The sequence below is a fragment of the Parahoeflea alexandrii genome, assembly GCF_027214025.1.
GTDB classification, from domain to species: Bacteria; Pseudomonadota; Alphaproteobacteria; order Rhizobiales; family Rhizobiaceae; genus Hoeflea; species Hoeflea alexandrii_A.
Genome location: NZ_JAPWHB010000003.1, coordinates 172,002 through 286,501 on the forward strand (window position 1 = coordinate 172,002; position 114,500 = coordinate 286,501).

At 62.3% G+C, this 114,500-nt stretch carries 102 protein-coding genes (2 of these 102 cut by a window edge); 49 read left to right on the forward strand and 53 right to left on the reverse strand.

The window, feature by feature from the left end:
• Window positions 1-398, forward strand: partial view of an ActR/PrrA/RegA family redox response regulator transcription factor gene (locus O4H62_RS11240; protein WP_269387829.1) — the 3' portion only. The gene continues 172 nt to the left of window position 1, outside the view; only the last 398 of its 570 coding nucleotides appear in the window; the start codon falls outside the window, past its left edge; it ends in the stop codon at window positions 396-398.
• Window positions 399-431: 33 nt separating this feature from the next.
• Here the strand turns inward: O4H62_RS11240 and O4H62_RS11245 are convergent, their stop codons facing one another.
• Entirely contained in the window at window positions 432-902 is a 471-nt protein-coding gene (locus O4H62_RS11245; RefSeq protein ID WP_269387831.1) for an MmcB family DNA repair protein, read from the reverse strand.
• 208 nt (window positions 903-1,110) lie between these two features.
• Here O4H62_RS11245 and O4H62_RS11250 point away from each other — a divergent pair, with 208 nt between their 5' ends.
• On the forward strand, window positions 1,111-1,767 hold the full coding sequence (locus tag O4H62_RS11250; protein ID WP_269387832.1) for a L,D-transpeptidase: 657 nt from the start codon (window positions 1,111-1,113) through the stop codon (window positions 1,765-1,767).
• Between the two features lie 99 nt (window positions 1,768-1,866).
• Here the strand turns inward: O4H62_RS11250 and O4H62_RS11255 are convergent, their stop codons facing one another.
• From O4H62_RS11255 to O4H62_RS11265, 3 genes are all read right to left on the reverse strand, one after another.
• Window positions 1,867-4,059: a malate synthase G gene (locus tag O4H62_RS11255; protein ID WP_430538420.1), complete on the reverse strand. Its 2,193-nt coding sequence runs from the start codon at window positions 4,057-4,059 to the stop codon at window positions 1,867-1,869.
• An 85-nt stretch (window positions 4,060-4,144) separates the two neighbouring features.
• Entirely contained in the window at window positions 4,145-6,148 is a 2,004-nt protein-coding gene (locus O4H62_RS11260) for a hydantoinase/oxoprolinase family protein (RefSeq protein ID WP_269387836.1), read from the reverse strand.
• 148 nt (window positions 6,149-6,296) lie between these two features.
• A complete protein-coding gene (locus tag O4H62_RS11265; RefSeq protein WP_269387838.1) occupies window positions 6,297-7,691 on the reverse strand; it encodes a cytochrome P450 in 1,395 nt (464 codons plus the stop codon).
• A gap of 258 nt (window positions 7,692-7,949) precedes the next feature.
• On the opposite strand from O4H62_RS11265, the gene gyrB reads away from it, so the two are divergent.
• Window positions 7,950-10,385: a DNA topoisomerase (ATP-hydrolyzing) subunit B gene (gene gyrB, locus O4H62_RS11270; RefSeq protein ID WP_269387840.1), complete on the forward strand. Its 2,436-nt coding sequence runs from the start codon at window positions 7,950-7,952 to the stop codon at window positions 10,383-10,385.
• 80 nt (window positions 10,386-10,465) lie between these two features.
• Here gyrB and O4H62_RS11275 read toward each other — a convergent pair whose 3' ends face one another.
• From O4H62_RS11275 to O4H62_RS11290, 4 genes are all read right to left on the reverse strand, one after another.
• Window positions 10,466-11,734, reverse strand: coding sequence for an ABC transporter permease (locus tag O4H62_RS11275; protein ID WP_269387842.1), 1,269 nt, complete (start codon window positions 11,732-11,734; stop codon window positions 10,466-10,468).
• Entirely contained in the window at window positions 11,731-12,537 is an 807-nt protein-coding gene (locus O4H62_RS11280; protein WP_269387844.1) for a taurine ABC transporter ATP-binding protein, read from the reverse strand. The genes O4H62_RS11275 and O4H62_RS11280 overlap by 4 nt, the downstream gene beginning before the upstream one ends.
• Window positions 12,538-12,616: 79 nt before the next feature.
• Window positions 12,617-13,609: an ABC transporter substrate-binding protein gene (locus tag O4H62_RS11285; protein WP_269387846.1), complete on the reverse strand. Its 993-nt coding sequence runs from the start codon at window positions 13,607-13,609 to the stop codon at window positions 12,617-12,619.
• A gap of 139 nt (window positions 13,610-13,748) precedes the next feature.
• A complete protein-coding gene (locus O4H62_RS11290; protein ID WP_269387847.1) occupies window positions 13,749-13,955 on the reverse strand; it encodes a hypothetical protein in 207 nt (68 codons plus the stop codon).
• Between O4H62_RS11290 and O4H62_RS11295 the strand changes: the two genes are divergently transcribed.
• A complete protein-coding gene (locus O4H62_RS11295) occupies window positions 13,954-15,336 on the forward strand; it encodes an aspartate aminotransferase family protein (RefSeq protein WP_269387848.1) in 1,383 nt (460 codons plus the stop codon). The two genes, O4H62_RS11290 and O4H62_RS11295, sit on opposite strands and share 2 nt — an antisense overlap.
• Window positions 15,337-15,451: 115 nt before the next feature.
• Window positions 15,452-16,924 (forward strand): PLP-dependent aminotransferase family protein, encoded by a 1,473-nt coding sequence (locus tag O4H62_RS11300; protein WP_269387849.1) that lies wholly within the window; start codon window positions 15,452-15,454, stop codon window positions 16,922-16,924.
• A 55-nt stretch (window positions 16,925-16,979) separates the two neighbouring features.
• Here O4H62_RS11300 and xsc read toward each other — a convergent pair whose 3' ends face one another.
• The 6 genes from xsc to O4H62_RS11330 form a co-directional block, all read right to left on the reverse strand.
• Window positions 16,980-18,764, reverse strand: a complete 1,785-nt coding sequence (xsc, locus tag O4H62_RS11305; protein WP_269387851.1) for a sulfoacetaldehyde acetyltransferase — start codon at window positions 18,762-18,764, stop codon at window positions 16,980-16,982.
• A gap of 116 nt (window positions 18,765-18,880) precedes the next feature.
• Window positions 18,881-20,218, reverse strand: a complete 1,338-nt coding sequence (locus tag O4H62_RS11310; protein ID WP_269387853.1) for a TRAP transporter large permease — start codon at window positions 20,216-20,218, stop codon at window positions 18,881-18,883.
• Window positions 20,215-20,829, reverse strand: coding sequence for a TRAP transporter small permease subunit (locus tag O4H62_RS11315; RefSeq protein ID WP_269387855.1), 615 nt, complete (start codon window positions 20,827-20,829; stop codon window positions 20,215-20,217). Before O4H62_RS11315 ends, O4H62_RS11310 begins: the two co-directional genes overlap by 4 nt.
• 92 nt (window positions 20,830-20,921) lie before the next feature.
• Complete coding sequence (locus O4H62_RS11320) at window positions 20,922-22,040, reverse strand: TRAP transporter substrate-binding protein (protein WP_269387857.1); 1,119 nt, start codon at window positions 22,038-22,040, stop codon at window positions 20,922-20,924.
• 108 nt (window positions 22,041-22,148) lie between these two features.
• A complete protein-coding gene (locus O4H62_RS11325) occupies window positions 22,149-22,796 on the reverse strand; it encodes a YjbE family putative metal transport protein (protein ID WP_269387858.1) in 648 nt (215 codons plus the stop codon).
• 37 nt (window positions 22,797-22,833) lie between these two features.
• Window positions 22,834-24,432: a GMC family oxidoreductase gene (locus tag O4H62_RS11330; protein ID WP_269387860.1), complete on the reverse strand. Its 1,599-nt coding sequence runs from the start codon at window positions 24,430-24,432 to the stop codon at window positions 22,834-22,836.
• Between the two features lie 125 nt (window positions 24,433-24,557).
• Between O4H62_RS11330 and O4H62_RS11335 the strand changes: the two genes are divergently transcribed.
• A complete protein-coding gene (locus O4H62_RS11335; RefSeq protein WP_269387861.1) occupies window positions 24,558-25,319 on the forward strand; it encodes an IclR family transcriptional regulator in 762 nt (253 codons plus the stop codon).
• 23 nt (window positions 25,320-25,342) lie between these two features.
• On the opposite strand, the gene O4H62_RS11340 is transcribed toward O4H62_RS11335, so the two are convergent.
• Window positions 25,343-26,539 (reverse strand): DegT/DnrJ/EryC1/StrS family aminotransferase, encoded by a 1,197-nt coding sequence (locus O4H62_RS11340; RefSeq protein ID WP_269387862.1) that lies wholly within the window; start codon window positions 26,537-26,539, stop codon window positions 25,343-25,345.
• A 355-nt stretch (window positions 26,540-26,894) separates the two neighbouring features.
• On the opposite strand from O4H62_RS11340, the gene O4H62_RS11345 reads away from it, so the two are divergent.
• The 8 genes from O4H62_RS11345 to O4H62_RS11380 all read left to right on the forward strand — a co-directional run bounded on the left by O4H62_RS11345 (window position 26,895) and on the right by O4H62_RS11380 (window position 34,827).
• Window positions 26,895-28,178: a polyhydroxyalkanoate depolymerase gene (locus O4H62_RS11345; RefSeq protein ID WP_269387863.1), complete on the forward strand. Its 1,284-nt coding sequence runs from the start codon at window positions 26,895-26,897 to the stop codon at window positions 28,176-28,178.
• Between the two features lie 161 nt (window positions 28,179-28,339).
• Window positions 28,340-28,780: a DUF2852 domain-containing protein gene (locus O4H62_RS11350; protein ID WP_269387865.1), complete on the forward strand. Its 441-nt coding sequence runs from the start codon at window positions 28,340-28,342 to the stop codon at window positions 28,778-28,780.
• Between the two features lie 129 nt (window positions 28,781-28,909).
• Window positions 28,910-29,656: a M48 family metallopeptidase gene (locus O4H62_RS11355; RefSeq protein ID WP_269387866.1), complete on the forward strand. Its 747-nt coding sequence runs from the start codon at window positions 28,910-28,912 to the stop codon at window positions 29,654-29,656.
• Window positions 29,657-29,763: 107 nt separating this feature from the next.
• Window positions 29,764-30,444 (forward strand): phosphoribosylanthranilate isomerase, encoded by a 681-nt coding sequence (locus tag O4H62_RS11360; RefSeq protein ID WP_269387869.1) that lies wholly within the window; start codon window positions 29,764-29,766, stop codon window positions 30,442-30,444.
• 5 nt (window positions 30,445-30,449) lie between these two features.
• A complete protein-coding gene (gene trpB, locus O4H62_RS11365) occupies window positions 30,450-31,670 on the forward strand; it encodes a tryptophan synthase subunit beta (RefSeq protein WP_269387870.1) in 1,221 nt (406 codons plus the stop codon).
• A 2-nt stretch (window positions 31,671-31,672) separates the two neighbouring features.
• Complete coding sequence (gene trpA / locus O4H62_RS11370; protein ID WP_269387872.1) at window positions 31,673-32,512, forward strand: tryptophan synthase subunit alpha; 840 nt, start codon at window positions 31,673-31,675, stop codon at window positions 32,510-32,512.
• A gap of 36 nt (window positions 32,513-32,548) precedes the next feature.
• The gene (gene accD / locus O4H62_RS11375; protein ID WP_269387873.1) at window positions 32,549-33,463 is read left to right on the forward strand and encodes an acetyl-CoA carboxylase, carboxyltransferase subunit beta; all 915 of its coding nucleotides are present in this window, start codon (window positions 32,549-32,551) and stop codon (window positions 33,461-33,463) included.
• A gap of 71 nt (window positions 33,464-33,534) precedes the next feature.
• Window positions 33,535-34,827, forward strand: coding sequence for a bifunctional folylpolyglutamate synthase/dihydrofolate synthase (locus tag O4H62_RS11380; protein WP_269388569.1), 1,293 nt, complete (start codon window positions 33,535-33,537; stop codon window positions 34,825-34,827).
• Between the two features lie 85 nt (window positions 34,828-34,912).
• Here O4H62_RS11380 and trxA read toward each other — a convergent pair whose 3' ends face one another.
• The 12 genes from trxA to O4H62_RS11440 form a co-directional block, all read right to left on the reverse strand.
• Window positions 34,913-35,236: a thioredoxin gene (gene trxA / locus O4H62_RS11385; RefSeq protein WP_269387874.1), complete on the reverse strand. Its 324-nt coding sequence runs from the start codon at window positions 35,234-35,236 to the stop codon at window positions 34,913-34,915.
• A 111-nt stretch (window positions 35,237-35,347) separates the two neighbouring features.
• Window positions 35,348-38,908 (reverse strand): double-strand break repair helicase AddA, encoded by a 3,561-nt coding sequence (gene addA / locus O4H62_RS11390; protein WP_269387875.1) that lies wholly within the window; start codon window positions 38,906-38,908, stop codon window positions 35,348-35,350.
• The gene (addB, locus tag O4H62_RS11395) at window positions 38,901-42,107 is read right to left on the reverse strand and encodes a double-strand break repair protein AddB (protein ID WP_269387876.1); all 3,207 of its coding nucleotides are present in this window, start codon (window positions 42,105-42,107) and stop codon (window positions 38,901-38,903) included. The genes addA and addB overlap by 8 nt, the downstream gene beginning before the upstream one ends.
• Window positions 42,104-42,838 carry a nucleotidyltransferase family protein gene (locus tag O4H62_RS11400; protein WP_269387877.1) on the reverse strand — a complete coding sequence of 245 codons (735 nt, stop codon included), beginning with the start codon at window positions 42,836-42,838 and terminating at the stop codon, window positions 42,104-42,106. Before O4H62_RS11400 ends, addB begins: the two co-directional genes overlap by 4 nt.
• Before the next feature lie 16 nt (window positions 42,839-42,854).
• Window positions 42,855-44,363, reverse strand: a complete 1,509-nt coding sequence (gene tsaE, locus O4H62_RS11405) for a tRNA (adenosine(37)-N6)-threonylcarbamoyltransferase complex ATPase subunit type 1 TsaE (protein WP_269387878.1) — start codon at window positions 44,361-44,363, stop codon at window positions 42,855-42,857.
• A 6-nt stretch (window positions 44,364-44,369) separates the two neighbouring features.
• Window positions 44,370-46,913, reverse strand: coding sequence for a sensor histidine kinase (locus O4H62_RS11410; protein ID WP_269387880.1), 2,544 nt, complete (start codon window positions 46,911-46,913; stop codon window positions 44,370-44,372).
• 206 nt (window positions 46,914-47,119) lie between these two features.
• Window positions 47,120-48,514 carry an adenosylhomocysteinase gene (gene ahcY / locus O4H62_RS11415; protein ID WP_269387882.1) on the reverse strand — a complete coding sequence of 465 codons (1,395 nt, stop codon included), beginning with the start codon at window positions 48,512-48,514 and terminating at the stop codon, window positions 47,120-47,122.
• Between the two features lie 116 nt (window positions 48,515-48,630).
• A complete protein-coding gene (locus O4H62_RS11420; protein ID WP_269387885.1) occupies window positions 48,631-48,918 on the reverse strand; it encodes an HPr family phosphocarrier protein in 288 nt (95 codons plus the stop codon).
• On the reverse strand, window positions 48,915-49,316 hold the full coding sequence (locus O4H62_RS11425; protein ID WP_269387887.1) for a PTS sugar transporter subunit IIA: 402 nt from the start codon (window positions 49,314-49,316) through the stop codon (window positions 48,915-48,917). Before O4H62_RS11425 ends, O4H62_RS11420 begins: the two co-directional genes overlap by 4 nt.
• Before the next feature lie 123 nt (window positions 49,317-49,439).
• A complete protein-coding gene (locus O4H62_RS11430) occupies window positions 49,440-49,943 on the reverse strand; it encodes an HPr kinase/phosphorylase (protein WP_269387889.1) in 504 nt (167 codons plus the stop codon).
• The gene (locus O4H62_RS11435) at window positions 49,940-51,622 is read right to left on the reverse strand and encodes a sensor histidine kinase (protein ID WP_269388572.1); all 1,683 of its coding nucleotides are present in this window, start codon (window positions 51,620-51,622) and stop codon (window positions 49,940-49,942) included. Before O4H62_RS11435 ends, O4H62_RS11430 begins: the two co-directional genes overlap by 4 nt.
• A 148-nt stretch (window positions 51,623-51,770) precedes the next feature.
• Window positions 51,771-52,487, reverse strand: coding sequence for a response regulator transcription factor (locus O4H62_RS11440; protein WP_269388574.1), 717 nt, complete (start codon window positions 52,485-52,487; stop codon window positions 51,771-51,773).
• Between the two features lie 342 nt (window positions 52,488-52,829).
• Here O4H62_RS11440 and O4H62_RS11445 point away from each other — a divergent pair, with 342 nt between their 5' ends.
• The 5 genes from O4H62_RS11445 (at window position 52,830) to O4H62_RS11465 (ending at window position 56,902) form a co-directional block, all read left to right on the forward strand.
• Window positions 52,830-54,443: a phosphoenolpyruvate carboxykinase gene (locus O4H62_RS11445; RefSeq protein ID WP_269387891.1), complete on the forward strand. Its 1,614-nt coding sequence runs from the start codon at window positions 52,830-52,832 to the stop codon at window positions 54,441-54,443.
• Window positions 54,444-54,542: 99 nt separating this feature from the next.
• Window positions 54,543-55,220 (forward strand): nitroreductase family protein, encoded by a 678-nt coding sequence (locus tag O4H62_RS11450; RefSeq protein WP_269387893.1) that lies wholly within the window; start codon window positions 54,543-54,545, stop codon window positions 55,218-55,220.
• Window positions 55,217-55,651 (forward strand): alternative ribosome rescue aminoacyl-tRNA hydrolase ArfB, encoded by a 435-nt coding sequence (gene arfB, locus O4H62_RS11455; protein ID WP_269387894.1) that lies wholly within the window; start codon window positions 55,217-55,219, stop codon window positions 55,649-55,651. Before O4H62_RS11450 ends, arfB begins: the two co-directional genes overlap by 4 nt.
• Before the next feature lie 95 nt (window positions 55,652-55,746).
• Window positions 55,747-56,262, forward strand: a complete 516-nt coding sequence (gene lysM / locus O4H62_RS11460) for a peptidoglycan-binding protein LysM (protein WP_269387895.1) — start codon at window positions 55,747-55,749, stop codon at window positions 56,260-56,262.
• A gap of 28 nt (window positions 56,263-56,290) precedes the next feature.
• Window positions 56,291-56,902 (forward strand): alpha-ketoglutarate-dependent dioxygenase AlkB family protein, encoded by a 612-nt coding sequence (locus O4H62_RS11465; protein WP_269387897.1) that lies wholly within the window; start codon window positions 56,291-56,293, stop codon window positions 56,900-56,902.
• A 25-nt stretch (window positions 56,903-56,927) separates the two neighbouring features.
• On the opposite strand, the gene coaA is transcribed toward O4H62_RS11465, so the two are convergent.
• Genes coaA through hisB form a run of 7 tightly spaced genes read right to left on the reverse strand, consistent with a single transcriptional unit; the run spans window position 56,928 to window position 61,606 of the window.
• Window positions 56,928-57,914 (reverse strand): type I pantothenate kinase, encoded by a 987-nt coding sequence (gene coaA, locus O4H62_RS11470; protein ID WP_269387898.1) that lies wholly within the window; start codon window positions 57,912-57,914, stop codon window positions 56,928-56,930.
• A gap of 2 nt (window positions 57,915-57,916) precedes the next feature.
• The gene (locus O4H62_RS11475; protein WP_269387901.1) at window positions 57,917-58,240 is read right to left on the reverse strand and encodes a phosphoribosyl-ATP diphosphatase; all 324 of its coding nucleotides are present in this window, start codon (window positions 58,238-58,240) and stop codon (window positions 57,917-57,919) included.
• A 40-nt stretch (window positions 58,241-58,280) separates the two neighbouring features.
• A complete protein-coding gene (gene hisF, locus O4H62_RS11480) occupies window positions 58,281-59,057 on the reverse strand; it encodes an imidazole glycerol phosphate synthase subunit HisF (RefSeq protein WP_269387902.1) in 777 nt (258 codons plus the stop codon).
• Window positions 59,054-59,824 carry a 1-(5-phosphoribosyl)-5-[(5-phosphoribosylamino)methylideneamino]imidazole-4-carboxamide isomerase gene (hisA, locus tag O4H62_RS11485; protein WP_269387903.1) on the reverse strand — a complete coding sequence of 257 codons (771 nt, stop codon included), beginning with the start codon at window positions 59,822-59,824 and terminating at the stop codon, window positions 59,054-59,056. The genes hisF and hisA overlap by 4 nt, the downstream gene beginning before the upstream one ends.
• A gap of 1 nt (window position 59,825) precedes the next feature.
• Window positions 59,826-60,476, reverse strand: a complete 651-nt coding sequence (gene hisH / locus O4H62_RS11490; protein ID WP_269387905.1) for an imidazole glycerol phosphate synthase subunit HisH — start codon at window positions 60,474-60,476, stop codon at window positions 59,826-59,828.
• A gap of 5 nt (window positions 60,477-60,481) precedes the next feature.
• Entirely contained in the window at window positions 60,482-60,964 is a 483-nt protein-coding gene (locus tag O4H62_RS11495; RefSeq protein ID WP_269387907.1) for a DUF2628 domain-containing protein, read from the reverse strand.
• Window positions 60,965-60,997: 33 nt separating this feature from the next.
• On the reverse strand, window positions 60,998-61,606 hold the full coding sequence (hisB, locus tag O4H62_RS11500) for an imidazoleglycerol-phosphate dehydratase HisB (protein WP_269387909.1): 609 nt from the start codon (window positions 61,604-61,606) through the stop codon (window positions 60,998-61,000).
• Between the two features lie 199 nt (window positions 61,607-61,805).
• Here hisB and hslV point away from each other — a divergent pair, with 199 nt between their 5' ends.
• From hslV to O4H62_RS11525, 5 genes are all read left to right on the forward strand, one after another.
• The gene (gene hslV, locus O4H62_RS11505) at window positions 61,806-62,366 is read left to right on the forward strand and encodes an ATP-dependent protease subunit HslV (protein WP_269387911.1); all 561 of its coding nucleotides are present in this window, start codon (window positions 61,806-61,808) and stop codon (window positions 62,364-62,366) included.
• Window positions 62,353-62,496 (forward strand): hypothetical protein, encoded by a 144-nt coding sequence (locus O4H62_RS11510; protein ID WP_269387913.1) that lies wholly within the window; start codon window positions 62,353-62,355, stop codon window positions 62,494-62,496. Before hslV ends, O4H62_RS11510 begins: the two co-directional genes overlap by 14 nt.
• A complete protein-coding gene (locus tag O4H62_RS11515; RefSeq protein WP_269387915.1) occupies window positions 62,489-63,640 on the forward strand; it encodes a hypothetical protein in 1,152 nt (383 codons plus the stop codon). Before O4H62_RS11510 ends, O4H62_RS11515 begins: the two co-directional genes overlap by 8 nt.
• A gap of 7 nt (window positions 63,641-63,647) precedes the next feature.
• Entirely contained in the window at window positions 63,648-64,955 is a 1,308-nt protein-coding gene (gene hslU, locus O4H62_RS11520) for an ATP-dependent protease ATPase subunit HslU (RefSeq protein WP_269387917.1), read from the forward strand.
• Window positions 64,956-65,042: 87 nt separating this feature from the next.
• Window positions 65,043-66,032: a DUF1402 family protein gene (locus O4H62_RS11525; protein WP_430538421.1), complete on the forward strand. Its 990-nt coding sequence runs from the start codon at window positions 65,043-65,045 to the stop codon at window positions 66,030-66,032.
• A gap of 93 nt (window positions 66,033-66,125) precedes the next feature.
• Here the strand turns inward: O4H62_RS11525 and O4H62_RS11530 are convergent, their stop codons facing one another.
• The 4 genes from O4H62_RS11530 to O4H62_RS11545 are packed head-to-tail and all read right to left on the reverse strand — an operon-like array spanning window position 66,126 to window position 68,911.
• Window positions 66,126-66,545 carry a helix-turn-helix domain-containing protein gene (locus O4H62_RS11530; protein ID WP_269387923.1) on the reverse strand — a complete coding sequence of 140 codons (420 nt, stop codon included), beginning with the start codon at window positions 66,543-66,545 and terminating at the stop codon, window positions 66,126-66,128.
• The gene (locus tag O4H62_RS11535; protein ID WP_269387925.1) at window positions 66,542-67,093 is read right to left on the reverse strand and encodes a Smr/MutS family protein; all 552 of its coding nucleotides are present in this window, start codon (window positions 67,091-67,093) and stop codon (window positions 66,542-66,544) included. Before O4H62_RS11535 ends, O4H62_RS11530 begins: the two co-directional genes overlap by 4 nt.
• Entirely contained in the window at window positions 67,083-68,210 is a 1,128-nt protein-coding gene (gene mltA / locus O4H62_RS11540; RefSeq protein ID WP_269387927.1) for a murein transglycosylase A, read from the reverse strand. Before mltA ends, O4H62_RS11535 begins: the two co-directional genes overlap by 11 nt.
• Entirely contained in the window at window positions 68,210-68,911 is a 702-nt protein-coding gene (locus O4H62_RS11545) for a Tim44/TimA family putative adaptor protein (protein ID WP_269387929.1), read from the reverse strand. The genes mltA and O4H62_RS11545 overlap by 1 nt, the downstream gene beginning before the upstream one ends.
• Window positions 68,912-69,042: 131 nt before the next feature.
• Between O4H62_RS11545 and O4H62_RS11550 the strand changes: the two genes are divergently transcribed.
• Window positions 69,043-69,579, forward strand: coding sequence for an FxsA family protein (locus tag O4H62_RS11550; protein ID WP_269387931.1), 537 nt, complete (start codon window positions 69,043-69,045; stop codon window positions 69,577-69,579).
• Between the two features lie 81 nt (window positions 69,580-69,660).
• A complete protein-coding gene (gene secB / locus O4H62_RS11555) occupies window positions 69,661-70,173 on the forward strand; it encodes a protein-export chaperone SecB (RefSeq protein WP_269387933.1) in 513 nt (170 codons plus the stop codon).
• A 93-nt stretch (window positions 70,174-70,266) separates the two neighbouring features.
• Here secB and dnaQ read toward each other — a convergent pair whose 3' ends face one another.
• From dnaQ to O4H62_RS11580, 5 genes are read right to left on the reverse strand one after another with little or no spacing between them, the layout of a single operon-like run.
• Window positions 70,267-70,971, reverse strand: coding sequence for a DNA polymerase III subunit epsilon (gene dnaQ / locus O4H62_RS11560; protein WP_269387935.1), 705 nt, complete (start codon window positions 70,969-70,971; stop codon window positions 70,267-70,269).
• A gap of 1 nt (window position 70,972) precedes the next feature.
• Window positions 70,973-71,572 (reverse strand): dephospho-CoA kinase, encoded by a 600-nt coding sequence (coaE, locus tag O4H62_RS11565; protein WP_269387937.1) that lies wholly within the window; start codon window positions 71,570-71,572, stop codon window positions 70,973-70,975.
• Complete coding sequence (locus O4H62_RS11570; RefSeq protein WP_269387939.1) at window positions 71,569-72,426, reverse strand: shikimate dehydrogenase; 858 nt, start codon at window positions 72,424-72,426, stop codon at window positions 71,569-71,571. Before O4H62_RS11570 ends, coaE begins: the two co-directional genes overlap by 4 nt.
• The gene (locus tag O4H62_RS11575) at window positions 72,419-73,012 is read right to left on the reverse strand and encodes a Maf-like protein (protein ID WP_269387941.1); all 594 of its coding nucleotides are present in this window, start codon (window positions 73,010-73,012) and stop codon (window positions 72,419-72,421) included. Before O4H62_RS11575 ends, O4H62_RS11570 begins: the two co-directional genes overlap by 8 nt.
• A gap of 38 nt (window positions 73,013-73,050) precedes the next feature.
• Window positions 73,051-73,872 (reverse strand): pyruvate, water dikinase regulatory protein, encoded by an 822-nt coding sequence (locus O4H62_RS11580; protein ID WP_269387942.1) that lies wholly within the window; start codon window positions 73,870-73,872, stop codon window positions 73,051-73,053.
• A 378-nt stretch (window positions 73,873-74,250) separates the two neighbouring features.
• Here O4H62_RS11580 and hemE point away from each other — a divergent pair, with 378 nt between their 5' ends.
• The 8 genes from hemE (at window position 74,251) to O4H62_RS11620 (ending at window position 83,085) form a co-directional block, all read left to right on the forward strand.
• On the forward strand, window positions 74,251-75,291 hold the full coding sequence (gene hemE, locus O4H62_RS11585; RefSeq protein ID WP_269387944.1) for a uroporphyrinogen decarboxylase: 1,041 nt from the start codon (window positions 74,251-74,253) through the stop codon (window positions 75,289-75,291).
• 80 nt (window positions 75,292-75,371) lie between these two features.
• Window positions 75,372-75,833 carry a protoporphyrinogen oxidase HemJ gene (gene hemJ / locus O4H62_RS11590; protein WP_269388579.1) on the forward strand — a complete coding sequence of 154 codons (462 nt, stop codon included), beginning with the start codon at window positions 75,372-75,374 and terminating at the stop codon, window positions 75,831-75,833.
• A 199-nt stretch (window positions 75,834-76,032) separates the two neighbouring features.
• A complete protein-coding gene (gene rho, locus O4H62_RS11595; RefSeq protein WP_269387946.1) occupies window positions 76,033-77,298 on the forward strand; it encodes a transcription termination factor Rho in 1,266 nt (421 codons plus the stop codon).
• Between the two features lie 43 nt (window positions 77,299-77,341).
• Window positions 77,342-78,661: a tRNA uridine-5-carboxymethylaminomethyl(34) synthesis GTPase MnmE gene (gene mnmE / locus O4H62_RS11600; protein WP_269387947.1), complete on the forward strand. Its 1,320-nt coding sequence runs from the start codon at window positions 77,342-77,344 to the stop codon at window positions 78,659-78,661.
• A 159-nt stretch (window positions 78,662-78,820) separates the two neighbouring features.
• Entirely contained in the window at window positions 78,821-80,695 is a 1,875-nt protein-coding gene (gene mnmG, locus O4H62_RS11605) for a tRNA uridine-5-carboxymethylaminomethyl(34) synthesis enzyme MnmG (RefSeq protein WP_269387949.1), read from the forward strand.
• Window positions 80,696-81,340, forward strand: coding sequence for a 16S rRNA (guanine(527)-N(7))-methyltransferase RsmG (gene rsmG / locus O4H62_RS11610; RefSeq protein WP_269387951.1), 645 nt, complete (start codon window positions 80,696-80,698; stop codon window positions 81,338-81,340).
• Window positions 81,341-81,356: 16 nt separating this feature from the next.
• Complete coding sequence (locus O4H62_RS11615; RefSeq protein ID WP_269387953.1) at window positions 81,357-82,151, forward strand: ParA family protein; 795 nt, start codon at window positions 81,357-81,359, stop codon at window positions 82,149-82,151.
• Window positions 82,152-82,191: 40 nt separating this feature from the next.
• Window positions 82,192-83,085: a ParB/RepB/Spo0J family partition protein gene (locus tag O4H62_RS11620; RefSeq protein ID WP_269387954.1), complete on the forward strand. Its 894-nt coding sequence runs from the start codon at window positions 82,192-82,194 to the stop codon at window positions 83,083-83,085.
• A gap of 25 nt (window positions 83,086-83,110) precedes the next feature.
• Here O4H62_RS11620 and holA read toward each other — a convergent pair whose 3' ends face one another.
• The 3 genes from holA to leuS are packed head-to-tail and all read right to left on the reverse strand — an operon-like array spanning window position 83,111 to window position 87,286.
• On the reverse strand, window positions 83,111-84,139 hold the full coding sequence (gene holA, locus O4H62_RS11625) for a DNA polymerase III subunit delta (protein ID WP_269387956.1): 1,029 nt from the start codon (window positions 84,137-84,139) through the stop codon (window positions 83,111-83,113).
• Between the two features lie 26 nt (window positions 84,140-84,165).
• Window positions 84,166-84,669 carry a hypothetical protein gene (locus tag O4H62_RS11630; RefSeq protein WP_269387958.1) on the reverse strand — a complete coding sequence of 168 codons (504 nt, stop codon included), beginning with the start codon at window positions 84,667-84,669 and terminating at the stop codon, window positions 84,166-84,168.
• Complete coding sequence (gene leuS, locus O4H62_RS11635) at window positions 84,656-87,286, reverse strand: leucine--tRNA ligase (RefSeq protein ID WP_269387959.1); 2,631 nt, start codon at window positions 87,284-87,286, stop codon at window positions 84,656-84,658. The genes O4H62_RS11630 and leuS overlap by 14 nt, the downstream gene beginning before the upstream one ends.
• A gap of 220 nt (window positions 87,287-87,506) precedes the next feature.
• Between leuS and O4H62_RS11640 the strand changes: the two genes are divergently transcribed.
• From O4H62_RS11640 to O4H62_RS11650, 3 genes are all read left to right on the forward strand, one after another.
• Window positions 87,507-88,166, forward strand: a complete 660-nt coding sequence (locus tag O4H62_RS11640; protein ID WP_269387961.1) for a YggS family pyridoxal phosphate-dependent enzyme — start codon at window positions 87,507-87,509, stop codon at window positions 88,164-88,166.
• A gap of 141 nt (window positions 88,167-88,307) precedes the next feature.
• Window positions 88,308-90,218 (forward strand): propionyl-CoA synthetase, encoded by a 1,911-nt coding sequence (locus O4H62_RS11645; RefSeq protein WP_269387963.1) that lies wholly within the window; start codon window positions 88,308-88,310, stop codon window positions 90,216-90,218.
• Window positions 90,219-90,373: 155 nt separating this feature from the next.
• Window positions 90,374-91,159 (forward strand): SDR family NAD(P)-dependent oxidoreductase, encoded by a 786-nt coding sequence (locus O4H62_RS11650; protein WP_269387964.1) that lies wholly within the window; start codon window positions 90,374-90,376, stop codon window positions 91,157-91,159.
• Window positions 91,160-91,324: 165 nt separating this feature from the next.
• Here the strand turns inward: O4H62_RS11650 and O4H62_RS11655 are convergent, their stop codons facing one another.
• Entirely contained in the window at window positions 91,325-92,017 is a 693-nt protein-coding gene (locus tag O4H62_RS11655) for a DUF1013 domain-containing protein (protein WP_269387967.1), read from the reverse strand.
• Window positions 92,018-92,258: 241 nt separating this feature from the next.
• On the opposite strand from O4H62_RS11655, the gene acs reads away from it, so the two are divergent.
• Complete coding sequence (gene acs / locus O4H62_RS11660) at window positions 92,259-94,211, forward strand: acetate--CoA ligase (RefSeq protein WP_269387970.1); 1,953 nt, start codon at window positions 92,259-92,261, stop codon at window positions 94,209-94,211.
• A 356-nt stretch (window positions 94,212-94,567) separates the two neighbouring features.
• Here the strand turns inward: acs and O4H62_RS11665 are convergent, their stop codons facing one another.
• Window positions 94,568-95,044 (reverse strand): thermonuclease family protein, encoded by a 477-nt coding sequence (locus O4H62_RS11665; RefSeq protein WP_269387971.1) that lies wholly within the window; start codon window positions 95,042-95,044, stop codon window positions 94,568-94,570.
• A 48-nt stretch (window positions 95,045-95,092) separates the two neighbouring features.
• Window positions 95,093-95,353, reverse strand: a complete 261-nt coding sequence (locus tag O4H62_RS11670) for a DUF1674 domain-containing protein (protein ID WP_269387972.1) — start codon at window positions 95,351-95,353, stop codon at window positions 95,093-95,095.
• A 134-nt stretch (window positions 95,354-95,487) separates the two neighbouring features.
• Between O4H62_RS11670 and htpX the strand changes: the two genes are divergently transcribed.
• From htpX to purH, 4 genes are all read left to right on the forward strand, one after another.
• On the forward strand, window positions 95,488-96,438 hold the full coding sequence (gene htpX, locus O4H62_RS11675; RefSeq protein WP_269387974.1) for a zinc metalloprotease HtpX: 951 nt from the start codon (window positions 95,488-95,490) through the stop codon (window positions 96,436-96,438).
• Window positions 96,429-97,820, forward strand: a complete 1,392-nt coding sequence (locus O4H62_RS11680; protein WP_269388580.1) for an RsmB/NOP family class I SAM-dependent RNA methyltransferase — start codon at window positions 96,429-96,431, stop codon at window positions 97,818-97,820. Before htpX ends, O4H62_RS11680 begins: the two co-directional genes overlap by 10 nt.
• Before the next feature lie 130 nt (window positions 97,821-97,950).
• The gene (locus tag O4H62_RS11685; protein ID WP_269387976.1) at window positions 97,951-99,654 is read left to right on the forward strand and encodes a heparinase II/III family protein; all 1,704 of its coding nucleotides are present in this window, start codon (window positions 97,951-97,953) and stop codon (window positions 99,652-99,654) included.
• A gap of 133 nt (window positions 99,655-99,787) precedes the next feature.
• Window positions 99,788-101,401: a bifunctional phosphoribosylaminoimidazolecarboxamide formyltransferase/IMP cyclohydrolase gene (gene purH, locus O4H62_RS11690; RefSeq protein WP_269387978.1), complete on the forward strand. Its 1,614-nt coding sequence runs from the start codon at window positions 99,788-99,790 to the stop codon at window positions 101,399-101,401.
• A gap of 228 nt (window positions 101,402-101,629) precedes the next feature.
• Here the strand turns inward: purH and O4H62_RS11695 are convergent, their stop codons facing one another.
• Together O4H62_RS11695 and O4H62_RS11700 are read right to left on the reverse strand one after the other, a co-directional pair.
• Window positions 101,630-103,024 (reverse strand): MFS transporter, encoded by a 1,395-nt coding sequence (locus tag O4H62_RS11695; RefSeq protein ID WP_269387980.1) that lies wholly within the window; start codon window positions 103,022-103,024, stop codon window positions 101,630-101,632.
• Between the two features lie 30 nt (window positions 103,025-103,054).
• Window positions 103,055-107,845: an NAD-glutamate dehydrogenase gene (locus tag O4H62_RS11700; RefSeq protein ID WP_430538422.1), complete on the reverse strand. Its 4,791-nt coding sequence runs from the start codon at window positions 107,843-107,845 to the stop codon at window positions 103,055-103,057.
• A 100-nt stretch (window positions 107,846-107,945) separates the two neighbouring features.
• On the opposite strand from O4H62_RS11700, the gene O4H62_RS11705 reads away from it, so the two are divergent.
• From O4H62_RS11705 to O4H62_RS11730, 6 genes are all read left to right on the forward strand, one after another.
• Window positions 107,946-108,521, forward strand: a complete 576-nt coding sequence (locus tag O4H62_RS11705) for a peroxidase-related enzyme (protein WP_269387981.1) — start codon at window positions 107,946-107,948, stop codon at window positions 108,519-108,521.
• Between the two features lie 119 nt (window positions 108,522-108,640).
• Window positions 108,641-108,883: a hypothetical protein gene (locus O4H62_RS11710; protein WP_269387982.1), complete on the forward strand. Its 243-nt coding sequence runs from the start codon at window positions 108,641-108,643 to the stop codon at window positions 108,881-108,883.
• Complete coding sequence (gene pdxY, locus O4H62_RS11715; protein WP_269387984.1) at window positions 108,880-109,773, forward strand: pyridoxal kinase PdxY; 894 nt, start codon at window positions 108,880-108,882, stop codon at window positions 109,771-109,773. Before O4H62_RS11710 ends, pdxY begins: the two co-directional genes overlap by 4 nt.
• On the forward strand, window positions 109,770-110,516 hold the full coding sequence (locus tag O4H62_RS11720; RefSeq protein WP_269387986.1) for a DUF429 domain-containing protein: 747 nt from the start codon (window positions 109,770-109,772) through the stop codon (window positions 110,514-110,516). Before pdxY ends, O4H62_RS11720 begins: the two co-directional genes overlap by 4 nt.
• A 150-nt stretch (window positions 110,517-110,666) precedes the next feature.
• Window positions 110,667-111,317, forward strand: a complete 651-nt coding sequence (locus O4H62_RS11725) for a carbonic anhydrase (RefSeq protein ID WP_269387988.1) — start codon at window positions 110,667-110,669, stop codon at window positions 111,315-111,317.
• 153 nt (window positions 111,318-111,470) lie between these two features.
• Window positions 111,471-111,812: a nuclear transport factor 2 family protein gene (locus O4H62_RS11730; RefSeq protein ID WP_269387990.1), complete on the forward strand. Its 342-nt coding sequence runs from the start codon at window positions 111,471-111,473 to the stop codon at window positions 111,810-111,812.
• A 3-nt stretch (window positions 111,813-111,815) separates the two neighbouring features.
• Here the strand turns inward: O4H62_RS11730 and O4H62_RS11735 are convergent, their stop codons facing one another.
• Entirely contained in the window at window positions 111,816-112,637 is an 822-nt protein-coding gene (locus O4H62_RS11735; protein ID WP_269387992.1) for a lytic murein transglycosylase, read from the reverse strand.
• Window positions 112,638-112,779: 142 nt separating this feature from the next.
• Window positions 112,780-113,811, reverse strand: coding sequence for an aspartate-semialdehyde dehydrogenase (locus O4H62_RS11740; RefSeq protein WP_269387994.1), 1,032 nt, complete (start codon window positions 113,809-113,811; stop codon window positions 112,780-112,782).
• 380 nt (window positions 113,812-114,191) lie between these two features.
• On the opposite strand from O4H62_RS11740, the gene O4H62_RS11745 reads away from it, so the two are divergent.
• Window positions 114,192-114,500, forward strand: the beginning of a protein-coding gene (locus O4H62_RS11745; protein WP_269387995.1) for a cation:proton antiporter. The gene runs 1,563 nt beyond the window's last position; 309 of the gene's 1,872 nt are visible here — the first part of the coding sequence; it begins with the start codon at window positions 114,192-114,194; its stop codon lies beyond the right edge, outside the window.

The window sequence follows — 114,500 nt, forward strand, 5'->3', positions numbered from 1 at the left end:
GAGCCAGGACGCCGAAATACGCGGTCGTGGACATGCGGCTTCAGGATGGCAACGGGCTGGATGTCATCGAGGCCATCCGCGAACGCCGTGACGACACAAGGATCATCGTGCTGACCGGCTACGGCAACATCGCCACTGCGGTGACCGCGGTAAAGCTTGGCGCGATCGACTACCTGGCCAAGCCTGCGGACGCGGACGAAGTGTTTGCAGCGCTGACCCGCAAGCCCGGCGAGCGGGCCGAGGTTCCGGAAAACCCGATGTCGGCCGACAGGGTTCGCTGGGAGCATATACAACGGGTCTACGAGATGTGCGAGCGCAATGTCTCGGAAACCGCCCGGCGTCTCAACATGCACCGCCGGACGCTGCAACGGATTCTGGCCAAGCGCGCGCCGCGCTGACCCTGCCTATCATCAGCTGAAAACAGTCAGACTTCAGCCCGCCGCCAGTTCGGCGAGCAGAAGCCGGTCGGCCGCCGCCCTGGCAAAGCGCAGCAGCATCGCCTTGCGGGTGGCCGCCGCGAGACGGTGTTCGGGGGCCTCGCGCAGCAGATGGCCGGACCATTCATCGGCGATGATCAGCCCGCAGTCCTCGGGAAACAGATCCGCAGGCACGCCGGCATGGGTGGCGAAGAAGAGCCGGTCGCAATGCTGGCGGTATTCGGGCCATTTGCGATCGGTGCGGAAATCCTCGATCGAGGATTTGATCTCGACGATCCAGATCTCGCCGGCTCCACTGAGCGCAACCAGATCGGCGCGGCGGCCCGACGCAAGTGGCAATTCAGGCACCATCGACAGGCGGAGATCGGAAAACAGCCGCTGCACGCCGCGTCGCACCATCATGGCGCGGTCCGACTGGCGGCCATCGACAAGCGGATTGTCGGAATGTGGAGAAACGATCGGCATTGACTATACCTGCCACGGGTTTTGGGCTATCGCAATGTCAGGTGCCGCTGCATGTTGCAGAAAAACAATGCGCTCCGACAAAGCATGAAGAAAGCTTCAATTTTTCAGCCAAAACAGTTGCATAGTTAAGACTTAATTAAAATAAGAAGCGTCACGTGGTTCGCGGTTCACAATCGGCGTTCACGCCTTGCTCTCGGAAGTTTTCAAAATGACCCTTCGTATTTCCCTTACCATTGCCGGACTGGTTGCGGCGCTTGCACTCGCCGGTTGCTCTTCGAGCACCGAGGACGGCGTATCCGGCGCGACCTCGCAGATCTTCACCTCGGAATACGGCTCGGTCACCGATTCCGGCTATGCGATTCCCGCGGTTCCGATCAGCAAGATCGACAAGAAATACCATCGCCAGATCGTTTCCTACAGCACTAGCGAGAAGCCCGGCACGATCATCGTCGATACGCCCAAGCGCTTTCTCTACCTGGTGCTGCCCGGCAAGAAGGCAGTCCGCTACGGCATCGGCGTCGGCAAGGCAGGCTTTGCCTGGGAAGGCGAAGCCTACATCGCCTGGAAGCAGGAATGGCCGACCTGGACCCCGCCGCGTGAAATGATCGACCGCAAGCCGGAACTCGCGCGTTACGGCGATGACGGCATGAAGCCCGGCCTGAAGAACCCGCTAGGCGCCCGCGCCCTCTACCTGTTCAACCAGAAGGGTGAAGACACGCTGTTCCGCCTGCACGGCACACCGGAGTGGAACTCGATCGGCACCGCCGCCTCGTCAGGCTGCATCCGCCTGATGAACCAGGACATCATCGATCTCTACAGCCGCGTCCGTCCCGGCAAGAACGCCCGCGTGATCGTCAAGCAGTAGACCGCGCAATTCCCGAATTCAAAAAGCCCGCCGGGTCATCCCGGGCGGGCTTTTTCTTTGCCGACCGACAGCGTCCGCCGTCGGCCTTTTACAACGGCCTCAGCCGGCGGCTGCCTTGAGTTCGAGACGGCGGCGGTGCAACACGGGTTCGGTGTAGCCATTGGGCTGCGACCGGCCTTCAAGCACCAGTTCGACGGCTGCCTGGAATGCCACCGACTTGTCATAGTCGGGCGCCATCGGACGATAGGCCGGGTCGCCGGCATTCTGGCCGTCGACGACCACCGCCATGCGCTTCATGGTCTCGATTACCTGATCGCGGGTGATGACATCGTGGTGCAGCCAGTTGGCCATGTGCTGGGCGGAGATGCGCAAGGTTGCGCGGTCCTCCATCAGGCCGACATTGTTGATATCGGGAACCTTGGAGCAGCCGACACCCTGGTCGACCCAGCGCACCACATAGCCGAGTATGCCTTGCGCATTGTTGTCGATTTCGCGCTGGATCTCCTCGGGCGTCCAGTTGGGGTTCTTCGCCACCGGGATCGACAGGATATCGTCGAGCTTCGCCCGCGCACGGGCGCGCAAGCCGGCCTGAACCTCAGCAACGTTGACCTTGTGGTAGTGCGTGGCATGCAGGGTTGCGGCGGTTGGCGAGGGCACCCAGGCGGTGTTGGCGCCGGCCTTCGGATGGCCGATCTTCTGCTCCAGCATCGCCGCCATCATGTCCGGCATGGCCCACATGCCCTTGCCGATCTGAGCGTGGCCTGCAAGCCCGCATTCCAGCCCGATATCGACATTCCAGTTCTCGTAGGCGGCAATCCAGGCGGCCTGCTTCATGTCGCCCTTGCGGATCATCGGTCCGGCTTCCATCGAGGTGTGGATCTCGTCGCCGGTGCGGTCGAGGAACCCGGTGTTGATGAACACGACACGCTTGCTGGCAGCGCGGATGCATTCCTTGAGGTTGATGGTGGTGCGGCGCTCCTCGTCCATGATGCCCATCTTGATGGTGTTGGGCGCCATGCCGAGAGCGGCTTCGACACGACCGAAGATCTCGACTGCGAAAGCCACTTCTTCCGGGCCGTGCATCTTCGGCTTGACGACATACATCGAGCCAGTGGCCGAATTGGCGCGGCGACCGTTCGGGCCGATGTCATGCAGGGCGATGAGAGCGGTGAGGAACGCATCCATGATGCCTTCGGGGATCTCGTTGCCGTCACGATCGAGGATGGCCGGGTTGGTCATCAGGTGACCGACATTGCGGATCAGCATCAGCGACCGGCCTTTCAGCGACGCAGGCTTGCCGTCCGGGGTGGTGAATTCAACGTCGGAATGGAGCTTGCGGATGAAGCTCTTGCCGCCCTTGTGGACTTCCTCGGCCAGGTCGCCCTTCATCAGGCCGAGCCAGTTGCGATAGACCAGCGTCTTGTCCTCGGCGTCGACGGCGGCGATCGAGTCCTCACAGTCCATGATGGCGGTGACCGCCGATTCGAGCCCGATATCGCCGATTCCCGCCGGATCGGTCTTGCCGATCATGCTGTCGGGATCGACAAAGACCAGCGAGTGAAGGCCGTTCTTCTGGAAATAGAGCCGGTAAGCGCTTTCGTTTTCACGCTTGAAACCAGTGTACTGAGCCTCGTCGGCAAGCGTCGTCTCGCCGCCGGCGGTGCTGATCCTCAATGTCCCGCTCTCAAAATCGAAGCCGGTGACGTCGGCCCAGTTGGCGCCCTTAAGCGGCACGCTGTCATCGAGGAACGCCTTGGCCCAGGCGATGACGCGGTCGCCGCGCTCCTCATCATAGCCGCCGGGCTTGGGCAGGTCGCCCAGCGCATCGGTGCCGTAGAGCGCGTCGTAGAGCGAACCCCAGCGCGCGTTGGCGGCGTTGAGGGCGAAGCGGGCGTTCATCACCGGAACGACGAGCTGCGGACCGGCGATCAGGGCGATCTCGGGATCGACGTTCTCGGTCGAGACCTGCACCGGGCCGCCTTCGGGCAGCAGATAGCCGATCGAGGTCAGGAAATCCTTGTAGACCGCCATGTCTACGGGCGCGCCGTTTTCACGGTACCAGGCGTCGATCTTTTCCTGCAGCGCGTCGCGCTTGGCGAGGAGCGCGCGGTTTTTCGGCGCCAGATCGGAAACGGCCTGGCCAAACGCCTCAAAAAACCCGTCAGCTTCCACACCGGTGCCCGGCATCGCTTCATTGACGATGAAGTCGTGCAGGTCGGCGCTGATTTTCAGGCCATTCTTTTCGATTCTTGTCACTTTGACTCTCCGTATTGCGGACGCAATCCCACGCATCCAGACTCTTGACCGACCCTGCCGGGCGGCTCATTGCCTGTCAATTCATCGATAGTGCAAATGATTTTTTCCAAATTGGAACAAATCAACCTGCAGCTATGCGCGGGCGTCCGGATGCCGTGGCAATGAAACGGGCTTCGACAAGCTTTTCCAGACCCTCGATCACCGGCATGTCGATATGATCGCTGAGTTCGACCACGGGATGATCCGCGCCACTGCGGATCGCAGCCAGGCGCGCTTCGGTGCCCGCCAGATCGCGCGCCCGGGCAAAAGCTTCGGTTCGGTCCTTGAACAGCTGATGCTCGCCCGCCCCATTGACCGCGTAGCGGCCCTCGTCGGGTTCGGTCACGAACACGGTCACCGTCTCGCGCACCTGGCCCACCACGGCGCCCACCGCATTGGCGACGCCGGCATGAACCGGCACGAAACTCTCGATATCGAGCATGTCGGCGACAGCGGGGTAATGCACCGATGCCGAAGCTCCGAGCGCCACCAGAGGCCGGTCCGGCCTGATGCCGAAGCGGATCAGGCCCGGTGCCCGGGTCAGCGCGCGATCGATGAAGGCCGACTTTGCCACGTCTATTCCGGTGATGCCCTCATCCGCCATCAGCGCGGTCAGCACCGCCTCGGCGCTCTGGCGGGTCAGGCGCGCGGAGACCCTTTCGGCAAGTTCCGCCGGCGAATCCGCAACCGGGCGGCCCGAACCGGCCTTGCGGCGGCAAAACACCTCGGCGCCAAGGCGCGCGGCCTCGGCGTTCCACTGGTCCTGACGGCCCAGCACATGCATCGCGTCGGACGGCGTGAAGCCGGATATCAACACCAGTCCACGCGCCACCAGCCGATCGAGGGTGGCGCGCTGGGAGGTGGAGGTCAGCACCGCGTCAAGCGGCTGCGGCTCGAGCGTGATTCGCTCATAAAGCGAGGCTTCCTGGGGTGTAAGGCCTGCGGCCAGAGCCTTCGGCAGGCCGGTGCGCAGAGCAAACCGGCCGTCATAACGACCGGGGAAGCCGGCCTGCGACTGGCGCTCGAGACCGGCGAGTACCGGCTCCGGCCAGAGATGGGCCGCGAGGCTCAACGGCATCAAGCGGCGTGGCCCAAGGGTCAGCCCCGCCTCGAAGCCGCCCTCCTCCAGCCGCAGCTCGGAATCGCCGCCAAGCCCGAAGGTGTGCATGGCCACTGCCTCGACCATGGTCCGGTAGCGGCCGACGGTGGCGCCTTCGCCGTCAAGACGCGGGTGGCCGCCGTCGAGCACCGCGACATCGGTGGTGGTGCCGCCGATGTCGGAGACGACGGCATTGTCGAGCCCGGTCAGATGCCGGGCGCCGACGAGACTTGCTGCCGGGCCGGACAGAATGGTTTCGATCGGCCGTATCAGCGCTTCGGCAGCTGAAATCAGTGCGCCGTCGCCGCGCACCACCATCAACGGCGCCTCAATGCCGCGGCTTGCAAGATAGCCGCTGGTGGCGTCGATCAGGCGGGCCACCATCGAGATCAGCCGGGCGTTCAAGAGTGTCGTCAAGGCCCGGCGCGGGCCGCCAAGCCGGGAAGACAGATCATGGCTGCAGGTGACCGGCAAGGATGTTCGGCGTCGTACCAGATCGCGCACTGCGATCTCGTGGGCGGGATTGCGAACGGCGAAATATCCGGCAATCGCCACCGCCGAGACTTCCTCGCTCAAGGCTTCAATCTGCGCTTCGAGAGGGGCGAGATCGAGCGGCGTCTCGTTGCCGTGAACATTGTGCCCGCCGGACAGATAGATCACCGGATCCGTGCCCAGGGCTTCCGCCAGCCCGTCGCGCGCCAGATCCTGCGGTCCGAAACCGATCATCACAAGTCCTGCGCGCCCGCCCTGGCCTTCAACCAGCGCATTGGTGGCGAGCGTGGTCGACAGCGAGACCAGCCGGATCCGCGAAACGGCGCCGCCGATCTCGGACAGGACGGTTTCAACAGCGCCGGAGACACCGACGGCAAGATCATGACGGGTGGTCAACGATTTAGCCGAAGCCAGAACCCCTTCGGTCTCGCTGTAGAGAACAGCGTCGGTGTAGGTGCCGCCGGTGTCGATGCCGAGAAAAAGTGCAGATGTCATGATGTGCGGTCCATTTGAAAGCTCCATTCGCGCATCCCGGGCCGGATGGAAGCATGCAATCCACATAAAGCGGTTTTGGGCGGGATGCCACCACTTCCCACGCCAGCAAAAGTCGCGATCCGATCCGGCCTGACGGCTGGCCCGTGCGTTACCGGCGGCTGATCCGCATCGGCAGGCCGCCTTCAGGCTGGGTGGTGAGTTTCTGCACCGGCCAGGGCCTGGTTTTTTCGGTGCAATCGAAGCGGTAATCCTTCAACAGCACGCCGAGCGCGATCACCGCCTCCTGCAGCGCGAAGGTTGCGCCTATGCAGATGCGTGGGCCGACACCGAAGGGAAGATACTGATAGCGATCGATGCTGACCCGGTTCGCGGGCAGGAAGCGCGACGGGATAAAGGCTCCCGGCCGGTCCCACAATTTCGTATGCCGGTGCAGCGTCCACGGCATTACCAGGATCGTGGTGCCGGCTTCAATCGTGACGGTTTCGCCCTTGCCATTGTCCCAGCTGTCGTCGGCAATCGCGGCACGGTTGATCGAGGGGGCCGGAGGATAGAGCCGCATCGCCTCCTCGAAGGCCGCCCGTGTCCAGGGCATCGCATCAAGCCACTTGACCGGATCGGGTTCGCGGGCCAGCACCTCGTCGATCTCCGCCTCGACCTTCTCGCGGTCGGATGGCGAATTGGCCAGGCAATAGAGCGTCCAGCCGAGCGCCCGCGCGGTGGTTTCATGACCGGCGCCGATGAAGGTGATGATGTTGTCCTCGATCTCGTCAAAGGTCAGGCCATCTGGGCCTTGCAGGCGGATCAGAAGCGTGAGGAAATCCTCCGGCACCGACTGCGGATCGGCGCGCATCATGTCCTGCCGCCTGGTCATGGTCTCTTCGACAATGGCACGGAACTTGGCAAGAACCGGCTTGCCGAGCATGCGGCGGATGCGCGGCACCCAGGAGGGCGCTTTCAGCAGGTCCATCGGATCCACCCGGCCCATGGTCGACAACAGCCGGTCGATGTCGCCGGCAAACTCGGCTTCGGTGCCGGCTACCTGGCCTGAAAACAGCGTGGCCGAGAGAATGTCGAAGGTTAGCTCGGTCATGTCGACGGCAATGTCGCGCACCTCGCCCCTCTCGGCGGCGATTTCATAGCGCCCGGTGAAGGCGCGGGATTGATCAAGCATCTGCTCCGCAAATCCCCGCGCATGGCGCGGCGTGAACACGGGAGCCATCGCCTTTCGCGAGCGCTTCCAGGTTTCGCCCTCCGCCGTCAGCAGGCCGTCGCGCAGAATGGGACGCAAGACCAGCTGCCGGATGGTCGCCATCTTGTAGTTCTGCGCATTGTCGACCAGCACGTGGCGCACCAGCCCCGGATGATTGACGATCAACGTCCGCTCGTTGAAGAACCTGGTCTTGAGCCAGTCCAGCCGGAAGGACGGCTCGCCCCACAGTTCAAGCGGGTTGCGCATGACCGTGCGGATGATCTCGAAGCGTGAAGGCGGGGTTGTTCTTGGAACCGGTGCCGGCGGCACGAACGGGGTGTAAGTCTTAGTCATCAGGCTTCCTTTGTGCAGCGGCAGCTGCGCCAAACGCCGGCGCCAAGACAGCCGCATGGGGCACCGCGCTTGCCGTCATTGGGTTCCGGCGCGTTCATCCCCATATATGCATTCCAAAACCCACAATTCCATGGCGGCGCGGATTTGGTTTTCAACAGCCGCCCGCCTATACTGAAAGCTCGTCTACGCGGTGATTCGTTGCCGCTTTCCCTACTTTTTCCGCCCGGCATCGCCGCTCTGGACTGAAAGACTCGCATAATGAACGATACGCCTGAGACAAACCCGACCGTGGAGGCCGAATACGGCGCCGAATCGATCAAGGTTCTCAAGGGCCTGGATGCCGTGCGCAAGCGGCCGGGCATGTATATCGGCGACACCGATGACGGTTCCGGCCTGCATCACATGGTCTACGAGGTGGTGGACAATGCCATCGACGAGGCGCTGGCAGGTCACGCCGACCGCGTCACCGTTACGCTCAATCCGGACGGATCCGTGACGGTGACCGACAATGGCCGCGGCATTCCGACCGATATTCACAGCGGCGAAGGCATTTCGGCGGCCGAAGTGATCATGACGCAGCTGCATGCCGGCGGCAAGTTCGACCAGAACTCCTACAAGGTGTCCGGCGGTCTGCACGGTGTCGGCGTCTCCGTGGTCAACGCGCTTTCGGTCTGGCTGAAGCTCGTCGTCCGGCGCAAGGGCAAGATCCACGAAATCCGCTTCACGCATGGCGTTGCCGATGCGCCGCTGCAGGTTCTCGGCGATTGCGGCGACGAGACCGGCACCGAAGTGACCTTCATGCCAAGCAGCGAAACCTTCACGATGATCGATTTCGATTTCGGAACGCTCGAACACCGGCTGCGGGAACTGGCGTTCCTGAATTCCGGCGTCCGCATCCTGCTGGCCGACCGGCGTCATTCCGACATCAAGGAACTGGAACTGTTCTATGAAGGCGGACTGGAAGCCTTCGTGCGCTATCTCGACCGCTCGAAGAAGCCGCTGGTCAATGATCCGGTGACGCTCTTGGGCGAAAAGGACGGGATCACCGTCGAACTCGCGATGTGGTGGAACGACAGCTACCACGAGAACGTGCTGTGCTTCACCAACAACATTCCGCAGCGCGACGGCGGCACCCACATGGCGGGGTTCCGCGCGGCACTGACCCGACAGATGGTGTCCTACGCCGACAGTTCCGGCATGACCAAGAAGGAAAAGGTGTCGCTCACCGGCGATGATTGCCGCGAAGGCCTGACCGCGGTCTTGTCGGTGAAGGTTCCGGATCCGAAATTCTCCTCGCAGACCAAGGACAAGCTGGTCTCGTCGGAAGTCCGCCCGGTGGTCGAAAACCTGGTCAACTCGACGCTCAGCGCCTGGCTGGAAGAACATCCGGCGGAATCCAAGGTGCTGGTCGGCAAGGTGATCGAAGCCGCCGCCGCCCGCGAAGCGGCGCGCAAGGCGCGCGAATTGACCCGGCGCAAGGGCGCGCTCGACATATCGTCGCTGCCCGGCAAGCTTGCCGATTGTTCGGAGAAGGATCCGGCCAAGTCGGAACTGTTCCTGGTGGAGGGCGATTCGGCCGGCGGATCGGCGAAACAGGGACGTTCGCGCGAGAACCAGGCGATCCTGCCGCTTCGGGGCAAGATCCTCAATGTCGAGCGGGCGCGGTTCGACAAGATGCTGTCGAGCCAGGAAATCGGCACGCTGATCACGGCGCTGGGAACCGGCATCGGCAAGGACGAGTTCAACGCCGACAAGCTCAGATACCACAAGATCATCATCATGACGGACGCCGATGTCGACGGCGCTCACATTCGCACCCTGCTCCTGACCTTCTTCTTCCGGCAGATGCCGGAACTGATCGAGCGCGGGCACCTCTATATCGCCCAGCCGCCGCTCTACAAGGTGTCGCGCGGCAAGTCCGGCCAGTATCTCAAGGACGAGAAGGCGATGGAGGACTATCTCGTTGCGAGCGGGCTCGACGAAGCGGCGCTGGAACTGTCAACCGGCGAGGTCCGCACCGGGGCCGACCTGAGGGATACCATCACCGATGCGCTGAGAATGCGGGCGCTGCTCGAAGGCCTGCATTCGCGCTACGACCATTCGGTTGTCGAGCAGGCGGCCATTGCCGGCGCCTTCAATCCGGAGCGGATCACCGATCCTGCCACGTCGGCGGCCATGGTGGCGGAAGTCGCGCGGCGGCTCGACATGATCTCCGAGGAATCGGAGCGGGGATGGACGGGCGAAAACACCGAAAGCGGCGGATTCCGTTTCGAACGCGTGGTCCGCGGCGTCAAGGAATCGGTGTATCTCGATTCCGGCCTCATCGGCAGCCAGGATGCGCGGATGATCGACCAGATGAACGCCAAGCTGCGCGACGTCTACACCGAGCCGCCGATCCTGCGGCGCAAGGAAGGCGGCACCCAGATTTCCGGGCCCCGGGAGTTGCTGCAGGCGGTGTTTGCGGTGGGCCGCAAGGGCCTGACGCTGCAGCGCTACAAGGGTCTGGGCGAAATGAACGCCGAACAATTGTGGGAAACGACGCTCGACCCGCATGCCCGTTCGCTGCTGCAGGTCCGGGTCAACGACGCGGTCGACGCCGACAGCCTGTTCTCACGGCTGATGGGCGACGAGGTCGAGCCACGGCGCGAATTCATCCAGGACAATGCACTGTCGGTGGCCAATCTCGACATCTGAGCAGTCATTGCTCCCAACAAGCAAACGCCGCCGCCCCTTCCGGAGCGGCGGCGTTTTTCATTCCAGGCATCGCGACCGGATCAGCCGCGGCCCTTCCAGGGGACAAGCCATTTCTCGGCCATGCGCATCAGGATATCGATGCCGTAGCCGATGATGCCGATCAGGATTATGCCGAGGATGACGATGTCGGTAAGCTGGAACTTCGAGGCGTTGACGATCATCATGCCGGCGCCGCGATCGGCGGCCACCAGTTCGGCGGCCACCACCGTGCCCCAGCACACGCCCATGGCGACGCGTGCGCCGGTGAATATCTCGGGCAGCGAGTTGGGCACGATCACGTGCCGCAAAATCTGCCATTTCGAGGCGCCGAGCGAATAGGCCGCGTGCACCTTGGAGATGCGCACCCCGGACACGCCGGCGCGGGCAGCGATGGTCATGATCCAGAGTGCTGCCAGGAACAGGAGGATGACCTTGCCTTCCTCACCGATGCCGAACCAGATGATGATCAGCGGAATCAGCGCTAAGGGCGGCACCGGGCGCATGAATTCGACGATCGGATCGAACCAGCCGCGGAACCAGTTGGACAGGCCCATGGCGTATCCGAGCGGAATGCCGATGATCGAACCGATGACGAAGCCCGCGATGACCCGGCCGAGCGAATAGCCCAGATGCTCCCAGAGCGAAAAGTTCTTGTAGCCCTGGCTGGCGATCTCTCCCAGCCGGCTGAGAACGGCTTCCGGCGCCGGCAGCCAGATCGGCTCCATCTGCCAGCCCTTGTCAGGCTTGATCGACAGGCTGCCCTTGTTGGTCATGGTGATCTCGCCATCGGAGAAACGCACGGTTTCACCGGGCGCGATCGGCTGCCCGTCAATGGCGATCAGGCTGTAGCCGGGATCATCGCCGCCGATGTCATTTTCGTTGAGCCGGCTGAGAACCGATCTCCAGGCGCCGATCTTGACCGCGTCGTCGACCGCGAAGGCGTGTGGCTTGTCGGACACCTCGGGAAGCGGCACGTCTTCGCCGACGCGGTAGACCCGCAGATGCGCCACAGCATCGTCGGTTTCGCCTGCGGCGTTGCGGGCGGTATAGGTGAAGCTGGTATCGCCGACGAACGGGCCGGGAACATGCAGCGGGGTGATCACCGATCCGGTGAACGCCCCCCAGATCGCAAACAGCGCGATGATCGACACCACCGAGGCGAACCGGTTCGGCGAAACGGCGCTTTCATCGCCGAAGGTCACCGTCTTCAGGCTGGCGAAATCGTGAATGTGGTGGCGGGAACGCTCCCAGAACCGGTAGGCGACGTAAGCGAGGCCAAAGATGACCAGATAGAGCAGGAAGACAATCATGCGGTTTCCTCCTGCCGGCCCATGATTTCCTCTTCCATGTCCCAGATCATGCCGAGGATCTCTTCCCGGCGCTGGCCGAATTCCGGCTCCTTCTTGACCAGGCGCAGATCGCGGCCGACGCCCATTTCGGCAAACGGCAGACGATACTCCTTGTGGATGCGGCCGGGCCGCGGCGCCATCACCAGCAGCCGTTCACCCAGCAGCAGCGCCTCTTCCACCGAGTGGGTGATGAGGATGATGGTCTTGCCGGTTTCCTTCCAGAGCTTGAGCACAAGGCCCTGCATCTTCTCGCGAGTCAGCGCATCAAGCGCGCCCAGCGGCTCGTCCATCAGGATGACATCGGGATCGTTGGCGAGGCAGCGGGCCAGTGCAACGCGCTGCTGCATGCCGCCGGACAACTCGTAGATCATCTTCTCGCCGAAGTCCTGCAGTCCGACCGTACGCAGCAGATTGTCGACGATGGGCCGGGTTTCGGATGCCGGCCTGCCCGCCATGTCCGGACCGAAGGAAATGTTCCGGCGGACATTCATCCACTCAAACAGCGCGCCCTGCTGAAACACCATGCCGCGCTCCGGCCCGGGTCCGGTCACCTTCCTGCCGTTGAGCGTCACCTGACCGTCGGTCGGGGCGAGAAATCCGGCAACGATGTTGAGGAGCGTGGTCTTGCCGCAGCCTGAAGGTCCAAGGACTGCGAGCAGTTCACCCTTGGCCAGCTTGAGCGAGACATTCTTCAGCGCCTGCACCGAGCTGCCATTGGGCAGATCGAACCGCATGGAGAGGGTATCGATAACCAGGTCGCCCATGGCTACTCCAATCTTGGGGAACAGTGTGCCGTGAACGAGCGGCCGGATAGATCCGGCCGCTCGCCATCGTCTTCCTGGCTTACATCTTGGCCGCGGCTGCGAGCGGACCGGTGTTGACCGCGCCGTCATAGGTGTCGCGCGAGGCCGGGATGTTGCCCTGTTCCTTGAAGAAGTCACCCACGCCCTTGAGGAATTCCGGGGTGGCCTTGCCGAGCCACTTGTCGGAAAGCTGCGCCTCGACGGTGGGGAACTGGAAACCCTTCAGCGTGTCGACCGCATCGGCTTCGCTCATGCCGGCGTCCTTGGCGATGACCGGCAGCATTTCCGCCGAATCGGTCAGCCACTTGGCGTTCATGTCGGCTGTCACCTTGAGGAACTTGGCGAGAACCTCAGACTGCTCCGCAGCAAACGAGGCCGGAACCGAAGTGACGTCATAGACCGAAATGCCGATCTCGTCCTTTTCGGCGCCAGTCAGCAGCACGTTGCCGTGTTCCATTGCGCGGCGCAGCGAACCGCCCCAACCGCAGAACATGTCGAGGCTGCCCTGCGCGAATGCGGCAGCACCGTCCGGCGGAGCCATGTCGACCACTTCCATGGTCGAGACGTCGACCCCGAAATGCTCCATCTGCTTGAGGAAGCCGTAATGCGCGGCGGTGCCGATCGGCACGCCGACCTTCTTGCCTTCGAGTTCCTTGGCGCTGTTCTTGTCGATCTCGAGCGCGGTCTTGACCACGCAGTTGTCGTTGTCGTTGTAGACCACGGCGATGTCGGCGACCTGGAGGTCCTGCCCGGCGGATGTCGCCACCACGAAGGGCGGCACGCCCTGGCTCACCGAAATCTGGACATCGCCCGAGGCCATCGCCGCCGACATGGCGGTTCCGGCATCAAACGATTTCCAGTTGACCTTCATGCCCAGGGCCTCGTCGTACAGACCCTTGACCTTGGCGTACTGGAACGGCATCGGCCACTCCAGGAAGTAGGCAACCGTGATTTCTTCGGCCTTGGCGACCGATGCAGTGGCGACCATGGCGATGCCGGCCAGCAATGCGGAAATTCTTGATGCAGCTTTCATGTGATGCTCCCTGTCCGGGCCGGCATGACGCCAGCCTTTCGATTGCAATTCATTGCCGGGTGATCCTGCGGTCTCCGGCGCCGTTCCCGTTTTCTTGGCGTTCTTTTGCAGTCATCTTGCGCCAACAGGGCCAAGTCGATCAAGTCGGTGTTGAAAGCCATAGCGCCAATTTGTCCGCGAGCATTGTACCAGTTTGATTTTCGCGATGCAGGCCATTGGTTTTGTTCGGCTTTTTCTGGCCATATGGCAAACGACCCTCTGGCCCTATTCTCTTGCCGAGGACTTCGGCGATGGTTTTCGTGCCGGACAACCGGCCATCACCATTTTCCCGGGAGTGACCGCTCATGAACCTGCCTATCCAGACCAACGACATCCAGGCGGTTATCGAGGCCGATCGTGCCCATGTCTGGCATCACCTGATCCAGCACAAGCCGTTTGAAACCATCGATCCGCGGATCATGGTCGAAGGCCGCGGCATGCGGGTCTGGGATGCGACCGGAAAGGAACATCTCGACGCCGTTTCGGGCGGCGTATGGACGGTCAATGTCGGCTACGGGCGCGAAAGCATCGCCAACGCGGTGCGCGACCAGCTGGTCAAGATGAACTATTTCGCCAACAGCGCCGGGTCGATACCGGGGGCGCTGTTCGCGCAGAAGCTAATCGAGAAAATGCCGGGGATGAGCCGGGTCTACTATTCGAACTCGGGATCGGAGGCCAACGAGAAGGCCTTCAAGATGATCCGGCAGATCTCGCACCGGCATCATGGCGGCCGCAAGTACAAGATCCTTTACAGGGACCGCGACTATCACGGCACGACGCTCGCCACCCTGTCGGCCGGCGGCCAGCCGCAGCGGGCCGAGCAGTACGGGCCGATGGCGCCGGGCTTCGTCATGGTGCCGCATTGCCTCGAGTACCGCAGCCAGTATCCGGATGCGGAAAGCTACGGTCTTGCCGCCGCCAACGCGATCGAGGAGGTGATCCTGCGCGAAGGGCCGGATACCGTCGGCGGGCTCTGCCTCGAACCGATCACCGCGGGCGGCGGCGTGATCACCCCGCCGCCGGGCTACTGGGAGCGCGTTCAGGAGATCTGCAAGAAGTACGATATCCTGCTGCATATCGACGAGGTCGTTTGCGGCGTCGGCCGCACCGGCGCCTGGTTCGGCTACCAGCACTACGGGATCAAGCCCGATTTCGTCACCATGGCCAAGGGCGTGGCCTCCGGCTATGCGGCGATTTCCTGCACGGTGACCACCGAAGCCGTGTTCGAGCAGTTCAAGGACGATGCGTCCGACCCGATGTCCTATTTCCGCGATATCTCGACCTTCGGCGGATGCGCCGCCGGACCGGCTGCGGCGCTTGAGAACATGCGGATCATCGAGGACGAGAACCTGATCGCCAATACCGAGGCAATGGGCGAACGGATGATCAACAATCTGCGCGCGCTGCAGGACAAGCACACTGTCATCGGCGACGTGCGCGGCAAGGGCCTGTTCCTCGGCGCGGAACTCGTGAGCGACCGGGCCTCGCGCGAGCCGATGGACGAGAAACGGGTTCAAGCCGTGGTGGCCGACTGCATGGCCCAGGGCGTGATTATCGGGGCGACCAACCGGTCGCTGCCGGGCTTCAACAACACGCTGTGCTTCAGCCCGGCGCTAATCGCCACCGCGGACGATATCGACCGGATCACCGACAGCGTCGACCAGGCGCTGACGCGGGTGTTTGCATAACCTCGCCACGGTGGCGGAAAATCATGATCGAGGGAAGGGCGGGACAATCGTGCACCCGCCCCTTCCGCTTGGCTAAGTCTGTCGATATGCTGGCAAAAACCGGCTGGGCGATCGAATGTCGATTCCGATAGACACGTTTTTTCTCGACCCGAAATTCGAGGGAACACTGCAACAGAAAATCCAGAGAATGATCAGCGAGGGCGTCCTGTCCGGCCGCTTCATTCCTGGCGCAAAGCTTCCCTCCAGCCGCAAGCTGGCGACCCATCTGGGGATCAGCCGGATCACCGTGACGCTGGCCTACAGCGAACTGGTGTCCGACGACTACCTGATCGCCAAGGGCCGCTCGGGATACTACGTCTCGCCGACAGCTCCGCAGCGTACCCGCTTCGACGCCCCGAAAGGCGTGGTCACCGACGCGGTGGACTGGAACCGGGCCATCGGCCAGCGCTACACCGGCCAGGTGCTGGTGGAAAAGCCGGTCGACTGGCGCAGCTACCCCTACCCGTTCATCTACGGGCAGGCGGACGAGAAGATCTTCGATCACAGCAACTGGCGGCAATGCGCGCTGCAGGCGCTCGGCAAGCGGGAGTTCTCCACCGTCACCGCCGACAGCTACGAGCGGGATGATCCCGAACTGGTCAAGTACATCGCGCTCAACACCCTGCCCCGGCGCGGTATCCAGGCCAAGCCGGAACAGATCCTGATCACCGTGGGCGGACAGAACGCCTTGTGGCTCGCAGCCCAGGTGCTGCTCAACCAGCGGCGCACGGCGGTGATGGAGAATCCGGGCTATCCGGGCCTGCGGGTGGCGCTCAACCTGGCCCGCTGCAATGTGGTTAGCGTGCCGGTCGATCATGCCGGAATGCGACTCGATGCGCTTCCGGACGGGACCGACGTGGTGTTCACCACGCCGAGCCATCATTGCCCGACCAGCGTGACGATGCCGCTCGAACGGCGCCAGAAACTGCTGGAGATGGCGTCACAAAAGGACTTCGTGATCGTCGAGGATGACTACGAATTCGAAATGTCCTTTCTCAACCCGCCGGCGCCGGCGCTCAAGTCGCTGGATGAGGAAGGCCGGGTGATCTATGTCGGCTCGTTCTCCAAATCGCTGTTTCCGGGCCTGCGGCTTGGCTACATGGTCGGCTCGGAGACCTTTATCCGCGAAGCGCGGGCGTTGCGGATGGTGGTTGTCCGGCACCCGCCGGGGCATCTGCAGCGCACGGTGGCGAACTTCCTGTCGCTTGGCCATTTCGATGCGCTGGTGGCGCGCATGGGCCAGACCTACCGCCGCCGGCGCGACGTCATGCAGGAAGCCATCGACCGGCGCGGACTGCATGTTGCCGGGTCTGATGTCTCCGGCGGTTCAAGCTTCTGGATGAAAACGCCCGATCATATCGATGCACGCGATCTCTCTCTGGCTGTCAGGCAAAGGGGCGTACTGCTTGAGCCGGGACATTTCTTCTTCGAGAATCCCGAGGACGGAAAGCACAATTTCCGCATCGCCTATTCCTCGATCGACAGCGCCCGCATTCCTCCCGGCATCGACATCATCGCCGACACGATCGAGTCCTTCGGGGCAAAATGAAAAGGCCACCGCGAGGGTGGCCTTTCCAACTATCTCAGATCGCGAAGTTAGAGGCTCAGACGGCACCCTGCTGCGGACGCATGTCCTCGCGGTTGATGCCCGCGACCACGACGGGCTTCTTCATGGCGTCGCGGCGGAACGGTTCACCCAGTTCCTGGTTGAGCAGCACCTCGATGAAGGTGGTCTCGCCGTTCTTCATCTGCCGTTCGACGGCCTTGGCGAGTTCCTCGGTCAGGCCCTGCTGGTCCTTGACCACGACGCCGCGAGCGCCGCAGGCTTCGGCGATCTTGGCATAGGAGGTGTCGCGGTCGAGTTCGGTGCCGACGAAGTTGTTGTCGTACCAGAGCGTGGTGTTGCGCTTTTCCGCGCCCCACTGGTAGTTGCGGAAGATCACCATGGTGATCGCCGGCCAGTTGTCGCGACCGCAGGCGGTCATCTCGTTCATGGAAATGCCGAAGGCGCCGTCGCCGGCAAAACCGACCACCGGAACATCCGGCTGGCCGACCTTGGCGCCAAGGATCGACGGGAAGCCGTAGCCGCAGGGGCCGAACAGACCGGGCGCAAGATATTTGCGGCCCTGCTCGAAGGTCGGATAGGCGTTGCCGATGGCGCAGTTGTTGCCGATGTCGGACGAGATGATCGCATCCTTGGGAAGGGCGGACTGAATGGCGCGCCAAGCCTGGCGTGGCGACATCAGATCGGCGTCGCGCTGGCGCGATTCCTCGTTCCAGACCGTGCCCGGATCGTCATCCTCGTGATCGAGCGACGACAGTTCCTGGGCCCAGCGGGACTTGGTCAGGGAGACCAGGTTGCGGCGGTCCTCGCGGCCGGCGTCGCCGGCATCATCGGAGAGTTGCGCGAGGATGGCGCGCGCCACCTTGGTGGCATCGCCCTCGATGCCGACGGTGACCTTCTTGGTCAGGCCGATGCGGTCGGCGTTGATGTCGACCTGGATGACGTCGGCGTTCTTCGGCCAGTAGTCGATGCCGTAGCCAGGCAGGGTGGAGAACGGATTGAGGCGGGTACCGAGCGCCAGCACGACATCGGCCTTGGCGATCAGTTCCATGGCGGCCTTGGAGCCGTTGTAGCCGAGCGGGCCGACAGCGAGCGGATGGGAACCCGGAAAGCTGTCATTGTGCTGGTAATTCGAGCAGACCGGGGCATCGAGCCGCTCGGCCAGCTTGGCGAGATCGGGAATCGCGCCGGACAGCACCACGCCGGCACCGGACAGGATGACCGGGAAGCGGGCTTTCGACAGAAGCTCGGCAGCCCTGGCGATGGCTTCCTCGCCGCCGGCCGGACGCTCGAAACGCACCATCTGCGGCAGTTCGACGTCGATGACCTGGGTCCACATGTCGCGCGGGATGTTCATCTGCGCCGGGGCGGAGCCGCGCCAGGCCTTCATGATCACCCGGTTGAGCACTTCGGGAATGCGGGAGGGGTCGCGAACCTCTTCCTGGTAGCAGACGCAATCGGCAAACAGCCGCATCTGTTCCATTTCCTGGAAGCCGCCCTGGCCGATGGTCTTGTTGGCCGCCTGCGGCGTGATCAACAGCATCGGCGTGTGGTTCCAGTAGGCGGTCTTGACTGGCGTGACGAAACCGGTGACGCCGGGGCCGTTCTGGGCGATGGCCATGGCCATCTTGCCGGTGGTGCGGATGTAGCCGTCGCACATCAGGCCGGCATTGGTTTCGTGGGCGCAATCCCAGAAGGTGATCCCGGCTTTCGGAAACAGATCCGATACCGGCATCATGGCCGAACCGATGATGCCGAACGCATGTTCGATTCCGTGCATCTGCAGCACTTTGACGAAGGCTTCTTCGGTGGTCATTTTGGGCATGGGACAATCCTCCTTGTTGAGGGCTAGAAACCACAACTGGCCCGATCCGCTCTAGTGCCAGTTTGACGGCTTCGCAACGCCAGATCGGTTTGACGCCGTGGTCCGGCGAAACACTTTCAGTTTCCATAGAGATAACCCGGCAGCCACAGCGCCAGCCACGGGAAGATAAACACCAGGATCAGGCCGAAGATCTGCACTGTCATGAACTGCATCATGCCGTAGTAGATGTCTTTCAGGTCCCAGTCCGGCGCCACCCCCTTGAGGAAGTAGGCCGACAGCGCCACCGGCGGACTGAGCCAGGCCGTCTGCAGGCAGACGGCGACCAGGATGGCAAACCAGGTCATGTTGACGTTCATCTCGACCAGCACCGGCTGCAAGATCGGCAGGATGATCAGCACGATCGGCACCCATTCGAGCGGCCAGCCCAGAATGAACACCATGGCCAGAACCATGATGATAATCAGGCTTGGCGACAGGTCGAGCGCCAGCAGCCAGTCGGTGATCAGGCCGGGCGTGCCAAGCCGAGAGAAGACGGCACCAAAGAAGTTGGAGGCCGCGACCAGAAACAGGATCAGGACGGAGATCTCGAGGGTCTTGAGCAGCGCGTCATAGGTGCGCTTCCAGGTGAATTTGCGATAGCCGATGGTGAGCAGCACCGAGCCAAGCGCGCCCATGCCCGCCCCTTCGGTGGGCGTCGCCCAGCCGAACAGGATCGAGCCCATGGCGAAGGCAATCAGGATTGTCGGCGGCACCAGACCGAGAGCGAACTCACGCCAGACGTGGCTGCGGTCGTCGGGGATCTGGTCTTCGCGCAGCGGTGGGCCGAGTTTGGGATTGAGCCAGCAGCGGCCGAGCGCGTAGACCAGATACAGCACAGCCATCATGATGCCGGGCAGAATGGCGCCGGCGAACAGATCGGTGACCGGAACCTCCAGCACCGGGCCCATGACCACGAGCATGATCGATGGCGGAATGAGGATGCCAAGCGTGCCGCCGGCGGTGATGGTTCCTGCGGCAAGGCGCACATCGTAGCCGGATTCGCTCATGGTCTTCGCCGCCATGATGCCGAGGATGGTCACCGAGGCGCCGACGATGCCGGTGGCAGCGCCGAAAATGACGGAGACGAAGAGGACAGCGACGAAAAGCGAGCCGGTCATCCGGGCCAGCATCAATTGCACCGCCTTGAACAATCGCTCCATCAGGCCGGCCTGCTCCATCATGAAGCCCATGAAGACGAACAGCGGCACGGCGGCCAGCGTCTGCTCCATCATCGAGCCGTAGAACTGCAGGGTCATGAGGAAGACCGTGAGCTTGAGACCGAAGCCCCAGGCGCCGAAAACGATGCCAAGAAAGATCAGCGTGAAGGAAATCGGAAAACCGATGAAGATGGCGAACAGCATCGCCCCGATCATGAAGAACCCGATGATCTCGGGCGCGACCTCGAAGAAGCTCATGACGGCCACCTTCCGCGGGTCGCCGCATACCAGGATTTCAGGATCTCGGAGACGCCCTGAACGAGCAGCAGAGCCACGCCTATGGCGAGCGAAACCTTGACCGGCCAGACGACCGGCGCCCAGGTGCTGTCACCGGCGCGTTCGCCCTGGATCACGGATTTGACGGCGAAATCGTAGCCGGCCTTGAGCAGGAAGAGCATCGCCGGCATGAAAAGGAATATGTAGAGGACGAGATCGACACGGCCCTGGGTCCTGACCTCGAAATTGCGATAGATGAAGTCGGCCCGGATATGCAGGCCGTGCATCAGCGCGTATCCGGCGCCCAGCATGAAAGAAATGCCGTAGAGCATGCGCGAGACGTCGAAGGCCCAGAGCGTGGGCGCGACGAAGAACTTGCGGGCGATCACCTCGTAGACCATGGCGAACATGATCGGCACGACCAGAAGTGCGATGACGCGGCCGACCCATTCGGACACCGTGTCGATGCCATGGATGACGGTGCGCGCTGCCGGGTGCATGTCATCGGGCATGCGCGTCCCCGGTCCGCCGCGCCGTTCTGCGAGCAATTCGTCGCCGATCGGGATCGTATCGTCTGTTTCATTGCCGGCCATGACGTCCTCCTCCGCCAGTTTTCCCCTGCCCCCGCAGGGTTTTGTCGATCCGCCCGGCCGGAAAGCCGGACGGATCATCAGCTTTTTCTGGACTACTGCTTCTTGAGCGTTTCGGCGTAGGCCGCGCCCAGGTTGGCGTTGGTGCGCTGGGCCTGGGCCCAATAGGGCACCGCGGTCTTGGCAAAGGCCTTCTGGCTGTCCCAGACCTGCTTGAAGAAGGCGTTTTCCGCGGCATTCTTCTCAAGGGCTGCGTTGGCGGCGGCCATGTACTCGGTGAAATATTCCGCCGGGGTGTCATGCAGGATGACGCCGTCCTCGTTGATCAGCTTGTCGAGCGCCTTGCCGTTCTCGTTGATTCGGTAGGCCATGGCCTTCATCAGCGAAGCGTTTGCAGCCACCTCGATGGCCTTCTGCTGCAACGGCGTCAGCGACTTGTAGACATCGCCATTGATGTAGAGGTCGGCATTGACCACCACCTGGTGCAGACCCTGAAGGTAGTAATGCTTGAGTACCTTCTGGAAGCCGAACACCGAGTCGGGCTTGGGACAGCACCATTCGGCCGCGTCGATGGTGCCTTTTTCCAGCGCCGGCAGGATGTCGCCGCCGCCCATCGCGACGGAAGCCACGCCGATGTCCTTGTAGGTCTGTCCGGGGATGCCCGGAGGCGTGCGGAAGCGGTACTTGCGGAAATCGGCCATGGTGTCGATCGGTTCCTTGAACCAGCCGAGCGCTTCCGGACCGACCGGCTGCAGCATGAAGCCCTTCACGTTGACGCCCATTTCCTTCCAGAGCTGGTCGTAGAGCTCCTTGCCGCCGGCATTGAGGTACCAGGACATGAAGGCGATGTTGTCGATGCCGATGCCGGCACCGGCGACGGGCGAGCCGAACAACATGGCGGCGGGATGCTTGCCGGACCAGTAGTGGGTCCAGGCGAAACCGCCGTCGATCAGGCCGGCGTCGACGGCATCGAGAATTTCCTGGACGCCGACGACTGCGCCGGCGGGCAGGATTTCGAACTCGACCTCGCCATCGGTCAGGGCTTTGACGTCCTCGGCGAAATCCTGAAGCATGACGACTTCGTCAGCGGTATTGGGGATGACCGACTGCACCCGGATCTTCGTCGCCGCATCGGCCGACACGCCGAACAACGACGTGGCCGCCAACAGTGCGACAGCTGCAACACCCTTGGTAAGCTTGGTTAGTCTCGACATGGGGTTCTCCTCCCGTTTCATGTCTTGCCTTCGATTGTGCGACAGACGGACGTGTTCGGCGAAGGCTTCCCGAACAGCATTGGAAAAGGTGTGGGCGGTTGGTCCGGTTCATGACAGGCCCCATCCGAGCATTGTCAGGAGGCCGGTCGCCGGATCGACGATGCCGCGATAGAACATGTCGCCGGCGACATAGATCAGCACCGCCAGCCCAAGCCAGGAAATGGCCGGATACCGGGTCAGGATCTTCATGATCAGCGTGGCGGCGAAGGCCATCAGCAGGATTGCCAGCCCGAGACCGAACACCAGCATCTCGGTGTTGCCATCGGCGATGGCGGCGACTGCCAGCACATTGTCGATCGACATCGACAGATCGGCGACGGTGATGGAGACCAGCGCCTGGAACAGCGTCTTGCGGGCCGGGCCCGTATAGCCCTCGTCGCCGTGCTCGGCGGATTCCAGTGCCGAGGCGGCCTCCCGGTCGATGTTGTCGCGGATTTCGCCGTAAAGCCGCCAGCAGACCCAGAAGAGCAGCAACGCGCCGAGAAACAGGAGCCCCGGCACGCCGAGCAGCTTGGTGGCGACCAGCGCGAAGATGATCCTGAGAGTGGCGGCGACGATGATGCCGAACAGGATGGCCCGCTTGCGCAGTTCCGGCGACAGCGATGCAGCCGCCATGCCGATGATCAGGGCATTGTCGCCCGACAGCACCAGATCGGCGAGCACGATCGCGCCCAAATCGAAGACCTGCTGCAGCATCAGCCTCTTGCCTCCGTGTTTGTGGTGGCAATCCTGCTCATGCGCGCATGTCCTCCCGGATCATGTCCGATGCCTTTTCTCCAATCATGATTACCGGCGCATTGGTGTTGCCCGACACGATCACCGGCATGATCGAGGCATCGGCGACCCGCAGTCGGTCAATGCCGCGGACGCGAAGCCGCTCGTCGACCACCGCCATCCCGTCCTGTCCCATCTTGCAGGTACCGGTCGGATGATAAATCGTCGTTGCGGTGTTGCGGGCCCAGTCGAGCAGGCCGTCGAAATCCTCGTCGGGAACCCGCCGCCCCGGTGCGTGCTCCTCGGTGATCAGGCCGGCCACCGGCGCCTGCCGGCAGATGCGGCGGGCCATGCGGATGCCTTCGACGATGGTCTGCTGGTCCAACGGCGTCGCCAGATAATTGGGATGGATCAGCGGATGGTCCTCGGCGCGGGCCGAGCGCAGCCTGATTTCGCCGGTGCTTTCCGGCCTCAACTGCAGAACGGAGGCGGTGAAGGCATCGAAATCGTCGGTGTCGGTGGTGGGGTTGTTGGCGCTGAAGGGCTGGATGTGAAACTGGATGTCGGGCGTGTCGAGATCGGGCCTGGTCTTGAGAAATCCGGTGCCGAGGCTTGCGGCCAGCGTCAGTGGCCCGGAGCGGCTGGCGAGATATTCGAGCCCAATCCTGGCCTGGTTGAACAGGCCGCGGGTGCGGGTGTTGATGGTCGGTGCGGTGCAGCGGTAGACCGGGCGGGCCTGAAGATGGTCCTGCAGGTTCTGGCCTACCCCCGGCAGCGCATGCCTGAGCGCAATTCCGTGATCGGTGAGATGATCCGGCTCGCCGATGCCCGACAGCATCAGGATCTGCGGCGAGCCGATGGCTCCGGCCGACAGGATGATCTCCGAGCGTGCTACGATCCGGACCGGCGAGCCGTGGCGGCGGCCGCGCACGGCCACAGCCCGGGACCCTTCGAGTTCGACATTCTCGACCAGGACATGGGTCAGGACGGTGAGGTTCGGCCTGGATCTCGCTGGTTTGAGGAATGCCTTGGCTGAACTGCATCGCAGGCCGTTGCGCGCCGTGAGCTGGAAATAACCCACGCCTTCCTGGCTTTCGCCGTTGTAATCTGGGTTGAAGGCAAAGCCGGCCGCCTTGGCTGCCTCGACCCATGCATCGACAACCTGCCAGGACTGGCGGGAACGGGAGACCGAAAGTTCGCCGCGGTCGCCGCGCAGGGCATCGGCCTTGCCGTCCCAGGATTCGCTGCGCCTGAACAAGGGGAGCAGGTCATCCCAGCCCCATCCGACGTTCCCCATCTGCCGCCAGCGATCATAATCCTGCGGCTGGCCGCGGACATAGAGCAGGCCGTTGATCGAGCTTGACCCGCCCAGCGTCTTGCCGCGCGGCCAGTTGAGCTGCCGCCCGTTGAGGCCATCGTCGGCCTCGGTCCGGTACATCCAGTTGAGCGCCGGATCCTTGATGGTCTTGAAGTAGCCGACCGGCACATGGATCCACGGCGACACATCGCGGCCGCCGGCCTCGATCAATGCCACCGAGACCGATGGATCGGCCGAAAGCCGGTTGGCGAGGACACAACCGGCTGAGCCTGCTCCGACGATGACAAAATCAAATTCCAACCAGAATTACCTCAAAATGCAAAAAATGAGACTTTACATCTCGTTATTCATCGTATTCACTTCTCGAACCACGGTGCAAGAGTGGGCACAACTGGCATTATCGATTAATCAAAACTGGTTTGAGCATGCCGAATACGGAAGACCGCATCGCCACAAATTTGCGAACGCTGCTGATTCTCGAGGTCATCGGCACGTCGGGGGAACCGATGACTCCGACCGAGATCAACCACTCCATCGGGCTGCCCAAGCAGACGATTCACCGGCTTTGCGCCACGCTGGTGGAGGAAGGCTTCCTGGTTTACGAGCCGAACGGCAAGCGGCTGAGGGCGGCACGGCGGGCTCGCGTGCTCGGCGCCGGATTGCTGCATTCGTCGCGCGATCATATCCTGCGCCGGCAGATCCTCGTGGATCTTGCGATGAAGACCGGCGAGACGATCAACTATGTCGTGCCCGAGGATGACGGCATGAGCTATCTCGACCGGGTCGAGACCGGCTGGGCGTTCCGGGTGCAGCTGCCGATCGGCTCCAACGTGCCGTTCCACTGTACAGCCAGCGGCAAGACGTTCCTGGCCAGTCTCGACAGCAGGAAGCGCAAGGCGTTTGCCCACGGTCTGGCGCTGGACCGCAAGACATCCAAGACCATCACCGACCCCGATGCGTTGCTGACCGAACTCTCGGCCGTCGCGAAAGCCGGCTATGCGATCGACAACGAGGAATTCATGGAGGGGATGGTGGCAATCGCCGTTCCGGTGACCGACGAGGCGGGACGGTTTCTGGCCGCGATTGCCTGCCACGGCCCGAATGTGCGGCTGTCACTCGACACGCTCCGCGGATTTCTCGGTGATTTCAACGCAGCGGTCGACAAGATGCGCGCCGTTCCGGCCTGACAGTACGCACCCGGACATGCAGCCTATGCGTTGGCGCCAAATTCTGCCGCACAGTGCGCGATGATCGCGCCGATGTGACAGCAATCCTCGACCGAAAATGTCAGCGGCAGGCGCATGTCGAACAGGCACGACAGGATCCTGTCGGTTTCGGGCAGGACCTGCGGATCAACATAGCGCCAGCTGTGGTGATTGGAGGTGAACGCCACCGGATCGGCAGCGCCGAACCATTTCAGCTCCACGCCCAGCGCCCTGTTTGCGGCAACGAAAGCTTCGGCCAGAGGTGCCGATAGACCAGCCAGACGGAACTGGATTGAGCTGCCGACATAGCATTCCGCCTCCGGCCGCTGCGGCAGTGACACGCCCGGCGCCCCGGCAAGCGCCTGCTCGACGGCCCGGTAGCGTTCGTTCCAGCGCTCGATACTGTCTTCGAGCCGGGCAAGCTGCGGCAACAGGATGGCCGCGCGCAGATTGTCCATGCGGCCCGACATGTTGGGCGTCTCCAGCCGGATCCGCTCGAAGACATCAGCCGGCGGCGCCGCGCCGTGACGCTCGTAAAGCATGTAGGAGCCTGACAGAATGATGGCGCGGGCCATGAATTCCGGATCGTCCGAGGTCAGCAGGCCGCCTTCGCCCGAGTTGAGATGCTTGTAGGTCTGGGTCGAGAAGCAGCCGGCAAGCCCGAAACTGCCGCTCTTGCGGCCATTCCAGGCCGCCCCCATGGTGTGGGCGCAGTCCTCGATCAGGGTCAGGTCGTACTGCCGGACGATGTCGGTGAGACGCTCCATGTCGGCGAGATGACCGCGCATGTTCGACAACAGCAGGAAACGAGCGCCGGACGTCCTCGCCTTGCGGTCCAGATCCTCAAGGTCGATGACCATGTCCTCGGTGATTTCGACGAGCAGCGGCTTTCCGCCGGCGGCGGCGATGGCGCCAGGCACCGGGGCCAGCGTGAAAGCGTTGGTGAGAACCGCCTCGCCCTGGCCAAGCCCCGCCGCGCGCAAGGCGATGGCCATGGCATAGCCGCCTGAGGCACAGGCCAGACAATAGCGCGCGCCCTGATAGGCGGCATAGGCCTGTTCCAGCTCCGAGGCCTTCGACAGTTCTCCGGGTGCGCTGTTGTAACGATGCAGGCGGCCCGACCTGAGAATCTCGGTAGCAGCCGCGATGACGGTGTCATCGAGGGGCTCCTGCTGGGTAAAATTGCCGGTAAACGGTTTCAATGACCTGCCTCCATGGCCAGGAACTGGCGCATTCCCGAATAGACCGAACCGAACCCTGATCTTACGGCCAGTTCGACTGCATGCATATGGACAAGATACCAGACAGCCGCCGACCCTGATTTGCAGGATGGCCGGCGGGAAATGGACGCCTGCGGGCATCCCGATCGCCTTGGCTCTCGCTGGACGATCGTATGAGCCCCCTAAATTACGGGGGCCTGTTGTTGCATTGCAACAGAAGCGTGGTAGGCTCCCCTATTGTTTGCGCGCTGCAAAAAAGTCAGGTTCCGGAAAGGAATCTGCATGCATGATGGCGGAAACCGGGCAGTCTGACTGTCGCAACAAGAGGCAATTTGTCATGTTCTACCAGATGTATGAACTCAACCATGCGGCCATGGCGCCGATGCGAGCCTATGCCGATGCAATGCGCCTGACCTTCCGAAACCCGGTCAATCCGATGTCTCACACGCAGTTCGGCCGCTCGGTCGCCGCCGGGTTCGAGCTGTTCGAGCGCACCACCCGCCGCTATGGCAAGCCCGAGTTCGGACTGCACGAGACCTCGCTGAACACCGGCCGCGTCTCGGTTCATGAAAAAATCGTCTGGTCGCGCCCCTTCTGCAACCTGATCCATTTCGAGCGCACGCTGCCGGCCAATCATCGCCCGGACCCGAAAATCCTGATCGTCGCACCGATGTCGGGACACTACGCCACGCTGCTGCGCGGCACCGTGGAAACGCTGCTGCCCAAGGCCGAAGTCTACATCACCGACTGGACCGATGCCCGCATGGTGCCTGTCACCGAGGGCCGTTTCGATCTCGACGACTATATCGACTACGTCATCTCCATGCTGCATGCGCTTGGCCCCGACACCCATGTGCTGGCGGTCTGCCAGCCGTCAGTCCCGGTTCTCGCCGCTGTCGCGGTGATGGAAGAAAACGGCGATACATTCGCACCCTCCAGCATGACGCTGATGGGCGGCCCGATCGACACCCGCATCAATCCAACCGGCGTCAACGAACTGGCACAGAACAAGCCGATCGAGTGGTTCGAGGACAATGTCATCATGCAGGTGCCGTGGCCGCAGCCGGGTTTCACCCGCTCGGTCTATCCCGGCTTCCTGCAGTTGTCGGGCTTCATGACCATGAACCTCGACCGCCACATGATCGCGCAGAAGGATTTCTTCCTGCACCTGGTCAAGGACGACGGGGATTCGGCCGAGCGGCACCGCGAATTCTACGACGAATACCTGGCGGTCATGGACATGACGGCCGAATTCTACCTGCAGACCGTCGACACGGTGTTCATCAAGCACTCGCTGCCGAAGGGCGAAATGATGCACCGCGGACGCAAGGTCAACACCAAGGCCATCCGCAATGTGGCGCTGCTGACGGTCGAGGGCGAGAATGACGATATCTCGGGTCTCGGCCAGACCCAAGCGGCGCAGACCATCTGCTCCAACATCCCCGATGGCATGCGGCATCACTACGTACAGCCGAAAGTCGGTCATTACGGGGTGTTCAACGGCTCGCGGTTCCGCTCCGAGATCGCACCGCGGATCCTCGATTTCATGCGCAGCCATGCCCGCGGCAACTCTGCCAGCAAGGCCAAGCCAAAGCTGATCAAGGGCGGCCGGAGCGACTGACAACGATTTAAACCGCTTTTTAGGCATTCGAAATTTCTCTTTTGAAACAAGAGAATGTCGGATTCCTGCGCGCAATTTCTTGAATAGGGTCGCGGTCCATACCACATCAAATTCACAAGGGAACGATCCCCGCTTCCCTTCACCAGATGAGGTTTTGACCGATGACACAGACCGCATTGATCCGTCCCGCCTGGACGCCTGCCACCATCGCACTGATGGTTCTCGGCTTCATGGTGTTCTGGCCGCTCGGCCTTGCAATGCTCGCCTACATTATCTGGGGCGACAGGCTCGAAGGCTTCAAGGCAGACGTGAACCGCGCCACAGACAACTTCGCATGTTCGTTCCGCAAGTCCGCTCACGGCAGGCACGGCATGCGCCAGAGCAGCGGCAACGCCGCGTTTGACGACTGGCGTGACACCGAACTGGCGCGGCTCGACGAAGAGCGCAAGAAGCTCGACGAGATGCGCCGCGAGTTCGACCAGCACATGCGTGACCTGCGCATGGCGCGCGACCGCGAGGAGTTCGACCGCTTCATGGCCAACCGCCAGGCAAGCCAGAACAAGTCCCGGCCGTCCGGTTCGGTGCCCGAAATCGACGGGTAACCGCACCACCGATGACCTCCCCGAAAGGGCGGCGTGACAAGCGCCGCCCTTTTTGTTTTCTGCATCCTCCGCTCCATGCGTGGCATTTTCCATCCCCTACCTGTAGACGAATCGGATAAATACCCCAGCATGTTCGGACTTGGCCGCCCTTCCCGCAGAACTGCTCAGCCGCGCCCCAGCGCGGTTACCGTCAATGGCCGCGACCTGCCCTTGTCGATCCGCGAAAATGCCCGGGCAACCCGGATGACGCTTCGCATCGAACCGGGCGGACAGGCGCTGAAGCTGACCATTCCAAAGGGACTGCGGGACCGCGAGATCGATGAATTTCTCACCCGCCACCATGGCTGGCTGATGACCCGGCTGGCGCGGGTGGAAGACACCGGACCGCTGGCGGATCAGGGCAGGATCGCCATTCGCGGGGTCGACCACCGGATCGAGATGACCGGCAAGCTGCGCGGCATCACTGAGCAGACTGAAATCGACGGCGTGCCCACGCTGCTGGTTTCCGGCCTGCCCGAGCATATCGGCCGCCGGGTCTCGGACCACCTCAAGCGGGTGGCAAAAGCGGAGCTGGAAGTACTTGTGCGCACCCACGCGGCAACGCTGGGCAAGCCGGTGCGGGCGATCGCCTACAAGGACACTAGGAGCCGTTGGGGATCGTGCACCTCGGACGGCAATTTGTCGTTCTCCTGGCGGATCGCGATGGCGCCGGATTTCGTCATCGACTACCTCGCCGCCCACGAAGTGGCGCATCTGAAGGAAATGAACCACGGGCCGGATTTCTGGGCCACCTGCAAGGCGCTTTGCCCGCGGACGACCGAGGCCAAGCGCTGGCTCAAGCAGAACGGCTCGCGGCTGTTCGCGGTGACGTTCTAGACCCTCTCCCGGCACTGCCAGGGCAACCGGCGCACCAGCATTGTCACACCATCCATATCTCGACCCATATCTCGACTCTGGCGCCGATTTGTGCGACGTCAGCCGCCATGACGATACAGATCAAGATTTGCGGCTTGAGCACGCCCGAAGCGGTGGATCGCGCGGCCGATCTCAACGCCGATATGGCAGGCTTCATCTTTTTCGAAAAGAGCCCCCGCCACGTCGCGATCGAGACCGCCGCCATCCTGGCCGAGCGGGCGCGGGCGCGCGGTCTTCAGACGGTCGCCGTGACCGTCGACATAGATGATTCCGGTCTGGATGCCATTGTAACCGGCATGAAGCCGGACTGGCTGCAGCTGCATGGCGGCGAAAGCCCGGCGCGCGTGGCGGAGGTGAAGGCCCGGTACGGGCTGCCGGTGATGAAGGCGTTTGCCATCCGCGACGCTTCGGACCTGACACGGATCGAGCCCTATCGCGGCATTGCCGACCGCTTCCTGTTCGACGCAAAACCGCCAAAGGGGTCCGATCTTCCAGGCGGCAATGGCGTCAGCTTCGACTGGCGGCACCTTGCCACGCTTGACGCGGCAACCAGTTACATGCTTTCCGGTGGGTTGACGAAAGACAATGTCGGCGAGGCGCTGGGTATCAGCCGCGCGCCGGGTGTCGATGTCTCATCCGGAGTCGAAAGCGCGCCGGGCATCAAGGACCTCGGCATGATGAATGACTTTGTCCGGGCTGTTCGCGATGCGGATCATGCCATGACAGGCAAGGGACGGTCTCAGGAGTAGATGATTTGAACCAGACAAGCACCCCAAACTCATTCCGCACCGGTCCTGACGAGCAGGGCATGTTCGGCATTTTCGGCGGCCGTTTCGTTGCCGAAACGCTGATGCCGCTGATTCTCGAGCTGGAAGAAGAATGGACCCGGGCCAAGGCCGACCCGGCGTTCCGCGCCGAGCTCGATCATCTCAACGCCCACTATACGGGGCGTCCCTCGCCGATGTATTTCGCCGAGCGGCTGACCGAGCATCTCGGCGGCGCCAAGATCTACTTCAAGCGCGACGAGCTCAATCACACCGGTTCGCACAAGATCAACAATTGCGTCGGCCAGATCCTGCTGGCCAAGCGCATGGGCAAGACAAGGATCATCGCCGAGACTGGCGCCGGCCAGCACGGCGTGGCCTCGGCAACGGTGGCCGCGCGCTTCGGTTATCCGTGCGAAGTCTACATGGGCGCCACCGATGTTCAGCGCCAGGCGCCGAACGTGTTCCGGATGAAACTGCTGGGCGCCAAGGTACACCCGGTGACGTCCGGGCACGGCACGCTGAAGGACGCGATGAACGAGGCGCTTCGCGACTGGGTCACCAATGTCGACGACACCTATTACCTGATCGGGACCGCTGCCGGCCCGCATCCCTATCCGGAAATGGTCCGCACCTTTCAGTCGGTGATCGGCCAGGAAGCCCGCGAGCAGATGATCGCCATGGAAGGCCGGCTGCCCGACATGCTGGTGGCGGCCGTCGGCGGCGGCTCCAATGCCATCGGCCTGTTCCATCCGTTCCTCGACGACAAGGACGTGCAGATCGTCGGCGTCGAGGCCGGCGGCAAGGGTCTCGACGGCGAAGAGCATTGCGCCTCGCTGACCGCCGGTTCGCCCGGCGTGCTGCATGGCAACCGCACCTACCTGCTGCAGGACGGCGATGGCCAGATCAAGGAAGGCCATTCGATCTCGGCCGGCCTCGATTATCCCGGCATCGGGCCGGAGCATTCCTGGCTGAAGGAATCCAACCGGGTGGAATACGTGCCGATCATGGACACCGAGGCGCTGGAAGCCTTCCAGCTGCTGACCAGGCTTGAAGGCATCATCCCGGCGCTGGAGCCCAGCCACGCGCTGGCCGAGGTGATCAAGCGGGCTCCGAAAATGGGCAAGGACCAGATCATCGTGATGAACCTGTGCGGCCGCGGCGACAAGGACATCTTCACTGTCGGCAAGATCCTTGGCGTGGAGCTCTGATCATGACCACTCGTATCGATACCCGTTTTGAAAAACTCAAGGCCGAGGGTCGGCCAGCGCTGGTGACCTATTTCATGGGCGGCGACCCGGACTACGACACCTCGCTGAAGATCATGCAGGCGTTGCCCGGCGCCGGTTCCGACGTGATCGAGCTCGGCATGCCGTTCTCCGATCCGATGGCCGACGGCCCGGCGATCCAGATGGCAGGACAGCGGGCGCTGAAAGGCGGCCAGTCGCTGAAGAAGACGCTGGCGCTGGCGACCGATTTCCGCAAGGGCGACAATGAAACGCCGATCGTGCTGATGGGCTATTACAACCCGATCTACATCTACGGCGTCGAAAAGTTCCTGGTTGATGCCAAGCAAGCCGGGATCGATGGCCTGATCGTCGTCGACCTGCCGCCGGAAATGGACGAGGAACTCTGCCTGCCTGCGCTGAAGGCAGGCATCAACTTCATCCGGCTCGCGACACCGACCACCGACGACAAGCGGCTGCCGCGGGTGCTCTCCAACACGTCGGGGTTCGTCTACTACGTTTCGATGACCGGGATCACCGGCTCGGCGATTGCCGACACCTCGAAGGTCAACCTGGCCGTCGACCGGATCAAGAGCCACACCAACCTGCCGGTCTGCGTCGGTTTCGGAGTGAAGACCGCCGAACAGGCGCGAGCCATCGGCCAGTCGGCGGACGGCGTCGTGGTCGGCACCGCAATCGTCAACCAGATCGCCAACACGCTTGACGCCAAGGGTGCTGCAACCTCCGACACCGTCGAGAGCGTTGCGACCATGGTGCGCGGACTCGCCACCGGCGTGCGCGCCGCACGCCTTGCGCCGACGCAGTAACAACCCCACATTGGGTGACGAACCGGAGAAAACGCGTTGAACTGGATTACCAACTACGTCAGACCGAAGATCAATTCGATGCTGGGCCGCCGCGAGGTGCCGGAAAATCTCTGGATCAAGTGTCCCGAGACCGGGGAAATGGTGTTCCACAATGACCTGGAAGAAAACCATTTCGTGATTCCCGCCTCGGGCTATCACATGAAGATGTCGGCCGAGGCGCGGCTCAAGCACATGTTCGACGAGGGCAAGTACGAGCTGCTGCCGTCGCCGAAAGTACCGCAGGATCCGCTCAAGTTCCGCGATTCCAAGAAATACAGCGATCGCCTTCGCGACAGCCGGACCAAGACCGGTCTCGAGGATTCCGTCGTCGCCGCGCACGGAACGGTGCAGGGAGTCAAGATCGTTGCCTGCGTGCATGATTTCTCGTTCATGGGCGGATCTCTCGGCATTGCCGCCGGCGAAGCCATCATCCAGGCCTTCGAGGCAGCGATTGCACGCAAATGCCCGCTGGTGATGTTCCCGGCATCCGGCGGCGCCCGCATGCAGGAAGGCATCCTGTCGCTGATGCAATTGCCGCGCACCACCGTTGCGGTGGAAATGCTCAAGGAAGCCGGCCTGCCCTACATCGTGGTGCTGACCAATCCGACCACCGGCGGGGTCTCGGCCTCCTACGCGATGCTGGGCGACATTCACCTGGCCGAACCGGGCGCGGAAATCTGCTTTGCCGGCAAACGGGTGATCGAACAGACGATCCGGGAAAAGCTTCCCGAGGGCTTTCAGACGTCGGAATACCTGCTCGACCACGGCATGATCGACATGGTGGTGCATCGCCACGACATCCCGGCGACCGTTGCCCGGCTGCTCAGGATTTTCCTCAAGCTCGATGCCCCGGCGCCGCGGGCGCTGCCCGCGCCGGATGCCGAGAAAGCTCCTGCCGAGGCGGCGGAATAAGCATCCAGCAAGGGCCGGCAACGGCGAGAGGAACGGTCGTGTCGGCTGCCGAACGGGAAATCAACGCGCTGATGGCGCTGCATCCGAAAGGCTTCGACCTTTCGCTCGGACGGATCACACGGCTGCTCGAACGTCTCGGCAATCCGCATGAGAAACTGCCGCCGGTGATCCATGTGGCCGGTACCAACGGCAAGGGTTCGACCACCGCTTTCTGCCGCTCGATTCTCGAAGCGCAGGGCTTGAAGGTTCACGTTCACACGTCGCCTCATCTGGTCAACTGGCACGAGCGGTTCCGCATCGGGGCCGAGGGCGGCGGTCACTTGGTCGGCGACGAGGTGCTGGCCGATGCGGTTCGCCGGGTTGCCGAGGCCAACCAGGGCGAGACGATCACCGTCTTCGAGATCCTGACCGCCGTGATGTTCGTGCTGTTCTCGGAGCATCCCGCGGACGCTGCCGTGATCGAAGTGGGGCTCGGCGGACGCTTCGACGCAACCAACGTGATCGCCAATCCGGCGGTTTCGGTGATCATGTCGATCTCGCTCGACCACCAGGCCTATCTCGGTGACCGGGTGGAACTGATCGCCGCGGAGAAGGCCGGAATCATCAAGCGGGGTTGGCCGGTGGTGATCGGCGCACAGACCGAGGATGCGGCGCGCGAAGTGCTGATCGAGACCGCGGAACGGCTCGGATGCCCATTCAGCGTCTACGGCCAGGATTTCCTAGCTGTTGAGGAAAACGGGCGGATGGCTTACCAGGATGAGGACGAGTTGCTCGACCTGCCGTTGCCGAAGCTGGCTGGCCGGCACCAGCAGGGCAACGCGGCGGCGGCGATAAGGGCGCTGAAGGCCGCGGGATTTAGCCTGACCGAGCAGTCGATCACCGAAGGCCTGGTCAATATCTCCTGGCCCGGGCGTCTGGAGCGGCTGACGCATGGCCGGCTTGTCGAGGGCGCCATGGATGGTGTGGAATTCTGGATCGACGGCGGACACAATCCCGGTGCGGGCCGAGTGATCGCCGAGGCGATGGCCAATCTCAATGACCGTGAATCCCGGCCGTTGTTCCTGATCACCGGGATGATCAATACCAAGGACCCGGTCGGCTATTTCGAAGCCTTTGCCGGCATGGCTCGGCATGTGTTCACCGTGCCGGTGCGCGACTCCGACGCCAGCCTCGATCCGGACTTCCTTGCCGATACCGCCGACGAGGCGGGGTTGACCGCCGAACCGGCCGAAAGTGTCGAGGCCGCGATCGCCGCCATCTGCAGCAACTGGAACGGACTCGAGCGGCCACCGCGGATCCTGATCGGCGGTTCGCTCTATCTTCTCGGCGACGTGCTCAGGGTCAACGGTACCCCGCCGGTTTGATCCGCACGAGGCTTCCTTCTGATCGACCAAACAAAAAACCCGCCCGGTTTCCCGGACGGGTTTTTGTTTGTCCGAAACAGGAAGCTCAGGCGATGGCGCCGGAAATCCAGTTCGAAAGCGCGGTCTTGGGCGAAGCGCCGACCTTGATGTCGGCCACGGCGCCGCCCTTGAACATGGCGAGCGTCGGGATCGAGCGAACGCCGAACTGCGAAGCGAGTTCCGGGTTCTCGTCAATGTTGAGCTTGGCGACCTTGACGCTGCCTTCCATCTCGTTGGAAATTTCCTCGAGGCTCGGGGCGATCATCTTGCACGGCCCGCACCATTCAGCCCAGAAGTCGACGACGACAGGCACGGTCGAATCGAGCACTTCGCTCTGAAAATTGGCGGCGTCTACTTTTACGGTTGCCATTGTTCGGCACTCCTTTGATGGATGACTCAGATGAGCCCAATGTGATGATTCGCCCGTAAGTATTCAAGGCTTTTCGCCCGGGCTCACCGAGCCGTGATGGGCGCCTGTGCTTCAGCCATCGAAATGGGCCATGACCTGATCCAATGCCGGGCCGGGGATTTCGATGAGAAACGGGCCGGAAACATAGACCAGCGCAGCGTCAATTCGCCGCCCCGGGTAGAGCGGTGCAAGCAACGCTCGGTAGATGGCAAGCTGGGACACATGGCCTGCCGGCGGCTCCTCGCCGGGATTTGGTGCCAGCCCGGTCTTGTAGTCGATGATCAGGACACGGTCACCATCGAGCGCGATGCGGTCGATGCGGCCCGACACGGCGCGCTCCTCGCCCCTGATCCGCAAGGTGCCCATGACCGAGACCTCGGTCTCGCCCGGCGCATCGAAGATCGGCGCGAAACGCGGATCCTGCAGGACGGCCAGCACCTGGGCCTCGATGGTTTCGACCGTTGCAGCCTGGGCTTCCGGCAAGGCACGCGCCAGGTAGCGCGAAAGTACTGTCTGGCGTTCGGCTTCAGGGACCGACGGCAGGACCTGAAGCAGGCGGTGAATCATGCTGCCGCGCTCTAGCGCTGCGGCCGATCCGGCCTGGCCGTCGGCAAAGGGCGACCGGGACGCCACATCCGCGCTGTCCTCGAGCACGGCGCTGACACCTGAAGGCGCCAGCGGACGCGGAAGGCGGGCAGGTGGCGGCAGGGGATCGGACGGGATCGAAAGCGTTGCGGTGGAAGGCTCCGGCACCGGACCGGTTGCCGTCGCGGCTGTTCCGGGCGGTGCCGGTTCCGGGCGGGTGCGGTTGAAGCGGCGGACCTCGAAAGCTTCGCCGCCCGCCTCATGCATCCCGTCGGATACGGAATAGCCAGCTTCGTCAGCGGCCCGCTCAAGACCCGCCGATGCCATCGAATGCCAGGTCGGTGTCTTGACCTCCCTGAGGCCGCGGTATCCGCAGATCACCAGCCGGTCGGCAGCCCGGGTGAGCCCGACGTAGAGCAGGCGGCGATATTCCTCCTCCGCCTGCTCGCGCATCTTCTCCCGGACCGGCGCTATTGCCTCGTTCTCGTGGGTCTTGTCGGGAAGCCAGACCGGGATGGACGGCGCTTCCCCGCTTTTGGGCACAGACGGCAACAGCCAGAGCCGGGGCTGATGGCTGTGCTGGAACGCCTCGCCGCCCGAATCCACCAGGAACACGATCGGAGCTTCCAGCCCCTTGGCCGCATGCACGGTCATGATCCGCACCGCGCCGGACTGGCCTTCCATCTCGCGCTTGATTTCCGGCGTATCGGTTTCGAGCATGGCAAGAAACGACTGCAGACCGGGCAGGCCCGCCTGCTCGTGATCGAGCGTCAGGCCGAGGAACTCGTCGAGCACATCGCCGACTTCGTGGCCGAGACGGGAAAGATAGGTCTTGCGGCCGCCATCCGGCCCAAGCAGCGTGGCATAGAAATCATGCGGCGGCTGGTGCGCCGACCGGGTTTGCCAGCGCCTGAGCTTTTCAACCGCGCGGGCAAAGCGCGGTTCGGTGTCCGCAAGGTCCTGCAAACGCCGCCAGACGGACATCCCGTCAGGCCGCTCGGCGGTCACGGCAAACAGGTCATCCTCGTCCAGATCGAGGAGCGGGCTCTTGAACAGCGCGGCCAGCGAAAGATCGTCATCGCCAAGCAGCACGAAACGGCCGAGCGCCATCAGGTCCTGCACCGCGATATGATCGGTCAGCCTCAGGCGGTCGGCGCCGGCGACGGGAATATCGGTGGTTGCCTTGAGCGTGCGCAGCAGCGTCGGCACGAAACCGTCGCGTTTCCGGACCAGCACCAGAATGTCGCCCGGCGCCACCGGCCGCATCCGTTTTGACTTCTGGTCCTCGATCATCTCGTGACCGACCCAGCGGGACAGCACTTCGGCAATGCGGCGCGCCAGCCGGGCGGCGGGCGCGGTTTCCGGCACCTCGTCGAAGGCGGCGGTCCAGTCCTCGTCGTTGCCGCCCTGTTCCTTGGCGATCATCGGCCAGACTTCGACCAGGCCCGGCGCCTGCATCCGGGCGGTTTCGTGGATCACCGGCTCATCGGCGGAGCCCATGCCGCGCAGCGCGTCCGCTTCGGCAAAGACATGGTCGACCAGCTTGAGCACCTCGGTGGAGGAGCGGAAGGACACCCTCAGCGAAACCTCGGCGAACTCCGCATCCGCCGCCCGCGCGAGCTTCGCAATCCGGCTGCGCTCCTCGGCAAACCGCTCGGGACGGGCGCCCTGAAACGAATAGATCGACTGTTTTTCGTCACCGACCGCAAACAGCGTGCGGGTGGCGGGCCTGGCTCCTTCGCCGGCAAAGAATTCGTCGGACAGTGCGCCGATGACGTTCCATTGCAGTGGCGCGGTATCCTGCGCCTCGTCGACCAGCACATGGTCGATGCCCTGGTCGAGCTTGTAGTGGACCCAAGCGCTGGCGCCGCTTTTGGACAGCAGCGCCTCGGTTGCGCCGATCAGGTCGTCGTAGTCGAGCAGGGCCTGGCGGGTCTTCAGCCGTTCGAATTCACCGAGATAGCGCCGCGCCAGCCTGAAGGCGGTCAGCGAGGCCGTCAGCATCCTCAGCCGCGCCAGACGGTCGAAAATGGCAACCACGTGGCCCTGGGCCTCGGCGACACGGTCGGCGAGATCGGGAAACCGCTCCTGAACCGTCTTCGAGGCGACGCCGCCAAGCTTGGCGGGTGAGCCGGATTTGGTGAAGAACACGTCGCGCAGCAGTTCCAGCCGTTGCCTTGCATCAGACTCCGAGCCCACAGCCAGCAATCCGTAAGCGAGAGTGTGGGCCTTGGCCGCCGACTTGGCCGATTCGGCAAACTCGAAGACCGCCCGGATGTAATCGACGGGCAGCGCCTCAAGCGGCCAGGCGGTTTTGATGAGCGACACCTCGTTCTCGTGCGGCAACAAGCCCAATGCCGCCCTGATCAGGGTCTCGGCGCCTTCCGGTGTGCGGGCCTTCGCGTCAATGGCCAGGTAGTCGCGGCGGCGGGCGTAGAGGCCCGCGAGCAATGTGTCGAAACCGGCCTCGCCGCCGATGTCGAGCGCCTCGGTGACGGCGGCCGCCAGATCCGGATCGTTCTCGAACGACTGGGCCGACATCAGCTGGCGCCGCGCCTCGGCCAGCAACTCGGCGGCCTTCTGGTCGTCAAGCACGTTGAAATGGCCGGGAATGTTGGCCTCGAGCGGAAACCGGTGCAGCACGGCTTCGCAGAAGGCGTGAATGGTCTGGATCTTGAGGCCGCCCGGCGTTTCCAGCGCGGTGGCGAACAGCCGGCGGGCGCGCACCAGCTGGTGCGGCTCGGCCTCGCGGCCCTCAAGCTCCGAAATTCGTTCGGCCAGCCCGGCATCGTCGAGCCGGACCCATTCGCCGAGTGTGCGGAAAATGCGGTTGGACATCTCCGCCGAGGCGGCCTTGGTGTAGGTCAGGCAGAGGATCGCCGAGGGACGCGCGCCGCGCAGCAGCAGCCGGATAACCCGGCGGGCCAGCACATGGGTCTTGCCGGAGCCGGCATTGGCCGACACCCAGGCCGACAGCGTCGGCGTCGCGGCGAGGTTCTGGCGCAACGTCGTGTCGGAGATGACGCTCATGCCGCTGTCGTCAGTCATCGCCATCGCCTCCATCGGCGTCCACGGCGGTCTGCCATTCGGCAACCCGCGCCAGGTGGTCATATTCGCCACCGAAATCGCGGGCGCTGCGCGGGATGGCGCGTGACAGGAACCCACGCTTGCGGGACCGTAGCAGGCCGACCAGCTTGACGAATTCCTCGACCGCCCTGGTGGCCAGATCCGCCGGGCCCAGGAATTCGTCGCGACCTGGCTTTTCCGGGTCGGTATCGATCCGCTCGGCAAATGGCTCCCTGCCGGTCAGGCGGAGATAGAAAAGCCCGGACACCGGCATGCTGCCAACATCGGTGAAGCCGCCATTGATGAGGGCATAGGCTTCAAGCGCCAGTTGCGGATCGAGCAGGATGCGGGCCTCCTTGCGAGACGGGGTGCCGCCGGTCTTGTAGTCGATGATCCAGGCGGTTCCGTCGCGGCGCAAATCAAGCCGGTCGGCCATGCCGGTGAGCCTGAGCCCCGTGAGCGGCAGGTCAAGTCTGGCCCGGGTCTCGACCAGCGACCGGGTCAGCCCGGATGCGGTCTCGTTTTCCCAGCCGACGATGGCTTCGGCTGCCTTGTTGAACCGCATCCGCCAGACTAGCGCCGTGGCATCGGGCAATCCGGCCCGGGCAAACTGCTCGTCCGCGATCGCGCGAAGCGTTTCGAGTGACCGCGAACCCGGCTCGGTTCCGGAAACGAACGCCTCGAGGATCTCGTGGTAAAGCGTGCCGCGCTCGCGGGGACCGGGATCGGCAAGAAAGGGTTCCAGCGGATCGAGGCCGAGAATGCGCCGGGAGTAGATCGCGTAAGGGTCGCGGCGCAATTTGCCGACTTCCGAGAAGGAGTAGGATTTTGGCTGCAACTCTTCCCGCGGACGCGGCTCCGGGCGGGATGCGGTGGGGGTGGAGGGCCCCTGGTCCAGGGTGCGGGCATGGGCAAGCAGTGCCTCGCCGCGCGACCTGAGCATGGCCGCCGGCTGCGGTCCGATCACCGCCAGAAGCCGCTGAAGCCAGCGCGAGGCAACGGTCGGCGCCTTGCCGGAACGGTGCGAGCGCGACAGCACCACTTCCGGCGCACCCATCGCCATCTGGAAATCATGCGCCGCCTGGCCGATGCGGCGCTCCGGCGGCTCGAGCCCGATCGCGGCCTTCATCGAGCGCGACAGGAACGGATCCTCCTGGCCGGCCTGCGGCCAAACGCCTTCGTTCAGGCCGCCCATCAGCAAGGTGTCGACGTGCTGCAGCCGGGCCTCGAGTGCGCCCCAGATGAAGGCGCGGGGATGACCACCGGCACGCGGCTTGACCATCCGGCCAGAGACAAGCGCATCGAGTGCGCCGATCCATTCATGGCCTGTCATGCTCAGCGTCGAGCCGCTGTCGCGGGTTTCAAGCAGTACGGCGGCGAGATCGGCCCCTGCCTCGTCACCCCAGAGCGCATCCAGAGCTCCGGTTTCATCGATGCAGATCCGCTCCAAGGCGTCGGCAGTAAGCGCAGCGAGCCTGCCGATCGGGATCTCGTTGGTCACGCCCGGACCGGCGCGCTCGATCAGAAGGGAGGTCAGCGGAGAGAGAGCTTCGGCTGCGCGGGCGACGAAATTGCGCGCCAGTTCCGCCTCATCATCGCCGATGCGCTGCAACCACCGGGCCGCATGGCGCTCGTGACGTCCGGCTTCGCGCGAGGTGACAAGGGCTTCGAGGTCCTCGATGTCAGCCGATCCGCTGCCGCCGCGTAAGGCTATCCGCTCGACAAAGCCGGCGCGGGCTCTGGCCTCGGGACCGGAGAGGCCAAAGCGGGCGAGCGGGTGCTTTATCAATGCCGCGATCGCCACGGGATCGCCCGGGGCGAAGGCGACATGCACGGCGAGCCGGGCCAGGCCGCCCTGCAGGCTCGAGGTCAGCGGCGAACCGCCCGAATCATTGGCTTCGATGCCGTAGCGGGCGAGCTCGGTGACGACCCGGCGGGCGAGGTTGCGGTCAGGCGTGACCAGCGCCGCGGTCGGCTCCGGGACGCCGGGGCGCGGTTCGAGCGCGCGGCGCATGGCGGCAGCCAGCGCGGAGGCTTCCTCGCGCTCGTTGGCGGCTTCGATCAGGCTGACATGCTCAAACCCCGGCAGGATCGTCGACGGATCCGGCAGGAAGCCCGGTTCGCCCCAGGCTTCGGTGGCGATTGCCGGCAGCAGCGCGTGCGAGACCAGCGTGCGGCGCACCGCCAGCTCGGGTGAAAGCCTGCCGATTTCCGGGATGTCGTCGATCCGGCCGGTCTCGACGCCACAACTCTGGAGCAGAACATGAAGGCCGTATTGCGGGTGACTGCGGATCGCGACATCGACCAGGGCACGGCCATCGGGCGATTGTCTCGTCAGGGCTGCTTCGGTCAATGTCTGCCAATGCGAGCGCCGCATGGCGTGATCGAGACCCGGCAGCACGACCGCTCCGTGGGGCAGTTGCGCGACGGTGGCAATCAGCCGGGCGGTCGAGGGCCGGGTTCCGGTCGATCCGGCGACGATGACCGGGCGATCTGCCGGGGATGCGGAAAGGCTGCGGGTGAACACGTCGAGCATCGCATTGTGATGCCGGGCCGGGCTCGAGCGGTGGATTTCCTCAAGCAGCGCCGGCCAGTACTCGCGCGCGATCTTGAGAAATTCCGCCGTCAGCTGCCACCATTGCTGCAGATCCGCGGAGGCGACATCGTCGAGGCCGGCGAAATCGCACTCCTCGGTCTCGACCGCCTGGATCAGGTCCGACAGGGCGCGGCCGAGCCAGATGGCATCGGCCGGATTGGCGGGGGCGACAAGCGGCACGCCGCCGAGATGATCCCTGACTTTCTTCGGCAGGGCCCGTTTCCAGGCCAGAACCAGGTCGGCAAGGCGCAGCGTAGCGGCGATCGGTGGGATCGGCGGATCCAGCGCCAGCGTCTCGGGATCGGCGGAATCGAAAAAGCCGGCGTCATCGTCGGTTTCGCCAAGCGGACGGATCGACGGCAGGATCGCCGAGCCCTTGCCGATGAGATCGGTGAGCTCGGAGCGAAGCACACGGGCGGCGCGGCGGGTCGGCACGAACACCGTGGCGCCGGCCAGCGACAACGGATCTTCCGGATTGTAGGCGAGGCCGGGAACCAGCCCGCCGTCCATGATCTGCCCGGCAAGCGTGGCGAGGAAGTCCACGCCGGGCGGGATGGTTGCAATCCGGGGTGACGGCCGGGTCACTGGACCGGTTCGCCGAGATAGGCGGCGCGGGCGGCTTCGGCCTCGGCGATGGCCTCGGGCGTGCCGACGGTGAGCCAATGACCGTGCATGGTGGAGCCGAACAATCGCCTCTGACTAATCGCGGTGTCGAAACAACGGTTGATGGAAAAGCGCTTCTCGGAGATATCTTTGAAAATCCGCGGATGCAGGATGATCGCACCAGCATAGATGACCGGGTCACCCACCCCCTTGTAGCGGGACAGGCGGCCATCTTCGGCCATGATGAAGTCGCCGGCGCCGGTATGGCCGGTGGCCTGGTCGAGCCGCGCGGTCATCAGCAGGATATCCATCGATTCGGGATCAAAACGATCCATCATCCGGGCAAGGTTGTCCGCCGGATTGCCTGGTTCTTCAAGCCAGAACGTATCGGCGTTGAGGATCAGGAACGGCTCGTTTCCGAGCATCGGCAGTGCCTTGACGATACCACCGCCCGAATCGAGCAGCTCTTCGGTTTCGTCGGATATCCGGATGTTCGCGCCGGGCCAGACCGACAGCCAGTCGACCAGAAGCGGCGCAAGATAATGGACGTTGACGACAATGTCGCGGACACCGGCCCGGCCGAGCGCTTCCAGCCCGTATGCGATCAGCGGCTTGCCGGCCACTTCGACCAGGGGTTTGGGCAGGGTCTCGGTGATCGGCCGCATGCGGGTGCCGAGCCCGGCGGCCAGGATCATGGCGGATGTGATGGTCATCGGTCGGCGGTTCCGGTTATGATTCGCTTTCGCCGATACCAGCCTTTGCGAACCAGTTACGCAAGGGTTGCAGCGCCGGATGCGCCAGAGAAGCCGAAATATAGGCCTCCATCCGCGGCAGATGCCGCAAATATCCGGGTTTTCCATCCCGCTGCTTGAGCCGGACGAAGATGCCGAGAATTTTCGCGGCGCGCTGGGCCGCCATGATCGCATAGGCCTCGCGGAAGCCGGCCTCATCGAAATCCGGGTTGGCGGACCGGCGGGCGGCGACATAGCGATCCAGCAACTGACCGGCCAGTTGCTGATCGACCGTTACCCGCGCATCCTGACAGAGCGAGGCGACGTCATAGGCGGACGGGCCGATCATTGCGTCCTGGAAATCGATGATGCCGAGCCGGTCGAGCCCGGTCCTTTCCGGCCGCCAGATCAGGTTGGGCGAGTGGTAGTCGCGCAAGACCAGCGCCTTTTCCGCGCTTTCGAGGCGTGCAAACAGGGCGTGCCACAGATCGAGATAGGCCTGCCGTTCCTGATCGGGAACGGAAGCACTGCGGCGCCAGGGCAGGTACCAGTCGGTCAAGAGCTCGACCTCGATCTGCATGGCGCGGGCATCGTAAGCCGGCACATGATGCACCCTGCCGCCGACGGGAAGGGGGCCGGGAAGATCCTTGCCGTGCAGCATGGCGAGGCAGTCGATCGCCACGATATAGCGTTCCGGATCGGGCTTGCCATCAGAATCGAGAATGCCTTCGACGCCAAGATTCTCGATCAGCAGAAATCCCTGGTCGAGATCCTCCGCGAGGATTTCGGGGGCGGCAAACCCCTGTGCGCGCAGCCAGCGGGCGATGGCGACGAACGGAACCACGTCTTCGGCCAGATGGGCGATCTGCGAATAGGGCAGGCCGTCGCGCACCGGCGGACCGTCCGGCTTTCGCGGCGCGTTCATCAGGATGGCGGGCTCTCGGTCCCGGGACCTGACCGTCTCGTAGGTCCGGGAGGACGCATCGCCCTGCAGATGGCGCCGGATCACGGGGCTCTTGAGATTTGCGTCCAGGAATGCCCGGGCGGCGCGGGAGCGTTCGAGGCGCTCAAGAAAGGAAGCCGGCGCGGAAATCGTCACGGTGCGGCTGTCACCGATCCCGTCGAACCGGATCGTGATCCTGTCGCCGGGGAGGAGTTCAAGCGCCTTTTCCGGCCATTCGACCAGAGCCGCGCCTTCTGAGAGCGCGTCGTCGAGACCAAGTTCATCAAGCTCCTCGGGAGAACCGAGGCGATAGAGATCCATATGCGAGATCGGGAGCCGCAGCCGGTAGCTCTGCACCAGCGTGAAGGTGGGGCTTGGCGCCTCGAGCTCCGGATCGTCGGCAATGGCGCGGATCAGCGCCCGGGCGAAAGTCGATTTGCCGGCGCCAAGATCACCCGACAGGCACAGGCAATCGCCTTGCCGGATTGCCAGCGAGACATCCTCGGCAAACCGCGTTGTCGCTTCCGGGTTTTCGAGTTCCACGCGGAGGGGCGCAGTCGCCATCGAGGCTTACTCGGCCGCGTCGCGGGCAAGCGGACGGCTGGACGGGAAGCGGCAGATGATGGTTGCGCCGCCTCCTTCGCCGGATTCTATGGAGACGGTGCCGTTGTGCAGGCCGACAAAGCTCTGGACAATCGACAGGCCGAGTCCGGCGCCGCGGCGGCGGCCCGACTGGCCGTTGGTCTCGAAGCGGGCAAAGACATCCTTGCGTGCGTCTTCAGGGATTCCGGGGCCCGAATCGGTCACCGAGAAGCAGATCGCCTCGCCGTCCTGCCGGCAGCGCAAGCGGACAACCGAGCCGTCCGGGGCGAAATTGGCGGCGTTCATCAGAAGCTTGAACAGGATCTGCTTGAGCCGCTGGTGATCGCCGATCATCTGAGCCGGGGCGCCGGCGGTGTCGATCTCGAGCGACAGATCGTTTTCCTTCAGCCGATCGGCGATCTGTTCGCCGGCCTCGGCAAACAGCGCCGGAATATCGACCACGCCGGTGTCGAGGCGCATGATGCCGGCATCGACGGTGGCGAGATCGAGGATGTCATTGACGATGGTCAGCAGCACCGAAGACGATGTGGCAATGTGGTCGAGATATTCGGACTGGCGCTCGTTGAGTTCGCCGATGCCGGGGGTCTGCAGCAGTTCGGTGAAGCCGATGATGTTGGTCAGCGGCGAGCGCAGCTCATAGGAGACGTGCTGGACGAAATCGTTCTTCAGCGCATCGGCCTTGCGCAGCGCCTCGTTCTTTTCGGTCAGCATGCGCTCGGCACCGACGCTGTCGGTGACATTGACGAAGGCGATCATGGTCTGGCCATTGGGCAGCGGCACGATGGCATAGTCGAGAATGAGCCCGGTGGTCAGCTCGATGCGGCCCTCATGGGTGCGCCGTTCTTCCTCGAATCCGGTGATCGCGCCGGCAAACAGCTTCCAGCCATCCGGATCGCGATAGGACGGTTCGCAGGCTTCCGCGATCTGGCGGATATGGGTGCCGGGCTTGACCTGCTGTTCGGTCAGGCCCCAGAGCGCGCGGAAGGATGGATTTGACAGCCGGATCTTGCCATCGGGTCCAAACACGCCAACGCCCTCGGCCAGGTGGTCGATGGTTTCGCCCTGCGCCTGCAGAAGCGTGTTGTAGCGGGTTTCCAGATCGAACTTCTCGGTCAGGTTCTCGAACACCCAAGTTACGCCGCCCTGCGGGTGGGCATTGGCGAAGACATTGAGGGTCTGACCATCGGGAAGGTGCCAGAGATGCGGCGTCGCCTCGACCGAGCGGTAGACCGAGAGCATCTGCTCCTTCCAGTCACGCCAGGCGTGCGGTTCGGGCAGCTTGCCATCGGCGCGAAGCCGTTCGAGAAATTCGCCATTGTCGGGCCGGCGGGCGAGAAACGGCGTATCCAGTTCCCACAGGCGCTGGAACGCCTGGTTGTGAAACTGCAGGCGCTGGTCGCGATCGAAGATCGCCACCGGGGTGGCCAGATGATCGAGCGTTTCGGCATGGCTCTGGATGGTGCGCTTGAGTTCCTGGCGCAGGTCCTCCTCGATCGACACGTCGAGCGCCAGTCCGGCATTGCCAGCTGGTGTCTTTGCGTCGGCAACCTCGAGGAAACGGCGATGGCCATGTATGACGGTCGAGACCTTGTCGAGGAACGGACGTTCGGGGGTGGCGGTGGCGCGGACCTTTTCGCGCGTCGCGGTGCCGAGCAGTTCCAGCCCGCGCTGCAGCGTGTCCTGCCGGTCCTCGCCCTCGACCGCCTGCACATAGGCATTGTTGACCCAGACGAGTTTCGAATCCGGTCCGCGCAGCCACACCGGCATGTCGATGATGTCCAGAAGCGCCTGGAAGGTATCGAGCGAGGTGAGCAGACGGTCGCGCTCGGTCTTGAGTTCGGCAAGTTCGGCGCGGACATTCGACAGGGTCACGAAACGCACAAAGGCGCGGCCGCCGGACACCCGGCCCTGCGCCTCGATGACATGGCCGCGAATGGTTTCGACAATCATGTCGAAGCGTTCGGCATGGGACCGCAGCCGATCGATGGATTCATCGAGTGCGGCCGCCGATCTGGGCTCAAGCCAGCGGCCAAACGCGAGGAAATCAGCCGGCTTCTGCGGCGCGCCGGTGTCCGCGGACAATTGGCCGAGCACCTCGGCGGGCAACCCGACGCCGTCCCAGACAACAATTTGCCGGTCACGGTCGACAATCAGCGCCTCATGACGCGAAATCCGGGCGTTGGCGTCGGCGAGGGCAGACCTGAGACCGACATTCTCGAGATCGATCTTGCCGCGTTCGCGGATCAGCCAGATGGCCGATATCATGGCCGCCGAAATGGCGCCGATGACCATGGCGAAGTTGACCACTTCGAGGGTGGATACGGAAACGCGACCGGAGGTCTGATCGTCCGATATCTGCGCCAGGACGGGGAGAGCGGATGCGAGAAAGCCACCGCTGAGCAGGGCCGTTCCGGTCAGGACCCGGCGCCGGAATCGGCACAGATCGCTGATCACGGCTTTCCTCAGTCCAAGAAGCCCCTTGCGCCCAAGTGAATCCGTCTTCACCGGCATGTCTCCGTCCCCTCGTCGCCTGTTTGACAAGACATCGCCAATCCGTTGGCCAGATCGTTGTTTGCGCCGCCACAACGCAAAACGAATCATTGGCAAAAAACATACCTGTTTCGCGAATCACGGTGAAGGGGATTGCGGGCAAAAAGAAATCGCGCCCTTGTTGTCAAGAACGCGATCTCAATATGTTGTGGGTATCGATCAGAAAATCAGTACCGGTAGTGTTCCGGCTTGAACGGACCTTCGACGGAGACGCCGATATAATCCGCCTGCTCGGTCTTCAGTTCGGTCAGCTTGGCGCCGATCTTGTCGAGATGCAGGCGAGCCACCTTCTCGTCGAGATGCTTGGGCAGCACATAGACCTGATTCTGGTACTTCTCGCCCTTGGTCCAGAGTTCCATCTGGGCCAGCACCTGGTTGGTGAAGGATGCCGACATGACGAAGCTCGGATGGCCGGTGGCATTGCCGAGGTTGAGAAGACGGCCCTGGCTCAGAAGGATCATGCGGTTGCCCGAAGGCAGCTCGATCATGTCGACCTGATCCTTGATGTTGGTCCACTTGTGGTTCCTGAGGGCTGCGACCTGGATCTCGTTGTCGAAATGGCCGATGTTGCCGACGATGGCCATGTCCTTCATCTCGCGCATGTGCTCGAGGCGGATGACGTCCTTGTTGCCGGTGGTGGTGATGAAGATATCGGCGCTCGGGGCCACATCTTCGAGCGTGACCACCTCGAAGCCGTCCATGGCTGCCTGCAGCGCACAGATCGGGTCGATTTCGGTGACCTTGACGCGGGCGCCGGCGCCGCGCAGCGAAGCCGCCGAGCCCTTGCCGACATCGCCGTAGCCGCAGACAACGGCAACCTTGCCGGCCATCATGGTGTCGGTGGCGCGGCGGATGCCGTCGACCAGGCTTTCCTTGCAGCCATACTTGTTGTCGAATTTCGACTTGGTGACCGAGTCATTGACATTGATCGCAGGGAAGGGAAGCAGGCCCTTCTTCTGCAATTCGTAAAGCCGGTGAACGCCGGTAGTGGTTTCCTCGGAGACGCCGACGATCTGGTCGCGCACCTTGGTGAACCAGCCCGGCGAGGCCTGCATGCGCTTCTTGATCTGCTCCTTGATGACGGCTTCCTCATCGGAAGCGGGAACCGGGATGATGTCTTCACCGGCTTCGGCGCGGGCGCCGAGCAACACGTAGAGGGTGGCGTCGCCGCCGTCGTCGAGGATCAGGTTCGGGCCGTCGGCAAACTGGAACGACTTGTCGAGATAGTCCCAATGTTCCTCAAGGCTCTGGCCCTTGACGGCAAACACCGGAACGCCGCTCTTGGCGATGGCGGCGGCAGCGTGATCCTGGGTCGAGAAGATGTTGCACGATGCCCAGCGGACATCGGCTCCGAGCGCTGTCAGGGTCTCGATCAGCACCGCGGTCTGAATGGTCATGTGCAGCGAACCGACGATGCGGGCGCCCTTCAAGGGCTGCTCCGAACCGTATTCCTCGCGGAGCGACATCAGGCCCGGCATTTCGGTTTCGGCGATGTCCAGTTCCTTGCGGCCGAAATCAGCCAGATCGATGTTGGCGACGACATAATCCTGGGTAGCGGTCATATGATTTTCCAAAAGTTCGGGATCCAGCCGGGACAGGCCGGATTGCATGGGCGCTGCCATAGCAGGAAAAGCCGATGCTGGCAATACGATATAAAGATGTCTTTATGTGGGAATATTCAGCATTCTTCGCCGAAGCGATCGGCAATCAACGTCTCGAGCGCGTTCAGCACCTCTTCGGCCTGGCGGCCTTCGGCTTCCACTTCAATGGAACTGCCGGTGCTCGCAGCCAGCATCATCAGTCCCATGATCGAGGTGCCGCCAACCGTCGAGCCTTCGCGCGCAACCCGGACGACGGCGTCGAACCCTTCGACGGTCTGGACAAAACGGGCCGATGCGCGGGCATGCAGGCCGCGCTTGTTGATGATCTTGAACGATCGCGACTGAACCGGGGACCCTGACGTCATTTTCCGGTCAGCAGGCGGCTTGCGACATTGATGTACTTGCGTCCGGCATCCTGCGCGTCGGCCAGCGCCTTCTGCATGTCGTTGGCGCCGCGAACACCTGCAAGCTTGATCAGCATCGGCAGGTTGACGCCGGCTATCACCTCGATGCGCCCGGAATCCATCACCGATATCGAGAGGTTCGAGGGGGTTCCGCCAAACATGTCGGTCAGAATGATCACACCGTTACCGGTTTCGACACGCGATACCGCCCCAACAATATCCAGCCGGCGCTGGTCCATATCGTCTTCCGGCCCGATGCAGACGGTTTCCAGAGCGGTTTGCGGTCCGACAACATGCTCCAGCGCATGCCTGAACTCCTCCGCGAGCTTGCCATGGGTGACAAGCACCAATCCGATCATTTTGCCTCCAGCAGCATGCGGCCAGCACGACTTTTCGTCAGGCCACGCCAATTGCTTCGCAGTTGCGAACAGTTCATCGAATTCATCTTGGACAGAAGCAGGCGAAGTTCAAGCCAAAAAACGTCAGGAAATAGGCAAATTGCCCTGAGGATGGCCTGCAGGCTCGAAAAACAGCCCCGGTCGCGCGGCGCGAAGTCTCGAAAGCGGTCCAGCTGCGCCATCGTGCCACAGACGCATAAGGGGCATTGTTGCACTGCCACACGAAAAGGTTTCAGATTCGCACGGAACCCGTGTTGCAGCGGAGGCTTCGGTGAGGGCCACCGCACAGTGCATCACCGCCCGATCGACCTGGCGCGCACGGACGATCCCGGTGCCGCGCAGTTCCAGATATCCGCGGATCGGGTCCGGACAGGATGCAACGCAACGATTCCCGTGAACGGTCAGGATGGTCCGGTCATCGGCGACCAGCGCGGCATGCCATCCCAGCGCCTTGGCTTCGGACAGGCAGGCGAAGGCCGTGCTGCTTTTTCCCGCGCCCGAAGGCCCCAGAAACAGAAGCCCGGTCTGGCCGACAATGATCGACGTTGCATGCACCGGTTCACCGGCGGCTACCGAGATGCCGGTCATTTGGTTTCGGCAGGCAGTTCGATGATGAACCGCGCGCCCGCCCATGTGCCGGGCTCGTTGCCGGCGATATTCTCGGCCGTGAGGCTGCCGCCATGTGCCTCGATGATCTGGCGGCTGATCGAAAGGCCGAGGCCTGAATTCTGGCCGAAGTCCTCGCCATCCGGCCGGTCCGTGTAAAACCGCTCGAACACCCGCTCGATCACCTCGGCGCGGATTCCCGGGCCATTGTCCTCGATGAGGACCTGAACCGTGCCGCGGCGACGACCAAGCCGGATGGTGATGCGGCCACCGGTTTCGGGCACGAAGGAGCGGGCATTCTCGATCAGATTGGTGACGACCTGGCCCAGCCGGAGATCGTGGCCAAGCACGGTGAACGCCGACTTGCCGGCGCCGCGCTTGTCGATCTTCAGCTCGATGGCGACTTCCTTGCCGGCGGAGCGGGTTTGCCGGGCGATATCGACCAGATCGGTCAGCAATTGCTGCATGTCGACCGCAACCCCGTCCTGTCGCGCCAGCTCGGCATCGAGCCGCGACGCATCGGAGATATCGCTGATCAGGCGATCCATGCGGCGGACATCGTGCTGGATGACATCCATCAGCCGCTTGCGGGACTGCTCGTTGCGCGCCAGCGGCAGGGTTTCCACCGCGCTGCGCAGCGAGGTGAGCGGATTCTTGAGCTCGTGGCTGACATCGGCGGCAAAGCTCTCGATGGCGGCAATCCGGTCATAAAGCGCATTGGTCATGCCGCGCAGCGCCACCGACAGGTTGCCGATCTCGTCCTGTCGGTCGGAGAAGTCCGGGATCTCCTCGCGAACCCTGGCGCCGCGCCGGACGCGGACAGCGGCGGCCGACAGGCGTCTCAGCGGCGTGGCGATGGTGCTTGCCAACAGCAGCGACAGGACAATGTTGACCATGGCGGCAACGCCGAACACCCGGAAAATGGCCATCCGCTCGGCATGAACGATCTTGTCGATGTCACCGGCCTGGGTGGAAAGCAGCAGGACCCCGAGCACCGCCCGGAAGCGCTGCACCGGGACGGCCACCGAGACGATCAGTTCACCCTTCTCGGTGACCCGCACCACGGCGCCGCGGCCACCGGTCAGCGCGTTCATCACCTCGGGATAGATCGATCCGTCGGCGCCCGGCGGCTCGCGGTAAAGCGGCAGATCGCGGCGCTGGAAGAAACGGTTGAACCACGTCGTCACCATCTCGGTCCAGCCGGGAGACGCGGTTTCGGCCGGCGGCAGGTCATAGCGAAGCACCTGACCGGAGGTATAGAGATAGCGTGAATCGAGAATCAGGCTGGCATCGCCATCATAAATGCGCGCCCGCGTCCGGGTTGGCGAGATCAGCCGGCGCAACACGGGTGCCACGCGCTCCGGATTGATCGGGAAATCCAGATTCTCGTTCGTGTTGCTCGGCGAGATGCTCTGGCCGGCCTGCAGTTCAAGCAGCTTTTCCGGATCGATGGTGATCGAGTTGGTATCGACCGAGGCCGAAGCCGCGACGGCGCCTGCAATGATCTCGCCCTGGGTGAGCAGACTTTCGACCCGGGCATCGATCAGGCCTTCCCGGAACTGGTTGAGATAGAGGATCCCCGACACCAGGACGACGAGCGCCGCCAGATTGAGGAACAGGATGCGGCGGGTCAGGCTCGAGAAGATGAGATTCCCGAACATCCGGCGGACCAGCTTGACCGGGTGAGCCCAGCTTGCCAGCCTCCGGACGTCGGAAGGCGCCGCCTCCCTGCCGTCCGCATTGTCCTCGGTTTCAATTGCCATTTGCGTTTCTGCTACATCCCACGGCCAGTGCGGGAACAGGGGGATTTCACGCCGCTTCCCTGAACCGGTACCCGACCCCGTAGAGGGTTTCGATCATGTCGAAATCGTCATCGACCATTTTGAACTTTTTGCGCAGACGCTTGATATGGCTGTCAATGGTACGGTCATCGACATAGACCTGTTCATCATAGGCGGCGTCCATCAGCGCGTCGCGGCTCTTGACCACGCCGGGCCGCTGGGCCAGCGACTGCAGGATGAGGAACTCGGTCACCGTCAGCGTGACGGGTTCATTCTTCCAGGTGCAGGTGTGGCGCTCCTGGTCCATCACCAGGTTTCCGCGCTCAAGCGACTTGGTCGGCGCCGCATCGGCGCGGCCAGGGGCTGCAGCAGCCGCTTCCCGGTTTGCCGCCCGGCGCAGCACGGCCTTGACGCGCTCGACCAGAAGCCGCTGGGAGAACGGCTTGGTAATGAAATCGTCGGCGCCCATCTTGAGACCGAAGAGTTCGTCGATCTCTTCATCTTTCGAGGTGAGAAAGATCACCGGGATGTCGGATTTCTGGCGCAGGCGGCGCAACAGTTCCATGCCGTCCATGCGCGGCATCTTGATGTCGAAAATGGCAAGCTGCGGAGGACGGGCCAGCAATCCGTCCAGGGCGGAGGCGCCATCGGTGTAGGTTTCAACACGATACCCTTCTGCTTCGAGTGCGATCGAAACCGAGGTAAGGATGTTGCGGTCGTCGTCGACGAGCGCGATTGTCTGCATGTCTGTCGTCTCCATCATGGTCTTGCACCTCCGGGAAGTGCCCCCGCTTTTCCGGATCAGCCGCCCTGAAGCGTCAATTCCGGATCCCGCCGCCACGTCCATGAGGATAAAGTGAGAACAAAATGTGGCACAGTTCCAAACCGGAGTCATTCCCTGAATGCGCGCCGGGCAAACCGGCAACCCCGATTGAACCGATTTAAATAAGTACTGATTTTTTTAAATCGATTAATACTCTGATTTCATTAATTAATCTGAGAATTACTTGTTGTTTTTTAAAATTCCTCTCCCTATGGTCCGGCCAAATTTGAACCTGTCCTGCGCCAGAACGAGAAGGAATCCGAAATGAATAAGGATTTGGGAGTGCGTAATCCGTCAGCCGGAATCGACCTGTGCGGTCTGAACACGACTGGCCTGGTGCGCTACAACACGAGAGAGGCCGAACTGGTCGAACTCGCGGTTGCGCGGGGTGAGGCCACGCTGACGGCGCACGGCGCGCTTCGGGCGCTGACCGGGCAGCACACCGGCCGGTCCGCCAAGGACAAGTTCGTGGTCAGGGACGCCACCACCGACAGCCAGATCTGGTGGGACAACAACAAACCGATGACGCCTGAGGCTTTCGACATGCTGCATGCCGACATGGCAGCGCACGCAAAGGACAAGGATCTTTTCGTTCAGGATCTGGTTGGCGGCGCGGACGCTGACTACGCGCTCAAGTCCCGCGTCATCACCGAGTATGCCTGGCACGCGCTGTTCATCCGCAACCTGCTGATCCGTCCCGACCGCGCGGACCTCGCCGGTTTCATGCCCGAGCTGACGATCATCAATCTTCCGTCCTTCCGCGCCGACCCGGCACGCCACGGCTGCCGTTCGGAAACCGTGATCGCGGTCGACCTGGTACGCGGGCTGGTTCTGATCGGCGGCACCTCCTATGCCGGCGAGATGAAGAAGTCGGTCTTCACCGCGCTGAACTACCTGCTTCCCGCCAGGGACGTGATGCCGATGCACTGCTCCGCCAATGTCGGCCCGAACGGCGATACCGCTGTGTTCTTCGGCCTGTCGGGCACCGGCAAGACCACGCTTTCGGCCGATCCGAAGCGCACGCTGATCGGCGATGACGAACACGGCTGGGGCGAACACGGCGTGTTCAATTTCGAAGGCGGCTGCTACGCCAAGACCATCCGGCTGTCGCGCGAGGCGGAACCGGAAATCTTCGGCACGACCGAACGTTTCGGCACGGTTCTTGAGAACGTCGTGCTGGACGAGCACCGCGTCCCGGATTTCCATGACGGCTCGCTGACCGAGAACACCCGCTGCGCCTACCCGCTGCATTACATCCCGAATGCCAGCGACACCGGCATTTCCGAGCATCCGCACAACATCATCATGCTGACGGCCGATGCCTTTGGCGTCATGCCTCCGATCGCCAAGCTGACGCCGGAACAGGCGATGTATCATTTCCTGTCGGGCTACACCGCGAAGGTGGCCGGCACCGAAAAGGGCGTCACCGAGCCGGAAGCAACATTTTCGACCTGCTTCGGCGCTCCGTTCATGCCGCGTCATCCTTCGGAGTATGGCGACCTGCTGCGCCGGCTGATCAATGACCACAAGGTCAATTGCTGGCTGGTCAATACCGGCTGGACCGGTGGGGCCTATGGAGAAGGGCAGCGCATGCCGATCAAGGCGACCCGCGCATTGCTGACCGCAGCACTCGATGGCTCGCTCGACAGCGTTGAGTACCGCACGGATGCCAATTTCGGATTTGCCGTGCCGGTCGCCGTTGAAGGCGTCGACAGCGCCATTCTCGATCCGCGTTCGACCTGGACCGACAAGGCGGCCTACGACGCTTCCGCCAATCGTCTGGTCGGCATGTTCATCGAGAACTTCGCCAAGTTCGAAGCTCACGTCGACGGCTCGGTGCTTGATGCTGCGCCCGGCTTCAAGGCTGCGGCGGAATAAACACCCGAACGCCTTACACGATCTTTGGCAGGCCCCGTTGACCCAACGGGGCCTGTCGCGCATTTTCCGCTGGTCCAATCCCGGAAGGAGCGTCCCGCCATGACCAGACCCGTCGAAACCGTTGCGCATTCGATTGCCCGGAAGACGGATGCGGAGATGCGGGCGGAGGCACAACGCTTTTTCGAGCTGATGCAATCTCGCAGGACGGTCCGGGACTTCTCGGCCGATCCGGTGGATCCGGAGATCATCCGGCTCGCGGTCCGGGCGGCAGCAACCGCGCCGTCGGGCGCCAATCAGCAGCCGTGGAGTTTTGTCGCCATCGGCGATCCGGAAACCAAACGGGCGATCAGGCTTGCCGCGGAAGAGGAGGAACGCGCCTTCTACGACGGCCGGGCGGGCGAGGAATGGCTCGGGGCGCTGGCTCACCTGGGTACGGATTCCGACAAGCCGTTCCTTGAAACCGCGCCCTGGCTGATCGCGATCTTCGCCCAGCGCTGGGGCGTCGACGCCGAGGGCCGCAAGGTAAAGCACTACTACGTGCCCGAATCGGTCTCGATCGCCATCGGACTCCTCATTGCCAGCCTGCATTCGGCCGGATTGGCGACCCTGACCCACACACCATCGCCAATGGGTTTCCTCAACCAGATCTGCGGCCGGCCAGACAACGAGAAGCCACTGGTGCTGCTGGTGGTCGGTCATCCGGCCGAGGGCGCGCGGGTTCCGGCGATCAGCCGCAAACCCGAGGACGAGGTGTTGTACTGGAAGACCGCGCCATGAGCGCGGACCCGCTACACGCGGCCCGGGGCATCGTCATCGCCGGCTGGGAGCTTGGCGAGAGCTTCATTCGCGCCTCTGGCCCGGGAGGCCAGAACGTCAACAAGGTGGCGACGGCGGTGCAGCTCCGGTTCGACATCCGCAATTCACCTTCGCTTCCCGAGAGGGTGAAAAAGAATGCGCTGAAGCTTGGCGGCAGCCGGGTTTCCAAGGACGGTGTGATCATCATCGAGGCCAACCGGTTCCGGACCCAGGAGCGAAACCGGGCCGATGCGCGGACCCGTCTGGTGGAACTGATCGACCAGGCTTCCGAACCGCCGCCACCGCCGCGGCGCAAGACCAGGCCAACGCGAGGCTCGGTCGAGCGCCGGCTGGCAGCCAAAACCGGCCGCGGCCAGATCAAGAAAGCGCGCGGCAAGGTCACCGAAGACTAGAAAGCGGTGTCATTGATTTAGCCGAAGCTTTTGGTTGGCAGATCACCATGCGCGTGGTTATGTTGCCCGACATTCACTCAGGGAGACGATGACCAATGGGCATTTTCGATTTCATCAAATCGGCTGGCAAGAAGCTGGGCATTGGCGGCGATGATGATGCGCCGGAAGCCGATGCCGTCAAGAAGGAGCTGGATTCGTACAAGCTCGGCACCGACAAGGTCGACGTCAAGGTCGACGGCGACAAGATCGTGCTTTCGGGCGTGGTCGAAGACCAGTCGATCTTCGAGAAGGCCATCCTCGCGGTGGGCAACACACTCGGCATTTCCAAGGTCGAGGCGTCCGAGCTGAAGGTGGTCATTCCCGATTCGGGCCTGTCGCTTGGCAACACCGACATGACCGAACTGGTCAAAGCCTCCACCCCTGCAAAGGAGCCGAAGTTCCACACCGTCAAGAAGGGCGACAATCTCTGGAAGGTCGCCGAAGCCGCCTATGGCAAGGGCAAGGGTCCGAAATACACGGTGATCTTCGAGGCCAACAAGCCGATGCTGACGCACCCCGACAAGATCTATCCAGGTCAGGTGCTGCGCATTCCCGATCTCGAAACCGCCTGAGGCTTCACGAAAACCGAGAAGGCCGGAAATGCTCGTTCTGCCCAAAGGCGTTCGCCATATCCCTGGCCATCTTGATCGGGACGAACAGCACTCCCTGCTTGAAGAGATCCGGGCGGTGGTGCGGCAAGCGCCGCTCTACCGCCCGGAAATGCCACGAAGCGGCAAACCGTTCAGCGTCCGGATGACAAATTGCGGCGAGCTGGGGTGGGTGGCCGACAGGAGCGGGTACCGCTACCAGGACCGGCATCCCGTGACGGGATCGCCCTGGCCGCCAATTCCCGACCGGCTGCTCGATCTCTGGAACGACCTGTCCGGGTATTCGGCACCGCCGCAGGCCTGCCTCGTCAATTTCTACGATTCCAGCGCCCGCATGGGGCTGCACCAGGACCGCGACGAGAGCGACTTCTCCGCTCCGGTGCTGTCGATCTCGCTCGGAGATGCCTGCCTGTTCAGGATCGGCGGAACCGGACGGGGCCAGCCGACCCGATCCTTCCGGCTGGAAAGCGGTGACATCGTCATTCTGGGAGGCGAAAGCCGGCTGGCTTTCCATGGTGTCGACCGAATCTACCCGACGACCTCGACCCTGCTCAAGGATGGCGGCCGCATCAATCTGACATTGCGGCGGGTGACCCCGAGCTGAAGTGCCGCCTTTTCCGAAACCCAGGCTAAAGCTTGCGCAGCGCCACCTGTTCGATGAGGTGATTGGGCGCCTTGCGCAGGATCAGGTCGGCGCGCGGGCGCGTCGGCAGGATGTTCTGGCGCAGGTTTTTCAGGTTGATGTTTTCCCACAGGCTCTCGGCGATGGCACGGGCAGCATCTTCCTTGATCGCCGCATAGCGGTGGAAGAAGGAATCGGGGTTGCGGAACGCGGTCTGCCTCAGGTTCATGAAGCGGTCGACATACCACCGGTGAATGTCGACCTCCTCGGCATCGATATAGATGGAGAAATCAAAGAAGTCCGACACGAACGGGACGATCTTGCCGTCTTCGGGCAGATCGCGCACCTGCAGCACGTTGATGCCTTCGAAAATCAGGATGTCCGGCCGGTCGATGGTGGTGAACTTGCCCGGCAGTACGTCGTAGGTCAGGTGAGAATAGCACGGCGCCTTGACGCTGTGCTGTCCGGCCTTGATCTCGGAGAGAAAGCGCAGCACCGCTCCGACATCGTAGCTTTCGGGAAACCCCTTCCGGTCCATGAGGTTTTCACGCCGCAGAACCTCGTTGGGAAGGAGAAAACCGTCGGTGGTCACCAGATCCACCTTCGGGCTCGACGGCCAGCGCTTGAGAAGTTCGGCCAGTACGCGGGCGGTGGTGGACTTGCCGACCGCCACGGAACCGGCGATGCCGATGATGAACGGGGTCTTGGCGACGTTGGAGAGATTGAGGAAACGCTTGCGCTGCTCGAACAGCAATTGCGAGGATTCCACATGCGCCGACAACAGACGCGACAATGACAGATAGATCCGCCGCACTTCGTCGAGATTGACCGGATCGTTGAGGGACCGGAGCCGCCGGACTTCGTCCTCGGTCAGGGTCATGGGTGTATCGGCGCGGAATTCGGCCCATTGATCCGCCGTGAAAAAGCGGTAGGGCGAAAACTCGTCACCCTTGAAATGATCCAGGGCAGGGGGTTGGATAGTGGTCTGGTCCATGCTCACTCCGCCGTACGGCTCGCCTTCTCGCTCAGGCCCGATTGAACGGTCCGGCCTTCCAGTTCCGCCATCACCTCGCCAAGAGGTATGTCGGCAATCCTTAGCACGACCATGAGGTGATACAGAAGATCCGCCGTTTCACTGACCAGTTCACTGCGGCCCTGTGAGGTCGCCGCGATCACGGTTTCAACCGCCTCCTCACCAAGCTTCTTGGCGGCTTTCGGCATGCCGGCAGCCGTCAGCTTCGCCGTCCAGGACTGCGCCGGATCGGCCTGGGACCGTTCGGAAACGATCCGCTCAAGATCGGCAAGAGTGAAACTGGTCATTGCGGATGTGTCTCCTGGGGGATTTTTCCGAAGGCGCCGTTCAGTTCAGGCGCATGTCGAGCCCGGCATTGGCCATGAAGTGCTTGGCTTCGCTGATCGTATAGGTTCCGAAGTGGAAAATCGAGGCTGCCAGCACGGCGGTGGCGTGGCCGTCGCGGATACCCTCGACCAGATGCTCGAGGTTGCCGACCCCGCCCGACGCGATCACCGGCACGCGAACGGCATCGGCGATGGTGCGGGTCAGCGCGATATCATAGCCGGCCTTGGTGCCGTCCCGGTCCATCGAGGTGAGCAGCAACTCGCCGGCGCCGCGCTCCACCATCTTTTCGGCGAAGGCAACGGCATCGATCCCGGTCGGCTCGCGGCCGCCATGTGTGAAGATCTCCCAGCGGTCGGCCTCTCCGGGACCCGACACCTTCTTGGAGTCGATCGAGACGACGATGCACTGGTTGCCGAACTTGTCGGCGGCTTCGGCGACGAAATCCGGGTTCTTCACCGCTGCGGAGTTGATCGAGACCTTGTCGGCGCCCGAAAGCAGCAATTTGCGGATATCGGCCACCGTACGAACGCCGCCACCGACGGTAAGAGGCATGAAGCAATGCTCGGCCGTCTGCGCGACGACATCGAAGATCGTTTCGCGGTTGTCGGACGAAGCGGTGATGTCGAGGAAGCAGAGTTCGTCGGCTCCCGCCGCATCATAGGCCTGGGCCGCTTCCACCGGATCGCCGGCATCGATCAGATCGACAAAATTAACACCCTTTACGACGCGGCCGTCCTTGACGTCCAAACAAGGGATGACGCGGGATTTCAGGGTCATGAACGGTCCTCGCTCTCGAAAGCCGCAGGCTCGACCGCAAGCGTGCCATTGAGGATACCCAGCGCTTCTGCCGGATCGATGCGGCCGTCATAGAGCGCCCGGCCGGAGATCGCGCCTTCGAGACGGGCGGCGTCGGGCATCTTCATCCGCACGATGTCGGCAATCGAGGCAAGGCCGCCCGACGCGATCACCGGGATTGAGACGGCGTCGGCCAGCTCGATGGTCGATTCCCAGTTGATGCCCGTCAGCACGCCATCGCGGTCGATGTCGGTGTAGATGATGGCGGCGACGCCGGCGCCCTCGAACCGCTCGGCCAGTTCGATGACGCCAAGCTCGGAGGCCTCGGCCCAGCCCTCGACGGCGACCTTGCCGCCCTTGGCATCGATTCCGACCGCCACCTTGCCCGGGAACAGTTTGCACGCTTCGCGCACCAGATCGGGATCGCGCACCGCGATGGTGCCGAGAATGACCCGCGCCAGGCCCTTGTCGAGCCACGCCTCGATATGGGCCAGCGTGCGGATGCCACCGCCCAGTTGCACCGGGTTCTTCGTCGCCTTGAGAATTGCCTCGACCGCAGCGCCATTGACCGACTGGCCTTCGAAGGCGCCGTTGAGATCGACCACGTGCAGCCATTCAAAACCCTGCTCCTCGAAGGCGCGGGCCTGGGCTGCCGGATCCTCGTTGTAGACCGTCGCCGAGTCCATCTCGCCCAGCTTGAGCCGCACGCACTGGCCGTCTTTGAGATCAATCGCGGGAAACAGGATCATGTCAGGGCTTCCATTTGAGGAAATTGGCGATCAGAGCGAGACCCAGCGTCTGGCTCTTTTCCGGGTGGAACTGGGTACCGGCCTTGTTGCCGCGCGCGACGGCGGCGGTCACCGGCCCGCCGTAATCGGTCACCGCGATCACGTCTTCCGGGTTGCTGGCCGTCAGTTGGTAGGAGTGGACGAAATAGGCGTGCAAACCGTCAGGGCCTGTCGGAATGCCGTCGAAGAGCGGATGCGGGGTTTTCAGGTCCAGCGTGTTCCAGCCGATCTGGGGGATTTTCAAGGCCGGATCCGAGGGCTCGATCTCGACCACATCGCCGGGGATCCAGTCGAAGCCGTTGGTCACCGTCTTTTCCAGCCCGCGGGTCGACATCAGCTGCATGCCGACGCAAATGCCGAGGAAGGGACGGGCCTTGTCCTCGACCGCATGGCGCAATGCGGCGTTCATGCCGTCGATCGCATCGAGCCCGGCGCGGCAATCGGCATAGGCGCCGACACCGGGAAGCACCACACGGTCGGCGCTGGCGACATGATCCGCATCGGCGCTGAGCGTGACGGTGGCGGAAATGCCGGCTTCGCGGGCAGCCCGTTCGAATGCCTTGAGCGCCGAGCGCAGATTGCCCGACCCGTAATCGACTATGACAACCTGCATCAGGTTCAGTTCCTTTCAACCGGCACTAGGCCGATGGAGCCGGTCTCCCGGACGGACGGACGGCCCAGTCTCAATGGCGGGATATTCGGTTTGACGCTCGCAGGCATCGGGGATTTCCTGTCTGCCAAGGCATGCGCCGCGTGGATTTCGAAGGCCACATCGGCGTCATCCGTTTCAATCACATCGACCAGGCGCCAGCCACGACGCTGGAGTGCCGCCGCCCGCCAGTTGCGGCCTTCGAGCGCCGTCAGCAACGACAGCGCCAGATCGAGGGCGATCCCCAGAGCAGGCTGGCCGGCAGAGCCGGCAAGATAGGTGGCCACGGCCATGACCAGAACTGCCGCAAGAGCTTCCAGCCACAACCGGTTGAACAGCAGCCAGATGACCGGCGCAATGAGCGCCCAAGGTGCAAAACGATCAGCGATCACCACCGAACGCTCGTCAGGTATCTGTGCACCCGGACTGGCCAGTACGAGATAGGCGGTCATTGGTTTCTCCGATCGGCCCGGCCCGCAAAAGCCTCAGACCAGCGACCCCTTGGTCGAGGGAATCCGGTCCTTCTGCCGCTGATCAACCTCACAGGCGACGCGCAGCACGCGCGCGACCGCCTTGAAGCAGGTCTCGGCAATGTGATGGTTGTTGGCGCCATAAAGATTGGTGACATGCAGGGTGATGCCGCCATGCTGGGCCAGCGCCTGGAAGAACTCGCGCACCAGTTCGGTATCAAACGTGCCGATCTTCGGCGCGGTGAAGGTCACGTCCCAGACCAGAAACGGCCGACCGGAAATGTCGATGGCGGCGCGGGTCAGCGTCTCGTCCATGGCGAGATCCAGCGACGCATAGCGGTTGATGCCCTTGCGGTCGCCCAGAGCCCTGGCCAGCGCCTGGCCGATGGCGATGCCGGTGTCCTCGACCGTGTGGTGATCATCGATGTGCAGATCGCCCTTGGCCTTGATCTCCATATCGATCAGCGAATGGCGCGACAGCTGCTCGAGCATGTGATCGAAAAAACCAACGCCGGTCGAAATGGATCCGGTTCCGTTGCCGTCCACGGACAGGGATACGGAAATGTCGGTTTCGTTGGTCTTGCGGGCAACGGAAGCGCTGCGCGCGGTCTCGGTGGTGGCCATCGGTCGTCTCCGAACGCTATGATGATGCGCTCATTATCAGCCCGCAATGCAAATATCCAGAACGGCTTTCGCGATTGCGAAACAGGGTGCACGGCGCAAGAACGCCCGAAGGCGGATTTGCATTCGTTGCACGGGTCCTTACATAGGAATGACCTCATCATAGTGCGGCCGTCGCGCCGCTTGCAGGAAAGGATGCCACATGGGCGAGCACAACCCCTTCGGCGACATGCACGCAACCACGATCATCACCGTGCGCAAGGGTTCGCAGGTGGTGATGGCCGGGGACGGCCAGGTCAGCCTTGGCCAGACGGTGATGAAAGGCAATGCGCGCAAGGTCCGCCGAATCGGCAAGGACAACAACGTGATCGCCGGATTTGCCGGGGCCACGGCCGACGCCTTCACGCTGCTGGAACGGCTCGAGGCCAAGCTTGAGCAATATCCCGACCAGTTGACCCGGGCTGCCGTCGAGCTTGCCAAGGACTGGCGCACCGACCGCTATCTCAGAAGGCTCGAGGCGATGATGCTGGTGGCCGACAAGACGGTGACGCTGGCGATCACCGGCAATGGCGATGTGCTGGAGCCCGAACACGGCACCATGGCGATCGGCTCGGGCGGCAACTATGCCTATGCCGCCGCGCGGGCGCTGATGGACAGCGACAAGAACGCCGAGCAGATTGCAAGGCGGGCGATGGAGATCGCCGGCGACATCTGCGTCTACACCAATTCGAACATCGTGATCGAAACCCTTGAACTCGATTGATGGCGGCAATGCCGGTATTCTTCATCCGGATGTTTCACGTGAATCACACGGTGAGGATCGCCCGGCTGCGCTGATCGAAGCTTCCATGACCGGCGGCAAAGTGCTGAAGGCAGGGAAATCTCATGATTGACGAAGCAACGCTCGATCGCGCTGTGAACGCCGGCATTGTCAGCGCTGCACAGCGTGACGCACTGTTGTCCCTTGCGCTTGAAAGACGCGGGCCCGCGGAAAGCCCCGTCCTGTCTGTCGATGACCAGATGCGTCTTGTCGGCGGCGGCAACGACATCTTCGTCACCGTCGGTATCGTGCTGTTGTTTTCAGGCGCCCTGTTTGCACTGCAGGCCGTGTTGCCGCGCGACAGCATGATGCTCGCAGCCCTGCTGGCTGCGGGAAGCTGGATCGTTGCGGAGATCGTCACCCGGCAGAAGCGGATGCGGCTTTCGAGCACATTGCTGGCGCTGGTGTTCAGCGCCTCGGTCCTGACCCTGCTCATTGATTTCATCGGGACGCAGTTCAGCCTGCCGGGAGCGATCAACGCTTTCTCGCTGCTGGCGCTCAAGGATGACGCACTGCCGATCGGGCTGATCCTGGCTGGCGGCCTGATCGCGGCTTCGGCTGTCTATTTCATGCGGTTCAAGGTTCCGGTGCTTGCGGCAATCGTTGCAATCTCAGCCACAAGCTTCGCGTTTCTGATCGCCATGCTGGTTTATTACGAGCAGATGGCCAGCGGCGCTATTGCCGCGCCGGCTCCCGACCAGCTGGCGCAGGTGGTTTCAAGCGCGCTGAGCATTCCGCTGGTTTGCGGGTTCGTTGTGTTTGCGGTGGCGGTCATTCTCGATCTGCGCGACCGGGAACGGCAGACCGTCTGGTCGGATTGCGCCTTCTGGCTGCATGTTGTTTCGGCGCCGCTCTTGGTGCATCCGCTGTTCATCCTGGCCACCGGCCAGGATGTGCTTGCCGGCCGGATCGAACCGGGGATGGGCGCCAGCATCCTGCTTGGCCTGATGATCGCCGCATTCGTGCTGGTGGCGCTCGCCATCGACCGCCGTTCCCTGCTTGCGCCGACGCTTGCGTATTTCGGCTCCGTCGGGATCTACTACCTCGTCAACGAGGCGGCCAACACGACCGGCATTCCGCCCTTTGCCCTGATCCTCTTGACCATCGGCGCCATCGTCATCCTGTTCGGGGCGGGCTGGCAAAGGATCCGGCGCTTGATTATCAGCCCGCTGCTTCCCACATCGGTGCTTGAGAGACTTCCCCCCATAAAGGCATGATTCCGACATGAGCAATTTCTCCCCACGTGAAACCGTCACCGAACTCGACCGCTTCATCATCGGCCAGAAGGATGCCAAGCGGGCTGTCGCCATCGCGCTGAGAAACCGCTGGCGGCGGCAGAAGCTCGAAGGGATGTTGCGCGAAGAGGTGATGCCGAAGAACATCCTGATGATCGGACCGACCGGCGTCGGCAAGACCGAGATCTCGCGCCGGCTGGCGAAGCTGGCGGGCGCGCCGTTCGTCAAGGTGGAGGCAACCAAGTTCACGGAGGTCGGCTATGTTGGCCGCGATGTCGAGCAGATTATCCGCGATCTGGTCGAGGTTGGAATCACGCTGGTGCGCGAGCGCAAGCGTGCGGAGGTGCAGGCAAAGGCCAAGCTGAATGCCGAAGAAAGGGTGCTCGACGCATTGGTGGGCAACACCGCCTCGCCCGCGACCCGGGACTCCTTCCGCAAGAAGCTGCGCGACGGACTGCTCGACGACAAGGAAATCGAGATCGAAGTGGCCGACAGCTCGTCCGGGATGCCGCAATTCGAGCTTCCGGGAATGCAGGGCGCCAATGTCGGCGTTCTCAATCTTGGCGACCTGTTCGGCAAGGCAATGGGCGGGCGGACACGCAAGATCAAGACAACGGTCCGCGAATCGCATGATTCGCTGCTCAATGACGAGTCCGACAAGCTGCTCGACATGGAACAGATCCACCAGGAAGCACTGAAATCGGCCCAGGATGACGGCATCGTCTTCATCGACGAAATCGACAAGATCGCATCGCGCGAAGGCGGAATGGGCGCGGGCGTTTCCCGCGAGGGCGTGCAGCGCGACCTGCTGCCGCTGGTGGAAGGCACGACGGTGGCGACGAAGTACGGACCGGTGAAGACCGATCACATTTTGTTTATCGCGTCGGGCGCGTTCCACGTGTCCAAGCCGTCCGACCTGTTGCCGGAGCTGCAGGGTCGTCTGCCGATCCGGGTCGAGCTCAGGGCGCTCGGCAAGGATGATTTCCGCCGGATCCTGACGGAGACCGAAGCCAGTTTGATCAAGCAGTATGTGGCCTTGATGGCGACCGAAGACCTGACACTGGAATTCACCGAGGATGCAATCGATGCGCTGGCCGAAGTCGCCGTGCACCTGAATTCGAGCATCGAGAACATCGGCGCACGGCGTTTGCAGACAGTCATGGAGCGGGTTCTCGACGAGATTTCTTTTACGGCTCCAGATCAGCCGGGCTCGACAATCACGATTGATTCAGACTATGTCCGGGAACACGTTGGCGACCTAGCGCAGAATACAGACCTGTCGCGTTTTATTCTCTGATCCGCGATTCCTCGAAGCGCTTCGCAAGCAATACGTGATCCGTGACCTGCGTCAGGTCGTAGATCTGTTTACGTGGTGGAGAGGAAGATGATCGTGCCCAGCTCAAAGTTCAACGCCGTGATAGCGATCGCGATCGCATTCACCATGAGCTTTGCCGCCGTGCCGCCGACCTACTCGGCCGAACCGGTCGCCAAGGGAAACCGCAACGTCCGCCAACCCGACATTCCGGGTGCATCCAAGCGCCGCACCGAGGCGACCAAGTCGACGTTCGATGCGAAATACGAGAAGATCCGCGATCTGATCGCCGACGATGCCAAGCTCCGCCGGAAAATCCGGTCGGTGTCGAAGGCCTACAAGATCGACCCGATTCATATCGTCGGGGCACTGGTCGGCGAGCACACCTACAATGTCGATGCCTATGACCGGCTGCAGACCTATTACGTCAAGGCCATCTCCTATGCCGGAGAAAGGTTTCGCTTCGAATATGATGGCGAAAGCGTTCTGGATTTCGTCAAACGTCCCGAGTTCGAGGACTGCAAGGAAGATTCGGGCTCGGCCAAGCTGTGGACCTGCCGCGAGGAAGTCTGGGAAAAGAGCTTTCGCGGCAAGAAGGTATCGGGCAAATCCTTCCCGGACGACCGGTTCGGCGCCGTGTTCTTCCAGCCGTTCTATGCCGGGCAGACCTTCGGGCTGGGCCAGCTCAACCCGTTGACTGCCCTGATGCACACGGATCGCGTCAACAAGGTTTCGAGGCTGAGAAAACTCGATGCCGGCAATGCCGCCGAAGTCTACAAGGCAATCATGGAGCCGGATTCGACGCTCGCCTACATGGCAGCGTCGATTGCCGAGTCGATCGAGAACTACCGGGACCTGGCCGGATTCGACATTTCCGGAAATCCCGGGCTGACAGCAACCCTGTACAATGTCGGCAACAGCCTGCGCCGGGCCAAGGCCCTGGGCGCGGAGAACGAAAAGCGGAAGAAGCGCGGCCTGAAACCGAAGCCTCCAACCGAGAACTACTACGGCTGGCTGGTCAACCAGCATGAAGACGAGTTGCGCGAGATCATCGAGCGCTAGGCACTTTCAGGAACAGTGGTCACCGGTTTCGCGTCCGGAACTGCATGAAAGCAAGCAAGGACCCTGCCGGTTTCCCTTTCTCAAGGGCCTGGATTATCGGCGTGAGCGATCTTTTGGCGCTTGTGCCGTGCGCGAATGCGGTCCGCTCTCCCCGGCAAAATTGCCGCGATCGATCAATGCTTCAATCTCTTGCAGCGTCGGGGCATCCAGGCGACCGATTGCCGTGGCCAGCTTGTTGGCAACTTCGGTGGCCTTCGGCGTGAGGCCGGACGTGTTGATGACGACTTTCGGCCGGGACAAGCCGGCGAGCATCTGCAACTCCTCGGCCTCATCCCAGATGATGTTGAAATAGCCGATGACCCGCTGGACGAATTCCCAACTCGGTTCGGAGCGGTTTCCGTGTTCGAGCGCGGACAAATAGGCCGGCGAGACACCGATGGCGCTGGCCATCTGCCGCTGGGTAACGCCACGCTCGGCGCGCAACCGCCTGATCGCCTCACCAAACGGGGTCATCGCAGGTTTCCCTTCTCCCGGCGCAAGCGGATATACAACGCACCTTCGCCGCCATGGCTACGGGCTGCATCCTCGTATCCGGATATCAGGAAACGGAACTCGGGCTTGCCAAGCCAGACCGGAACGGCTCGCTTGAGGGCGCCCTCGCTGCCACGCGACGCACCTTTTCCGGTAATGACCAGGACATGCCTGAGGCCGCGTTCGTGGGCGCGCGCGAGGAACCCGAACAACAGATTGTGTGCCTCGCTCTGGGTCAGCCCATGCAGGTCGATGCGGCCATCGATCGGCAGCCGGCCACGCGCCAGCTTGCGGATGACCGGCTTTTCGATCGGGTGCGGCTGTTTCCGGGATGGCGCGTTCGGTCCGGGCGCCGGCTGTTGGGCTTTGGCCGGCCTTTCCGGTGGCGCCGGCGGCGTCGGAACCGGGGGCTCGACCGCAAACCAGTCGTCTTCCGGAATTTCCTTTCCCGGAAAGGCCTCGACGGTGCGCGCGATCCTGGCCCAGATGATGCGGTCTTCGTGGCTCAATCTTGACTTGTCACCGCTCATGACCGGCCCGCCGTGCGACTTCCGATCCAACCGGAGCAAGAATGACAAAGCGGGCAGATGCCTTGATCGAGCCGGCTTTTTCGCCGGCTGCGGATCCGCATCCGGCGAACAGGTCTCCGCGAGCCGGCCCGACAATCGCGGTGCCGGTGTCCTGGGCGATCATCAGCCGTGCAAACGGACGCGGCTCGTCAAAATCCTGCAGGCCGGGCGCCGACACGAAGATCGGTGTCCCGAAGGTATGAATGTGGCGATCGACGGCAAGCGACCGGCCGGGCTCGAGCGGGACCTTGGCCGCCGCAACGGGACCCAGATAATCGTTTTCGACAGCCGCCTTCTCGAAGAAGATGAATGAGCGGTTTTCCCACATCAGCCTGTCGGCCCGCTCCGGGTTGGCCGCCAGCCACTGCCTGATGGCGGCCATGGACATCAGATCGGGTGCAATCTCGCCGCGCTTTACCAGCAAACCACCAATGCCGGTGAAGGGATGACCGCTCTTGGCGGAATAGGTGATCCGTTCCACTCGGCCATCGGGGAAGCAGAGCCGGGCACAGCCCTGGACGTGGGCAAAAAACACGTCGGCGCGGCAGCTTGCCCAGGCAATCTCCAGGCTGAGGCCGTCGAAGGCACCGGATTCAATGGCCTGGCGGTCCGGGCACAATGTCATCCCGTCCGCACCGGCGAGCATGAACGCGAAGCCTGACGGGATCCCTGCGGGCGGATTATCCGGATCCGGAGCCTTGATCAGGTTCTCCGGTTTGCGCAGGAACGGAAATCGATAGCCGGATTCCGGCGTCTCGCTGACAAAGACTTCCGGCTCATAATAACCGGTGACCAGTCCGGTCCCGCCGTCCGGCCTGACCTCCACCGGCCGGAACCAGGTCTCGAAGAAGGAGCGGGCTTCGGCATCCGATGGATAGCCGGATTCAGATTCGGCCAGCGCGGCGGCATAGGCAGGTTCGAAATCGGCAGTACCGAGACCGAGAGATCCGGTGCGATAGGGTTTGGTTTGGGTCGCATGAAGCGCCGAGCGGCGAAAGGCGGCAAAAGCTGCCGCCGGCCTGTCTTCCGCCCAACCGGGAAGGGTCGAGAAGTCTTCCCGGTCAAGCGACAGACCCATTACTGATCGGCTTCCGTCGCAATCAGACGCCAGTTCGGATCACGCGAGCGGGTGTCGCGGGCAAAGGTCCAGACATCATTGACATCGGTCACCTCGGCGAGATCGCCCTCGATCACCTGTCCGTCCTTGTCGAGAGTGGCCGATATCAGCTGGCTGATGATCCGGACGGTGATGTTGGCTTCCGTGCCCTTCATCTCGGCCTGAATGATCGAGGCCTTCTCGATGCCGACGAAGTTGGACCGAACAGTTTCGCCCCTTGATTCGCGCTCTTCGATCGCAGCGACGAAGCCGTCAAAGACCTCGCGCGACAGCAGGCCCTTCAAGGTCTTGCGGTCGCCTTCAGCATAGGCCGAGACGATCATCTCGTAGGCCGTGCTGGCGCCGCCGACAAATTCGTTGGGGGAGAAGGACGGATCGGCTGTCACCACGTCGCGCAGGCCCTTGTTGAGTTCCGTGCCCGGTTCGGCGTAAGCGTCGACGGCGGCGAATGTATCCGGCTCCTGATTTTCCCGGCCGCGGCGCGGCAATGTCACCACCTTGGGATCATCCAGCCCTTCGGGCGCCTGATCGCGTCGGGCCATCTGGTCCTGCGGCGGGCGTTGTTCGTGGCCGGTCCGCTTGCCAAGCACCGACCGCAGCTGGATGAATATGATCACCGCCGCCACAAAAAAGAAGAACGTCACAAAATCAAAGGAACCCATTCCCGCCTTCTTTCGGTTACATCATCAATCAGGATGCATATAATCCCCCCAAGCCCATCAATCAAAGGGTCAGACCACTCTATTTGTCTCCGGCCCATCAAACAGCCGGTCCCGACGTCGGATAATTCCTCATGCGCTTCTCCCTGATCCCGTTTCTGCTGCTCGTGGTGCCACTGGCCGAGATTGCAGCTTTTGTTGTCATCGGCGGCCAGATCGGGGTCTGGGCGACGCTGGGCATGGTTCTGTTGACGGCCATCATCGGCAGTTTTCTGCTCAGGTGGCAGGGCGTGGGATTGTTCAACCGGATCAATACCGAACTGCGCGCCAACCGCGTGCCCGGCCGCGAACTGGTTCATGGCGTGATGATCCTGGTTGCCGGCGTGCTGTTGCTGACACCTGGATTCGTGACCGATACGCTTGGATTCCTGCTTTTCATTCCGGCCATTCGCGACCTTTTCTGGCGCTCGGTAAAGGACCGGATCGTCGTTGAGACCATGTCGAGCGGTTTTGCCAGCACCACGCGGAGACCCTCCGCCGCCGACGGGGTGGTGGATCTCGACGAGGATGAATACCACCGCAACCCGGATCCGTCGTCTCCCTGGTCCGAGGAGACTGATCGCCTGTCCAGGCCCGGCAAGCCGGATGGCCGCGGCTCAAACGGGTTGTAAGCCCGATCCCGAAATGCTAGCCCAAGTCCGGACAATTTACCGGATGACCGCATTCGCGGATGAACAACAGGGAAGAGCCAGATGGCAAAAGATACTACCGGCAAAGGCGGCGAAGCAGCAACGGAAGCGCAGGGAAATGGTCAGGCCCCGACCCTGAACATCCTGGCCCAGTACATCAAGGATCTGTCCTTCGAGAATCCGGGCGCGCCGAAGTCGCTCGGCCCGCGCGAGAAGGCACCCGACATCAACATCAATGTGAACGTCAACGCCAATCCGCTGAGCGAGACAGAATTCGATGTCGTGTTGACGATGAATGCCGAGGCCAAGACCGGCACCACGGTGCTGTTCAATGTCGAGCTGACCTATGGCGGTGTGTTCCGGGTCGCCAACTTCCCGCAGGAACACATGCTGCCGCTGCTGTTCATCGAATGCCCGCGGATGCTTTTCCCGTTCGCTCGCCAGATCGTCGCCGACGCAACCCGCAACGGCGGTTTCCCGCCGCTTCTGATCGATCCGATCGATTTCGCGCAGATGTTCCAGCAACGCATGGCGGAAGAGAACGCCCGGGCCCAGGTTGCCAACAAGGCCAACTGAGCCCCGGATTCCGGACCCCGCGGTCAGGACCATTGCATTTTACTGTGATTGCCGCCTTCGGGCGGCTTTTGCATTTCAGACCGGTGAAGCCTGTCAGCCCTGGCCAGGCACCTTGCGCCAAATGGCGCTGGCGCCGATGCGATCGATCAGGCTCGAATGTGCCTGAAGCTCGGCCTCGCTCAGGCGCGGGGCAAGTGGCCGCGGCCGTTGTCCAATGACGACGATTTCCTCATCCGCCGCCCGCTCGACGGTGACATTGTCCTTCGTCGACAATCCCAACGCCGCCTGGCGGCCGCCGAGCATCTCGATATAGACGTCCGTCAGCAGTTCGGCATCGAGCAGCGCGCCGTGCTTGGTCCGGTGCGAGTTGTCGATGCCGTAGCGGCGGCACAAGGCATCAAGGCTGTTGGGGCCCATGGGATGGCGCCGCCGGGCCAGCGAAAGCGTGTCGATGACCAGTTCCGGCGCGACCACCGGAATGCCCACCCTTTGATACTCGGTATTGAGAAAGCCCATATCGAAGGTCGCATTGTGGGCGACGTAACGGGCGCCTTCGAAAAACGCGGCGATTTCTTCGGCGACTTCGGCAAACACCGGCTTGTCGGCGAGGAATGCATCGGTGATGCCGTGGACGGCCAGCGCATCGGGATGCACCTTGCGGCCATCCGGGTTGATGAACAGATGCAGGGTGCGACCGGTCGGAAACTGGTTTTCGAGCTCGATGCAACCGATTTCGACAATCCGGTCCGCCTGATTGTCGAGGCCCGTTGTTTCCGTATCGAAGACAATCTCGCGCATGTCAGTCACCCTGCCTTCCGGATTGCGTGAGCGCCGCAACGATTTCGGCGACCTGGGACCGGGCCGCTTCAAGTCCCCGCCCGGTATCGATGACGTAATCGGCGCGGGCGCGTTTTTCAGTGTCCGGTATCTGTCGTGCCAGTATCGCCTCAAATTTCTCGGCTGTCATGCCCGGCCGCGCCATGACACGCGTGCGCTGGATTTCCGGCGCACAGCTGACGACAACCACAACATCGACCCGGTCCGTGGACCCGGTTTCATACAGCAGTGGAATGTCGAGCAGGACCATGGGCTCACCGCGCGCCGCCGCCGCATCGACAAACTGTTTTTCGCGCGCCCGCACCAGCGGGTGAATGATCGCTTCGAGCCGCTTGAACTCCTGCGGCGCGGCCATCAGCCTGGCAGACAGGATCTCCCGGTCGACCACGCCATCAGGCGCGGTTCCCGGAAATGCGGCCTCGATCAGCGGGGCAGCCTCGGCGCTGTAGAGATCATGAACGATCTCGTCGGCGCTGATAACCGGAACGCCGAGCGCCTTGAACATGTCGGACGTGGTCGATTTGCCCATTCCGATCGAGCCTGTCAGGCCGATGATGATCATGCATGCGTCTCCATGTCCTTGACGATCAGCTGCCGCAACTCCGGGGTCACCTCGGGTGTCAGCCCGAACCATCTTGCGAATCCGGGCACTGCCTGGTGCAGCAGCATGCCCAGCCCATCCACCGTTTTCAAACCCTGGCGTCTTGCCATGGCAAGGATCGGTGTTTCGAGCGGGATGTAGACAATGTCGGTGACCAGGGCACCATCGGCCATCACGGTGAAATCGATGTCGGGAACCTCGCGTCCATCCATTCCGAGGGACGTGGTGTTGACGAAGAGATCGGCCGCAGGAAGAAGACCGGAAAGCGCGTCCAAGCCGGAAGCCGCGGTGCGAGGACCGAATGAATCTGCGAGGGCTTCTGCTCTTTCCACGGTGCGGTTGACGATGTGAACCTTCTCGAATCCCCGCGACAGAAGCGCGTGGATGACCGCGCGGCTGGCGCCGCCGGCGCCCAGGATGACGGCCGTCTTTCCAGCATCCCATCCCGGCGCATGCTCATCGAGATTGGCGGCGAAGCCGTGAGAATCGGTGTTGGTCGCCATCAGGCGTCCGTCCTCGAGCCAGAGCGTGTTGGCCGCGCCGATCTGCCGCGCGATATCGTCCACGTCATCGGCCATGGCCAGGACGGCCTCCTTGTGCGGGATCGTCACATTGCCGCCGACAAGACCGGACGAGCCATCCTTGAGGGCAGCGATAAAGTAAGGAAGATCATCAGGCGCAACCTGGATGGCGTCATAGCGGCCTTGAAGGCCTGCCTGCTGGAGCCAGTATCCGTGGATCAGCGGCGATCTGGAATGGCGGATCGGATAGCCAATGACAAAAGCACGGGGCGTGTGGTCGAGCATTTCAGCCATCAATGGCTCCCAGGCGCCGCAGTTCGGAGAGCAGCGGCAGCATCGGCAGGCCGATAATGGTGAAATAGTCGCCCTCGATCCGCTCGAACAGCTGAATGCCCTCGCCCTCGAACTGGTAGGCACCAACCGATGAAAGCGCTGTGGCTCCGACGCTGGAAAGGTGGCGACCGACAAATGCCGGATCCAGATCGCGCATGGTCATCCGCGCCACCGACACATGCCGCCAGATAGTTTCGCCGTCTCTTGCCAGAACTACGGCGCTGTTAAGCTCATGAGTCTTGCCGGAAAGCGCGAGGAGCCGGCGGCGGGCCTCATCCATGTTCGCCGCCTTGTGAAAAATGTCTCCCTGAAGCGACAAGGTCTGATCAGAGCCAATGACAATCGCCCCAGGTTTGCGGCCAGACACATCCTGGGCCTTGGCTTCGGCGAGAACGGAGGCCACATCCTCGGGCTCCAGGCCGTCGAGGGTTTGCTCTACAGCCCGCTCGTCGATGCGTGCGGGCTCGACGTCAAATACCAGGCCGGCATTTTCCAGCAGGGATTTTCTGAAGGGGCTTGCAGAGGCAAGCACAAGGCGCGGCGCCATGGACGTCTCCTGAATCGAGGCCGGTCAAGGCAAGGGGGTTAGCGCCACTTCGGGCGCAAGGCAAGAATGGCGGCGGCCGTCTCCTCGATCGAGCGGCGGGTGACATCGATGACAGGCCAGCCATGGCGTTCACACAAGGACCTTGCATATTTGAGTTCCTCGCTGATCAACGCCCGGTCGGTGTAGTGCTCGCCCTGATAGCCGGTTGTCGCCCCGAGCACCCGGTTCTGCCTGACCTGGGCAATGCGGTCGACCGACGCGATCAGGCCGACGACCACCGGCTTGGTTGCCTTGATCAGGCCGTCAGGCAGCGGCACTCCATACACGATCGGAATATTGGCAGTCTTGATACCGCGGTTTGCGAGATAGATGCTTGTCGGGGTTTTCGAGGTGCGGCTGATTCCCAGGATAACCAGGTCGGCCTCGTTGAAATCGAGAGGCAGTTGCCCGTCATCATGGTCGAGGGTGAAATTGAGCGCATCGATGCGCTTGAAATATTCCTCGCCCATATGGTGCTGGGCCCCGACCCGGCGCCGCGACGGAGCGCCGAGGTAGGACTGGAACACGTTGATCACCGGTTCAAGCACGGACACGCTGGGAAGGCCCATGTCGCGGCACTTGAGCTCGATGATCGACGCAAGTTCGGAATCGACGATGGTGTAGAGCACGATACCCGGCGCGCCGTCGATGGCATCGAGGACCGCGAACAGCTGCTTGCGGGTGCGGATCAGGGGATAGACATGCTCGAGCGCCTGGGCGCCCTGAAACTGGGCTGCGGCCGCCCGGCCGGCGGCCATCAGGGTTTCACCGGTCGAATCGGAGATCAGATGCAGGTGGAAATAGTTTTTGGTCTGCTCCACAATATTCTCCGGGGGCTGTTGATAAACCGGGACAAGAACGAACTAGGTGGCCCGGGCTCCAGAATGCAAGGGATAAGTCACCGGTTTATCCACAATGGCCATCTTGGGGAAAGTCTCAGGCGCCGGTTGCGGGATAACCGGGAGAATGTCTGCGGCCGGACCGGGTGAGGTTTTGGTCTGGCTCGATTAGAGTCTTGGAATTATGCGGCAATTTGAAGCCAAAGCAGTCAAACCGGCAAATCGGATTGGTCTTGCGCGTGGCCTCCGTCTATATGAACAGCCTGTGGATGAATTGTGGACAAGTCCTGATCCCCGTAAAACACAGAGTCTAAGAATCAGAATCCTTTTCAATAAGGATTTATTTAAGGGAAGTGGTGGATGACAAAATCCGGCGATCGCAAGGTGATGAAGGTGTTGGCCGGTGAAACCGTCTTTCCGCCACCGGTGTGGCTGATGCGCCAGGCAGGGAGATATCTGCCCGAGTACCGGGCGACGCGATCGAAGGCGAAGGGCTTTCTCGATCTCTGCTACACCCCCGATCTTGCCGTCGAGGTGACGCTGCAGCCAATCAGGCGATTTGGCTTTGATGCTGCAATCCTGTTTTCCGACATTCTGGTGATCCCGGATGCTCTTGACCGGAATGTGCGGTTTGTCGAGGGCACCGGTCCACTGATGGATCCGATTGCTCCCGAAGCCATAGCCTCGCTTGATGCGTCGAAGATGCACACGCACCTGGCGCCCGTTTACGAGACCGTGCGGCGGCTGAGGGCGGAATTGCCGGCCGAGACGACGCTGCTCGGCTTCTGTGGGGCACCCTGGACGGTAGCGACCTACATGATCGCCGGGCATGGAACGCCGGACCAGGCGCCGGCGCGGCTGTTTGCCATGCAGCACCCCGAAGCCTTCAAGTCGCTGCTGGCGCTGCTGGCGGAGATTTCGACCGATTATCTGATTGCCCAGATCGACGCCGGCGCCGATGCGGTGCAGATATTCGATTCCTGGGCAGGCGTTTTGTCGGAGCGCGATTTTGCCCAGTTCTCGATTGCGCCGGTCAGGCACATGGTTGACCGGATCAACCGCGAGAGACCGGGTGTTCCGGTGATCGGATTTGCCAAGGGGGCAGGAGCCTTGCTGGAGAATTACCGGGTGGCCACGGGTATCGACTGCGTCGGCCTCGACTGGACCGTGCCGTCGAAACTTGCCCGGCAGATCCAGGCGGGCGGCGCCGTGCAGGGCAATCTCGACCCGTTGCGCATGGTTGCCGGCGGTACAGCGCTGGATGAGGGCGTCGACGAAGTGCTTGAAACGCTCGGCGGCGGTCCGCTGATCTTCAATCTCGGGCATGGCATCACGCCGCAGGCGGATCCGGAGAACGTCACCCGGCTGATGAACCGTGTTCGCGGAGCGACAAGGCGTTGACAGAAGGCGGCGCGACAAGCCTCGGCGAAGGCAGGAAGGCCAGGACAAAGGCCTATGCCAGCATCACCTTGGTGGTGTTGATGGCGATTGCGGCCTGGTGGTTCGAACCCGACTGGCTTTATGGCTGGCTCAAGGTGCTGCATGTTGTCGCGGTGATTTCGTGGATGGTCGGGCTGTTCTATCTGCCGCGGTTGTTCGTCTATCATGCGGATGCGGTGGCAGGCGGTGAACCGGCTGCCACCTTCGTGGTGATGGAACAGCGTCTCGTCAAAGTGATCATGAACCCTGCCATGATGGTGTCATGGGTTGTCGGGCTCTGGCTGGCCTGGAGCGGGTTCGGCTTTCTCGGCATCTGGCTCTGGATCAAGATCGCGGCGGTCGTCGGGCTGACCGTGTTTCACGTCTTTCTCAGCCGGTCGGCACGCCGGTTCGCGGCGGGTGAGAACACCATGACCGCGCGGCAATGGCGTATGGCCAACGAGATCCCGACCGTGCTGATGATTGTCGTGGTGATCATGGTCATCATCAAGCCGTTTGGCTGATCCGGTCGATTGTTGGCCCTCGGGGCCGTGAGGAACCCAGAATCTGCTGTAACGGGGCTTGCGACGTTTCACGTGAATCGCTATCTAGCAAGCAACGTCTTCTATGGCGGGCGCCAGTACCAGTCTGGCCGGCTTCTCAAGGCCGGATCGCATATGCCCGCCACTTCCCATATCTTTAAATACAGAATTTGGATTTCCCATGCAGGAAATGAAGCTTCAAGAGCTCAAGAACAAAACCCCTACCGATCTTCTGGCGTTTGCCGAATCAGTCGAGGTCGAAAACGCCGGTGTGATGCGCAAGCAGGAACTGATGTTTGCGATCCTCAAGCAGCTTGCGGCACAGGAAGTCGAGATCATCGGCGAAGGTGTCGTCGAGGTCCTGCAGGACGGTTTTGGCTTCATGCGGTCGGCAAATGCCAACTACCTGCCAGGTCCGGACGATATCTACATCTCGCCGTCGCAGATCCGCAGGTTCTCGCTGAAGACAGGTGATACGGTCGAAGGACCGATCCGCGGGCCGAAGGAAGGCGAACGCTACTTCGCGCTTCTCAAGGTCAACACGATCAATTTCGAAGATCCCGAGAAGATCCGCCACAAGGTGCATTTCGACAATCTGACGCCGCTCTATCCCGATGAGCGGTTCAAGATGGAAATCGACAATCCGACTACCAAGGATATTTCGGCGCGCGTCATCGACCTGGTGGCGCCGATCGGCAAGGGCCAACGTGGATTGATCGTTGCGCCGCCGCGTACCGGTAAGACCGTTCTGCTGCAGAACATTGCTCATTCGATCACCGCCAACCATCCGGATTGCTATCTGATCGTTCTCCTGATTGACGAGCGGCCGGAAGAAGTGACCGACATGCAGCGTTCGGTGAAGGGCGAAGTCGTCGCGTCGACTTTCGATGAGCCGGCAGTTCGTCACGTCCAGGTCGCCGAAATGGTAATCGAGAAAGCCAAGCGCCTGGTCGAACACGGCCGCGACGTGGTCATCCTGCTTGATTCGATTACCCGTCTCGGCCGCGCCTATAACACCGTCGTCCCGTCGTCGGGCAAGGTGCTGACCGGTGGTGTGGACGCCAATGCGCTGCAGCGGCCGAAGCGCTTCTTCGGTGCCGCGCGTAACATCGAAGAAGGCGGGTCGCTGACGATAATCGCCACAGCGTTGATCGATACCGGTTCGCGCATGGACGAAGTGATCTTCGAAGAATTCAAGGGTACCGGCAACTCGGAAATCGTCCTTGACCGCAAGGTAGCAGACAAGAGAATATTCCCGTCAATGGATATACTCAAGTCGGGCACCCGCAAGGAAGACCTTCTGGTGCCGAAGCAGGATCTGCAGAAAATTTTCGTATTGCGGCGTATTCTTGCGCCGATGGGAACCACGGACGCCATCGAGTTCCTGATCGACAAGTTGAAGCAGACGAAGACGAACAGCGACTTCTTCGACTCAATGAACACCTGACGTTTCGCACAAACCTCCGATTCGATTCGAAACCGGTACAATTATGCGGGATACAATCTTCGCCCTGTCTTCGGGCTCACCGCCCGCCGGAGTGGCTGTTGTCCGTATTTCCGGTCCGGGTGTTCGATTCGGCCTCGAAACGGTAGTCGGCGTTGTGCCGCCAGCCCGCAGGGCGCATCTTGCACATCTGCGGGACGAATCAGGTCAGGTTCTGGATCATGGTCTGATCCTGTTCTTTCCGGGTCCTAAATCCTTTACAGGCGAGGACGTGGCGGAGCTCCAGATCCATGGTGGCCGTGCGTCCGTGTCAGCCGTTCTTGCGGTGCTATCCAAGTTGCCCGGTTTCCGGCTTGCGGAACCTGGGGAGTATACCAAGCGGGCATTCGAAAACGGTCGAATGGATCTGACCGCGGTTGAAGGCCTGTCGGACCTGATACGTGCGGAAACAGAATCTCAGCGGCGCCAGGCGGTTGGACAGGCAGAAGGTGCGCTCCGGGAGCTCTACGAAGCCTGGGCCAGACGAATAACCCACGCGCGGGCGATGGTGGAAGCCGAACTGGATTTTTCGGACGAAGAAGACATTCCCGGTTCGGTGACGGATCGGATCTGGCCCGAGATGCAAGCGCTGGTGACGGAGCTATCGGCTCACCTGTCGCGCGCCAAAGCCGGCGAGATTGTCAGAGACGGATTTCGCATAGCGCTGATCGGTCCGCCGAATGCTGGAAAGTCATCATTGTTGAATGCAGTTGCCCGGCGTGATGCGGCGATTGTGTCGGATATTCCAGGTACGACCAGAGATATCGTGGAGGTCAGGCTCGATATTGATGGACACCTGGTGTTGCTGCAGGATACTGCAGGATTGCGGGAAGCGCGCGACGAGATCGAACAGGAGGGGATCCGGCGTAGCGTTGCGGCAGCCGAGACCGCAGATCTGGTACTCGAACTCTGCGACGTTCGCGAAACCCGCAATGTACCCAAATTCACCGTATCGCCGGACGTCAGGTCCATCAGAATATGGTCCAAATCCGATCTGCTTCATGATGGAAGTGTTGCCGATGGCGAACTGCTGGTATCGAGCAAGAGCGGCGAGGGGATTGATGCCCTTCTTTCCTTGATCGGGAGAGCTATATCCGAGAGCATGGGGAATACGGGCGAGATCTTGCCGACACGCGAACGGCATGTCCAGTATCTCGGCATCTGCAAGAGGGAACTGGAAGCCGCGGTATCTGGTGGTTATTTACCGATTGAAGTCCGGTCAGAATATCTACGCAATGCCGCAGTTGCACTTGGCCGGATTACCGGTTCAGTAGATGTCGAAGATCTGCTCGGTGTGATTTTCTCAGAATTTTGCGTCGGCAAATGACTCACGTGAAACATATATGGCGGACCGCAGGTGGCCGTGATTCACGTGAAACGTTCTGATAGGTAGAGCCGACAACGGAACCGCAGCATGGTTTCACGTGAAACATGTTGCCTTTGCTCGCCGTCGCTCGTAACCAAGTAGCCTGTCTTCCGGAGACGAATGATGAAGTATGATGTGATTGTAATTGGTGGTGGACATGCGGGCAGCGAAGCTGCGGCCGCATCCGCGCGCATGGGTGCCAAGACGGCCCTGATCACACACCGACGGGATACGATCGGCACGATGTCCTGCAATCCGGCGATTGGAGGACTTGGCAAGGGGCATCTTGTTCGCGAGATCGACGCCATGGACGGGCTGATGGGCCGGGCAGCGGATCGGTCCGGCATTCAATTCCGCATGCTCAATCGCCGCAAGGGGCCTGCGGTCTGGGGCCCGAGGACACAGGCCGATCGCAAACTCTACAAGGCGGCAATCCAGGATCTGCTGCAGTTAACCCCCAATCTCGACATCATTGAAGGCGAAGTCGACGATCTCCTGTTGGACAACGGTACTTTGGCGGGTGTCGTTCTCAAAGACGGCCGGACTATCTCGAGCGATGCGGTGGTTCTGACCACCGGGACATTTCTTCGCGGGATTATTCACATTGGTGACCGAAAGATACCGGCGGGCAGGATGAACGAAGATCCGGCGCTCGGGTTGTCCGGAACACTCGAACGGGCCGGGATCAAACTGGGCCGTCTGAAGACCGGTACACCGGCGAGGCTCGACGGGACCACGATCGACTGGGATCAGGTTGAATGGCAAGAGGCGGATGCGGAGCCGATTCCGTTCTCCTTCATGACCGACAAGATCGACGTACCGCAGATTCGTTGCGGGATTACCCGAACGACTGATGCGACACACCGCATCATCCAGGACAATATCCACAAATCGGCGATGTATTCCGGCCAAATTGAGGGCGTAGGTCCCCGTTATTGTCCATCGATCGAGGACAAGATCGTCCGGTTCGGTGAACGCGACGGGCACCAGATTTTCCTTGAGCCGGAAGGACTTGACGATTCCACGGTCTATCCCAATGGCATCTCCACATCGCTGCCGGAAGATGTCCAGGATGCATTTCTGCGGACGATCCCGGGCCTGGAGAATGTCCGGATCCTGCAGCCCGGATATGCGATCGAATATGATCATGTCGATCCGCGCGAGCTGGCGCAGACGCTCGAAACGCATCGGATCAGTGGTCTTTTCCTCGCCGGGCAAATCAATGGAACCACGGGTTACGAAGAAGCCGCGGCGCAGGGACTTGCGGCGGGCTTGAACGCGGCCTTGAAGGTACAAGGAAAAACTCCGTGTCTGTTCAGCCGCACGGATTCCTATATCGGGGTGATGATCGACGACCTGACGACCAAGGGAATCAGTGAACCCTACCGGATGTTTACATCGCGGGCGGAGTATCGGCTTTCGCTGAGGGCGGACAACGCGGAACTACGATTGACCCCGAAGGCCATTGCGCTGGGCTGTGTTTCGGTTGAACGGAAGACCAAGTTTGAAGGCTATTTTGATTCGCTAACGAAATGTCTTGATGATCTCAATAGGCTGAGCCTGTCGCCGAGTGAAGCACAGAAGCATGACCTGGCACTGAACAGAGACGGAATTCGCCGAACCGCCTTTCAGCTTTTGTCTTATCCCGACATTTCTCTCGAGCGGATTCTGCAGATCTGGCCGGAATTGTCCGTTCACGGGAAAAAGGTTCTCAATGCAGCAGCGGTTGATGCCGTCTACGCAGTTTATCTGGATCGGCAGAAGCAGGATATTGCCGATCGCCGCCGCGAGGAGAACCGGCTGATTCCGGAAGATTTTCGTTATGACAACTTGCCGGGATTGTCGCATGAACTGAAAACGAAGCTCGAAAAGATCCGTCCACCATCCGTCGGACATGCCGAGAGGATAGAGGGAATGACCCCTGCAGCGATCGCATTGCTTCTCGCGCATCTGCGCAGGACTTCTAGCGGTGACGTGGTTGGATTGGCGGGTTAAATGACTGTGTTGAATACTCCGGAAGGCTTTTTTCCCGATTCCCGGTTTGTTTCACGTGAAACATGGGACAAGCTGCGTATCTATGCCGGCCTGGTGCAAAAGTGGCAGCCATCGATCAATCTGATCTCTCCGAAAACCCTGCCAGAGCTGTGGGAGCGGCATATTCTTGACAGTCTGCAGCTTTATCGCCTGAAGCCGGAACCGCTGACCTGGCTCGACATGGGCAGCGGCGCGGGGTTTCCCGGGTTGGTGACGGCGATATGTTTGGCGGAAAAAGGTCAGGGCTGGGTCAATCTGGTCGAAAGCAACAACAAGAAGGCGGCCTTTCTTCGCCAGGTGATTCTCGAGACCGGGGCAAGAGCCAGCGTGTTTCCGATGCGGATCGAAGATGCGCGGTCAAAAACAGGGAAAGTCGATGCGATTTCTGCTCGCGCGCTGGCATCCTTGAGCGATTTGCTGAATTACGCGTCGCCCTATGCCGAAGATAATCCATCACTGCAAATGTGGTTTCACAAAGGATTGGATTATCTTGGAGAAGTCAGATCAGCGCGTGACCTTTGGTGCTTTGATCTGGTAGAACATCATAGTCTGGCTCAGGATGGATCGGCACTCCTGGAGATCAGCAACCTTTCCAAGCGCAACTAGGCCGCGGACCCTCTCGATGCAAATTTCGAAGAACCGGATCATCACCATCGCCAACCAGAAGGGCGGCGTTGGCAAGACAACCACCGCCATCAATCTTGCTACCGCACTGGCTGCGATCGGCGAGGAAGTGTTGATCGTCGACATCGATCCGCAGGGCAATGCCAGCACCGGGCTGGGGATCGACCGCAAGGATCGCGGCGTTTCCGCCTATGACCTGCTGACCCAGAATGCGACCGTTGGTGAGACGGTGATGCAGACGGCAGTGCCGCATCTGAGCATTATTCCATCGACGATGGACCTGCTCGGGGTGGAAATGGAGATTGCCGGCACCCCGGACAGGGTATTCCGCCTGCGCAAGGCGCTGCAGACGGAGGAAGCCAAGCGGTACAGCTACGTACTGATCGATTGCCCACCGTCGCTCAACCTCTTGACCATGAATGCGATGGCCGCTGCGCACTCTATCCTTGTGCCGCTGCAGTGCGAGTTCTTCGCGCTCGAAGGGTTGAGCCAGCTTCTGGAAACGGTCGGCCAGGTGCGCGATTCTCTCAATCCTACGCTGGATATCCAGGGCATCGTCATGACCATGTACGACGCGCGCAACAATCTGGCGCTGCAGGTGGTTGAAGATGTCCGGTCGCACCTGGGCGACAAGGTGTACAGAACCCTGATTCCGCGCAATGTCCGCGTTTCGGAGGCGCCCTCCTACGGCAAGCCGGCGATCCTGTATGATCTGAAATGTGCCGGCAGCCAGGCCTATCTGCAGCTGGCTTCCGAAGTTATTCAGCGCGAACGCAATCGTAAGGCTGCCTGACCCGGAAGCCCTGGGACAGACAGCAAGAGTGGATATGACGATGTCAGACGATGTATCAAAAAAACGCCTCGGGCGAGGACTGGCGGCTCTGATCGGCGAGATCGACCAGCCGATCCAATCCCAGTCCAAGCCGGCCGTTTCCGCGGATCGGACGGTGCCGATCGAACATGTAAGCCGCAATCCGCGCAATCCGCGGCGGAGTTTTGATCCGGCCGATCTTGAAGACCTGTCGAGATCGATCCGGCAGCACGGAATTGTGCAGCCGGTGATGGTGCGCCGGGCAGGCGAGGACCGCTACGAGATCATCGCCGGCGAACGCCGCTGGCGGGCCGCCCAGATGGCAGGCCTGGTGGATATCCCGGTGATTGTCCGCGACGTCGACGACCGGACGGCACTCGAAATCGCCATAGTCGAAAACGTGCAGCGCGCGGATCTCAACGCGCTCGAAGAGGCGCAAGGCTATGAGCAGCTGATCGCCCAGTACGGTTATACCCAGAACGACCTCGGTGAAGTGATCGGCAAAAGCCGCAGTCATGTCGCCAATTCGCTGCGCCTGCTCAAACTGCCCGACGAAGTGCGGCAGATGCTTGCTGACGGTGCGCTGTCGGCGGGCCATGCCCGCGCCATCGTTTCGACTTCCGATCCTGTTCGGCTGGCGCGGAAGATCGCCGATGAGGGATTGTCTGTCCGCGACGCGGAAAAAATGGCTCAGAAGGATGCCGAGCAGGCCGCCAATCCCGGAGGGCTGGAGACCAAGTCCGCCGGCCGTAACGACGACAAGGATGCGGATACGCTGGCGCTGGAAAGAAGCCTGTCGGATGTGCTCGGACTCAAGGTCCAGCTCGCGCACAAGGGCCAGGGCGGCCAGCTGCGGATCGAGTATAAATCGCTTGAGCAGCTCGATGAGCTTTGCCGCCTGCTGGGCGACAAATAGCAGGCTTTTACAAGAAGATAGCCAATCAGCGGCTGAGCAGACAGGCTCTCAGCAGAGCCTGGCGCGCAATCGAGGCCTCGAGATGCGGCCGGCGCCGGGTTTCGAGCACTGCATCGGACAGCCGGCGCATTTCACGATTGATGGCTTCAAGCCGCCAGTGACGAAGAGCCCGTTCGACAACGGGCTTGCGCTTGAAATGGATGCCGCGCCCCTTTTCGGTCATCGCCTGGGCGGGCTGTCGGCCATGATTCTCGATCAGAGCGCGCATGGCGTCGAGCTGTTCGAACTGCATGATGCAGCTGCGCAACACAAGAAAGACCGAGGTCTTGGAGGCGAGGATCCGTTCCAATGCGGTCTCCAGCCGTACGGGATCGCCGGAAAAAACCGCATCAACGGCATCATCGACAGACAGGGCCGCGACATCGCCGATTGCCTCGATGACATCGGCATCGGTGACCTGGCCGGAGCCATGGCAATAAAGTGCGAGTTTTTTCAATTCGTTACGGCTAGCCAACCGGTCACCGCCAAGAAGTTGGGCGAGGCGCTGGCGTGCGTCGGCCTGGATCGTCAGCCCGGCGCCGCCGAGTTCTTCATCTATCAGCGTCTGGATTCCACGGGCGTCATCGGCATAGCAGGGAATGGCAAGTGCCGAGCGGGCGTTCTCGACCAACTTGCGCAGGGCACTGCCCTTTTTCAGGTCGCCGGCCTCGATGAGGAGATGCGAGGAACCGGGCTCGGTTTCCGTCAATGCGGTGAGCGCCTGTACCAGGCCCTTTTCATTGCCGGCGTTCTTGACCCAGACCAAGCGGTCGCCGCCAAACAGGCTGATGGCGCCAAATTCATCGGCCAGGCGGCCCGGATCACCGGACAGGTCGGATGACTCGAGCTTCAGGACCGCGAAATCATCCTTGAGGTCGACGCCGGTCTTTGCAGCGATCTCGGCAGCCCGTTCGGACACCAGGCCGCGATCGGGGCCATAGACCAGCACGATCCGGTAGGGTGTGCCTTCGCGCCTGACAAATCCGGAAAATTCATGGGATTTGAGCTGTGCCATGATGCGCGATCAAGCCTGTTCGAGGTCTATCGGGCGAGGGCTGCAGCCACATCCGCGCGGACAAGGGCCGCCACCTGGCGCGCGGCCCGGTTTTCGGCTTCCAGCCTGGCCCGTTCCTGGGCAAAATTCTGTGATGGTAGATCGAGCTGTGCATCGGCAAACCGCGAGCCGGAGGTCACCGTTTCCCCGGTGCTTTCCGACTTGAGGACGTAGTTCGCCGTTACCGTAGTGCGGGCAGCGGAAAACTCGTTGTCGACGCCGCCGGGCAGCAGGCCGGTGACGCTCGATGTCACGTCCAGTTCAAGCTGGTAGGCGCCGTTCTGCTGTTCACCACCGAAGCCCAGCACCAACTGGTTGCGGACAACCTGTTCTACCCGCGAATCGGCTTCCGAGACTGCGACCGACTGGGTGTTTGTGCCCATGGACCCGTAAAGCGGCTGCGCCTGGCAGCCGGCCAGCAGGCCGAGGCCGAGGATTACGGCCAGAGCCCGCGGCTTCCATCCCGATCCGGGAGCTTCAAACGACAACATTGACGATCCTCTGGGGTACGACGATGAATTTGCGCGGCGGATTGCCTCCGGTGGCGTTCCGGACGAAATCGAGTGCCAGCACGGCTTGTTCCACGGCAGCTTGATCGGCATTGCGGTCGATTGTCAATTCACCGCGTTTCTTGCCATTGATCTGCACCGGCATTGTGACCTGATCGTCCGTCACCAGGCTGGCGTCGTAGTCGGGCCACGGCGTCGTTGCCACCATGCCGTCATTGCCAAGCAATTTCCAGGTTTCTTCGGCGAGATGCGGCATCATCGGGGCAATCAGCAGCACCACCATGTTGGCCGCCTGCTTGCAGGCAGCCTTGAGCTCCGCATCAGCCTTGCCGGCAGCCACGTCCGAGAGGGGTGCTGCCAGCGTGTTGACCAGTTCGTAGAGCCGGGCCACCGCCTTGTTGAAGGCAAGCTTCTCGATATCCTCGCCGATCGCCTTGACGGTTTTGTGGGCGGCGCGCGAAACCGTCAGCGCCTGGCCGGCGGTTCCGGTCGCAGCTTCCACCTGGCTCAGTACCGGTGCGGCCTCGCCGAGCAGGCGCCAGACGCGCTGGACAAAGCGATGGGCGCCCTCGACGCCGGCTTCGGTCCAGATCACGTCGCGATCCGGCGGAGAGTCCGAAAGCATGAAAAAGCGAGCCGTATCAGCACCATAGCTGTCGATGATATCGTCCGGATCGACCACGTTCTTCTTCGATTTGGACATTTTCTCGATGGAGCCGATGGTCAGTGCTTCGCCGGTTCTGGCGTGGCGGGCCCGACGGACGCCTTCGGCTTCCTCGATCACCACCTCGGCCGGAGCAACCCATTCCGGTTTGCCTTCACCGCCGGTGCGATAGGTTTCGTGCACAACCATGCCTTGCGTGAACAGGCCGCGGAACGGTTCCTTCAGGTCGACATGGCCGGTCTGGCGCATGGCGCGGGTGAAGAAGCGGGAATAGAGCAGGTGCAGGATCGCATGCTCGATGCCGCCGATATACTGATCAACCGGCAGCCAGGCGCTGGCAACGGCAGGATCTGTCGGGGTGTCGTGGCGGGGTGCGGTGAAACGGGCGAAATACCACGACGAATCGACGAAGGTGTCCATCGTGTCGGTTTCCCGCCGCGCTGCCTTGCCGCAGGCGGGGCAATCGACATGTTTCCAGGTCGGATGATGGTCGAGCGGGTTGCCCGGCTTCTCCAGCGTGATGTCATCGGGCAGCTGTACCGGAAGATCCTTAGCCGGCACCGGAACCACGCCGCAATCATCGCAATGGATCACCGGGATCGGCGCGCCCCAATAGCGCTGGCGCGACAGGCCCCAGTCGCGCAGGCGGAAATTGGTCTTGCGGGCGGCCTGCGGCGCGTTGCCGAGCGTTTTTGCTTCCAGCCGGGCGGCGATGGCGCTGAAGGCCGCATCTGGGGTCATGCCGTCAAGATCACGCGAATTGATCATCACGCCGTCGCCGACATAGGCAGTGTCGGTGATGACGAAGCTTGCCGCGTCTGCATCGGCCGGCATGACGACCGGTGTCACCGGCAGATTGTACTTGCGGGCGAAATCGAGGTCGCGCTGGTCGCCGGAGGGGCAGCCGAAGATGGCGCCGGTGCCGTAATCCATCAGCACGAAATTGGCGATGTAGACCGGAACGGTCCATTCCGGATCGAGCGGGTGGACAACGTTGATGGCCGTCTTGAAGCCGATCTTTTCCGCCGTTTCAAGGGCGGCCAAAGAGGTGCCTGCGCGGCGGCACTGATCGCAGAACTCGGCAACCGCCGGATCCTTGGCGGCCAGTTCTTTTGCCAATGGATGGTCGGCGGCGATTGCCAGGAACGAGGCGCCGTAAAGCGTGTCCGGCCGCGTGGTGTAGACCTCGATGTCGGTGGCGCCGCCGGCCGCCGCCGGATCGGCGATTTCCCAGCGCAGCGAAAGGCCTTCGGACTTGCCGATCCAGTTCTTCTGCATCAGCCGGACCTTTTCCGGCCACTGGTCGAGTTCATCGAGCGAGGCCAGCAGATCCTCCGCGAAATCCGAAATCCGGAAGAACCATTGCGTCAGTTCGCGTTGTTCGACCAGCGCGCCCGAGCGCCAGCCGCGACCGTCGATGACCTGCTCGTTGGCGAGAACCGTCATGTCGACCGGATCCCAGTTGACCTTGGAATTGCGGCGGTAGATCAGGCCGGCGGCGAGAAAGTCCAGAAACAGCGCCTGCTGCTGCTTGTAGTAGTCGACGTCGCAGGTGGCGAACTCCCGGCTCCAGTCGAGCGAAAGGCCCATCGACTTGAGCTGCTTGCGCATGGCGTCGATGTTGGCGTAGGTCCAGTCGCGCGGATGCACCTTGTTCTGGATTGCGGCATTTTCGGCCGGCATGCCGAACGCATCCCAGCCCATTGGGTGGAGCACATTGAAACCACGGGCGCGCTTGTAGCGGGCGACCACATCTCCCATGGCATAGTTGCGGACGTGACCCATGTGGATCCGGCCGGACGGATAGGGGAACATCTCCAGCACGTAGTATTTCGGGGCCGGACTGTCGTTGTCCGTCTCGAAAATGCGTGCCTCTTCCCACATGCGCTGCCAGCGGATTTCCGCCTGTTTGGGATTGTATCGTTCAATTGCCATAGAGGATCACCAGAAAACCTGTCGGATTTTGTCGCGACCTTCACCATGAAACCCGCCAAGCGTCAACCATTGAGCGGTCCCAAGGGCCAAGTTCGGGGCTGTCCGGCAAATCGGTGCGGACGCATCATCAGCGGCAAACGTGTTCGCGGGCCGATTGGCAAGCCGTCCGGGCTGCGCTAACACCTCTGTCAGAGTTGCAGGCAAATGAATGGAGCACGGCGTGAGCGCACGGGAAAACCTTGAGAAGGTGCGCGCGGCAATAGCCGCGGCAGAAACCGAAGCGGCAAGAGAAAGCGGCGCGGTGCGGCTGGTTGCGGTCTCCAAGACAAAGTCCGCTGACGAGATCCGTCCGGTGATCGACGCCGGGCAACGGGTGTTCGGCGAAAACCGGGTGCAGGAGGCGCAATCGAAATGGCCCGGGCTGAAGGCTGAGACAGCCGGGATCGAACTTCATCTCATCGGCCCGCTGCAATCCAACAAGACAGCCGATGCAATTGCGCTGTTCGACGTCATTCAGACTGTCGACAGGGACAAGATTGCCAGGGAAATCGCGCGGGAAATCAAGAAACAGGACAGGCATCCGGGTCTCTACGTCCAGGTCAACACCGGATCCGAGCCGCAAAAGGCGGGGATCGAGCCGGAGGCGGCAGGCGGATTCATTGCCATGTGCCGCGATGAACTTGGCCTGAAGATCACCGGCCTGATGTGCATTCCGCCGGTGGACGAGAATCCGGGCCCGCATTTTGCGCTGCTCGCAAAGATCGCCCGCGAGAACGATATCGATACGCTGTCGATGGGCATGTCGGACGATTTCGAGACAGCCATTGCCTTTGGCGCAACCGAGGTGAGGGTCGGATCGGCAATTTTCGGCGCGCGCTAATCGATTTGATGCAATGACCTAGCCCATCGTCTAGTTTTCGCCGTCCGCCGACAGGCATAGGGTGCCGGCAAATTCGGGGTGTCGACCATTTCCACGCCAGCATTGGTGTGCCCGGTCGACGTGTTTAGGGAGGAAATTGTCATGGCGAGCCGTTATGGTGAGGTCTACGAAAGCTGGCGCAAGAACCCCGAGGGGTTTTGGATGGAGCAGGCCGAGGCAATCGATTGGTTCACGAAGCCGGAGAGAGTGTTTGATCCTGGTCTCGGGGTCTATGGCGGCTGGTATCCGGACGGCGTCACCAACACCTGCTTCAATTGCCTGGACCGCCATGTTGCCGGCGGGCGGGGGGATCAGGCGGCGCTGATCTATGACAGCCCGATCACCGGCGCCAAGCGTACCATCAGCTACGCGGCGATGCTTTCCGAAGTTGAGGCATTCGCCGGAGCGCTCTCCGACAAGGGCATCGGCAAGGGCGACCGGATCGTCATCTACATGCCGATGGTGCCCGAGGCGATCGTGGCGATGCTGGCCTGCGCGCGGCTTGGCGCAGTGCATTCCGTTGTGTTTGGCGGTTTTGCCGCAACAGAGCTTGCGACCCGTATCGAAGACAGCAAGGCAAAACTGATCGTCAGCGCCTCCTGCGGTATCGAACCGGGCCGGATCGTCGCCTACAAGCCGTTGCTCGACGCAGCGATAGAGCATTCGCACCACAAGCCGGAAGCTACGATCGTGCTGCAGCGCGAGCAGCACCGCTGCGACCTGATCGAGGGGCGGGATTTCGATTACGCCGAGCTGATTGCCGCCAATGCCGGCCGGAAAGTTGCCTGCACGCCGGTCAAGGCCACCGATCCGCTCTACGTTCTCTACACGTCGGGAACGACCGGACAGCCGAAGGGCGTGGTGCGCGACAATGGCGGCCACATGGCAGCGCTCTACTGGTCGATGCATGCGATGTACGGCGTCAAGCCGGGCGAAGTGTTCTGGGCTGCATCCGATATCGGCTGGGTGGTTGGCCATTCCTACATCGTCTATGCGCCGTTGCTGCACGGCAACACCACGATCGTGTTCGAAGGCAAGCCGGTGGGCACGCCGGATGCCGGCACCTTCTGGCGGGTGATTTCCGAGCACGATGTCGCGGTGCTGTTCACCGCGCCGACGGCGTTTCGCGCCATCCGCAAGGAAGACCCAGAAGGCCGCTTCATCGGCAAATACGATCTTTCCGGCTTCAGGGCGTTGTTCCTGGCCGGAGAGCGGGCGGATCCCGACACGATCCAGTGGGCCGAGCGGATGCTCAACGTGCCGGTCATCGATCACTGGTGGCAGACGGAAACCGGCTGGACCATCGCCGGTAACCCGATGGGCCTTGGCCTGCTGCCGGTGAAATACGGCTCGCCTGCAGTGCCGATGCCTGGATACGACGTGCAGGTGCTCGACGATGCCGGTCATCCGGTCCCGGCCGGGACGCTGGGCAACATCGTGGTCAAATTGCCGCTGCCGCCGGGATGCCTGCCGACCTTGTGGAATGCAGAGAACCGGTTTCGCGACGCCTATCTGATGGAGTTTCCCGGATACTACAAAACCGCCGACGCCGGGTTCGTCGACGAGGATGGCTACCTTTTCATCATGGCGCGCACGGATGACATTATCAACGTGGCCGGCCACCGGCTGTCGACCGGCGGTATGGAAGAAGCCGTATCGGGCCATCCGGACGTGGTGGAATGCGCGGTGATCGGCATTGCCGACAGCATGAAGGGCCAGATCCCCGCCGGTTTCATTGTCATCAACAACACCAATGGCCGCAGCGACGAGGAGGTGGAGAAGGAAGTGGTGAAGCTGGTCCGCGACCAGATCGGACCTGTGGCCGCGTTCAAGACGGTGATGGTGGTCAAGCGGCTTCCGAAGACACGTTCCGGCAAGATCCTGCGGGCGACCATGCAAAAGATCGCCGATGGCGAGGCCTGGAAGATGCCTGCGACCATCGACGATCCCGGGGTTCTCGATGAAATCGCCGATGTTCTGGCAAAGCGCGGGATTGCTCGGAAGAGCGATTGACCTCGCGTTCCGTCCGGGTCAATGTCCCGCCGTTTCGCTGCCGCATCAGCCCGGATATCGGTTTCCGCTTGTCCGGCTGGTGCCTGCAATCGACTGTTTAGAGCGATCGATGCGCCTGATGTCTGGCGCGCGGGCCTCTATGAAAGGGAAAAATCATGAGACTGGATGGACGAACAGCCATTGTGACCGGTGGCGCCAAGGGGATCGGGCTGGCCATCGTGCGCCGCCTGGCGGCCGAAGGCGCCAGGGTGATGATCGCCGATATTGACGAGGCCGCGGGTGCCGCCGCAGTGGAAGCGGTTTCAGGCGATGGCGAGGTGCGGTTCACGGCCACCGATGTGTCCGAACGGCTTGATGTGCACAATCTGGTGGCCAAGACGATCGATGCCTTCGGTTCGATCAATGCGCTGGTCAACAATGCCGGCATCGTTCACGCCGCCGATTTTCTCGACATCGAGGAGGCCGATTTTGATCGGGTGCTGGGCGTCAACCTGAAGAGCGCGTTCCTGTGCGGGCAGGCCGTGGCGCGGCACATGGTGGAGCAGATCGCCAACGGCGAAGAGCCGGGCTCGATCGTCAACATGTCCTCGATCAACGACACGTTCGCCATCGCCAACCAGGTGCCCTACTCGGTGTCCAAGGGTGGCGTGAGCCAGCTGACCAAGGTGATGGCGCTGTCGCTGGCGCCGCACGGCATCCGCGTCAACGCGGTCGGGCCGGGCTCGATCATGACCGACCTGCTTGCGACCGTTGTCGACAACGCGGAAGCCCGCAACCGGATCCTGTCGCGCACGCCGCTCGGCCGTGTCGGCGAGCCTTCGGAAATCGCGGCTGTGACCGCATTCCTGCTGTCGGGCGATGCCAGCTACATTACCGGCCAGACAATCTATGCCGATGGCGGCCGCATGCCGTTGAACTACACGGTCCCGGTCAAGGAATAGCCGGGTTCCGATACAAGACAGCCAGGATGGCAGGGACGACCTGCCGACCAAACAAAAAAGGCCCGGCGATGCCGGGCCTTTCGCATTGTGATCTGGAAACTCGCCGAAACAGGGAAGATGCTGCGAGTTCAAGCTGTCCGGGCGTCCAAAGGGACCGACGACATCCTAGTTGTCGTCTTCGTCTTCCGGTTCGGTGCGCTTCATCGAGGACAGTTTGGCGAAAACTGCATCGGCATCGATTTCCTTCTCGCCTTCGTCCTCGACCGGCATTTCCACTTCGGTTTCACGCGCCGAAACCAGCACGCTGCCATGTTCGGCATCGCCGAGCGCGGCGCGGTTCTTGGAGGCGCGCTCGACTTCCAGGTCGAGATCGATCTGGGTGCACAGGCCCAGCGTCACCGGATCCATCGGCGTCAGATTGGCGGCGTTCCAGTGGGTGCGGCCGCGGATCTGCTCGATGGTCGACTTGGTGGTGCCGACCAGGCGCGAAACCTGGGCGTCCTTGAGTTCGGGATGGTTGCGCACCAGCCAGAGGATGGCATTGGGCCGGTCCTGGCGCTTGGACACCGGGGTGTAGCGCGGTCCCTTGCGCTTGGACTCGGGAACGCGAACCTTGGGCTCGGAGAGCTTCAGCTTGAGATCGGGGTTGGCCTCCGCCGCCGAGATCTCTTCGCGGGACAGCTGTCCGGTGGCGATCGGGTCGAGGCCCTTGATGCCCTGCGAGGCCTCGCCGTCGGCGATTGCCTTCACCTCGAGCGGGTGAAGCTTGCAGAACTGCGCGATCTGGTCGAAGCTCAGTGCGGTGTTGTCGACAAGCCAGACGGCGGTCGCCTTAGGCATGAGAAGCTGCTGTGCCATGAATACAATCCTCCTGTCCGTCCGCTCCGGGGGCGCGGGCCGTGGATGAAACCACCATTTCCGGGAAATCGGCGTTCTTATAACCGCAAGCCCGCAGAATTGCAATTGTCGGCGCATGGTTTCGCAAACCGGCCCAATGTCTAATTGCAGCAATGATTTGCGCTGGTATTAATGGTCGCCATGGAAGCCGGGTTGCGTCTAAAATGTTCCAAGATGCATGTCCGTTAGTGAGGAGGGTTCAATGCCGCAGAAAACGTACAAAGTCCTGAAAGACGCCAAATCAAGGGCGCTGATCGATGATGACACCTACCAGAAATGGTACAAGCAGAGCATCAAGGATCCGGAGAAGTTCTGGGGCAAGCACGGCAAGCGAATCGACTGGTTCAAGCCCTACACGAAGGTCAAGAACACCAGCTTTACCGGCAAGGTGGCGATCAAGTGGTTCGAAGACGGCCTGACCAACGTCTCCTACAATTGCATCGACCGGCATCTCGAAAAGCGCGGCGACCAGGTGGCGATCATCTGGGAAGGCGACAATCCCTATGACGACAAGAAGATCACCTATCGCGAGCTCTACGACCAGGTTTGCCGGCTTGCCAATGTGATGAAATCGAACGGTGTGAAGAAGGGTGACCGGGTCACCATCTACATGCCGATGATTCCGGAAGCCGCCTATGCGATGCTGGCCTGCACCCGCATCGGGGCAATCCATTCGATCGTTTTCGGCGGATTTTCGCCGGATGCGCTGGCCGGCCGAATCAGCGACTGCGAATCAACCTTCGTGATCACAGCTGACGAAGGCCTGCGCGGCGGCAAGAAGATCCCGCTCAAGCACAACACGGATCTTGCCATCAAGATTGCCGAACGCGATGGCGTCGTCGTCAAGAAGGTGCTGGTGGTGCAGCGGACCGCCGGCAAGATCGAGTGGTTTTCCGATCGCGACATCTGGTATCACGAGGCGGTGGCTGCGGCGAAGCCGGATTGCCCGCCGGCCAAGATGAAGGCCGAGGATCCGCTTTTCATCCTCTATACCTCCGGTTCCACCGGAAAGCCCAAGGGCGTTCTGCACACCACCGGCGGCTATCTGGTCTACGCCTCCATGACCCATGAATATGTCTTCGACTATCACGAAGGCGATATCTACTGGTGCACCGCCGATGTCGGCTGGGTCACCGGGCATTCCTACATTGTCTACGGACCGCTCGCCAATGGCGCGACCACGCTGATGTTCGAGGGCGTGCCGAACTACCCGTCGCCGAGCCGTTTCTGGGACGTGGTCGACAAGCACAAGGTCAACATCTTCTACACTGCGCCGACGGCGATCCGGGCACTGATGGGCGCAGGCGACGATCACGTCAAGAAAACCTCGCGCAAGTCGCTCCGAACCCTGGGATCGGTGGGAGAGCCGATCAATCCGGAAGCCTGGGTCTGGTACTACAATGTCGTCGGCGACAAGAAATGCCCGATCGTCGATACCTGGTGGCAGACGGAAACCGGCGGTATCCTGATCACGCCGCTGCCGGGGGCCACTCCGCTCAAGCCCGGATCGGCGACGCGGCCGTTCTTCGGCGTGCAGCCGCAGCTGGTCGACAATGACGGCGACGTGCTGGAAGGCACGGCAGAAGGCAATCTGTGCATCACCGATTCCTGGCCGGGCCAGATGCGCACGGTCTATGGCGATCACGAGCGCTTCATCCAGACCTATTTCTCCACCTACAAGGGGAAATATTTCACCGGAGACGGCTGCCGCCGCGACGAGGACGGCTATTACTGGATCACCGGCCGCGTCGACGACGTGATCAATGTTTCCGGTCACCGCATGGGAACGGCCGAGGTCGAGAGTGCGCTGGTCTCGCACGATGCCGTGTCGGAGGCCGCGGTTGTCGGCTATCCGCATGACGTCAAGGGCCAGGGGATCTACTGCTACATCACGCTGATGGAAGGCCAGGAAGGCAGTGACGAGTTGCGCAAGGCGCTGGTCGCGCATGTGCGGCACGAGATCGGCCCGATCGCCTCACCGGACAAGATCCAGTTCTCGCCGGGCCTGCCGAAAACCCGCTCGGGCAAGATCATGCGCCGGATTCTGCGCAAGATCGCCGAGGATGAGTTCGGCGCGCTGGGCGACACTTCGACGCTGGCCGATCCGGGCGTTGTCGACGACCTGATCGCGAATCGGCAGAACAAGAAGGGCTGATTGATACCGCGGTCATCCGCGGAACGATCATAGAGAAGCAGAAGGCCCGTCCGGTGTTGCCGGTGCGGGCCTTTTCGTTTTTTGCTTTTTTTACTTGGCAAGGCCGGAAGAGTGCCCCACATTGTCAGTGTCTTCAACAACTGAAAAGGAGGTGATCTGATGTCGAGTGATTCCCATAAGCCGGTTCGTGCGATACGGATTGCCGGACTTCGGAGCAGCCTCTGAAGAGCCGGTAATACTGGCAAGTCCCGATCCATCAATGATGTGACCGGGCAGGCGTCCAACCGGCGCTGGAATTCACGAAGGCCACCCCTTGGGGTGGCCTTTTTGATGTTTGGCGGCGATCGCGCTGTTGTTTAGCCCTGCCCGGCGCATTGCGGCTTGTGGCGCTTGCCGCCCCGATAGGCGCGAGCCAGCCCGCTGTCCAGCATGGCGGCGGCGACATCACGGTTTCCCGCCTTCATGTCGGCCAGAACCCGTCCGTAGTATTTGCCGCCCGAGACATTGATCAGCTCGACCGTGGGAAAGCCCGCCACCAGCCGTTCGAGCTCGTCGCGGGCCAGAAGAGCCGCAGTACGCTCATCGGCGCAGCGGGAGCGGCGTTCGGGCGTGTCAATGCCGCGCAAGCGGACCGAGACGCGGACCGCATGGCCTGGCCAGGGGTGAGCGTCAACCTCGATCGTGTCTCCGTCGATGATGCGGATGACTTGTGCGGTGACCGGGCCGGCAATGCTGCGCCACTGGTTTTCGCCGGCGGCAGCTGTCATCACCGGGCAACAGGCGAGGCCAAGTGTCAGAATGAATGCGGCAGGCAAGGGCGAATCGGTGATCATGATTACGGAATATATTCCTATATTCCGGTTCGATCAACTGCTTGCAGGTCAGAAATCGATGGCGCGGCCGTTGATTTCCCAGTCGCCAAAGCGCGCCGGGTCGGCGCCGCCGCGTCCGCCGATTTCCCTTTCGGCCGCCCGGGTTTGCTGATCGCGGGCCTTTCGCCGGGCTTCCGCTTCCGCAAGAGCGCGCTGCGCCGCAGGGCTGAGCGGGCGCTTTTCCTCGCTTCCGATACTCTCTTCCGTCTGTCCGGCTGTGGCGGTGATAGTGGAGTTTTCCATATCGGCGGGATTTTCGTCGTTGCTCATGGTCGGATCACCCGGTCTGGCGCTTTATTGAAGAACATCTTGCAGGATCCCATATCTAGCCCCACAAGCGACGAAAACAAACCCTTGCGCCCTGGCAGGCAAAAGATGATAGGTCGCCGGAAAGGATGAGACGCATGAACCTTGTTCGTACTGCAATGCTGATTGCCCTGATGACCGCCCTGTTCATGGGCGTGGGTTACATGATCGGTGGCACAGGCGGGATGATGATTGCTTTGGTGATCGCCGCCGCAATGAACCTGTTTTCCTACTGGAATTCGGACAAGATGGTGCTGCGCATGCATCATGCCGTGGAAGTCGACGAACGGACGGCGCCCGAGTTCCACCGGATTGTCGCCGACCTGGCGCAGAATGCCGGCCTGCCGATGCCGAAAGTCTATGTCATCCATAACCAGCAGCCGAACGCATTTGCGACCGGCCGAAATCCGGAAAACGCGGCCGTTGCGGCGTCGGTCGGCCTGCTCGAAACCTTGAGCGACGAGGAAGTCGCAGCCGTCATGGCGCATGAACTGGCGCATGTGCAGCACCGCGACACGCTGATCATGACGATCACCGCGACGCTGGCCGGCGCGATCTCGATGCTGGGCAATTTCGCGCTGTTCTTCGGCGGCAATCGCGACAACAACAACAATCCGTTCGGCTTCATCGGTATCCTGGTGGCGATGATCGTGGCGCCCTTTGCGGCGATGCTGGTGCAGATGACGATCAGCCGGACCCGCGAATATGCCGCCGACAGGCGCGGCGCGGAAATCTGTGGTAATCCGCTCTGGCTGGCCTCGGCATTGCGCAAGATCGCGCTGGGCGCCGGACGTGTCGTCAACGAAGACGCCGAACGCAACCCGGCGACGGCGCACATGTTCATTATCAATCCGCTGAATGGTCAACGCATGGACAATCTGTTTTCAACCCACCCCGCAACGGAAAACCGCATTGCCGCGCTTGAAGCCATGGCCGGCGAGTTTGCGCAGGCGCGCGCGCCGCGTCCCGCCCGCCCGGCAGCGACGTCGGTTCCGCAAACCGGGCCCTGGGGCCGCGGCGATGCGCCTCGCAAGGGACCCTGGTCTTGACTGGCACAAGGCCGCCGGGGCAGCGCAGGAGAGCGGGCAAGCAGGGAGAGCAATCGCGTGGCAAGGATTTAAAGCCGGGGCTTGCGGCGCGTCAGGCTGCGGCCCGGCTGTTGTCGGCGGTGACGGAAAGCCGGGCATCGCTGGACGGTCTTCTCGATCCGGCGGGCGGGAACCCGGCGTTCACCGGGCTGGGAGACCAGGACCGTCTCCTGGTGCGGGCGATTCTTCTCTCAGCACTCAGGCATCTCCAGGTCATTGACGCCTTTATCGACCGGCTGGTCGACAATCCGCTGCCCGATGGCGCGAAGGCGCTGCGGCAGGTGCTGCGGGTGGCTGCGGCGCAGATCCTCTATCTCGACGTACCCGATCGCGCGGCCGTTGACCTGGCGGTGACGCAGGCCGATTCCGACCCCCGAAATCGCCGGTTTGCGGGCCTGGTCAATGCCCTGTTGCGGCGGATGGGGCGGGAAAAAGACACGCTTCTGCCGGAGATCGCGGCAACGACGCCGGACTTTCCGGAGTGGTTCGAAAGCCGGCTTCACAAGCACTATGCGGCGGATGCTGATGCTATTCTCTCGATCCTGTCCGAGCCGCCTGCGATCGACCTGACGGTCAAGGATGACGCGGCAGGCTGGGCCGCAAGGCTTGGCGGCGTCCTATTGCCGACGGGATCTGTTCGTATCGCCCGGCCGGAAGGTCCGGTGTCCGGCCTCGAGGGCTATGATGACGGCGACTGGTGGGTTCAGGATGCGGCGGCCAGCCTTCCGGCCCAGCTGTTCTCGAAGCTTGACGGACTGGACATCGTCGATCTTTGCGCCGCTCCGGGAGGCAAGACCGCGCAGCTGGCGCTGGCCGGTGCCAGGGTGACGGCCTGCGATCAATCCGCGACACGGCTCGAGCGGCTGCGCGGCAACCTGGCGCGGCTCGGGCTTGACGTCGCCACGCAGTTGACCCGGGCCCAGGATCTGGTCGCACCCGGCGGGTTTGACGGCGTGTTGCTCGATGCGCCGTGCTCGTCGACGGGAACGGCGCGGCGGCATCCCGATATTCCCTACACCAAGGGGCCCGAGGACATCATGCGCCTGGCCCGCGTGCAGCGCGATCTTCTCGATCATGCGGCGGGTCTGGTGCGTCCCGGCGGCGAGCTGGTGTTTTCCAACTGCTCGCTCGATCCCGAAGAAGGCGAAGAGATGGTGGCCGGTTTCCTCGCGGACCATCCGGTCTGGCGGATCAGACCGGTCGATCCGGCGCGGTGGCCGGGGCTTGAAGCGGCGATCACCGCCAGGGGTGAAGTCAGGACCCATCCGGCCATGCTCGGCAATGACGATCCGCGGCTTGCCGGGCTTGACGGATTCTACGCCGTGGTTTTGGTCCGCCCGTGAGGAGGCTGCACAGGATGACGGCATTGATATGCTTTCCGTGAGTTCGCATTAGCGACAGTTGAACAATCAAGCGTCTGTGCTACGATTCTCGTCCGGTGGAGGGCCGGGACCCGGTTTCAGGAATTCCCGATTGGTATTTTCATTTCTCGAATCGCAACGTTCAGGGCAGTTGTACGGGACGGAGATCTGGCGGCGATTCGCACGCAGGATCGCTCTGGGCCGAATCAACGCGTTGCGCTTTACCGGCGGAACCCCGGACCGGCTGGTCGTGGCGCCGATTGACCTGCGCATTGCCGATCCGCACATCGCCGAGGAAATCTATTCCGGACGCTTCGCCATGGGCGGAAGCATGATCGATACAGGTGGAGGAAGCCCGTTTCAGCTCGAGGTCTCCAACGAATCGTTCAATCGCAGCCTGCATGGCTTTGGCTGGCTCAGGCATATGCGGGCTGCCGATCACGATCTGGCCTTCGCCAATGCAAGGGCGCTGGTCGATGACTGGATCGCGGTTGAAGGGCGGGAGCTCGGAGGTCTTGCCTTTGAGCCCGATGTGCTGGCCAGCCGGCTGATTGCCTGGCTTTCGCATTCGCCGATCGTGCTGCGTGGCGCCGATCACGGGTTTTACCGCCGCTTTCTCAAAAGCATTGCGCTGCAAACGCGGTATCTGAAGCATGTGGCCGGGGCCATGCCTGGCGACGCGACCCGTTTCAAGGCCCGGATAGCGCTGGCGATGGCGAGCCTGTGCCTGCCGTCCAGCGCCGGCGCGGTGCGGGCCGCGTCGCGCAATCTCGACAGCGAGATCGAGGTCCAGATCCTGCCTGACGGCGGGCATGTGTCCCGCAATCCGATGATTCTGATCGAGCTTTTGACAAACCTGCTGCCGCTCAAGCAAACCTACATCAACCTGGGCCAGAAGCCGCCGCGCAACATGGCTGCGGGGATGGACCGGATGTTCTCGGCCTTGCGCTTCTTCCGTCATTCGAATGGCGAGCTGGCGCTGTTCAACGGCTCCTCGGCGGTTTCGGCGGACCGGCTTCTCGGGGTGCTGCGCTACGACGAGACCTCCGGTGCCGCGTTCAGGGAAATGCCGCATTCGTGCTATCAGAGACTGTCAGCCGGCAATGCCGTGCTGATTGCTGACACCGGGCCGCCGCCCAAGGGGATCCTGTCGAGCCAGGCGCATGCAGGGTGTCTTTCCTTCGAGCTTTCCTCGGGTGCCAACTGTTTCATCGTCAATGCCGGCGCGCCGGTGATTTCCCACACACCCTATGCCGATTTTGCAAGAATGACGGCGGCCCACAGCACCGTCACGCTGGACGACAGGTCATCGCTAAGTTTCTCGCATTCGCCGTTTCTGGGTCCGATCGTGACCGGCGGCGTCCGCCGGGTGACTGTCCGGTCGCTCGATGAGGAAGGCAAGCACCAGGGGTTTGACGCCACCCATGACGGATATGCCGGCAATCTGAAGCTCCTGCATCGGCGCAAGGTGCGGATGCTGGCGTCCGGACACGAAGTGCAGGGCCGGGACCAGATAACGCGGCCGGATGAAAGCGACCCCGATCCGGAAAACCGCACGGTCGCGGTGGCCCGGTTTCACGTCCATCCGACGATCTCGGTTCAGCAGGACGAGGATGGTGTGGTCCACCTCACCGCCGGCGATGGCGAAACCTGGGCCTTTGTCGGCCGTGACCTCAAGCCGCAGATCGAGGAAGATGTGTATTTCGCCGACCTCGCCGGTGCCCGGACCAGCAAGCAGATCACGATGGAATTCACGGTCGGCCAGCAGTCGCAGATCGACTGGAAGCTGATCCGCACCACGCTGCCGCGGGCTTAGATCCGCCGGCCGGGTAACTCCCGATCCGGCCTTGCTCCACAGATAAGCCCAATTGCGTGTTTTATCGGCCATCGGCCTGTGTTAACGGATCCTCGCCGCCGGGCTCGCGCGGCTGTTTTCGAAGGATTTCCATATGGCTGTCGTATCCAAGAACCATCCTGTGCCGGATCTGGTGCAGGTTCGCCGCGCACTTTTGTCTGTTTCCGACAAGACCGGGCTGGTGGATTTCGCCCGTGATCTCGCAGAACTCGGTGTGGAGCTGGTTTCGACCGGCGGTACCCGGGCGGCGCTCGAAGCGGCGGGTCTTGCGGTTCGCGACGTTTCCGACCTGACCGGATTTCCTGAAATCATGGATGGCCGGGTCAAGACGCTGCATCCGGGCGTACATGGCGGTCTTCTGTCGATCCGCGACGACGAGGAGCACCGGTCTGCGATGCAGGCGCACGAGATCGCCGAGATCGACATGGCCGTGGTCAACCTCTACCCGTTCGAACAGACGGCGGCCGGCGGCGCCGATGCGGCGACGATTGTCGAGAATATCGATATCGGCGGGCCAGCGATGATCCGCGCGTCGGCCAAGAACCATGCCTATGTGACCGCCATCACCGACCCCGAGGACTACGGCCGGGTGATCGAAGCGCTGAAGAGCCATGGCGGGTCTGTCCCGCTGGCGCTGCGGCGCGAACTCGCGGCGCTGGCATTCGCCCGGACGGCTGCCTATGACGCGGCGGTTTCGGGATGGTTCGCCAGGGCACTCGAGCTCGAGGCGCCGCGGCACCGAGCCTTCGGCGGCCGGCTCATCGACGTCATGCGTTACGGCGAGAATCCGCACCAGGCGGCGGCGTTCTATTCCAGTGGCGAGCAGCGTCCCGGGGTGGCGACGGCGACGCTGCTGCAGGGCAAGCAGCTGTCCTACAACAACATCAACGACACGGACGCGGCGTTCGAACTGGTCAGCGAGTTCGGGCGCGACCGCGCGGCCTGCGCCATCATCAAGCATGCAAATCCCTGCGGTGTGGCCGTCGGCGACAGCCTGGCCGATGCCTATCGCCGGGCGCTTGAATGCGACCAGACCTCGGCCTTCGGCGGCATCATCGCGCTCAACCGCATGCTCGACGCGGAAACGGCTACCGAGATCGTCAAGCTGTTCACCGAAGTGATCATCGCTCCTGACGCCAGCGAAGAGGCGAGAGAAATCCTGTCGGCCAAGAAGAATTTGCGGCTGATGGTGACCGGCGAGCTGGCGGATCCGCGCCAGCCCGGCCTGACGGTCAAGACGGTTGCCGGCGGCCTGCTGGTGCAGAGCCGCGACAACGGCATCGTCTTGCCGGAAGATTTCAAGGTGGTGACCAAGCGGGCGCCGGATGCGCGCGAACTCGCCGATCTCGGCTTTGCCTTCCGCGTGGCCAAGCACGTCAAATCCAACGCCATTGTCTATGCGCTCAATGGCGCCACGGTCGGCATCGGCGCCGGTCAGATGAGCCGGGTCGATTCGGCCCGGATCGCGGCGCGCAAGGCGGTCGACGCGGCGGAAGTGCTCGGTCTCGATGCGCCGCTGACCAGGGGCAGCGTTGTCGCCTCCGATGCCTTCTTCCCGTTCGCTGACGGTTTGCTGTCGGCGATCGAGGCAGGCGCCACCGCCGTGGTGCAGCCGGGCGGATCGATGCGCGACCAGGACGTGATCGACGCGGCGGACGAGGCCGGCATCGCCATGGTGTTCACCGGAATGCGGCATTTCCGGCATTGATGATGATTGGTGGAAGGCTCACGTAAAGTGGGTCAATCGCGATCATACCTCAGTGCGTTAAGGTCTTCGTATGGTTTGACGGGTTAACAGCAGCCCCGGCCGCCCATCATGCCAAGCAGTTGGCGCACCGACCCTTCACGAGATCACCGGCGGGGCGTTTTCCGTACCCGAAGTATGGGCCATACTCGAGGTATGGAGTTGCCCGGTATCTCAAAAAAACGAAGACGTTCAGGACTTCCTGACGGGTTGATCCGCCGGATATGGCGTGGTCCAGAGAATGATCAGACCGACCGCGAAGAAGATGGTGATGGTCGCCATGCCGAGTCGCGCCGATCCGCTCAGAGCGGTGACGGTGGCGACCATGAAGGGCGCCAGGAAACTGGTGGCGCGGCCCGCCAGCGCATAGATACCGAAATAGCGGCCTGCCTCATCCTCGGTGACGCTTCGGGCCATGTAGGCGCGTGACGAGGCCTGCACGGGTCCGAATGCGATGCCGATCAGCAGGCCGAACATGATATAGGCCTTCTCTGCGGCGGTCCCGAACAGTCCGCCACTGTCAGCCTCGCCGAACGGCAGCGCACCAAACAGGGTGAAGCCCGGACCGGTGGAGACGATGCCGAGCGTGGCAATCAGCAACAGCAGGATGGCCATCAGCACCACCATCTTGGAGCCGAGCTGGGTGTCGAGCCGGCTGGCGTAAAGACACGAGAAAATCGCCACCACATTGAGCATGATCCCGTAGACGCCGATCTCGGTGATCGACCAGCCGAACATGGCGGCGGCAAACCCGCCTCCAAGCGCGAGCAGGGCGTTTACGCCGTCCTGGTAGATCATGCGGGCAACGAGGAAGCGGAAGATGCCGGCGCGCTTTCGCACCTCACCCAGCGTCGAGCGCAGTTCACTGAGACCGTCGCGCACCGCTCCCTTCAGGGCCCGGCGTCCGCCCGCGTCCGGGGTGAACAGGAACATCGGCAGGATGAAAACGGCGTACCAGAGCGCCGAGATCGGCCCGGATGCACGGGCGTCCTCGCCCTGGACCGGGTCGAGGCCAAAAAGCGGATTAAGGCCGATCAGGGTCTTTCCGGTTTCCGGCGATGCGGCCAGGAAGGCGATGATGAAGATCAGCACGATCATGCCGCCGAGATAACCCAGCCCCCAGGCGAGATTGGAAACCCGCCCGATCTCCGCCTTCGGCACCAGCCGCAGCAGCATGGAATCATTGAACACGATGGAGAACTCGGCCGCCACCGAGGCCAGGGTGAACAGCGCCACAATAGCAAGAAGACTCGAGCCGGGCGCGGCAAACCATAAGCCGCACAGCGCCACGATCTTGATGATCGCAAAGAACGCGATCCAGGGTTTGCGCGGTCCGGTCTGGTCGGCAATCGATCCGAGCACGGGTGAAAAGACTGCGATCAGCAGGCCACCGGCGGCAATGCCGTAGCCCCAGGCCGCCTGTCCGGTGGCCGGATCGCTTGCCATGCGGCTGATGAAATAGGGGCCGAAGATGAAGGTGGTGACGACGGTGAAGAACGGCTGCGCCGCCCAGTCAAACAGCATCCAGCCCCACACGCCGCGGCGCTGGACAGCGGGTGCGGACGGCAGTCCGGTTACATCAGTCATTCCGCTACCCCTTCCAGGCCCGGTACCTGCTTATGCACGCAGCGATCGAGCCAGATCGCTCAACATGCCGGCGGCAACGGTGAGTTTTGCAACGGACAATTCGCCGCTGTCTGTCAGCGTCAGGATCTGGCCGCGGACGTGGGCGATGCGGTCCTTGTTGGTCGAGAGCCATTCCTCGGCCGGGCTTGCCGAATTCGGATTGCTGTCGAGTGCCGCACCGGCAATGATCCGCCGGGCCTGGGAGATCTCGTCGAGGCTGCGCGCCAGCGCCAGGCCCTCGAAGTGATCGCTGACGGGGATCCGGTCCACGGCGGCGACGATCCTGCCAAGCCGGAACGCTTCGGTGACCGCAAAGAAGGCCTGTGTCGCCCGGCCCAGGTCGGTCTTCGAATAGGCCGCGACATGGCAGATGTCGGGCGCCAGCGTCAGTGCGCCGAGCCCGGCGATGCGGTTTGCCAGCTCGAGCGGAACCGACTGGGCGACAAGCTCGTTGCGCGCCTCCTCGGCTTCCTGGCGCATGAAATCGGGGAGAGCCGCCGCCAGCTTGCCATCGAGCTTGGCAATGCTTTCCTGCATCGACCTGACCGCCGAGCCGAGATCGCCCTGCGCCGCGCCTGTCTTGAGCGCCCAGCCGGTGACGGTCTTGAGCGTGTCGCTGATCCGGGCGTAGAGCTGGTTCTGCACGGCGCCAGGCACCCTGGTGTCGAGATCATCGACCTGCGCATAGAGCTGGTTGAGCATGAGCCCGTCGCGGGCAAGAACAAAGGCCTTGACGATTTCGTCGGCGGTGGCGCCCGACTTGTCGCCCATGCCGATGACAAAGGCCGGTCCGCCACGGTTGATCGCATCGTTTCCGAGCAGGGTCGAAATGATTTCGCGTCTCAGCCTGTGGCTGGCGATATCGGCCGAATGCGGTTTCTGCATCTTCTTCGGGAAATAGGACCTGAGTGCCTCGTCGAAATAGGGATCGTCCGGCAGGGCGCTGGCGACAATCTCGTCGAACAGCACCAACTTGGCATAGGACAGCAGCACGCCGATCTCGGGCCGGGTCAGGGCATGGCCGGCGGCGACCCTTTCGGCGACCGCCAGGTCGTCGGGCAGGTACTCGACCTTGCGGTTGAGCAGGCCGCGGGCTTCGAGATTGCCCATCACCCTGTTGAGTTCGCCGACGCCGGATACGCCATCGGCCTCCGCGACGGAGATCGCCAGGGTCTGCAGATAGTTGTTGCGCAGCACCAGCTCGGCCACCTCGTCGGTCATGGCGGCCAGAAGCGTGTTGCGCTTGGGACGGGTGAGCCGGCCTTCGCGCATGGCGTTGGCGAGCGCAATCTTGATGTTGACCTCGACGTCGGAGGAATTGACTCCGGCGGAGTTGTCGATCGCATCCGAATTGCAGCGGCCGCCATTGAGCGCATAGGCGATGCGGCCTTTCTGGGTGACGCCTAGATTGGCGCCCTCGCCGATCACCCTGGCGCGGACCTGGCGGGCATGAATGCGGATGGCATCGTTGGCGCGGTCGCCGACATCCGCGTCGTTTTCGCCGGCGTCCTTGATATAGGTTCCGATGCCGCCGAACCACAACAGATCGGTCTCCATCGACAGGATCGCGGTCATGATGTCCTGCGGCGTGGCCTTGCCGGGCCTGAGCCCGATCACGGCGGCTGCCTCGGGCGTGAGCTCGACCGATTTGAGCGAGCGCGGGATGATCATGCCGCCTTTCGACAGCTTCGACTTGTCGTAGTCCTGCCAGCTCGACCGGCCGAGATCGAACAGCCGGCTCCGCTCGGCAAAGCCCACGGCACAATCGGGATCGGGATCGATGAAGATGTCACGGTGATCGAAGGCGGCGAGCAGCCTGATCTGCGTCGACAGCAGCATGCCGTTGCCGAACACGTCGCCGGACATGTCGCCGACACCGGCGGCGGTGAATGGCGTTGTCTGGATGTCGATGTTCATTTCCCGGAAATGCCGCTTCACCGCTTCCCAGGCGCCGCGCGCGGTAATCCCCATCTTCTTGTGGTCATAACCGGCCGATCCACCGGACGCGAAGGCGTCGTCGAGCCAGAAATCCTGCTCCTGGCTGAGCGCGTTGGCGGTGTCTGAGAAGGTGGCCGTGCCCTTGTCGGCGGCAACCACGAAATAGGGATCGTCCGCATCATGCCGAACGGTGTTGGCCGGCGGAACGATGGCATCGCCGACAATATTGTCGGTTACAGACAGAAGGGTGCGGATGAACAGCTTGTAGGCGTCGCGCCCTGCCTCGAAAATCGCGTCGCGGCCACCTTCAGCGGGCAGTTTCTTGGGATAGAAGCCGCCCTTGGCGCCGACCGGCACAATGACCGCATTCTTGACCTGCTGGGCCTTGACCAGGCCGAGCACCTCGGTGCGGTAGTCCTGCGCCCGGTCCGACCAGCGAAGTCCGCCGCGGGCAACCGGGCCGAAGCGCAGGTGAACCCCCTCGACTTCCGAACCATAGACGAAGATCTCGCGGAAAGGCCGCGGTTCGGGAAGACCCTCGAGCTTTTTCGGGTCAAGCTTGAACGCCAAAGCCGGACGCGGCGCGCCATCGGCGCCGGTCTGGAAATAGTTGGTCCTGAGCGAGGATTCGATGGCGTTGACGTAGCGCCGAAGGATCCGGTCATCGTCAAGGCTCGGAACCTCGGCAAGCGCCGCCTCGATGGATTCGGTGATGCCGGTGCTCAGTTCGGTGCGCTTTGCCGCTTTCAGCCCAGTATCAAACCGGATCCGGAACAATTCGAACAATTTTGCGGCGATACCGGAATGGCGGTTGAGACTGAGGGCTATGTATTCCTGCGAATAGGCAATGCCTGCCTGCCTCAGATAGCGGGCATAGGCGCGCAGCACGGTGGCTTCGCGAACGGTCAATCCGGCATTGGTGACGAGCCGGTTGTAGCTGTCATTGTCGGTGTCGCCGCGCCAGACCGAGAGGAAGGCCTGCTCCAGCCGGGCACCGTCGAGATCGAGATCGATGCCGCGTCTGTCCTCGTGGATGATCTCCATGTCGTGCAGCACGACGGTGCTCGAGGCGCCGGCCTTCTCGTCGAGGAAAATCTCGTGGGTCTGCTCGCTGATCACCTTGAAACCGAGGTTTTCCAGCAGCGGTACGCGCCGCGAAAGAGCCACCGGTTCGCCGGCATGGAAGATCTTCAGCGCCAGATGGTCATCTGCCATGTCCTGACCGCGATAGAATGCGATCTGGATGGCGCCCGTGTCCTTGCAGGCGATGATATTGTCCAGGTCTTCCAGCGCTTCCTCCGGACGGAACCGTTCCTTGTAGGACTGGCTGACGTTTATCCGTTCGGAGCGGGTGCCGCCGATGGCGCGGAACTGGTCTTCCCAGCGTGTGACGATGGAACGGATGTCGGCTTCCAGCTGCTCCTGCGGGATCTGCGGCGTCTTGCCTTCGGAGCGGCCGATGATGAAATGCACGCGCGCGACGCCGCCCTCGGGAAAGGCGGGATAGTAAGCCGACACACGACCATTGTAGACGGTCTTGAAATAGTTGCCGATCCGCTCGCGGGCGATCGAATCATACTGATCGCGCGGCACATAGACGATCAGCGAGACAAACCGGTCGAAGCGGTCGATCCGAGGTAGCACCCGCACCCGTGGGCGGTCGGACAGTTCGTTGATCTGCATGCAGAAGCGGGCCAGCAGATGGGCATCGATCTGGAACAGGTCGTCGCGCGGATAGGCTTCCAGCGTGTTGAGCAGCAGTTTGCCGGAATGGCTTTCCGGATCGAAGCCGAACTCGGAGACGACGGATTGCACTTTCGAGCGCAGCAGCGGAATCTTGGTCACCGACCTTGTGTAGGCGGTGGAGGTGAATAGCCCGACGATGCGCAGTTCGCCGACGACCTTGCCCTTCGAATCGAAGCGCTTGATGCCGATGTAGTCCATGTAGGTGCGGCGGTGGATCACCGAGCGCACATTGGCCTTGGTGACGATCAGGAAGTCCGGCCCCTGCAGGAAATCGAGGATCTCCGGCGTGGTGGTGACCTGGTCCTTGCCAAGTCGCAGGACGAGCACATCGGGATCCGACAGGATGCCGAGACCTTCGGTCGAGGCGCGACTCAGTTCGGCCGACTTGCCGTCACCGGTATAGACATATTCGCGCATGCCCAGGAAGGTGAAATTGTTGTCACGCAGCCAGGCGATGAACGCCAGCGCTTCCTGGCGCGCCGGCTCGGTTTTCTTGTCGACGTCAAGGGCAACCAGGTCGGCGGCGCTGTGGTCGATCATGGCCAGCATCGACTTCCAGTCGCCGACCGCGGCGCGGACCTGATCGAGCACATGGCGGACGCGCGCGGTGAGGTCTTCCGCTGCTGCATCGCTCAGTCGCGGCAGGTGGATCTGGATATGGCTGACCCTTTGAGCGGGATCGCTGCCGTCGCCATGGGAGAAAAGCCTGGCTGGCTTCTTGCCGGAGATGACCAGGATCGGGTGCAGCGCCATCAAGATGTCGCGGATGTCCGAGGTGACCTCGCCCATTACCGAATCATACAGGAATGGCTTGTTGAGCGTGGTGATCGCCAGGATCGAGACATCGCGACCGTCTTTCGTCGCCTGATCGGCATTCACGAGGCTTAACCGGGAGGATTTTCCATCCCATGCGCGAATCTCGGATTCTGCCAAGACTGCCGCGGAAGCAAGGCTTTTTGCCGGAAAAAGGTCCAGATCGTCCATGCTGACGCTGGAAAAAAGCACGTCGGGATTGATGTGCGGCTTCTTGCCTTTGGAAGCAATTTCCGCCGTTTCCGCAAGCAGTGTTTCCGACTTGCGGGTGTTCCTGACCCCCATTCCATTTCCTCCAACACTTGATCTTTGGTCGAATCCTAGCAGAAGTGTGTGTCAAAGCGACACGATTTCGTTATCGAAACCGAATATTGGAGGAATTAGGATGAAAACCCCGCAAGAGGCCGCTACCGCGCTCACCCTGGAACAGGAAACACCGTTGAGTGCGGAGATGACCGCATATTTCGCCAAATGCCAGGACAAGCTCGGCATGGTGCCGAACGTGCTCAAGGCCTATGCCTTCAACAATGAAAAACTCGAGGCCTTTGTTGCCTTTTACAATGACCTGATGCTCGCCGGCTCCAACCTGAGCAAGCTCGAACGCGAGCTGATCGCGGTGGCGGTGTCATCGGTCAACAAGTGCTTCTACTGCCTGACGGCCCACGGCGCGGCGGTGCGGCAATTGTCGGGAGACCCGGTGCTGGGGGAACAGATGGTGATGAACTACCGCGTGGCCGATCTCGAACCGCGGCAACGGGCCATGCTTGATTTTGCCATCCTGATCACCGAGGATCCGGCACGGATTGTCGAGGACGATAGGCAGAAGCTGCGCGATGCCGGTTTTACCGACCGTGACATCTGGGATATCTCGGCTGTGGCGTCTTTCTTCAACATGACCAACCGCATGGCATCGGCAACCGACATGCAGCCAAATCCGGAGTATCACGGGCTCGCCCGCTGATCCGACCGGATGATCATTGATGCAGGATTCCGGTGCCTGCGCCTGGAGCCGAAACTGTTTACCAGCGTGCGGCATATTGCCAGGATGCATGCGATCGAACCGGGCCGGGAGCCCTTGCGATGAAAGATGATGAAACAGTCCGCCAGGCAAAGCGCACGCTCGACCGGATCGGCGAGGAGGGCGGCTTGTCTGCCACACCGGTGATGAAATCGGCCGCCAATAGCGTGCGCGATCACTTTGCCGCCGAGGATGCGGACAAATCCGACAAGGTCGAAGTCTGGGGAACCCGGATTGCCCGGGGCCTGGCGCTCGTGGCCTTTGTCGGACTGGTGCTGTGGATGATCGGGCAGGTGTCGCGATGACTTCTGAAAACAGGCGCAATCCCGATATCCGGTCGTCGGTCATCGTGATTTCAAGCCATGTGGTTCGCGGCTCCGTGGGTAACCGCGCTGCGGTGTTCGCGCTCGAAACGCTGGGTTTTCCGGTCTGGGCGGTTCCGACCGTGATCCTGCCGTGGCATCCGGGGCATTCGCGGGCGACCCGGATCGTACCGTCGCGTGAGGATTTCTCTGCCCTGATCGATGATCTGTGCGGAACGCCCTGGCTTGGCGAGGTCGGTGGCGTGCTCAGCGGCTATCTCGGAGATGCGGGACAGGCGGCCGATGTAGCGCGGCTGGTGGCCGCCGTGCGCAAGGCAAATCCCGAGGCGCTCTACATGTGCGATCCGGTGATCGGCGACACCGGCGGCCTGTATGTGCCCGAAGCCGTGGCCAGGTCGATTGCTTCGGAACTGATCCCGGTCGCCGACATCGCCACGCCGAATGTGCACGAGCTTGCCTGGCTGTCGGGCGCGCCGATGACCGATTCCGCGTCGATGACGGCCGCTGCGGAAACCCTGGGGCCGGCGCACGTGCTGGTCACCTCGGCGATCGCCATGATGGCCGGCAGCACGGGAAATCTGCTGGTCAGCGGCCGGCAATCGGTGATGGCCGAGCACCGGCTTATTCCCAATGCGCCCAATGGGCTGGGAGACCTGATGTCTGCGACCTTCCTCGCACGCTTGCTGGAAGGTGTGCCGGAAGAAAAGGCCCTGCAGATGGCAACGGGCAGCGTGTTCGAAATCCTTGCCCGGACGGCGCGGCGCGGCGCCGACGAGTTGACGCTGGAGACGGATGCGCAAAGCCTGCGGACCCCGATGGCCATGGTCAACATGCGCCGGGTGATGTCAACGGCGGGCCGCAAGAAGCCGTGAGCGCGACATCGCAATCCGGACATGTGCTTGTCGGTGTCGATGGATGCCGCGCCGGCTGGATTGCCCTGATCCTGAGGCCCGGCGAAACCCGTCCGCAGGTGCGGACCTACGAGCGCTTTGCCGATCTTGTCGGCGAATCAGGCCCGTCAGCGATGATTGCGGTGGACATGCCCATCGGCCTGCCCGACCGGATCACCGGTCCGGGCCGTGGACCTGAACAGGCGATCCGGCCCTATCTCGGTGCCCGTCAGTCGAGCGTGTTTTCGATTCCCGCGCGGGCGGCGGTGGAGGCTGAAACCTACCGCGAAGCCTGTGAACTGGCGCTCAAGTGCTCGGACCCGCCCAGGAAGGTCTCCAAGCAGGCCTTTCACCTGTTCGGCAAGATCAGGGAGATCGACCGGCTGCTGCAGGACGATAAAGGGCTGCGCGACCGGCTGATCGAGTCGCATCCGGAATTCGCCTTTTGCCGGCTTAACAACATGGTTTCGATGACAACGCCAAAGAAGATCCGCGGCGCGGTCAATCCCGAGGGCATTGCCGAGCGGATAGAGCTGCTTTCATTGCATGGCATTGAACGTGACATGTTTGCGGGCGGACCGCCACGTGGAGCGGCGATGGATGATCTGGTCGATGCGAGCGTCAATCTACTGATGGCCGGACGTCACGCAGCAGGCCTGACCCAGCCGTTTCCATCCGGCCCGATGCGGGACCGGTACGGGATCCTGATCGCCATTCATGGCTGATCGCGTCTTCGCGCGGAACGCGAGAGTGTGAAACAGGGCCTGGAAAAGCGTATCCTGCGAGCCTGTTTCCGGCGGATTGGTCGATGGCGACATGATTGAGATGCAAATGGTCGATTGATCTTCGCTGCCCGCCCGGCTATGTGCGAAGGCATGTCGACATTTCCGACCCGCCTGCTTGAGGGCTACCAGAATTTCATGAGCGGCCGTTATACGGCCGAGCGGCAGCGTTATCGGGATCTGGCCGAAACGGGTCAGGAACCGCATACGCTGGTGATTGCCTGTTGCGATTCACGCGCGGCACCGGAGACCATCTTCGATTGCGGTCCGGGAGAGCTGTTCGTAGTGCGCAATGTCGCCAACCTGGTGCCGCCCTATGCGCCCGACAGCAACTTCCACGCCACCTCGGCTGCGCTGGAATTTGCCGTGCAGGCGCTCAAGATCCGGCAGATCGTGGTGATGGGTCATGGCCGCTGCGGCGGCATCAAGGCAGCGCTAGATCCCAATGCGGCGCCGCTGTCGCCCGGTGATTTCATCGGGCACTGGATGGGGCTTCTCAAACCGGCCGCGCAGCAGATCCAGGACAGCCAGTTGCTGACAAGTGGCGAACGCCAGGTGGCGCTGGAGCGGATCTCGATCCGCAATTCAATTGCAAACCTGCGGACGTTCCCCTGCGTCAAGATCCTTGAGGACCGCGGCAAGATGGTGATCAACGGCGCCTGGTTCGACATATCAACCGGCGAATTGTGGGTCATGGATCCGAAGACCGGCGATTTTTTCAGGCCCGAAGCACCCGAAGCTTGACATCGGGTGTTGCCCTCCGGTTCCATGAGTCTTTAAGCGTCAGAAGGCGCGCGATGACTTTGGGAGCCTGCGATGAGTGCAATCCGGTCTTTGATTTTGTTGCTTGCTTGCGGGCTTCTTCTACCGGTTTCTTCGGCGTCGGCCCAAAATTCATTGCTTGATCGCTGGTATACCGCGCTGTTTGACGTCAATCGCGTGGCCATTGCCGATCTGCTGGCTGACGATGCCGTCATCACTCTGGAGGATCTGGGCGTGACCCAGACCAAGGCCGAATTCATCGAGGCGCTCGATGAATGGGAAGAGGCGGTGGAAAACGCCAACCTGGCCTGGCAACTCGAGGCGGGCACCGAGTCTGACGCAACCAGGGCCTCGGTTCTGGTGTGCTACCAGTTTCCTGACAACGAAACGATGATCCGCGAGGTTTTCGGGTTTCACGACAGCAAGATCGTCAGCAGCGTTCAGACAGCGGTCGGTGACAGCTGCGAGAATTTCTGACTTCTAGCCGCCATCGATCTCGGCGCCGATCTTGGCGATGGCCTTCTGGTAGACGCCTGCCGCATTCCATCCCTGAATCGCGCCGAAATTGGCTTCGCCCGGCTGATAGCCGCCGCCCCTGCGCCAGCCGTGGCCACGCAGAAAATTCGCGGTCGAGGCAAGCGCATCCGCTGCCGAGCCGAGATTGACACCGCCGCTGTTGTCGCCATTGACGCCAAAGCGCACGACGTTGGCCGGCAGGAACTGGGTCTGGCCGATTTCACCATGGGCGGCGCCCTTGAAATCCGGCGAAATCCAGCCTTTCTGGATCAGCTGCAGCTGGGCGTAGAGCTGTTCGGTGAAAAAGGCCGAGCGCCGGCAATCGTAAGCCAGCGTCGCGACCGCGGACATGGTGTGCTGATTGCCGGTAAAGGCGCCAAAGCCGGATTCCATGCCCCAGATCGCGATCAGCGGGCCGGCCGGAACGCCGTATTTCTTCTCGATTGAGGAAAACAGTCCGGCATATTGCTTCTTCAGACGCTTACCCTTGGAGATGATTGTGGATGCGCCACGTTTCTGCATGAATTGCTCGAACGACAACTTGAAGCTCTTCTGGTTGCGGTCGAGCGAAATCGTCTTCGTGGCGTAGCGGACGTTCTTGAAGGCCCGGTCGAGCGTGCGTTGCGAAATACCGGCTCTGGCCGCTTCTTGTTTGAACTGCCCGATCCAGGCCGGGAACCCGGCCGCATTGTTGCCGCACGATGCCGCTTGCGCCGATCCGCTCAGGCCGGCGGCGATGACGATTGCGATACTCCAGGCTTTCAGTTTACCTACCTTGTAGTCCATGCGTTGCAACCCCTGCCCAAGTGAATCCGGTCCGGGGCGGACTTTGCCAGCGATTCGACAAAAAGTCACGGGCCGTTCGTCAACGAAAAACCCCGCGATTGTTGCTAAATCGCGGGGTTATACTTGCAGGTCCGCTTGCCGATCAGGCCGCTGCGCGCGGGGTGATAAGACGGCGATTGACCAGAAGCTCGGCAATCTGGATGGTGTTGAGCGCGGCACCCTTGCGCAGATTGTCGGAAACTACCCAGATGTTGAGACCATTTTCCACGGTCGCGTCCTCGCGGATGCGAGAGATGAAGGTCGCGTCCTCACCGGCGCATTCATAAGGCGTGATGTAGCCGCCGTCCTCATGCTTGTCGATGACCTGGCATCCGGGCGCGTCGCGCAGGATGTCGCGGGCTTCCTCGGCGCTGATCTCGTTCTCGAACTCGATATTGACCGATTCCGAATGACCGATGAAAACCGGCACGCGCACGGCGGTGCAGGTGACCTTGATCTTCGGATCGAGCATCTTCTTGGTCTCGGCCAGCACCTTCCATTCTTCCTTGGTGTAGCCGTCTTCCATGAACTCATCGATATGCGGGATCACGTTGAAGGCGATGCGCTTGGTGAACTTGTGGCTGGTGATCGGATCGGCAACGAAGACCGCGCGGGTCTGGTTGAACAGCTCGTCCATGCCATCCTTGCCGGCGCCGGAGACCGACTGGTAGGTCGATACCACCAGGCGCTTGATCTTGGCATGGTCATGCAGCGGCTTCAGCGCCACCACCAGCTGCGCGGTCGAGCAGTTCGGATTGGCGATGATGTTGCGCTTGGTGTAGCCGGAAATCGCGTCCGGGTTCACTTCCGGCACGATCAGCGGCACATCGGCGTCGTAGCGCCAGGCCGAGGAGTTGTCGATGACGATGCAGCCCTGCGCACCGATCTTCGGCGACCACTTCTTGCTGACAGAACCACCGGCCGACATCAGGCAGAGATCGGTGTCGGAGAAGTCATAGGTCTCGAGATTCTTGACCTTGAGAGTCTTGTCGCCGAACGAGACCTCGGTGCCGACCGAACGGCTCGAGGCGAGCGCTACGACTTCGCTGACAGGGAAGGCGCGCTCTGCAAGGATGTTGAGCATTTCGCGGCCGACATTGCCCGTCGCCCCGGCGATTGCGATTTTGAAACCCATGGTTCCCGTGCTCCTCTCTCCCCTTGTTAGCGGTCAAGCGCCACTCTTCCCGCCCCGGGGAGAGTGAGGGGCGGAACGGGTCAGATCGCGGTTTTGGTTTTGATCGTGGTGCGCATGGTGGCGGTGTTTTGATGCAAGTGCGGTTAAAAGTCAATTCGCACGGGAAGCGGTTTTTCAAGCCCGGGGCGGGGACAATGGCCGCCTATGCCGCCGCAGGCGGGTCTCATGGCTCCGGTTGACGGAAATGGCGACGAAACGGGGTCGCCGGGTCATGGCGCAAAATACTCCCGGACGCGGGGCCTTGTGACAGCCAGCGGCCCGTTCTCCACGCGGGCTATCCATGGTACATCGTAATTTCCGCCAGGCCACCGGGGTGATCAATGACCGATTTTCTGCTGCTTGCATTTGTGTTTCTTGTCGCCGGTGTGTTCTCCGTGCCGATCGCGACGCGGCTCGGGCTTGGTTCGGTGCTCGGCTATCTCATCGCCGGCATTGTGATCTCACCGGTTCTGGCGCTGCTTCATGTCGATGTCCTGTCGATCCAGCATTTCGCCGAGTTCGGCGTCGTCATGATGCTGTTTCTGGTGGGCCTGGAACTCGAGCCCAAACTGCTGTGGCAAATGCGCGCCAGACTGCTTGGACTTGGCGGGGCTCAGGTGACCGGGACCGCGCTTGTTGTGATGCTTGTC

What these genes read in the sequence shown, in the direction of transcription:
- O4H62_RS11440 (WP_269388574.1), bottom strand. Translation starts at nt 52,487, where the DNA reads ATGCAGACAATCGCGCTCGTCGACGACGACCGCAACATCCTTACCTCG.
- O4H62_RS11275 (WP_269387842.1), bottom strand. Translation starts at nt 11,734, where the DNA reads ATGATTGTCTTCCTGCTCTATCTGGTCATCTTTGGCCTCGCTTACGTC.
- O4H62_RS11245 (WP_269387831.1), bottom strand. Translation starts at nt 902, where the DNA reads ATGCCGATCGTTTCTCCACATTCCGACAATCCGCTTGTCGATGGCCGC.
- O4H62_RS11535 (WP_269387925.1), bottom strand. Translation starts at nt 67,093, where the DNA reads ATGAGCGGTGACAAGTCAAGATTGAGCCACGAAGACCGCATCATCTGG.
- gyrB (WP_269387840.1), top strand. Translation starts at nt 7,950, where the DNA reads ATGAACGATACGCCTGAGACAAACCCGACCGTGGAGGCCGAATACGGC.
- O4H62_RS11740 (WP_269387994.1), bottom strand. Translation starts at nt 113,811, where the DNA reads ATGGGTTTCAAAATCGCAATCGCCGGGGCGACGGGCAATGTCGGCCGC.
- O4H62_RS11515 (WP_269387915.1), top strand. Translation starts at nt 62,489, where the DNA reads ATGATTGACGAAGCAACGCTCGATCGCGCTGTGAACGCCGGCATTGTC.
- hisH (WP_269387905.1), bottom strand. Translation starts at nt 60,476, where the DNA reads ATGCAGGTTGTCATAGTCGATTACGGGTCGGGCAATCTGCGCTCGGCG.
- addA (WP_269387875.1), bottom strand. Translation starts at nt 38,908, where the DNA reads ATGACTGACGACAGCGGCATGAGCGTCATCTCCGACACGACGTTGCGC.
- O4H62_RS11300 (WP_269387849.1), top strand. Translation starts at nt 15,452, where the DNA reads ATGTCGATTCCGATAGACACGTTTTTTCTCGACCCGAAATTCGAGGGA.
- O4H62_RS11410 (WP_269387880.1), bottom strand. Translation starts at nt 46,913, where the DNA reads ATGCCGGTGAAGACGGATTCACTTGGGCGCAAGGGGCTTCTTGGACTG.
- lysM (WP_269387895.1), top strand. Translation starts at nt 55,747, where the DNA reads ATGGGCATTTTCGATTTCATCAAATCGGCTGGCAAGAAGCTGGGCATT.
- O4H62_RS11550 (WP_269387931.1), top strand. Translation starts at nt 69,043, where the DNA reads ATGCGCTTCTCCCTGATCCCGTTTCTGCTGCTCGTGGTGCCACTGGCC.
- O4H62_RS11725 (WP_269387988.1), top strand. Translation starts at nt 110,667, where the DNA reads ATGTCGACATTTCCGACCCGCCTGCTTGAGGGCTACCAGAATTTCATG.
- O4H62_RS11400 (WP_269387877.1), bottom strand. Translation starts at nt 42,838, where the DNA reads ATGACCATCACATCCGCCATGATCCTGGCCGCCGGGCTCGGCACCCGC.
- O4H62_RS11705 (WP_269387981.1), top strand. Translation starts at nt 107,946, where the DNA reads ATGAAAACCCCGCAAGAGGCCGCTACCGCGCTCACCCTGGAACAGGAA.
- O4H62_RS11335 (WP_269387861.1), top strand. Translation starts at nt 24,558, where the DNA reads ATGCCGAATACGGAAGACCGCATCGCCACAAATTTGCGAACGCTGCTG.
- O4H62_RS11465 (WP_269387897.1), top strand. Translation starts at nt 56,291, where the DNA reads ATGCTCGTTCTGCCCAAAGGCGTTCGCCATATCCCTGGCCATCTTGAT.
- O4H62_RS11435 (WP_269388572.1), bottom strand. Translation starts at nt 51,622, where the DNA reads ATGTTCGGGAATCTCATCTTCTCGAGCCTGACCCGCCGCATCCTGTTC.
- acs (WP_269387970.1), top strand. Translation starts at nt 92,259, where the DNA reads ATGCCGCAGAAAACGTACAAAGTCCTGAAAGACGCCAAATCAAGGGCG.
- O4H62_RS11710 (WP_269387982.1), top strand. Translation starts at nt 108,641, where the DNA reads ATGAAAGATGATGAAACAGTCCGCCAGGCAAAGCGCACGCTCGACCGG.
- holA (WP_269387956.1), bottom strand. Translation starts at nt 84,139, where the DNA reads ATGGCACAGCTCAAATCCCATGAATTTTCCGGATTTGTCAGGCGCGAA.
- O4H62_RS11620 (WP_269387954.1), top strand. Translation starts at nt 82,192, where the DNA reads ATGTCAGACGATGTATCAAAAAAACGCCTCGGGCGAGGACTGGCGGCT.
- secB (WP_269387933.1), top strand. Translation starts at nt 69,661, where the DNA reads ATGGCAAAAGATACTACCGGCAAAGGCGGCGAAGCAGCAACGGAAGCG.
- hslU (WP_269387917.1), top strand. Translation starts at nt 63,648, where the DNA reads ATGAGCAATTTCTCCCCACGTGAAACCGTCACCGAACTCGACCGCTTC.
- O4H62_RS11650 (WP_269387964.1), top strand. Translation starts at nt 90,374, where the DNA reads ATGAGACTGGATGGACGAACAGCCATTGTGACCGGTGGCGCCAAGGGG.
- O4H62_RS11665 (WP_269387971.1), bottom strand. Translation starts at nt 95,044, where the DNA reads ATGATCACCGATTCGCCCTTGCCTGCCGCATTCATTCTGACACTTGGC.
- rho (WP_269387946.1), top strand. Translation starts at nt 76,033, where the DNA reads ATGCAGGAAATGAAGCTTCAAGAGCTCAAGAACAAAACCCCTACCGAT.
- htpX (WP_269387974.1), top strand. Translation starts at nt 95,488, where the DNA reads ATGAACCTTGTTCGTACTGCAATGCTGATTGCCCTGATGACCGCCCTG.
- O4H62_RS11655 (WP_269387967.1), bottom strand. Translation starts at nt 92,017, where the DNA reads ATGGCACAGCAGCTTCTCATGCCTAAGGCGACCGCCGTCTGGCTTGTC.
- O4H62_RS11450 (WP_269387893.1), top strand. Translation starts at nt 54,543, where the DNA reads ATGACCAGACCCGTCGAAACCGTTGCGCATTCGATTGCCCGGAAGACG.
- O4H62_RS11250 (WP_269387832.1), top strand. Translation starts at nt 1,111, where the DNA reads ATGACCCTTCGTATTTCCCTTACCATTGCCGGACTGGTTGCGGCGCTT.
- O4H62_RS11420 (WP_269387885.1), bottom strand. Translation starts at nt 48,918, where the DNA reads ATGACGTCAGGGTCCCCGGTTCAGTCGCGATCGTTCAAGATCATCAAC.
- rsmG (WP_269387951.1), top strand. Translation starts at nt 80,696, where the DNA reads ATGACTGTGTTGAATACTCCGGAAGGCTTTTTTCCCGATTCCCGGTTT.
- hemJ (WP_269388579.1), top strand. Translation starts at nt 75,372, where the DNA reads ATGGCGATTGCGGCCTGGTGGTTCGAACCCGACTGGCTTTATGGCTGG.
- leuS (WP_269387959.1), bottom strand. Translation starts at nt 87,286, where the DNA reads ATGGCAATTGAACGATACAATCCCAAACAGGCGGAAATCCGCTGGCAG.
- O4H62_RS11630 (WP_269387958.1), bottom strand. Translation starts at nt 84,669, where the DNA reads ATGTTGTCGTTTGAAGCTCCCGGATCGGGATGGAAGCCGCGGGCTCTG.
- hemE (WP_269387944.1), top strand. Translation starts at nt 74,251, where the DNA reads ATGACAAAATCCGGCGATCGCAAGGTGATGAAGGTGTTGGCCGGTGAA.
- O4H62_RS11325 (WP_269387858.1), bottom strand. Translation starts at nt 22,796, where the DNA reads ATGCTGCAGCAGGTCTTCGATTTGGGCGCGATCGTGCTCGCCGATCTG.
- O4H62_RS11545 (WP_269387929.1), bottom strand. Translation starts at nt 68,911, where the DNA reads ATGGGTTCCTTTGATTTTGTGACGTTCTTCTTTTTTGTGGCGGCGGTG.
- O4H62_RS11530 (WP_269387923.1), bottom strand. Translation starts at nt 66,545, where the DNA reads ATGACCCCGTTTGGTGAGGCGATCAGGCGGTTGCGCGCCGAGCGTGGC.
- xsc (WP_269387851.1), bottom strand. Translation starts at nt 18,764, where the DNA reads ATGCCCAAAATGACCACCGAAGAAGCCTTCGTCAAAGTGCTGCAGATG.
- O4H62_RS11360 (WP_269387869.1), top strand. Translation starts at nt 29,764, where the DNA reads ATGACGATACAGATCAAGATTTGCGGCTTGAGCACGCCCGAAGCGGTG.
- O4H62_RS11255 (WP_430538420.1), bottom strand. Translation starts at nt 4,059, where the DNA reads ATGCGTGGGATTGCGTCCGCAATACGGAGAGTCAAAGTGACAAGAATC.
- O4H62_RS11495 (WP_269387907.1), bottom strand. Translation starts at nt 60,964, where the DNA reads ATGACCGCCTATCTCGTACTGGCCAGTCCGGGTGCACAGATACCTGAC.
- O4H62_RS11350 (WP_269387865.1), top strand. Translation starts at nt 28,340, where the DNA reads ATGACACAGACCGCATTGATCCGTCCCGCCTGGACGCCTGCCACCATC.
- hslV (WP_269387911.1), top strand. Translation starts at nt 61,806, where the DNA reads ATGGGCGAGCACAACCCCTTCGGCGACATGCACGCAACCACGATCATC.
- mltA (WP_269387927.1), bottom strand. Translation starts at nt 68,210, where the DNA reads ATGGGTCTGTCGCTTGACCGGGAAGACTTCTCGACCCTTCCCGGTTGG.
- O4H62_RS11320 (WP_269387857.1), bottom strand. Translation starts at nt 22,040, where the DNA reads ATGTCGAGACTAACCAAGCTTACCAAGGGTGTTGCAGCTGTCGCACTG.
- O4H62_RS11475 (WP_269387901.1), bottom strand. Translation starts at nt 58,240, where the DNA reads ATGACCAGTTTCACTCTTGCCGATCTTGAGCGGATCGTTTCCGAACGG.
- mnmE (WP_269387947.1), top strand. Translation starts at nt 77,342, where the DNA reads ATGCGGGATACAATCTTCGCCCTGTCTTCGGGCTCACCGCCCGCCGGA.
- O4H62_RS11445 (WP_269387891.1), top strand. Translation starts at nt 52,830, where the DNA reads ATGAATAAGGATTTGGGAGTGCGTAATCCGTCAGCCGGAATCGACCTG.
- ahcY (WP_269387882.1), bottom strand. Translation starts at nt 48,514, where the DNA reads ATGACCGCTACCCAGGATTATGTCGTCGCCAACATCGATCTGGCTGAT.
- O4H62_RS11265 (WP_269387838.1), bottom strand. Translation starts at nt 7,691, where the DNA reads ATGACTAAGACTTACACCCCGTTCGTGCCGCCGGCACCGGTTCCAAGA.
- O4H62_RS11570 (WP_269387939.1), bottom strand. Translation starts at nt 72,426, where the DNA reads ATGGCTGAAATGCTCGACCACACGCCCCGTGCTTTTGTCATTGGCTAT.
- hisA (WP_269387903.1), bottom strand. Translation starts at nt 59,824, where the DNA reads ATGATCCTGTTTCCCGCGATTGATCTCAAAGACGGCCAGTGCGTGCGG.
- coaA (WP_269387898.1), bottom strand. Translation starts at nt 57,914, where the DNA reads ATGGACCAGACCACTATCCAACCCCCTGCCCTGGATCATTTCAAGGGT.
- O4H62_RS11260 (WP_269387836.1), bottom strand. Translation starts at nt 6,148, where the DNA reads ATGACATCTGCACTTTTTCTCGGCATCGACACCGGCGGCACCTACACC.
- trpA (WP_269387872.1), top strand. Translation starts at nt 31,673, where the DNA reads ATGACCACTCGTATCGATACCCGTTTTGAAAAACTCAAGGCCGAGGGT.
- O4H62_RS11425 (WP_269387887.1), bottom strand. Translation starts at nt 49,316, where the DNA reads ATGATCGGATTGGTGCTTGTCACCCATGGCAAGCTCGCGGAGGAGTTC.
- O4H62_RS11615 (WP_269387953.1), top strand. Translation starts at nt 81,357, where the DNA reads ATGCAAATTTCGAAGAACCGGATCATCACCATCGCCAACCAGAAGGGC.
- arfB (WP_269387894.1), top strand. Translation starts at nt 55,217, where the DNA reads ATGAGCGCGGACCCGCTACACGCGGCCCGGGGCATCGTCATCGCCGGC.
- O4H62_RS11315 (WP_269387855.1), bottom strand. Translation starts at nt 20,829, where the DNA reads ATGGCCGGCAATGAAACAGACGATACGATCCCGATCGGCGACGAATTG.
- coaE (WP_269387937.1), bottom strand. Translation starts at nt 71,572, where the DNA reads ATGATCATCATCGGCCTGACAGGCTCGATCGGAATGGGCAAATCGACC.
- O4H62_RS11295 (WP_269387848.1), top strand. Translation starts at nt 13,954, where the DNA reads ATGAACCTGCCTATCCAGACCAACGACATCCAGGCGGTTATCGAGGCC.
- trxA (WP_269387874.1), bottom strand. Translation starts at nt 35,236, where the DNA reads ATGGCAACCGTAAAAGTAGACGCCGCCAATTTTCAGAGCGAAGTGCTC.
- O4H62_RS11575 (WP_269387941.1), bottom strand. Translation starts at nt 73,012, where the DNA reads ATGGCGCCGCGCCTTGTGCTTGCCTCTGCAAGCCCCTTCAGAAAATCC.
- O4H62_RS11430 (WP_269387889.1), bottom strand. Translation starts at nt 49,943, where the DNA reads ATGACCGGCATCTCGGTAGCCGCCGGTGAACCGGTGCATGCAACGTCG.
- O4H62_RS11310 (WP_269387853.1), bottom strand. Translation starts at nt 20,218, where the DNA reads ATGAGCTTCTTCGAGGTCGCGCCCGAGATCATCGGGTTCTTCATGATC.
- O4H62_RS11700 (WP_430538422.1), bottom strand. Translation starts at nt 107,845, where the DNA reads ATGGGGGTCAGGAACACCCGCAAGTCGGAAACACTGCTTGCGGAAACG.
- O4H62_RS11355 (WP_269387866.1), top strand. Translation starts at nt 28,910, where the DNA reads ATGTTCGGACTTGGCCGCCCTTCCCGCAGAACTGCTCAGCCGCGCCCC.
- O4H62_RS11695 (WP_269387980.1), bottom strand. Translation starts at nt 103,024, where the DNA reads ATGACTGATGTAACCGGACTGCCGTCCGCACCCGCTGTCCAGCGCCGC.
- hisF (WP_269387902.1), bottom strand. Translation starts at nt 59,057, where the DNA reads ATGACCCTGAAATCCCGCGTCATCCCTTGTTTGGACGTCAAGGACGGC.
- O4H62_RS11285 (WP_269387846.1), bottom strand. Translation starts at nt 13,609, where the DNA reads ATGAAAGCTGCATCAAGAATTTCCGCATTGCTGGCCGGCATCGCCATG.
- O4H62_RS11525 (WP_430538421.1), top strand. Translation starts at nt 65,043, where the DNA reads ATGATCGTGCCCAGCTCAAAGTTCAACGCCGTGATAGCGATCGCGATC.
- O4H62_RS11735 (WP_269387992.1), bottom strand. Translation starts at nt 112,637, where the DNA reads ATGGACTACAAGGTAGGTAAACTGAAAGCCTGGAGTATCGCAATCGTC.
- O4H62_RS11280 (WP_269387844.1), bottom strand. Translation starts at nt 12,537, where the DNA reads ATGGGCGACCTGGTTATCGATACCCTCTCCATGCGGTTCGATCTGCCC.
- O4H62_RS11645 (WP_269387963.1), top strand. Translation starts at nt 88,308, where the DNA reads ATGGCGAGCCGTTATGGTGAGGTCTACGAAAGCTGGCGCAAGAACCCC.
- O4H62_RS11380 (WP_269388569.1), top strand. Translation starts at nt 33,535, where the DNA reads ATGGCGCTGCATCCGAAAGGCTTCGACCTTTCGCTCGGACGGATCACA.
- pdxY (WP_269387984.1), top strand. Translation starts at nt 108,880, where the DNA reads ATGACTTCTGAAAACAGGCGCAATCCCGATATCCGGTCGTCGGTCATC.
- hisB (WP_269387909.1), bottom strand. Translation starts at nt 61,606, where the DNA reads ATGGCCACCACCGAGACCGCGCGCAGCGCTTCCGTTGCCCGCAAGACC.
- dnaQ (WP_269387935.1), bottom strand. Translation starts at nt 70,971, where the DNA reads ATGCGCGAGATTGTCTTCGATACGGAAACAACGGGCCTCGACAATCAG.
- mnmG (WP_269387949.1), top strand. Translation starts at nt 78,821, where the DNA reads ATGATGAAGTATGATGTGATTGTAATTGGTGGTGGACATGCGGGCAGC.
- purH (WP_269387978.1), top strand. Translation starts at nt 99,788, where the DNA reads ATGGCTGTCGTATCCAAGAACCATCCTGTGCCGGATCTGGTGCAGGTT.
- tsaE (WP_269387878.1), bottom strand. Translation starts at nt 44,363, where the DNA reads ATGGCGACTGCGCCCCTCCGCGTGGAACTCGAAAACCCGGAAGCGACA.
- O4H62_RS11290 (WP_269387847.1), bottom strand. Translation starts at nt 13,955, where the DNA reads ATGAGCGGTCACTCCCGGGAAAATGGTGATGGCCGGTTGTCCGGCACG.
- O4H62_RS11345 (WP_269387863.1), top strand. Translation starts at nt 26,895, where the DNA reads ATGTTCTACCAGATGTATGAACTCAACCATGCGGCCATGGCGCCGATG.
- O4H62_RS11670 (WP_269387972.1), bottom strand. Translation starts at nt 95,353, where the DNA reads ATGAGCAACGACGAAAATCCCGCCGATATGGAAAACTCCACTATCACC.